The organism is Streptomyces sp. AK010, from assembly GCF_014207295.1.
Classification (GTDB): domain Bacteria; phylum Actinomycetota; class Actinomycetes; order Streptomycetales; family Streptomycetaceae; genus Streptomyces; species Streptomyces massasporeus.
This window is the reverse complement of the sequence record NZ_JACHCX010000003.1, coordinates 448843-561923: the sequence shown is the minus strand read 5'-3', so window position 1 is coordinate 561923 and position 113081 is coordinate 448843. Positions and strand designations below refer to the sequence as shown.

General features: G+C 71.2%; 98 protein-coding genes and 11 pseudogenes (1 of these 109 running past the window's edge). 48 read left to right on the top strand and 61 right to left on the bottom strand.

Annotation, left to right across the window (positions count from 1 at the left end; all coding sequences use genetic code 11):
• Nucleotides 1–223: the 5' portion of a PP2C family protein-serine/threonine phosphatase gene (locus HDC93_RS08795; RefSeq protein WP_185008831.1), read on the bottom strand. The gene continues 866 nt to the left of window position 1, outside the view; 223 of the gene's 1089 nt are visible here — the first part of the coding sequence; the start codon lies at nt 221–223; its stop codon lies beyond the left edge, outside the window.
• Between the two features lie 170 nt (nt 224–393).
• On the opposite strand from HDC93_RS08795, the gene HDC93_RS08790 reads away from it, so the two are divergent.
• The 3 genes from HDC93_RS08790 to HDC93_RS08780 all read left to right on the top strand — a co-directional run bounded on the left by HDC93_RS08790 (nt 394) and on the right by HDC93_RS08780 (nt 3000).
• Nucleotides 394–915, top strand: a complete 522-nt coding sequence (locus tag HDC93_RS08790) for a nitroreductase family deazaflavin-dependent oxidoreductase (RefSeq protein ID WP_185008829.1) — start codon at nt 394–396, stop codon at nt 913–915.
• Between the two features lie 177 nt (nt 916–1092).
• Nucleotides 1093–1614 (top strand): hypothetical protein, encoded by a 522-nt coding sequence (locus HDC93_RS08785; RefSeq protein WP_185008827.1) that lies wholly within the window; start codon nt 1093–1095, stop codon nt 1612–1614.
• 162 nt (nt 1615–1776) lie between these two features.
• Nucleotides 1777–3000 (top strand): sodium:proton antiporter, encoded by a 1224-nt coding sequence (locus HDC93_RS08780; protein WP_185008824.1) that lies wholly within the window; start codon nt 1777–1779, stop codon nt 2998–3000.
• A 4-nt stretch (nt 3001–3004) separates the two neighbouring features.
• Here the strand turns inward: HDC93_RS08780 and HDC93_RS08775 are convergent, their stop codons facing one another.
• The 4 genes from HDC93_RS08775 to HDC93_RS08760 all read right to left on the bottom strand — a co-directional run bounded on the left by HDC93_RS08775 (nt 3005) and on the right by HDC93_RS08760 (nt 11108).
• Complete coding sequence (locus HDC93_RS08775) at nt 3005–3526, bottom strand: hypothetical protein (protein ID WP_185008822.1); 522 nt, start codon at nt 3524–3526, stop codon at nt 3005–3007.
• 64 nt (nt 3527–3590) lie between these two features.
• Nucleotides 3591–8486 (bottom strand): DNA repair ATPase, encoded by a 4896-nt coding sequence (locus HDC93_RS08770; RefSeq protein WP_185008820.1) that lies wholly within the window; start codon nt 8484–8486, stop codon nt 3591–3593.
• A gap of 79 nt (nt 8487–8565) precedes the next feature.
• The gene (locus HDC93_RS08765; RefSeq protein ID WP_185008818.1) at nt 8566–10602 is read right to left on the bottom strand and encodes a flotillin family protein; all 2037 of its coding nucleotides are present in this window, start codon (nt 10600–10602) and stop codon (nt 8566–8568) included.
• A gap of 71 nt (nt 10603–10673) precedes the next feature.
• Nucleotides 10674–11108: a hypothetical protein gene (locus HDC93_RS08760; protein ID WP_185008816.1), complete on the bottom strand. Its 435-nt coding sequence runs from the start codon at nt 11106–11108 to the stop codon at nt 10674–10676.
• Nucleotides 11109–11351: 243 nt separating this feature from the next.
• On the opposite strand from HDC93_RS08760, the gene HDC93_RS08755 reads away from it, so the two are divergent.
• Together HDC93_RS08755 and HDC93_RS08750 are read left to right on the top strand one after the other, a co-directional pair.
• Nucleotides 11352–12410 carry a CdaR family transcriptional regulator gene (locus HDC93_RS08755; protein ID WP_185008814.1) on the top strand — a complete coding sequence of 353 codons (1059 nt, stop codon included), beginning with the start codon at nt 11352–11354 and terminating at the stop codon, nt 12408–12410.
• Nucleotides 12411–12613: 203 nt separating this feature from the next.
• A pseudogene (locus HDC93_RS08750) lies at nt 12614–13162 on the top strand (TerD family protein); the annotation flags it as partial.
• 87 nt (nt 13163–13249) lie between these two features.
• Here the strand turns inward: HDC93_RS08750 and HDC93_RS08745 are convergent.
• Nucleotides 13250–13816, bottom strand: coding sequence for a DM13 domain-containing protein (locus HDC93_RS08745; RefSeq protein ID WP_185008808.1), 567 nt, complete (start codon nt 13814–13816; stop codon nt 13250–13252).
• Nucleotides 13817–14272: 456 nt separating this feature from the next.
• On the opposite strand from HDC93_RS08745, the gene HDC93_RS08740 reads away from it, so the two are divergent.
• Nucleotides 14273–15808, top strand: coding sequence for a sodium:alanine symporter family protein (locus HDC93_RS08740; RefSeq protein WP_185008806.1), 1536 nt, complete (start codon nt 14273–14275; stop codon nt 15806–15808).
• Between the two features lie 106 nt (nt 15809–15914).
• Here HDC93_RS08740 and HDC93_RS08735 read toward each other — a convergent pair whose 3' ends face one another.
• Nucleotides 15915–17183, bottom strand: a complete 1269-nt coding sequence (locus tag HDC93_RS08735) for a cation:proton antiporter (protein WP_185008804.1) — start codon at nt 17181–17183, stop codon at nt 15915–15917.
• 251 nt (nt 17184–17434) lie between these two features.
• Here HDC93_RS08735 and nhaA point away from each other — a divergent pair, with 251 nt between their 5' ends.
• The 4 genes from nhaA (at nt 17435) to HDC93_RS08715 (ending at nt 21724) form a co-directional block, all read left to right on the top strand.
• Complete coding sequence (gene nhaA / locus HDC93_RS08730) at nt 17435–18730, top strand: Na+/H+ antiporter NhaA (RefSeq protein WP_185008802.1); 1296 nt, start codon at nt 17435–17437, stop codon at nt 18728–18730.
• A gap of 779 nt (nt 18731–19509) precedes the next feature.
• Nucleotides 19510–20670, top strand: a complete 1161-nt coding sequence (locus HDC93_RS08725; RefSeq protein ID WP_311774522.1) for a beta-propeller fold lactonase family protein — start codon at nt 19510–19512, stop codon at nt 20668–20670.
• A gap of 182 nt (nt 20671–20852) precedes the next feature.
• A complete protein-coding gene (locus tag HDC93_RS08720; RefSeq protein WP_311774521.1) occupies nt 20853–21236 on the top strand; it encodes a metalloregulator ArsR/SmtB family transcription factor in 384 nt (127 codons plus the stop codon).
• Nucleotides 21233–21724 (top strand): SRPBCC family protein, encoded by a 492-nt coding sequence (locus HDC93_RS08715; protein ID WP_185008798.1) that lies wholly within the window; start codon nt 21233–21235, stop codon nt 21722–21724. Before HDC93_RS08720 ends, HDC93_RS08715 begins: the two co-directional genes overlap by 4 nt.
• A 412-nt stretch (nt 21725–22136) precedes the next feature.
• Here the strand turns inward: HDC93_RS08715 and HDC93_RS08710 are convergent.
• A pseudogene (locus tag HDC93_RS08710) lies at nt 22137–23092 on the bottom strand (tyrosine-type recombinase/integrase); the annotation flags it as partial.
• 295 nt (nt 23093–23387) lie between these two features.
• Between HDC93_RS08710 and HDC93_RS08705 the strand changes: the two are divergent.
• Nucleotides 23388–24206 carry an IS5 family transposase gene (locus HDC93_RS08705; RefSeq protein ID WP_185008796.1) on the top strand — a complete coding sequence of 273 codons (819 nt, stop codon included), beginning with the start codon at nt 23388–23390 and terminating at the stop codon, nt 24204–24206.
• Between the two features lie 943 nt (nt 24207–25149).
• Entirely contained in the window at nt 25150–25578 is a 429-nt protein-coding gene (locus tag HDC93_RS38250; RefSeq protein ID WP_398984293.1) for a helix-turn-helix domain-containing protein, read from the top strand.
• A gap of 772 nt (nt 25579–26350) precedes the next feature.
• Here the strand turns inward: HDC93_RS38250 and HDC93_RS08695 are convergent.
• The 5 genes and pseudogenes from HDC93_RS08695 to HDC93_RS08675 all read right to left on the bottom strand — a co-directional run bounded on the left by HDC93_RS08695 (nt 26351) and on the right by HDC93_RS08675 (nt 31727).
• Nucleotides 26351–27856, bottom strand: a complete 1506-nt coding sequence (locus tag HDC93_RS08695; protein WP_185008794.1) for a SulP family inorganic anion transporter — start codon at nt 27854–27856, stop codon at nt 26351–26353.
• An 86-nt stretch (nt 27857–27942) separates the two neighbouring features.
• Nucleotides 27943–28155: pseudogene (locus HDC93_RS08690) on the bottom strand (carbonic anhydrase); the annotation flags it as partial.
• An 847-nt stretch (nt 28156–29002) separates the two neighbouring features.
• Nucleotides 29003–29185: pseudogene (locus HDC93_RS08685) on the bottom strand (hypothetical protein); the annotation flags it as partial.
• Between the two features lie 182 nt (nt 29186–29367).
• Nucleotides 29368–30393 carry a hemolysin family protein gene (locus tag HDC93_RS08680; RefSeq protein ID WP_185008783.1) on the bottom strand — a complete coding sequence of 342 codons (1026 nt, stop codon included), beginning with the start codon at nt 30391–30393 and terminating at the stop codon, nt 29368–29370.
• Nucleotides 30390–31727 carry a hemolysin family protein gene (locus HDC93_RS08675; protein WP_185008781.1) on the bottom strand — a complete coding sequence of 446 codons (1338 nt, stop codon included), beginning with the start codon at nt 31725–31727 and terminating at the stop codon, nt 30390–30392. Before HDC93_RS08675 ends, HDC93_RS08680 begins: the two co-directional genes overlap by 4 nt.
• A 269-nt stretch (nt 31728–31996) precedes the next feature.
• Between HDC93_RS08675 and HDC93_RS08670 the strand changes: the two genes are divergently transcribed.
• The 6 genes from HDC93_RS08670 (at nt 31997) to HDC93_RS08645 (ending at nt 36625) form a co-directional block, all read left to right on the top strand.
• Nucleotides 31997–32488: a cation:proton antiporter regulatory subunit gene (locus HDC93_RS08670; protein WP_260419469.1), complete on the top strand. Its 492-nt coding sequence runs from the start codon at nt 31997–31999 to the stop codon at nt 32486–32488.
• Nucleotides 32489–32491: 3 nt separating this feature from the next.
• Nucleotides 32492–33688, top strand: coding sequence for a cation:proton antiporter (locus HDC93_RS08665; protein ID WP_185008777.1), 1197 nt, complete (start codon nt 32492–32494; stop codon nt 33686–33688).
• A 645-nt stretch (nt 33689–34333) separates the two neighbouring features.
• Nucleotides 34334–34552 (top strand): hypothetical protein, encoded by a 219-nt coding sequence (locus HDC93_RS08660; protein WP_185008775.1) that lies wholly within the window; start codon nt 34334–34336, stop codon nt 34550–34552.
• A 96-nt stretch (nt 34553–34648) separates the two neighbouring features.
• The gene (locus HDC93_RS08655) at nt 34649–35689 is read left to right on the top strand and encodes a sporulation protein (protein ID WP_185008773.1); all 1041 of its coding nucleotides are present in this window, start codon (nt 34649–34651) and stop codon (nt 35687–35689) included.
• Nucleotides 35690–35841: 152 nt separating this feature from the next.
• On the top strand, nt 35842–36297 hold the full coding sequence (locus tag HDC93_RS08650; RefSeq protein WP_185008771.1) for a tellurite resistance TerB family protein: 456 nt from the start codon (nt 35842–35844) through the stop codon (nt 36295–36297).
• Between the two features lie 121 nt (nt 36298–36418).
• Nucleotides 36419–36625 carry a hypothetical protein gene (locus HDC93_RS08645; RefSeq protein WP_185008769.1) on the top strand — a complete coding sequence of 69 codons (207 nt, stop codon included), beginning with the start codon at nt 36419–36421 and terminating at the stop codon, nt 36623–36625.
• 16 nt (nt 36626–36641) lie between these two features.
• Here HDC93_RS08645 and HDC93_RS08640 read toward each other — a convergent pair whose 3' ends face one another.
• Nucleotides 36642–37577 carry a M56 family metallopeptidase gene (locus tag HDC93_RS08640; protein WP_185008767.1) on the bottom strand — a complete coding sequence of 312 codons (936 nt, stop codon included), beginning with the start codon at nt 37575–37577 and terminating at the stop codon, nt 36642–36644.
• Between the two features lie 6 nt (nt 37578–37583).
• The gene (locus HDC93_RS08635) at nt 37584–37973 is read right to left on the bottom strand and encodes a BlaI/MecI/CopY family transcriptional regulator (RefSeq protein ID WP_185008765.1); all 390 of its coding nucleotides are present in this window, start codon (nt 37971–37973) and stop codon (nt 37584–37586) included.
• 182 nt (nt 37974–38155) lie between these two features.
• Between HDC93_RS08635 and HDC93_RS38245 the strand changes: the two are divergent.
• The 6 genes and pseudogenes from HDC93_RS38245 (at nt 38156) to HDC93_RS08610 (ending at nt 42986) form a co-directional block, all read left to right on the top strand.
• Nucleotides 38156–38424, top strand: a pseudogene (locus HDC93_RS38245) (GlsB/YeaQ/YmgE family stress response membrane protein).
• A gap of 135 nt (nt 38425–38559) precedes the next feature.
• On the top strand, nt 38560–39135 hold the full coding sequence (locus tag HDC93_RS08630; RefSeq protein ID WP_185008762.1) for a TerD family protein: 576 nt from the start codon (nt 38560–38562) through the stop codon (nt 39133–39135).
• Nucleotides 39136–39241: 106 nt separating this feature from the next.
• Nucleotides 39242–39949: a hypothetical protein gene (locus HDC93_RS08625; protein WP_185008760.1), complete on the top strand. Its 708-nt coding sequence runs from the start codon at nt 39242–39244 to the stop codon at nt 39947–39949.
• Nucleotides 39906–40490 carry a TerD family protein gene (locus tag HDC93_RS08620; RefSeq protein WP_185008758.1) on the top strand — a complete coding sequence of 195 codons (585 nt, stop codon included), beginning with the start codon at nt 39906–39908 and terminating at the stop codon, nt 40488–40490. The genes HDC93_RS08625 and HDC93_RS08620 overlap by 44 nt, the downstream gene beginning before the upstream one ends.
• A 64-nt stretch (nt 40491–40554) precedes the next feature.
• Nucleotides 40555–40860 carry a twin-arginine translocase TatA/TatE family subunit gene (locus tag HDC93_RS08615; protein ID WP_185008756.1) on the top strand — a complete coding sequence of 102 codons (306 nt, stop codon included), beginning with the start codon at nt 40555–40557 and terminating at the stop codon, nt 40858–40860.
• A gap of 1082 nt (nt 40861–41942) precedes the next feature.
• Nucleotides 41943–42986 (top strand): acyl-CoA desaturase, encoded by a 1044-nt coding sequence (locus HDC93_RS08610; protein ID WP_185008754.1) that lies wholly within the window; start codon nt 41943–41945, stop codon nt 42984–42986.
• Nucleotides 42987–43986: 1000 nt separating this feature from the next.
• Here HDC93_RS08610 and HDC93_RS08605 read toward each other — a convergent pair.
• Nucleotides 43987–44583, bottom strand: a complete 597-nt coding sequence (locus HDC93_RS08605) for a DUF5994 family protein (protein ID WP_185008753.1) — start codon at nt 44581–44583, stop codon at nt 43987–43989.
• 611 nt (nt 44584–45194) lie between these two features.
• On the opposite strand from HDC93_RS08605, the gene HDC93_RS08600 reads away from it, so the two are divergent.
• The gene (locus tag HDC93_RS08600; RefSeq protein ID WP_185008751.1) at nt 45195–46910 is read left to right on the top strand and encodes a SpoIIE family protein phosphatase; all 1716 of its coding nucleotides are present in this window, start codon (nt 45195–45197) and stop codon (nt 46908–46910) included.
• Between the two features lie 33 nt (nt 46911–46943).
• Here HDC93_RS08600 and HDC93_RS08595 read toward each other — a convergent pair whose 3' ends face one another.
• A complete protein-coding gene (locus HDC93_RS08595; RefSeq protein WP_398984278.1) occupies nt 46944–47702 on the bottom strand; it encodes a hypothetical protein in 759 nt (252 codons plus the stop codon).
• Nucleotides 47703–48033: 331 nt separating this feature from the next.
• Between HDC93_RS08595 and HDC93_RS39265 the strand changes: the two genes are divergently transcribed.
• Nucleotides 48034–48366 carry a hypothetical protein gene (locus HDC93_RS39265; protein WP_311774520.1) on the top strand — a complete coding sequence of 111 codons (333 nt, stop codon included), beginning with the start codon at nt 48034–48036 and terminating at the stop codon, nt 48364–48366.
• 53 nt (nt 48367–48419) lie between these two features.
• Complete coding sequence (locus HDC93_RS08585; RefSeq protein ID WP_185008747.1) at nt 48420–48884, top strand: DUF5994 family protein; 465 nt, start codon at nt 48420–48422, stop codon at nt 48882–48884.
• 184 nt (nt 48885–49068) lie between these two features.
• On the opposite strand, the pseudogene HDC93_RS39260 reads toward HDC93_RS08585, so the two are convergent.
• Nucleotides 49069–49302, bottom strand: a pseudogene (locus HDC93_RS39260) (ATP-binding cassette domain-containing protein); the annotation flags it as partial.
• Here HDC93_RS39260 and HDC93_RS08575 point away from each other — a divergent pair.
• Nucleotides 49302–49671, top strand: a pseudogene (locus HDC93_RS08575) (response regulator transcription factor); the annotation flags it as partial. The pseudogenes HDC93_RS39260 and HDC93_RS08575 sit on opposite strands and share 1 nt — an antisense overlap.
• Before the next feature lie 275 nt (nt 49672–49946).
• On the opposite strand, the gene HDC93_RS08570 reads toward HDC93_RS08575, so the two are convergent.
• Both HDC93_RS08570 and HDC93_RS08565 read right to left on the bottom strand, forming a co-directional pair.
• Entirely contained in the window at nt 49947–51059 is a 1113-nt protein-coding gene (locus tag HDC93_RS08570; RefSeq protein ID WP_185008745.1) for an SPFH domain-containing protein, read from the bottom strand.
• 29 nt (nt 51060–51088) lie between these two features.
• Entirely contained in the window at nt 51089–51526 is a 438-nt protein-coding gene (locus HDC93_RS08565) for an NfeD family protein (protein WP_185008743.1), read from the bottom strand.
• 261 nt (nt 51527–51787) lie between these two features.
• Between HDC93_RS08565 and HDC93_RS08560 the strand changes: the two genes are divergently transcribed.
• The 3 genes from HDC93_RS08560 (at nt 51788) to HDC93_RS08550 (ending at nt 55712) form a co-directional block, all read left to right on the top strand.
• Nucleotides 51788–52477 (top strand): hypothetical protein, encoded by a 690-nt coding sequence (locus tag HDC93_RS08560; protein ID WP_185008741.1) that lies wholly within the window; start codon nt 51788–51790, stop codon nt 52475–52477.
• Nucleotides 52478–52663: 186 nt separating this feature from the next.
• Complete coding sequence (locus tag HDC93_RS08555) at nt 52664–53293, top strand: sigma-70 family RNA polymerase sigma factor (RefSeq protein ID WP_311774519.1); 630 nt, start codon at nt 52664–52666, stop codon at nt 53291–53293.
• A 586-nt stretch (nt 53294–53879) separates the two neighbouring features.
• Nucleotides 53880–55712, top strand: a complete 1833-nt coding sequence (locus HDC93_RS08550) for a glycoside hydrolase family 15 protein (protein ID WP_185008737.1) — start codon at nt 53880–53882, stop codon at nt 55710–55712.
• A gap of 4 nt (nt 55713–55716) precedes the next feature.
• Here HDC93_RS08550 and HDC93_RS08545 read toward each other — a convergent pair.
• From HDC93_RS08545 to HDC93_RS37770, 8 genes and pseudogenes are all read right to left on the bottom strand, one after another.
• Nucleotides 55717–55920, bottom strand: a pseudogene (locus HDC93_RS08545) (sodium:proton exchanger); the annotation flags it as partial.
• A gap of 42 nt (nt 55921–55962) precedes the next feature.
• Nucleotides 55963–57003: a cytochrome d ubiquinol oxidase subunit II gene (locus HDC93_RS08540; protein WP_185008733.1), complete on the bottom strand. Its 1041-nt coding sequence runs from the start codon at nt 57001–57003 to the stop codon at nt 55963–55965.
• Nucleotides 57000–58472 carry a cytochrome ubiquinol oxidase subunit I gene (locus tag HDC93_RS08535; RefSeq protein WP_185008731.1) on the bottom strand — a complete coding sequence of 491 codons (1473 nt, stop codon included), beginning with the start codon at nt 58470–58472 and terminating at the stop codon, nt 57000–57002. Before HDC93_RS08535 ends, HDC93_RS08540 begins: the two co-directional genes overlap by 4 nt.
• A gap of 39 nt (nt 58473–58511) precedes the next feature.
• The gene (locus HDC93_RS08530; RefSeq protein ID WP_185008913.1) at nt 58512–59306 is read right to left on the bottom strand and encodes an SDR family oxidoreductase; all 795 of its coding nucleotides are present in this window, start codon (nt 59304–59306) and stop codon (nt 58512–58514) included.
• A 207-nt stretch (nt 59307–59513) separates the two neighbouring features.
• The gene (locus tag HDC93_RS08525) at nt 59514–60371 is read right to left on the bottom strand and encodes a hypothetical protein (RefSeq protein WP_185008729.1); all 858 of its coding nucleotides are present in this window, start codon (nt 60369–60371) and stop codon (nt 59514–59516) included.
• 353 nt (nt 60372–60724) lie between these two features.
• On the bottom strand, nt 60725–62056 hold the full coding sequence (locus HDC93_RS08520) for a phosphatase PAP2 family protein (RefSeq protein ID WP_185008727.1): 1332 nt from the start codon (nt 62054–62056) through the stop codon (nt 60725–60727).
• A 127-nt stretch (nt 62057–62183) separates the two neighbouring features.
• Complete coding sequence (locus HDC93_RS08515) at nt 62184–62870, bottom strand: GntR family transcriptional regulator (protein ID WP_185008725.1); 687 nt, start codon at nt 62868–62870, stop codon at nt 62184–62186.
• A complete protein-coding gene (locus tag HDC93_RS37770; protein WP_221516363.1) occupies nt 62830–63093 on the bottom strand; it encodes a hypothetical protein in 264 nt (87 codons plus the stop codon). The genes HDC93_RS08515 and HDC93_RS37770 overlap by 41 nt, the downstream gene beginning before the upstream one ends.
• Before the next feature lie 440 nt (nt 63094–63533).
• On the opposite strand from HDC93_RS37770, the gene HDC93_RS08505 reads away from it, so the two are divergent.
• The 7 genes from HDC93_RS08505 to HDC93_RS08475 all read left to right on the top strand — a co-directional run bounded on the left by HDC93_RS08505 (nt 63534) and on the right by HDC93_RS08475 (nt 69808).
• Nucleotides 63534–63737, top strand: a complete 204-nt coding sequence (locus tag HDC93_RS08505) for a cold-shock protein (protein WP_028799214.1) — start codon at nt 63534–63536, stop codon at nt 63735–63737.
• 181 nt (nt 63738–63918) lie between these two features.
• Nucleotides 63919–65406: a DEAD/DEAH box helicase gene (locus tag HDC93_RS08500; RefSeq protein WP_185008723.1), complete on the top strand. Its 1488-nt coding sequence runs from the start codon at nt 63919–63921 to the stop codon at nt 65404–65406.
• Nucleotides 65407–65449: 43 nt separating this feature from the next.
• Complete coding sequence (locus tag HDC93_RS08495) at nt 65450–65683, top strand: CBS domain-containing protein (protein WP_185008721.1); 234 nt, start codon at nt 65450–65452, stop codon at nt 65681–65683.
• Between the two features lie 458 nt (nt 65684–66141).
• Entirely contained in the window at nt 66142–66489 is a 348-nt protein-coding gene (locus HDC93_RS08490) for a helix-turn-helix domain-containing protein (protein WP_031109366.1), read from the top strand.
• Nucleotides 66490–66718: 229 nt separating this feature from the next.
• Entirely contained in the window at nt 66719–68782 is a 2064-nt protein-coding gene (locus HDC93_RS08485) for a discoidin domain-containing protein (protein ID WP_185008718.1), read from the top strand.
• 19 nt (nt 68783–68801) lie between these two features.
• Nucleotides 68802–69398 carry a TetR/AcrR family transcriptional regulator gene (locus tag HDC93_RS08480; RefSeq protein WP_185008716.1) on the top strand — a complete coding sequence of 199 codons (597 nt, stop codon included), beginning with the start codon at nt 68802–68804 and terminating at the stop codon, nt 69396–69398.
• A gap of 122 nt (nt 69399–69520) precedes the next feature.
• A complete protein-coding gene (locus HDC93_RS08475; protein ID WP_185008714.1) occupies nt 69521–69808 on the top strand; it encodes a DUF4190 domain-containing protein in 288 nt (95 codons plus the stop codon).
• On the opposite strand, the gene HDC93_RS08470 is transcribed toward HDC93_RS08475, so the two are convergent.
• The 4 genes from HDC93_RS08470 to HDC93_RS08455 all read right to left on the bottom strand — a co-directional run bounded on the left by HDC93_RS08470 (nt 69786) and on the right by HDC93_RS08455 (nt 74592).
• On the bottom strand, nt 69786–70358 hold the full coding sequence (locus tag HDC93_RS08470; protein ID WP_185008909.1) for an ABATE domain-containing protein: 573 nt from the start codon (nt 70356–70358) through the stop codon (nt 69786–69788). The two genes, HDC93_RS08475 and HDC93_RS08470, sit on opposite strands and share 23 nt — an antisense overlap.
• A 434-nt stretch (nt 70359–70792) precedes the next feature.
• Nucleotides 70793–71236 carry a hypothetical protein gene (locus HDC93_RS08465; RefSeq protein ID WP_185008712.1) on the bottom strand — a complete coding sequence of 148 codons (444 nt, stop codon included), beginning with the start codon at nt 71234–71236 and terminating at the stop codon, nt 70793–70795.
• Nucleotides 71237–72100: 864 nt separating this feature from the next.
• A complete protein-coding gene (locus HDC93_RS08460; protein ID WP_185008709.1) occupies nt 72101–73312 on the bottom strand; it encodes a cation:proton antiporter in 1212 nt (403 codons plus the stop codon).
• A gap of 437 nt (nt 73313–73749) precedes the next feature.
• Nucleotides 73750–74592, bottom strand: a complete 843-nt coding sequence (locus HDC93_RS08455) for an AraC family transcriptional regulator (protein WP_185008707.1) — start codon at nt 74590–74592, stop codon at nt 73750–73752.
• 70 nt (nt 74593–74662) lie between these two features.
• On the opposite strand from HDC93_RS08455, the gene HDC93_RS08450 reads away from it, so the two are divergent.
• Complete coding sequence (locus tag HDC93_RS08450) at nt 74663–75496, top strand: phytanoyl-CoA dioxygenase family protein (RefSeq protein WP_185008705.1); 834 nt, start codon at nt 74663–74665, stop codon at nt 75494–75496.
• Nucleotides 75493–75768, top strand: coding sequence for a hypothetical protein (locus tag HDC93_RS08445; RefSeq protein ID WP_184909614.1), 276 nt, complete (start codon nt 75493–75495; stop codon nt 75766–75768). The genes HDC93_RS08450 and HDC93_RS08445 overlap by 4 nt, the downstream gene beginning before the upstream one ends.
• On the opposite strand, the pseudogene HDC93_RS08440 reads toward HDC93_RS08445, so the two are convergent.
• The 20 genes and pseudogenes from HDC93_RS08440 to HDC93_RS08340 form a co-directional block, all read right to left on the bottom strand.
• A pseudogene (locus tag HDC93_RS08440) lies at nt 75762–76091 on the bottom strand (hypothetical protein); the annotation flags it as partial. The gene HDC93_RS08445 and the pseudogene HDC93_RS08440 overlap by 7 nt on opposite strands.
• A gap of 184 nt (nt 76092–76275) precedes the next feature.
• Nucleotides 76276–77478 carry an acyl-CoA dehydrogenase family protein gene (locus HDC93_RS08435; protein WP_185008703.1) on the bottom strand — a complete coding sequence of 401 codons (1203 nt, stop codon included), beginning with the start codon at nt 77476–77478 and terminating at the stop codon, nt 76276–76278.
• A gap of 1 nt (nt 77479) precedes the next feature.
• Nucleotides 77480–78430, bottom strand: a complete 951-nt coding sequence (locus HDC93_RS08430) for a 3-hydroxyacyl-CoA dehydrogenase NAD-binding domain-containing protein (protein WP_185008701.1) — start codon at nt 78428–78430, stop codon at nt 77480–77482.
• Complete coding sequence (locus HDC93_RS08425) at nt 78427–79173, bottom strand: acetoacetate decarboxylase (protein WP_185008699.1); 747 nt, start codon at nt 79171–79173, stop codon at nt 78427–78429. The genes HDC93_RS08430 and HDC93_RS08425 overlap by 4 nt, the downstream gene beginning before the upstream one ends.
• A 7-nt stretch (nt 79174–79180) precedes the next feature.
• On the bottom strand, nt 79181–79957 hold the full coding sequence (locus HDC93_RS08420) for a crotonase/enoyl-CoA hydratase family protein (protein ID WP_185008697.1): 777 nt from the start codon (nt 79955–79957) through the stop codon (nt 79181–79183).
• Nucleotides 79958–79976: 19 nt separating this feature from the next.
• Nucleotides 79977–81146: a CaiB/BaiF CoA-transferase family protein gene (locus HDC93_RS08415; protein ID WP_185008695.1), complete on the bottom strand. Its 1170-nt coding sequence runs from the start codon at nt 81144–81146 to the stop codon at nt 79977–79979.
• 164 nt (nt 81147–81310) lie between these two features.
• Nucleotides 81311–82222, bottom strand: coding sequence for a LysR family transcriptional regulator (locus HDC93_RS08410; RefSeq protein ID WP_185008693.1), 912 nt, complete (start codon nt 82220–82222; stop codon nt 81311–81313).
• 43 nt (nt 82223–82265) lie between these two features.
• Nucleotides 82266–83102, bottom strand: coding sequence for an MBL fold metallo-hydrolase (locus tag HDC93_RS08405; protein ID WP_185008691.1), 837 nt, complete (start codon nt 83100–83102; stop codon nt 82266–82268).
• Between the two features lie 395 nt (nt 83103–83497).
• A complete protein-coding gene (locus HDC93_RS08400) occupies nt 83498–84355 on the bottom strand; it encodes a DUF6282 family protein (RefSeq protein ID WP_185008688.1) in 858 nt (285 codons plus the stop codon).
• Nucleotides 84348–86159: an isocitrate/isopropylmalate family dehydrogenase gene (locus HDC93_RS37760; protein ID WP_221516362.1), complete on the bottom strand. Its 1812-nt coding sequence runs from the start codon at nt 86157–86159 to the stop codon at nt 84348–84350. The genes HDC93_RS08400 and HDC93_RS37760 overlap by 8 nt, the downstream gene beginning before the upstream one ends.
• The gene (locus HDC93_RS08385; RefSeq protein ID WP_185008686.1) at nt 86156–87274 is read right to left on the bottom strand and encodes an alpha/beta fold hydrolase; all 1119 of its coding nucleotides are present in this window, start codon (nt 87272–87274) and stop codon (nt 86156–86158) included. The genes HDC93_RS37760 and HDC93_RS08385 overlap by 4 nt, the downstream gene beginning before the upstream one ends.
• 17 nt (nt 87275–87291) lie before the next feature.
• Nucleotides 87292–88224, bottom strand: a complete 933-nt coding sequence (locus HDC93_RS08380) for a 3-hydroxy-3-methylglutaryl-CoA lyase (protein WP_185008684.1) — start codon at nt 88222–88224, stop codon at nt 87292–87294.
• Between the two features lie 27 nt (nt 88225–88251).
• Nucleotides 88252–89688, bottom strand: coding sequence for an FAD-binding protein (locus tag HDC93_RS08375; RefSeq protein WP_185008682.1), 1437 nt, complete (start codon nt 89686–89688; stop codon nt 88252–88254).
• 38 nt (nt 89689–89726) lie between these two features.
• A complete protein-coding gene (locus tag HDC93_RS39255; RefSeq protein ID WP_185008680.1) occupies nt 89727–90317 on the bottom strand; it encodes a YciI family protein in 591 nt (196 codons plus the stop codon).
• Nucleotides 90318–90428: 111 nt separating this feature from the next.
• A complete protein-coding gene (locus HDC93_RS08365) occupies nt 90429–91409 on the bottom strand; it encodes a nitronate monooxygenase family protein (protein WP_221516361.1) in 981 nt (326 codons plus the stop codon).
• Nucleotides 91410–91723: 314 nt separating this feature from the next.
• Nucleotides 91724–92752, bottom strand: coding sequence for a LysR family transcriptional regulator (locus HDC93_RS08360; RefSeq protein WP_185008678.1), 1029 nt, complete (start codon nt 92750–92752; stop codon nt 91724–91726).
• Nucleotides 92753–92896: 144 nt separating this feature from the next.
• Nucleotides 92897–93508: a TetR/AcrR family transcriptional regulator gene (locus HDC93_RS08355; protein WP_185008676.1), complete on the bottom strand. Its 612-nt coding sequence runs from the start codon at nt 93506–93508 to the stop codon at nt 92897–92899.
• A 148-nt stretch (nt 93509–93656) separates the two neighbouring features.
• Nucleotides 93657–94394: an HAD family phosphatase gene (locus tag HDC93_RS08350; RefSeq protein ID WP_185008674.1), complete on the bottom strand. Its 738-nt coding sequence runs from the start codon at nt 94392–94394 to the stop codon at nt 93657–93659.
• The gene (locus HDC93_RS08345) at nt 94391–95521 is read right to left on the bottom strand and encodes an oxidoreductase (RefSeq protein ID WP_185008672.1); all 1131 of its coding nucleotides are present in this window, start codon (nt 95519–95521) and stop codon (nt 94391–94393) included. Before HDC93_RS08345 ends, HDC93_RS08350 begins: the two co-directional genes overlap by 4 nt.
• Nucleotides 95515–96549 (bottom strand): ScbA/BarX family gamma-butyrolactone biosynthesis protein, encoded by a 1035-nt coding sequence (locus HDC93_RS08340; RefSeq protein WP_260419468.1) that lies wholly within the window; start codon nt 96547–96549, stop codon nt 95515–95517. The genes HDC93_RS08345 and HDC93_RS08340 overlap by 7 nt, the downstream gene beginning before the upstream one ends.
• A 205-nt stretch (nt 96550–96754) precedes the next feature.
• Between HDC93_RS08340 and HDC93_RS08335 the strand changes: the two genes are divergently transcribed.
• Entirely contained in the window at nt 96755–97408 is a 654-nt protein-coding gene (locus HDC93_RS08335) for a ScbR family autoregulator-binding transcription factor (RefSeq protein ID WP_185008668.1), read from the top strand.
• 137 nt (nt 97409–97545) lie between these two features.
• Here HDC93_RS08335 and HDC93_RS08330 read toward each other — a convergent pair whose 3' ends face one another.
• Nucleotides 97546–98826, bottom strand: coding sequence for an MFS transporter (locus tag HDC93_RS08330; RefSeq protein ID WP_185008666.1), 1281 nt, complete (start codon nt 98824–98826; stop codon nt 97546–97548).
• Nucleotides 98827–98924: 98 nt separating this feature from the next.
• Between HDC93_RS08330 and HDC93_RS08325 the strand changes: the two genes are divergently transcribed.
• Entirely contained in the window at nt 98925–99308 is a 384-nt protein-coding gene (locus HDC93_RS08325) for a helix-turn-helix transcriptional regulator (protein ID WP_185008664.1), read from the top strand.
• A 23-nt stretch (nt 99309–99331) separates the two neighbouring features.
• Entirely contained in the window at nt 99332–99592 is a 261-nt protein-coding gene (locus HDC93_RS39590) for a hypothetical protein (protein WP_398984248.1), read from the top strand.
• A 9-nt stretch (nt 99593–99601) separates the two neighbouring features.
• Here the strand turns inward: HDC93_RS39590 and HDC93_RS08315 are convergent.
• Nucleotides 99602–100213: pseudogene (locus tag HDC93_RS08315) on the bottom strand (response regulator); the annotation flags it as partial.
• Between the two features lie 299 nt (nt 100214–100512).
• Between HDC93_RS08315 and HDC93_RS08310 the strand changes: the two are divergent.
• Nucleotides 100513–100716 (top strand): cold-shock protein, encoded by a 204-nt coding sequence (locus tag HDC93_RS08310; RefSeq protein ID WP_003991681.1) that lies wholly within the window; start codon nt 100513–100515, stop codon nt 100714–100716.
• Between the two features lie 151 nt (nt 100717–100867).
• Nucleotides 100868–102316: a DEAD/DEAH box helicase gene (locus HDC93_RS08305; RefSeq protein WP_185008660.1), complete on the top strand. Its 1449-nt coding sequence runs from the start codon at nt 100868–100870 to the stop codon at nt 102314–102316.
• A gap of 272 nt (nt 102317–102588) precedes the next feature.
• Here HDC93_RS08305 and HDC93_RS08300 read toward each other — a convergent pair whose 3' ends face one another.
• The gene (locus HDC93_RS08300; protein ID WP_185008658.1) at nt 102589–104643 is read right to left on the bottom strand and encodes a glycoside hydrolase; all 2055 of its coding nucleotides are present in this window, start codon (nt 104641–104643) and stop codon (nt 102589–102591) included.
• 324 nt (nt 104644–104967) lie between these two features.
• Between HDC93_RS08300 and HDC93_RS08295 the strand changes: the two genes are divergently transcribed.
• On the top strand, nt 104968–105951 hold the full coding sequence (locus HDC93_RS08295; protein ID WP_185008903.1) for a LacI family DNA-binding transcriptional regulator: 984 nt from the start codon (nt 104968–104970) through the stop codon (nt 105949–105951).
• Between the two features lie 268 nt (nt 105952–106219).
• On the opposite strand, the pseudogene HDC93_RS38220 reads toward HDC93_RS08295, so the two are convergent.
• Nucleotides 106220–106611 (bottom strand): annotated as a pseudogene (locus HDC93_RS38220) (ATP-binding protein); the annotation flags it as partial.
• Nucleotides 106612–106736: 125 nt separating this feature from the next.
• Nucleotides 106737–107942, bottom strand: coding sequence for a helix-turn-helix domain-containing protein (locus HDC93_RS08290; RefSeq protein ID WP_185008656.1), 1206 nt, complete (start codon nt 107940–107942; stop codon nt 106737–106739).
• Nucleotides 107943–108041: 99 nt separating this feature from the next.
• Between HDC93_RS08290 and pip the strand changes: the two genes are divergently transcribed.
• The gene (gene pip, locus HDC93_RS08285) at nt 108042–109016 is read left to right on the top strand and encodes a prolyl aminopeptidase (RefSeq protein ID WP_185008654.1); all 975 of its coding nucleotides are present in this window, start codon (nt 108042–108044) and stop codon (nt 109014–109016) included.
• Between the two features lie 415 nt (nt 109017–109431).
• Here pip and HDC93_RS08280 read toward each other — a convergent pair whose 3' ends face one another.
• Complete coding sequence (locus HDC93_RS08280) at nt 109432–110421, bottom strand: cytochrome c oxidase assembly protein (RefSeq protein WP_398984243.1); 990 nt, start codon at nt 110419–110421, stop codon at nt 109432–109434.
• A 301-nt stretch (nt 110422–110722) separates the two neighbouring features.
• On the opposite strand from HDC93_RS08280, the gene HDC93_RS08275 reads away from it, so the two are divergent.
• Nucleotides 110723–110890, top strand: coding sequence for a hypothetical protein (locus tag HDC93_RS08275; RefSeq protein WP_185008652.1), 168 nt, complete (start codon nt 110723–110725; stop codon nt 110888–110890).
• A 92-nt stretch (nt 110891–110982) separates the two neighbouring features.
• Here HDC93_RS08275 and HDC93_RS08270 read toward each other — a convergent pair whose 3' ends face one another.
• From HDC93_RS08270 to bla, 3 genes are read right to left on the bottom strand one after another with little or no spacing between them, the layout of a single operon-like run.
• Nucleotides 110983–111663, bottom strand: a complete 681-nt coding sequence (locus HDC93_RS08270) for a DUF4328 domain-containing protein (protein ID WP_311774517.1) — start codon at nt 111661–111663, stop codon at nt 110983–110985.
• 4 nt (nt 111664–111667) lie between these two features.
• Complete coding sequence (locus HDC93_RS08265; RefSeq protein ID WP_185008650.1) at nt 111668–112030, bottom strand: DUF952 domain-containing protein; 363 nt, start codon at nt 112028–112030, stop codon at nt 111668–111670.
• Complete coding sequence (gene bla, locus HDC93_RS08260) at nt 112027–113019, bottom strand: class A beta-lactamase (protein ID WP_185008896.1); 993 nt, start codon at nt 113017–113019, stop codon at nt 112027–112029. The genes HDC93_RS08265 and bla overlap by 4 nt, the downstream gene beginning before the upstream one ends.
• Between the last annotated feature and the right edge of the window lie 62 nt (nt 113020–113081).

The following is a 113081-nucleotide window of genomic DNA, read 5'->3' as shown; positions in this document are numbered from 1 at the left end:
CGTACAGTCCGAGCGCGACGCACAGCACGAGGGCCGCCAGCCCGAACCAGGCCGTACGGCGCCACCCCCCGACCAGCCCGGCGAAGGCCGGTCCCAGGGAGACCAGCGGCAGGAATCCGACGCCCGGCCCCGCCACGATGTCCGTCACCGCGACTACCGCCATCACCACGACCGGCATGCAGGACAGCAGCGTCCAGCTGGACGGCGGCTTCCGGTCGGTCATGCGGCACTCCTGCGATGTCGCGGCTGTCGAGAGCCACCGGCCATCCAGCAGGCGCCCCTCCCCCACCTTTAGACTATGCAAAGGTGGCTTCCGCGACAGGCCCCCCGCCCAGGGTCCTTTACCCAATCGAGTCCGAGAGACGACATGCCCGACACGTGGAAGGTCCGGCCATGACCGACAGAGACGCCTCGCACAGCCGCCCCAGACCCCCCGCCGGGTGGCGACGCCTGGCCCTGCGTCTGCCGATCCTGCTCTACCGAGCAGGCCTCGGTTCCCTCTTCGGAAAGCGGCTCCTGCTGCTGCACCACACTGGCCGGGTCTCCGACCGCGACCGCATGACGGTCCTCGAGGTCGTTTCCTGCGACCCGGCCGGGTCGAGCTGGACGGTCGCCTCCGGGTTCGGCCCACGAGCCGACTGGTACCTGAACCTGCGGGCGCAGCCGAAGACCTTGATCCGGTTCGGAAACCGTCCGCACGCGGTCACCGCTCGCTTCCTGTCACCCGAGGACGGCGCCGAGATCATGGCCGATTACGCGCACCGACGCCCACGCACGGCCCGCCGCCTGTGCGCGTTCATGGGACTCCCTGTTGACGGCGGTGAGGCGTCGTTCCGCGAAGCAGGGCGAGCGATCCCCTTTGTGCGACTCCAAGCCGCCAGCGGGTGCGACCGGGCCGCGCGCGGACACTCATGAATCGGGAAATTCCCGCAAGAACCCTGGCGATCATATTTTGCACTATGCAATCATCGGCAACCGGGGCCGGCCGAGAGCCAATCGGCACAGGACAACCATTCGGCCATCGGCCGGCCCTCTGACCGGCCCGGCTGCCGCCGCCGCCGGCCAAGCGACCTTTCCCAGGAGGAGAAGGGTGTGACCACCCCAGATCCAGACAGACAAAGCACACCGGACGACCCGGATGCCGTGCCGTCCGACGCCGGTGACGCCTGGCTCAAGTTCCTGGCGGACAACGAGCGCGCCATCCGCGAATCTGCCCCCAAGGAGCCCTCCGCACGGGAACGGGCGACCGCTCGACCACCTCGCCGTCTCGACGCCGACCGACGAAACCAGCGCCATCCGCGTCTGGATCACCCGCCGGCGAACGACAGAACGGAAGCGGTGGGCGAACTGTGGCAGCCTGACGGCCCACAACCGGCCTGGCGAGAACTCGACGGCCCCGCCAGGCTCCGCCGCGCCGGCCACGTGATCGCGACGGTCGCGGCCATCGGCCTGGCCCTCGGCGCCTGGTCCTTGCTGTCCACCACGGCCGGAGCACCGAGCGAGGAGCCCGGGGGCGGTACGGTCCAGCAAGTGGAGGAGGCGCCGGAAGCCATCCCCACGACCAGCCCCGGGTCCGGTGCCGTCGAACCGACACCGACCGCCACCATCGGGTGAAGGAGCCTCGCCTTCCGGCACCCGGCAACCAACGGCGCGTCAGAGTGCCTGCCAAGAGCACGTCAATGCCGCGTCAAGAACGTGTAAGGTTCCCAGCGGTGTGCCGGGAAGTCTGGTCGGCGGTCTGAGGACAAGTCTCTTCGCCGATCGGGGGTTCTGGTCATGGTGCTCGTCGTGGTCTTCGGGGTGGCGCTGCTCATAGCGGTGCTGTTGTCGGGGCTCGCTGCCCGGACCGTGCTGTCCACGTCCTTCCTTTTCCTCGTCGGCGGAGCCCTCGTCAGTGACGGGTTCCTCGGGCTGATCCACATCACGCCGAGCAGCGAGATCGTGTCCGTCACGGCCGATCTGGCGCTGTTCGCAGTGCTGTTCACCGACGGTATGCACGTCTCTTTTCCCAAGCTGCGGCAGAACTGGCGCAACCCGGCCCGCGCGCTGGGGCTCGGCATGCCGCTGGCATTCATCGGAATGGCGCTGATCACGCACTACCTGGTGGGGCTGGACTGGACCACGTCCTTCCTCGTCGGTGCGGTACTCGCGCCCACCGATCCGGTGTTCGCGTCGGCCATCGTCGGCCGCAAAGAGGTCCCGTCGAAGCTGCGGCAGTTGCTCAACGTGGAGAGCGGCATCAACGACGGGCTGGCCCTGCCGGTGGTGCTCATCCTGATCGCCGCGGCCGGGCCGACTTCGGGGCACGCGGAGGCTTCGCTCGGGAAGATCGCGCTGGAGCTGGTACTCGGCCTGGTCTTCGGTGTCGTCGTACCCTTCGTGGTGGTCGAGCTCGTACGGTTCCGGCTGCTGGGCGCCGAGCCCAAGCTCCAGCCCCTGCTGCCCCTGGCCATCGGCGTGATCCTCTACGCCCTCTGTCACCTCACGCACGCCAACCCCTACCTCGCCGCGTTCTCCGCGGGGGCGGTGCTCACCGCACGGTCGCTGGAGGCGAAGGAGGCGTTCGAGCCGCTCGGCGAGGCTCTGGCCGAGCTGGCCAAGTTCGCGGCGCTGCTGGTGTTCGGGGCGCTGCTGACGCCGCAGTTGTTCGGCGACCTGTCCTTCGGCGGCTACGTCGCTGTCGTCCTCGCGATCGTGCTGATCCGGCCGGCCTCGCTGCTGCTGTCGCTGCTGGGCACCCGGTTCACCCGGCAGGAGAAGCTCGTCGCAGCCTGGTTCGGCCCGAAGGGCTTCGCCTCTGTCGTGTACGGGCTGCTGGTGCTCCAGGCCGGGATCCCACAGGGCCAGGAGGCGTTCACCCTGATCGCCGTCTGCATCGCCTTCTCGATCATCGCCCACAGCTCCACCGACGTACCGATCGCCCGTCTCTTCAAGGTCGAGGACATCGCCGGCATCCCTGGCGACCAACCGGCTCCAGCCACCGCCGGTGACACCCGCTGAATCGTCATGCCAGTCCGCCGACTTCGAGGAACCCGATCAGGTAGACGCACACGACGGCTACCTGTGAGAGGAACATCGTCACCGTGTGACGGACGAGCCACCGCCCCGGGCCGTCCCCGAGACAGGCCCGGGCCGCCGGACTCACACGGGCTCTCCTGCCCTGCTGCCCCGCGAGCGCTGTCCGCAGGGCACGCCTGCCTGCGGCACTGGTGATCCCGAGCCGTACGCCGTGCACATCGCGCACCAAGAAGACGCGCTGCTGCACGCCCCCGGGCGAGAACGTCGTCCACAACCGGACGGAGGCTACCCGGGTCAGATCGACGCTGCGTCGGCCGGTCGGAGTGCGTGCGGTCGACCGGGTCCGCGAATGCCGTGCCAGGGAACGCTCCTGGCACAGGTCCGGCAGCAACACCAGCGCGGTCAAGCCGGCCACCAGGGCCGGTGCCGTGGCCAGGAGGTCGCCCTCGGAGAGGGCGCCGAGTGCGAGAGGAAGGGCCGTCACCAGGGCCATCGCAGCCACGGCCATGCGAGCCCGTCGTCTTACGGCCCTGGCCCCCGGCTCGCTCGGCGGCCCGTGCGCATGCCGCACCTCAGTCCCCGCCACCCCCCGGCGCCGGCCGCGCGGCATGCCGGGCCGTGGAGTTCATGATCAGGTGTCGCGGATCGCCCGCCCGGTTGATCGCCGTCTCGACGGCTGCGATCCGGTCGGCCAGGAGGCCGAGGGCGCCGACGGCCCGGGCGAGTTGGTCGTCCTCGGGGCCGCCGAGGGACTGGGCTCGGACGTGGGCCGCCTTCACCTCGGTCCAGCGGGCCGACTGCTCGGGTGTGAGGGTGCCGCGTAGTTCGGCCAGCTTGAGGAGATTGGCCTCGGCATCGGTGGTGAGGGTCTGGGCCTCGGCCCGGTACTGGTCGTCGATCAGCGCGGCCAGTTCGGCGTCGTTCATGACGGGCTGGACGCGCTGGGCGATCTTGTTCATGGTGCGGTAGGAGCCCTGGAGCCGGAAGGGTGGTTCGGCCCGCGTCGTGTCCGACTGGGCCGCCGAGGCGATGTAGGCCGCGTTCACGGCCAGGACCGTCTCCCGCACGGTGAGCAGGTGACGCAGTACGGCCAGTATCCGCTCCAGCTCCGCTGGGGCGTATGGATGTGTAAGGCGGTCCGCACGAGCCGCCGGGTCGTCCTGCGCGAGGCGGATCAGCAGGTCGAGGTCGGCGCGGTCGCGGCCGGCGAGCGGGGCGAGGACCGGGTTGGCCGTGAGGGCGTTCTCGATGAAGCTGAGCGCGAACACGTCGTCCTTGCCGGTCAGGACGTCGCCGAGGTTCCACACGTCGGCGCGGTTGGCGAGCATGTCGGGCACCTGGAAGCGGCCGCCTGACTCGGTGTAGGGGTTGCCGGCCATGCAGACGGCGAAGCGTTTGCCCCGCAGGTCGTAGGTGCGCGGTTCGCCGTCCCGCACGCCCTCGATGCGGCGCGTGGCGTCGCAGAGGGGGATGAACTTCTGCAGCAGTTCGGGCGAGGTGTGCTGGATGTCGTCCAGGTAGAGGAGAGTGTTGTTGCCCGCCGCCAACGCGAAGTTGATCTTCTCGATCTCCCGGCGGGCGGTGGCGTTCGGGGCCTCGGCCGGGTCGAGCGAGGTGACGGTGTGGCCGAGTGCCGGACCGTCAACCTTCACCAGGATCATCCCGAGCCGGTCGGCGACGTACTCCATGAGGGTCGTCTTGCCGTAGCCCGGAGGGGAGATGAGCAGGAGCAGACCGCCTGAGTCGGTGCGCTTGGACTCGCCCGTGGTGCCGAGCTGCTTCGCGAGGCTGTCGCCGACGAGCGGCAGGTACACCTCGTCGATGAGCCTGCCGCGTACGAACGCCGACATCACGCGCGGCCGGTACTCGCCCAGACGGAGACGGGCGCGTTCGGCGCCCACCAGGGCTGTGCGGCGCTGCTGGTAGGCGCGGTGGCCGGGTACGTCGTGGGTGCGGAACCTCCATGTGCGGGCGAGGAGTTCGTCGACGCGGACCGTGAGCGCACGGCCGGTGACGCGGGGGTGCGTGCCGAGCAGGCCCGTGACGGTCTCGGTGAGCGGTGCGTCGGACTCGTAGCGGGGCAGGCCGGGGCAGAGTTCGGCGGCCACCGCCTCCGCCAGCTCACCGGGGGTGAGGTCGGTGCCGGTGGCGGTGGTGTACGCCGTCAGCCATGCCTCGACCAGTTGCGCGCGGGCGGCCGGGTCGGTGAGGGCGGTGACGTCGTCGTCGTAGGCCGAGATGCCCACCGTGCGGCGGAACTTGTCCAGCAGCGTGCGGGTGCCGGCGCCGATGACGAAGCCGGGCGGGCCGCTGGTCAGTTCCTCGAAGAGGTACGCGGCCGCCGCTTCTCCGCCCGCGACGTCTGCCAGTTCCCGTCGCAGGTCGGCGATCGCGGGGGCGAGGCCGAAGGTGTCCCGGGCCCGGGCCAGGGACACCGCGCGCCGGGTCCAGCTCTGCCGTTCCTCGTCCGTCGTGCCGTGCGCCCAGAACATCTGGGCTGCTGCTCGTGCGGCCGGTTCGTGTCGCAGCGGACCGGCGCCCTCGTGCAGGTGCAGGAGCGCGGTGAGGATCGCTGTCGCGTCGTGGTCGTGGACTCCGCGTTCGTAGCCCTCGTCGTACGCCGACTCGGCGGCCTGCCGTACCAGGGCGGGCAGGTCGGCCTCCGCCAGGGCCTCGGGGCCGTGCTCGTCCAGCAAGCGGGCGGCGAGGTGCTCGGCGCGGTAGACCTCGGGTGACTCCGAGGGCAGGGGGCGGTCCCAGTACGGGCGGGTGGCGGTGAAGTCGGGGTCGGTGACCGGGGAGCGGTAGTCGGTGCCGGTCAGGGCGAAGGCGAGGGTGTCGCCGTGCGGGACGAGGGTGAGGTCGAGGGGCTGGGTGTTGACGGCGAAGCGGTGGGTGCCGAGGCGGATCGTGCGGCCGTCGTCGGTGTAGAGGTCGGTGCGGTCGCGCAGGGCTCGGAGCGCCTCCTGGCGGGCGGCCTTGAGGCGGCCGTCGAGCTCCTCGGCCCTCACTTGGTCGCCGAGATCGCGCAGTTCGTCGGCGGTGCGGCGGACCTTGGCGGGCATCGGGTCGGAGGTGAAGTACGTCGCTACGGCGTCCGTGTCCGGCTGGGCGGCGGCCCGGCGGGCGACGGTCCGCAGGATGCGGGCCGCCGAGTCGGCCAGGCGTTCGGCGCGCCGGGCGCGGGCGTCGGCGAGGGTCTGCTTGCGGGCGGAGAACGCCTCGTGGATCTCGTCGCGTTTGTCGGCAAGGGTGGTCAGGAAGTGGTCGAACTCGGCGAACCGGGACTCCAGGTTCTCCACCTGTACGAGCAGGCGGGCGAGTTGCTCGTCGCATGCCTCCGGGCTGTCGGCGGCGGTGAGCGCTCCGGTGACGGACTGGCCGAGCAGGGCGAGTTCGGCGGAGAACTCAGCCCGGCCCTCCCGGTCGAGGAGCTCGCGGCGACGGCCGTCGAGGGCGGCGCGGGCACGGTTGACGCCGCCGAGGACCTCGGCGATGCGCTCCAGGATCGCGGTGCGGACGGTGGCGTCGGCGATGTCGAGACCGGCGACGACCTCGGTCACCGTGCGCAGCTCGTCGGTGAGTTCGTCCGTGCGGGCTGCGATGGGCGCCGCCTCGGCCACGGTGGCGATCTCCCCGGCATCGGCGACGAGTTGCTCGACCTGCCCATGGTGATCGGCGAAGGCGTCCTCGCGGGCGAGGTGCGCCACGGCGCGCCGGCCGAAGGCGGCGAGGTCGGACTCGGTGGCGTCGGCGAGTTCGTCGATGCGGGCGGTGTCCGCGTACCGCATGTCCTTGAGGGTGAGCAGATGGCCCTGCGCGCGGCGCAGCTCGGTCAACCCGGTCACCCAGCCTGCCGCGCCTCGTGGGGCCTCGCCCCGCAACCGTCGTACGACCTCGGCGACCCGCGCGGCGGCTTCGGTGAGCGCGTCCTCGGCCTGCTGGGTGAGGGTCTGGACGGTCTCGAACTCGGCCAGGACCTGCTGGGCCGTGTCGCGGAGTTGAGCCAGTGGAGCATGGAGGTCGCCGAGTTCGGGGTCGGCCAGCCAGTGGTGCGTGTCCGCCGCCCGGGCGCAGGCGGCCAGGAGTGCCTCGTACACCTCGGTCGTGGGTGTCGTATCGGCGACGGCGCCCGTGACGGAGAGGCAGTCGGAGATGCCGCGCACGAGGTCGGCGTTGCCGATGCGTGCCAGGGGGCCGGTGCCGACCGGCTGGGCGGCGGCGTGGGTGTCCGAGACGTACGGGGAGTTCCACAGCTGCACGGGGTGGACGCGCTGCGGTTCCCCGGCGTCGGCCCGGAGGATCGCGAGCAAGCCGTCGTCGAAGAGCGCCCAGCCTTGGCAGGGGAGGGGGTTGGCCATCTCCTTGCGGATCGTGTTGTACGGCAGGAGGAGGCTGCGACCCTCCGCGCGTGCGTGGAAGGCGTAGAGCACGTCCTCGCCGTTCGGGGAGCGGACCTCCCGCTCGAACTCAAGCTCCGTCGTGTCGAGTTCGTACGTCTTGTGGCTTCCGGTGGCCAGGCAGTAGCCACCGGGGAAGACGATTCCCTGGTCCTCGGGCAGGCGGCGGCAGGCCCGGCCGATGCCGTCGAGGCGGACGACGGTTCTGGTGAGGGTGTTGAACACCAGGTGGCGGTCGGTGCTCTCCTTGTAGGGGCGGACGCGCAGGAGGATCAGGGCGCCCACGCGCGCGTGGGCGATGTCCGCGTCCGCGAGGGCCTGAAGGGGCTCGTCGACGGGTTCGGTGTAAACGCCTTCTGCCGTCTCGGTGTCGTCGTCGACCTTGACGGTCAGCAGGCCGCCGACCGTGGAGAGGAACACCTCGCCGTGGACGGAGACGAGCGGGTGCCGTCCGAGGACGTGGTCCTCGCGCGTGCTGTCGATCCATTCGACGTCGTGGGACGGGGGCAGGACGTGGTCGCGATCGCCCCGCGCGTCGAGGAAGGTGGCCCGTCCGCCGTCGGAGAGGGCCCAGCGCAGCACCCGCGTGTCGTCCGCCTTCTCACCGGTCTGGAAGACGGCGAGCAGCTTGCCCTCGGTGCGCAGGAGCCGGAGCAGGCGGGCGTGGCGGTAGTAGCGGTGCAGGGCGGCGAACTCCCGGACGAAAGCGGGGTCGTCGAGCAGGCCGGGGACGGCGTCGTCGGGCAGCCCTTCCGTGTTGCGGTCGTACAGGGCCAGGACGTCGCCGACGTGTGTGTCGGCCTCCCGGCTCGGGACTGCGTTGCAGCTGAACAGCAGCACCTCACCCACCGCGACGACGTCCCGGGGCACCGCCGCGTGCTCGGTGTGCAGTCGCTTCGTGCCGGCGAGCTCGAACCGCGTCGAGCCGAACTCCTCGATGCGGCGGGCGTTGAGCGCCTCGGCGCGCCGGGCCAGTTCGGCGGCCTGGGCGGTGAGGCGGTCGCGCAGCACCTCGTACGTGCCCCTGTCCACGGGGTCGTAGGTGCCGGCGTCCGGGACGGTCGTCATGGCATGCCTCTCGGGAAGTCGAGGAACGTGGTCCGGAGCCGCCGTCCCCTGTGCGGCGGCTCCGGACCGTAGGGGCGGGTCAGGCGTGGGCGGCGCTGCCGTTCACGGTGGTGAGCGGCTTGTCCGCCAGGCCCAGCTCGCCGGCCTTGTCGAGCAGCTGCTGGAGCTGCCCGGAGTCGGTCCCGCCGGTCTTCATCAGCTTCATCAGCAGGGCCGAGACCGTCAGGTTCTGCACGTCGGCCGTGGTGGCCGAGCCGAGGATGCGGCTCAGGTCGTCGGTGAAGCTGGAGGTGCCGTCCAGCCAGGGCCCGGCCAGGGCCTGCGCGGTCTCGGAGTGCTGGACGAACCCGTCGACGCTCTTGCCGAGCGCGATCGAGGACATCAGCCGGTCGAAGAAGACCGACTCGCCTCCGACGATGTTGATGTCGGCGCTCTCCAGACCGGTGGCGAGCACCGTCGCCTGAGCCTCGGCGACCTGCCGCTGCACGTCGAGCCCGGCGAGGCGGATCTCCTTGTCCGCCTGGACGCGCAGCCGGTACTCCTCGTGCCCGCGCGAGGCGTCGTCGAGGGCTGCCATGGCTGCGGCCTTCTTGGTCAGGCCCTCGGCCTCGGCCTTGAGCTTCTCGCCGATGGCCGCGGCGTCCGCGAGTGCCTGGGCCTGCGCGCCTTCGGCCTCGGCCCTCAGCCGGGCCTCGGTGGCGGCGGCTTCGGCCCGGCCGGCCTTCTCGGTGACGTCGGCTTCCTTGTCGCGGACCTGGACGGCGGCGAGCCCTTCGGCAGCCGCCTCGGCCTGGATGCCCTCGGCGAGGCGGAGCTTGGCCTGGGCGTCGAGGTCGGCCGTCTTCAACCGGGCCTCGGCCAGGGTCAGTTCCTCGGCAGCGCGGTGTGTGGCGGCCTGTTCGGCGGCTTCGGCGGCCTTGATGTCCTTGACCAGCTTCTCCTGCGCCTCGGCTTCGGCGGCGATGATCACGGTCTGCCGTTGCCGCTCCGCCTCCTCCACGGCCCGCAGCTTCTTGATGGACTCCTCCTGCTCGGCGACCGTGCGGTCCACGGCGACGCGCTCGCGGATGACCTCGGCGATGTCCCGCTTCTCCGCCTCGACCTCCTTCTCGGCGGCGATCCGGGTCAGCTGCGTCTCGCGTTCCCGGCCGATGACTTCGAGGAGCCGGTCCTTCTCGATGCGCTCATTCTCGATGGCGATGACCCGCTCGCGGTTCTTCGCGGCGACGGCGACCTCGCGGGCCTGGTTCTCGCGCTGCACGCCGAGCTTCTCCTCGGTGGCCAGGAAGGCTCCCTGGGCCCGCAGCCGCTCCTCCTCCACCACCCGGGCCGTCTCGGCCTCTTCCCGGGCCCGGACGGTGGCGATCTCCCGCTTCTGCTTGGTCTCGGCGTCGGCCTGCCGGCGCTCCAGTTCCAGGATGGCCTCGCGGGCGTCGACGTTCTGCCGGGTGATCTCCTTCTCCTCGGTGCGCTGTGCCTCGTTGGTGCGCACGTGCTCGATGACCGTCAGCTCGGTGATCTTCCGGATGCCCTGGGCGTCGAGGACGTTGGCCGGGTCGAGCTGGGCGACCGGCGTCTGCTCCAGGTAGTCGATCGCGGCGTCCTCCAGGTGGTAGCCGTTGAGGTCGACGCCGATGACCTCGATGATGCGGTACCGCAGCTCCTCGCGCTTGGTGTACAGGTCGGTGAAGTCCAGTTGCTTGCCGACGGTCTTCAGCGCCTCGGAGAACTTCGCGTGGAACAGCTCCTGCAGCGTGTCCCGGTCGCTCGCCCGCGCGGTGCCGACGGCCTGCGCGACCTTGATCACGTCCTCGACCGTCTTGCTGACCTTGACGAAGAACGTGATCCGGATGTCGGCCCGGATGTTGTCCTGGCAGATCAGACCGTCCTTGCCGGTCCGGGTGATCTCGATGGCCTTCACCGAGATGTCCATCACCTCGGCCTTGTGCAGCACGGGCAGCACGACCTGCCCGGTGAAGGTCACGTCGACCTTCCGCAGTTTGGAGACGATCAGCGCCTTGCCCTGCTCCACCTTGCGGAACAGCCGCGAGACGAGCAGTACGGCGAGCAGGGTGACGGCGATGAGCACGCCGACGCCCAGGAGGATGACAGTCATGGCATAGGTCCTTGAGGCGTGAAGGAATCGAAGCGTGAGGGGGCAGGCGGCGAGGGCCGTTGTGGTACCGCTCAGGCGGCGTGGTCCGCGCGGTCGCGTGCCCGGCCGCGACCGGGCAGGCCAGGTTCGTTGGGCGGGCCGGGTTCGTCGGGCAAGAGCCGGTGTAGGGGACGCACGAACAGGCAGGTCAGTCGCCATGCGACGGGCAGGGCGGCGACGGGCAGGACCATGCGCAGCAGCCCGATGGCGGCACACGGCGGCGTGCACACGGCCAGCAGGAGGACGCCCCCGACGCTGAGGAACCAGGCCACGACCGTCAGCATGGTGACGGCTACCGCCACGGGTACGCCGCCCATGCCCCAGGCACGGAGGTTCGCGTCCGCGTCGAAACTGCCCACCGAGGTGACGCCCGCGGCGACGAGGAGCCAGAAGCACAGCAGCACGACGAGGGCGGTGGTCAGGAGGATCGTGGGCGGCCCGGTGACGACCGACAGCAACGTCCGCATGCCGTGCCCCCTGTCTCGTCCGCACTGCCCGTCAACCGCGCCGAGCACCGCTCGCTCAGGGTTCCGGTGCCGGACACCTGCCGATGTCCGGCACCGGAATCCCCCGGAGTGCTCCCCGCAGCCCATGCTGCACCCCCGGCGCCCGCCCGCGCATTGCCGGTTCCCGGCAGTGTTGTCTAAGGTCTGCATGCCGGTCTGCCGCTAAGAAGCCGTCAGCGACGCGTCAAGAACTCGGGGGGAGGCATGGTGGAGTTGGGGATTCCGGAGCAGTATCTGGAGGGGTATGCCCAGATACTCTGCGAGGTCGCGGCCACAGGTCGGCGCCTCACCCGGGAAGAACTCGCCTTCCGACGGGCACTCGGAGAGCAGGCGGCCGACGCCGGTCACGGGCTGCGGGCCCTGGTCAGCGCCCATCTGACCGCCGCGCGCGAGGCATGGCCGGCCGGCCCCGCGTCGGCCGACAGCGTCCTGGCCGCCGTACAGCAGGCGACGGACGCCTTCGCCGAGGGCTTCGAACGGGCCCAGCGCCAGGCCGTACGACAGGAAGAGGCCGCGCGCCGCGAGTTCATCGACGACCTCCTCTACGGCCGCAGCGACCTCGGACGCCTCGCCGAACGCGCCGAACGCTTCGGCCTGCGCCTCTCCCACGCCCACGCCGTCGCCGTCGCCGAGGGCCCCACCGCCTACGAGGAGGGCGATCCCGTTCCCCGCCAGGTGGAACGCGCTCTCATCGCACGCTTCGGAGACCGCAGCATCCTGCTCACCACCAAGGACGGCCGGCTGCTGTGCATCGCCCCCGGCCTCCAGGAGGAAGTCCTCGCCCACTTCGCGAAGCAGGCTCATGCCGCCACCGACGGCGGCCGGGTCGCCATCGGCCGCCCCCAGCCCGGCCCCGGCGGGGTCGTCCACTCCTACGAGGAGGCACTCAACGCCCTGGAGCTCGCCGAACGCCTCGAACTGGAGGACCCGGTGTTGCGGGCGGCCGACCTGCTCGTCTACCCCGTCCTCACCCGCGACCGGCAGGCCATGGCCGAACTCGTCCTCGCCACCCTCGGCCCGCTCACCACGGCCCGCGGCGGCGCCCAGCCCCTCCTGGACACCCTCACCGCCTACTTCGACTCCGGCTGCGTGGCCGCCGAGGCGGCCCGCCGCCTCACCCTCAGCGTGCGGGCCCTGACCTACCGGCTGGAACGCATCCACAAGCTCACCGGCGCCAACCCGGCCGATCCCGCCCACCGCTACATGCTCCAGACCGCGGTGATCGGCGCACGACTGCTGGACTGGCCCGCCCAGGAGCTCTGACGCGCACCGCGGACGAGGTCAGGTGCGGGCCACTTCGCCGGTGTCCGGCACCGAAAGCCGGAGGGATGACGTGCGGACCCGAACCTGTCGAGTTCTCTCCGGACGGTTACGCCGAAACGAAGGAGTTCGACGGGTCCAACACATCGGCCGACAGCCATACTTGACCATGCGGGGCCATTCCCGTGGTGACGTGACTCGGGAGAGGCAGCAAGCCGGCGAACAGCGACGACACTCAGAGCGTGAGCAAGGCCGAGGTGCGGCTCAAGTGGGATCCGAGTCCCTGGAACAAGCCATCTCACCATCTCGACATCATCGCCACGACCTACTCGGCGGAAGCCCCCTACGGCCGGCCCGTGTACGTCGTCCACTTCGACAGCCGCTCACCGGACGGCACCATCAACATGGGTCGGCACAGCCAGACCGGACAGGGTTTCGGCTACGTCGAGGTCATGACCCTGGAGCTCGACCGCCTCGCTTCCTCCTTCGCACGGGTGGTCGCGGGCGTGGCGATCCACCAGAACAACGGCCCCAAGACCTTCGGTGACCTTTCGAACGCCGGCGTACTGGTCGTCGAGGGGTACAGGGAGCTCCTCAAGGACGACTTCACCCAGCTCTCGGGATCCACCGCGGCGACGGTCGCGGAGTTCACCCGGGACACTTCCGGAGCCTGGAAGTTTCACGAGATGGTCCGTGGCTTCGACAGCGACCCCACGGTGTTCACCGAGGAGATGGGCAATACCCCACAGCCGTGACCCGGCACGGTCGGGTGCGTCGTCGGTTCCGAAACGATGGGTGCAGGAAATCGTCGCCAGGAATTCTTACGCGCCCTGCGGGCGAGGTCAGGTGCGCGCCAGTTCGGCGGCGCCGAAGGACACGTCGAAGCGGTCGCACCAGATGCTCACGCTGGTGAACCGGGACGGGTCGACGTCGGCGGGCACGGTGTAGTTCTGACTGCCCTTGTTGCCCTTGAGCTTGCCGAGGCTCACGTACGCGCCGTCGTCGAAGACGTGCCAGCCGGCTCGCCCCTCCTTCACCGGCGCGTCAGTCAGCCACACGCGCAGATCCGGGCCGTTGCTGGTGTCGAGGTCCTCCAGCCGTAGGACATGGGATCCGTCGGCGAGCCGTACGAGCTTCACCTTGCCCGAAGTGGCGTGCTCATGGCTGATCAGTTCACCGCCCGCCAGCGTCCGGGGCCGGGGTGCCGGGGAAGGCGACGCGGACGGCGCTCCGGCCGAAGGAGCCGTCGGGGCCGGAGCCACGGCGCCGGGCAGGGCCTCCTGCACGGTTTCCTCCTGCCACAGCTTCCACGGCTGGAACCAGTACAGCCCCAGGCCGACGCCGGCGAGCGCCACCACCAGCACTCCGACGACCCACGGTCTGCCCAGCGTCTTCCGTCCACGACCCATGCCCGCCTCGCTTCCTCAGTGCTTCCTGCCCCATTCAACGGGTCCCGAGGGTGGCATGTGCCCCGACGCGGATGACGGAAGTCTTACGTCGCCGCGGCGCCCGCGAGCCCGGCCGCCTTCCAGATAGATGTCCGATGAACGGAACCGGCGTCCCGCATAACGGTCCGATATCGCTCGCTGGCATTTTCGACCGTCACTACAAGTGATGTGACTTGAGTCACTAAAGATACGGCAAAGACCGTGGTAGAACTGCGCAACTCCGCAGGTGGAACCGCTCAACACCACAGCGCGGAGCGGTCGGCATGCACCGGCAACACCACCAGGGTGATCACGATCCGCATCCGCGGAGCGCCCGCCCAGAGTCGCCGATTCGGACAACGGCGTTCGTTCAGAGACCGCACATCGACCGGCGGCACTTCCCCCGTGTCCCGGGCTCGCACCATCGAGGTAGCCACTGTGTCACTCGACTCCGTCACCCAAAACGTCGACGAAGCCGTCAGCGATTTCTTCGAACCCATAGCCAAGTGGCTCGGGGACATCGTCTTCTACTCGGTTCCCGTCGGCGGAACCGAACTCCCCCTCATCGTCGCCTGGCTCGTCGTCGCCGGTCTGGTCTTCACCGGCTGGTTCGGGCTCGTGCAGGTCCGCAAGTTCAGACTCGCGTTCGACGTGGTGCGCGGGAAGTACGACGAGAAGGGGTCGACGGGCGAGGTCAACCACTTCCAGGCCCTGACCGCCGCCGTCTCCGGCACGGTCGGCCTCGGAAACATCGCCGGTGTGGCTGTCGCCGTCTCCATCGGCGGCCCCGGCGCCACGTTCTGGATGATCCTGTGCGGCCTGCTCGGCATGGCCACCAAGTTCGTCGAGGTCACCCTCGGTGTGAAGTACCGCGAGGTGCACGCCGACGGCACCGTCTCCGGCGGCCCGATGCACTATCTGCCCAAGGGCCTCAAGGACCGCTTCGGCAGCGGCGGCGCCAAGCTCGGCAAGGTGCTCGCCGTCCTCGCCTCGATCATGATCCTCTTCTTCGGCCTGTTCGGCGGCAACCTCTTCCAGACCAACCAGAGCTACGCGCAGATCTCGTCGACCTTCGGCGGCGAGGACGGCTTCCTGGCGTCCTCCGCCGGTGCCGTCCTCTTCGGCCTGGTCGTCTCCGCGCTGGTCGGCCTGGTGCTGCTCGGCGGCATCCGCTCCATCGCCTCGGTCACCAGCCGGCTGGTGCCCGCGATGGCCGGCATCTACATCGTGGCCTGCCTGATCGTCATCCTGGGCAACGTCACCGCCGTGCCGGACGCCTTCCAGACCATCCTGCAGGGCGCCTTCGAGGCCGAAGGCGTGGCCGGCGGTGTGCTCGGTGCCCTGATCATCGGTTTCCAGCGCGCCGCGTTCTCCAACGAGGCCGGTCTGGGCTCCGCCCCGATCGCCCACTCCGCGGTCAAGACCAACCACCCCGCGAGCGAGGGTCTGGTCGCCCTGCTGGAGCCGTTCATCGACACGGTCGTCATCTGCACCATGACCGCGCTGACCATCGTCATCGCCAACCCGGCCAGCTGGGGCGAAGCCCGCGCCGGTGAGAGCATCGGCGGCGTCACGATCACCTCCGACGCCTTCGCGACCGTACTGCCCTGGTTCCCGGCCGTGCTCACCGTCGCGGTGCTGCTGTTCGCCTTCTCCACGATCCTGACCTGGGGCTACTACGGCCTCAAGGCATGGTCGTACCTGTTCGGCAAGAGCAAGGCCAGCGAGACCGTCTTCAAGGTCGTCTGGAGCCTGTTCGTGATCCTGGGCGCCCTGATGTCCCTCGACTCGCTGATCAGCCTCGCCGACTCCGCGCTCTTCCTGCTGTCGGTCTTCAACATCATCGGCCTGTACCTCCTCGCCCCGGTCGTCAAGCGCGAACTCAACTCCTTCCTGGAGTACGTCCGCGCCCGCAAGGCAGGCGAGATCCGCGACGGCGACGAAGACCAGGAGTCGGTGAAGACCACCGTCTGACCGCCCCCGGCGGCCCGGCTCCGGTACGGGCCCGTACTCACCTCGCGCCTTGGTGGGTACGGGCCCGTACGTCTGCCGCCAAGACCGACGGCCTACTAGCAGCCGCCTACGACCGACTGCCCAGCTCCGCCCTGTCGCGTCGCCGATCCAGGTATCCGATGGCCGGGGTCGCCAGGGCGCCGTGCAGCACCACCGAGATCACCACGGTGAGGGCCACCACGGCCCACAGCTCCCGCTCCAGCCCGCCGAAGGAGTCCTGCCCCAGCGCGTAGGACAGGTAGAACAGCGAACCGATGCCCCGGATCCCGAACAGGGCGACCACGGCACGCTCCTTCTTCCCCATGGCGGTGCGCATCTGTGCCAGCCACCCCGTGAGCGGCCGTACGACCAGCAGCAGCAGGGCACCGACGAGCGCGCCTGCCCACGTCAGGGCGGACAGGGCGCCGTCCACCAGGTATCCGCCGAGCAGGAACAGCAGCACGGCCGTGAGCAGCCGTTCGATCTGCTCGGTGAACTCGTGCAGCACCTTGTGGTAGCCGTGGCTGCGCTCAGCGGCCCGGATGACGCAGGCGGTCACGAACACGGACAGGAAGCCGTAGCCGTGGAGCACCTCGGCGATGCCGTAGGACACGAAGGTGGCTCCCAGCGCCACGAAGCCCTCCATGTGCTCGGACAACCGCAGCACGGGGAAACGCACCCGGAAGAACATCCACCCCAGCAACCAGCCGACCCCGCCCCCGACGGCGAGCCCCACAGCGCACTTGCCCAGCAGGTCGGTCAGCGCCCACGAACCGATCCACTCCGCCGACCACCCGGTCCCGGCCGCCGCGGCGAGGGCGAGGGCGGCGTAGACGAACGGAAAGGCCAGCCCGTCGTTCAGCCCCGCCTCGCTGGTCAGGGAGAACCGCACCTCGTCCTCGTCGCGCTCGGTACCGAGCGGCTCGCCCACGCGCACCTCACCGGCCAGCACGGGATCCGTGGGCGCCAGCACGGCGCCCAGCAGCAGGGCGGCGGCAGGCGGCCAGTCGAGCAGCCCCCAGGCCAGCAGGGCGACGACCGCCACGGTCAGCGGCATCGTGATGCCCAGCAACCGCCACGTGCCGGACCACCGGCGCCAGCCGAAGGGCCGGTCGATGGCGAGCCCGGCGCCCATCAGCGAAACGATCACACACACCTCAGTGGTGTGCTCGACCCACAGGCGATCACGCACGGGGTCCACGGCCGGCACGCCCACCGGCAGGAGCTCGATGAGCACCCCCGCGGCGAGGAAGACCATGGGCAGGGACAACGGCCGCTTGGAGACCACCCGGGGCAGCACGGCCGCGCCCAGGGCCCCCAGGCCCAGACAGACGTAGACCACGTCCGAAAGCGTCACTGCGATTCTCCTGCCCGACGTGATCTTCTCCCAGGCCACGTGTGTACCCCGTTACCCTCGAAGCCTCGCCCGAGTGCGTCACCCGGCTCGCTGCCTGCCCGTTTGCGGTGGACGAGGTGGGGGTGGGCCGACGGACCCGCTCCGGTTAGGGTGTAAAGAACGCGTCAACGAGACGCGGGGTGTGCCGGGAAGTCTGGTCGGCGTCCGTAGGGCCGTGTGCCCTTTTCGCCGACGCCCGGAGGTTCGCCGCCTTGGCCCCCACCCCGCCCCGCAACTCGTTCCTCGGTCTTCTCCCCTGGCCCGAACGACAGGCAGTGGCCCGGGCCCTGCGCACCGAGACGGTGGGCGGCCTCGTCCTGCTGGCCGCGGCGGTGGTGGCTCTGGTGTGGGCGAACACCCCGTTCAGCGGCTCCTACACCACGATCCGCGACTTCCACTTCGGGATACCCGCACTGGGTCTGGACCTCTCGGTAGGCCACTGGACGTCCGACGGTCTGCTGACCGTCTTCTTCCTGGTCGCCGGGATCGAGCTGAAGCGTGAGCTGGTCGTCGGCTCGCTGCGCACGCCGGCGACGGCCGCGTTGCCGGTCATCGCCGCCGTGTGCGGCATGGCCGTACCCGCCGCCTTCTACGCCGCCACGATCGCGGTCGGCGGCGGCAGCATGGACGGCTGGGCGGTGCCGATGGCCACCGACATCGCCTTCGCCCTGGCGGTGCTGGCGGTCATCTCCACCCACCTGCCGACCGCCCTGCGAGCCTTCCTACTGACCCTCGCGGTCGTCGACGACCTCGGCGCGATCCTGATCATCGCCCTCTTCTTCACCTCGGACCTGAACTACTGGGCGCTGGCGGGGGCAGCTGCCGGGCTGGTCGTCTTCTACGTCCTGCAACGACGACGGGTGCGGGGCTGGTGGTGGTACGTACCGCTCGGCGTGGTGACCTGGGCGCTGCTCTACAACGGGGGCGTCCACGCAACCGTCGCGGGAGTCGCCATGGGCCTGATCCTGCGCACCGTCCGCGACCAGGACGAGAACGCATCACCCGCAGAGCGCACCGGACACCTGCTGCACCCGCTCTCCGCCGGCCTGTGCGTGCCGCTGTTCGCGCTGTTCGCCGCCGGGGTCAGCGTCTCCGGCGACGCACTGGGCAAGGTGTTCACCACCCCCGAACCCCTCGGCGTGATCCTCGGCCTGGTCGCGGGCAAGATCCTCGGCATCTTCGCCGGCACCTACCTCGCCGCCCGCTTCACCCGAGCCCGACTGAACCCGGATCTGGCCTGGGCCGATGTCCTCGCCCTGGCGACCCTGGCCGGAATCGGCTTCACGGTCGCCCTGCTCATCGGCGAGCTGGCCTTTCCCGGCACGGCCGTCGGCGAGCACGTCAAGGCCGCCGTCCTGATCGCCTCACTCATCGCCGCCCTGCTGGCCACCGGGCTCCTGCGCCGCAGGAACACCGTGTACCGGCGCCTGTACGAGGAGGAGAACCGCGACGAGGACGCCGACGGCATCCCCGACGTCTACCAGCGCACGGGATCCAGCGGCACATGACCTGACCCGCGCCGTGCCGTCACCCGAGGGTGGGCTCAGCCGTCGCCGGACGTCTGCCCCCGGCGCGGTGTCTGGAGACTTTCAAGGGCTGGCGTTACGGCGGCTGAAGGTCTCTGGCGCAGAACTCTCTGTCGTCCGGGTCGTGACCGGCACCCTTGTCTGACGACACGTGCTTGACCAGATGCATCATCATGACGTCGGTCACTGCTGGGCAGCGGTCGCGAACGGCCACCCGGCCGCCCCGTGGACTTTGGGGTCCACCACCGTGCCCGCGGAGATCCCCGCGGCGGCGTCGAGGCCGGAGTGGTACGCGGCGCCGGCTCCGCCGTGCCCCTGCGCAGAACGCGTAAGACCCCCGTAGCCGTGGAGCGGCCGGCGTCGGTCCCCGGCTCCCCGCACGACGGCGGCCTCTGACGGTGGATTCGGCCCCTGCCGGCCGACGCGAGCGCGGTCACGGTGGCCGCGTCTTGTCAGCTCGACCAGCCAGGTCCCACTCCGCGTCCGCCCGTTCCGGAAGGTCTGAACGCCCTGCGGAGGGGGCGATCGGTGGTCACCCCGGGAACTGCTTACGAGAGTCTGACGGGCCCATGTTCCCCGCTCATCTCACTGCCGCCACCGGCCACTCTTGTCCCGTCGCGAACATCCACGCGGAGGCGACAACACCATCAGGCTTGAAGGAGTGGGTCGTGAGTATGTACGGCGAGCGCAGTGAGCACCGTCCGAGCCGGAGGACTGGAGAACATCGCGGTCACCGTTCGAAGTCCAGGACGCGGCGGATCGTGATCGGCGGCAGTGCCCTCGCCGCCGTGGCGGCGGCGACCGTGGCCGTGTCCCTGGCCTCGGCGAGCCAGTACGGTACGTCCGGGGCGGAAGCCGAGCGAGCCGTCTTCGTGCAGGGCAACGAACTGGGCGGCAACACCATCCACGTCTTCGCACGGGACGACCAGGGCAAACTGAAACCCGGAGGCACCTACGCCACGGGCGGCCGGGGCGGCGACCAAGTCGACGCCCCCACCGACTCCCTCGCTTCCCAGGGCTCCCTCGTCTACGACCACGCCTCCGGACTGCTGCTCGGGGTCAACGCGGGCAGCGGCACGCTGACCTCCTTCCGCGTCGAGGGAACGAAACTGAAGGACCGCCGAATCGTCGACACCGGCGGCGAGTTCCCCTCCAGCATCGCGGTGCGGGGCAAGGTCGCGTACGTCATGAACGCGGGCGGCGAAGGCAGCGTCCAGGGCTACCGGATCACCGCGAAGGGGCTCGTACCGATGCGGGGGTCCTTCCGCTCCCTCGGATTGGCCAACGAGGACGTACCGCGGTTCGACACCTCGCCCGGCGAAGTCGAGATCACCCCGGACGGCCGCAACCTGGTGGTCACCACCAAAGGGAACAACACCGTCGAGGTCTTCCCGTTGAAGCGCAACGGCCTGCCGGCCGTCGCCGAGCCGGTCGTCAACAAGTCCGCCGGCAACGTGCCGTTCGCCATCAGCTTCGACCGCTCCGGCAGCCGGATGCTGATCGCCGAAGCCGAGAGGTCCACGGTGACCACCTACAAGGTCAAGCACAACGGAAAGCTGAAGGTCCTTCAGAAGCCGCTCGCCAACGGTCAGGAGGTCCTGTGCTGGCTGGAGCGCGCGGGCGACCACTTCTACGGCGGCAACACCGGCAACTCCACCGTCACCGGGTACCGCATGGACAAGCACGGACGGCTCGCCCTGACCAACGAGGTCGGCGTGGCCACCCCGCCATCAGCGAAATCGCAGGGCGTGATCGACATCGCCGTGACCGGGGACGAGAAGTTCGTCTACGTCCAGAACGCCACCTCCGGCACGATCGACGGCTTCCGCGTCGAGAAGAACGGATCCCTCACCAAGGTCACCACCGCCGAGGGCCTGCCCGCGTTCGGCGAGTCCGGCATGGAGGGCGTCGCCGCGATGTGACACCCGGGGCGAACCGGCGAGAACGCATCGACGGAAAGCCGGCGGCGCGTGGCCGGAGCATGCGGCAGACCCGTCCCCCACAGGGCGCCCCGGCCCTGCTGCACAGCACTTGCGGACGCTGAGCCCGGCTGCACGCAGCGAAGTGACAGCGGAACGCGTAACCGATGGGTTACGCTTCTGAGGTGGACGAACTGACCGAGGTGGCCGACGCCATCGCCGATCCGGTGCGCCGGGAGATCCTGTCCATGTTGCGTCACACGCCGCTGACGGCGGGAGAGATCGCTGCTCGGTTCCCCGTCAGCCGCCCGGCAGTAAGCCGTCATCTGCGAGTACTCCGGGAGAGCGGCCTGGTCCGGGACGAGCAGATGGGACGCCACCGCCGCTACACGCTCGTCGCCACCAGGCTGAGCACCCTCGCCATGTGGCTCGACCAGTTCGACACGCGACGGCCCGGCTGGTCACAGCGCCTCGCAGCGCTGGAGACCGAGGTCCATCGCACCCGACGGGACCGGAGCCGGGCCGAATCCGCCACCACCTCGCACCCTCCCAGGGAGGACACGGCATGACCCCAGAACCCACCGGACGACTCGTCCCCACGCCGTCTGGATATGACCTGATCCTCACCCGCACCTACCGCGCCTCCGCCGACGACGTCTGGGCGAGCGTCACCGAGCCCGAACGCACCGCCCGCTGGTTCGGCCCATGGCGCGGCGAGGCAGCGCCCGGCCGCACCGTCGAGGTGCAGCTGACGTACGAGGAGTCGGCGCCATGGTGCCCGATCCGGATCGACGCCTGCGAGCCACCGCGGCGGCTCGCCGTCTCGATGCAGGACGAGGCCGGCTCCTGGTCGCTGGAGTTGGTGCTGGCCGAGACCGAGGGCGCCACCGAAATCCGGCTGATCCATCACCTCACCTCCACTGAGCAGTTGGGATCGACCGGCCCCGGTTGGGAGTACTACCTGGACATGCTCACTGCCTCGCGCACGGATGAGCGCCGGCCCGCCTTCGAGGACTACTACCCCGCGCAGAAGGCGTACTTCGAGTCTCTGGCATGAGGGCCCCGCGACCCCGGACTGTTGTCGACGATCGCCGGGGCGATATGCGCCGAACGGCCTGACGTCCACGTGTTCGTTCACGTCGCACACATGTGCGCTTGCGACGGCCCCGCGTAACAGACATGCCAGTCGATGGCCGGCCCAGGCCCTGGGGCAGTAGGCACACGCCCCGAACCCCCTCTGCACGACGCCGTGCCCATAGCGTGCCCAAAGGAGCGGACAACCACGGTCAACGACGGTGCGATCCCACACCGAACTCGCCCCAGACAAAAGGCATCCGGGCAGGTCAGAGCCATAGAGTCCGTCCAAGCGCCGTCGCTTCCCAAGCTGAGAGCGCGAGTTCGATTCTCGTCACCCGCTCCACGAAGAAGGCCCAGGTCAGAGACCTGGGCCGTTGTGCTGTCCGGGGTGATCACTGGCCGCGTGCCAGATCCATGCCAGAACACTTCTCGGCGGCCTTTCGGGCAGCCTCCTTCCGAGCCTTCTGCACCCTGGCGTCGAGGCCGACGGCGACCTCCTCCTATCGCTCCTCGTCGGAGTGCTGATAGATAAGCGCGGCCTTCTCCGAGGACTGCCCGGCTCGGACCATCGTGTCCTTGAGGGTGGCCCCGGAGCGCGTCGAAAGGCTGTGCCCGGTGTGCCGGAGGTCGTAGAACCGGAAGCTCTCCGGCATGCCGACGATCTCCCGGGCCTTCCGCCACTTCCGCCACTTCCGCCACTCCGCCCGAAGGTGCCGCGTCGGAAGGGAGCTCCCTTCTCCCCGACGAAGAGCAGCCCGTCGGGGCCCGGCTCGGCGTAGGACTCCAGGTACCAACGGAGCTCCCGGCGGAGGAAGGCGGGAAGAATCACAGTCCTGGTTCCCGCTTCGGACTTGGTGTCGCCCTGGACGCGGCGCCCGTTCATCCGCTCCGGTTCGGCGAGGCGGACGCGGAGGCGTAAGTGGTCGACGTCGACGTCCCGGCGCCGGAGACCGGCCAGCTCTTCCGGTCGCAGCGGACCGTGAGCGCCGAGGTAGACCATGAGTCGCCACCGCATTCCGACCACGTTGGCGAGGGCGTCCACCTGGCCGACGGTGGCGATACGCCGCTCAGCGGCCTTCTCCTTACCGGCGCCCTTGATACGGCACGGATTGCGCGTGATCAGCTCGTCGTCCACGGCCGTCTCCATGATGGCCTTGAGGAGCCGGTACGCCTTGGCAGTGATTGTCTTGGCACCTGTGAGCCGCAGCCGTTCAGCCCGCCACTCCCGGACTCGGGGCGCGGTGATCTCGTCCAGGTCCAAGTCCGCGAACGCGAACAGGTGCTTGTCGAGGAGGTAGCGGTACAGGTCCTGCGTCAGCGGCGCGAGCTCCCGTTCCTCCACCCACTTCTCGCGAGGACCTGCGCCAGCTGCTCGTCAACAACCGTCCGCAGCAGTACGACGCTCCCTTGTGGTGCATCACAGCCGCTACTGAGTAACAACCTTCTTCACGGGTTCAAGGGCTCGCTCCGGTCGCCGCGCGCCCGGCTTGGCGCCGGGCGACGCTCCGGTCGCCGCCCCGCTCCGCCCGGCCGCCGGACGCTCGCGGCGTGAGCCAACGCAGAGAACAGCCCGTAGGGGCTGGCGCGGTCGGCTCCACGGCTTCAGACGGTGTCCTATGTGGTGATCGCTCGTTGAGCTGTCTATGGGGCGGGGTACATGGAGTTGGATTGTTCCGGACGGGCTGTGGGAGATCGCGAAGCCGCTGATCCCACCGTCGAAGGTGCGGCCGCAGGGCGGCGGAACGCAGGACACGCCTGATGAGACGCTGTTCGCGGCGATCATCTACGTGCTGGTCAGCGGCTGCGCCTGGCGGGCCCTGCCGCCGTGTTTCGGGATATCGAAGTCGACCGCGCACCGCCGGTTCCTGATCTGGTCGCGGGCGGGCGTCTGGGGCCGGCTGCATGAAGCGGTTCTGCACCGACTCGATGACGCCGGCCTCATCGACGTCTCGCGCGTGGTCCTCGACTCCGCCCAGGTCCGCGCTAAAAAAGGGGGCGAACACACAGGTCCGAGCCCCGTGGACCGGGGCAAGCCGGGTTCCAAGATGCACGTCCTGTCGGACGCGAACGGACTGCCTCTGGTCGTCGGCGTCTCCGCCGTCAACGTCCACGACAGCGAAGGCCTGAGGCCCATGGTCGAGGGTCACCAAACGAGACACGACCCGCACAACGGCCGCTACTTCAAGCCTCAGCGCCTGCATGCCGACAAGGCGTATGACATCCCCCACCTGCGGAAATGGTTACGCGGCAAGCGCATCGGCGTGCGCATCGCCCGCAAAGGCGTCGAGTCCAGCGAACGCTTGGGCCGCCGCAGGTGGGTGATCGAGCGGACGATCTCGTGGCTGTCCGGCTATCGCAGACTCAGTCCCCGCTACGAGCGCCATCCACGCAACTACCTGGCCTTTCTCGGCCTTGCCGCAGCCCTGTGCTGCTACAAGCGACTGGTCCGCCTCACCACATAGGACACCGTCTTACGCAGCCACCATGGGGCGAGCCTCGAAGATCGGGGACCCGATCGGGCTATTGCGGGCAGGTCCACAGACTGCCCGATTCGCGGCCAGCGCACGGGCCCGATCTCTCGCCCCATGGCAGCTCCAGCCCAAAGCCGCTCCGCCGATGCCCATGCACGTGGCGCCTTCAAATCCCTCAAGTGGCAACCCCTGCCCAATCGGGAGAGCATGACGTTATCGCATCGACCGCGTTTCCGAGAGGATGCGTCATGGATAGTTCGTCACTGACGACCATTGAGGCCGCAGTCAGCGACGGGAAATCCGTCATGTCTGCAGACACAAGCACGGTGGTAGCCGCCATTCAAGACTGCTTGCGAAACGGAAGGTCAGCGACGTTCTACGTCTCCCACGACGCAGCTTCGGCTGTACACTCGTGGTTTTGGACTCCCCGGCGGATCAGAGAAGCCGCAATGGAGCCGGTGACGAAGGAAGAGAAAGCCAGGATTCAATCCGAGTTGGGGATCAAGGATACTGGACCCCTCTACTCCAACCGCATCAAATGCGAGTGCGGGAAGGTTTACGGCGCTTTCGAATTCGTGCAGCAGGGAATTCGTGAGCATGGGCGCGATGTGGTCGGCGCCGTCCTGGAGCTCGAGAATACCTCTGTCGTTCGAGTCAACCCTCACAACATCGCCGTCTGTGCCAGTTGCAACAGAAGGTTGATGCAAGGGCACTACTACTGCTGGCTCAATGGGTACTGCTGCTGTGCTGAGATCTAGGCGGAGAAAGCCTGGACTTCGGGCGAGCCTCATGTGGGCGGGTGAACTACTGACCCTCAAAGCGTGGTGTCGTAGGGGCTGACGCCTCGTAATCCCTGCGGTATGCCGACTGCATGAGGTATGCGCAAGGGGGCGGACTGACCGGTGAACGGCGGGTCTTCCGCGAGAAGTTGAGGATGGAGACGGCCGAGCGGTTCGCCCAGGGCGATGAGAACTCGGTCATCGCGCACGACCTGCGGGTCAGCGTCCGATCGGTTCAGCGCTGGCGCAGAGCCTGGTCGCAGAACGGGCCCCGGGCCCTGGCCTCCAAGGGTCCGGCGTCACTGCCGCTGCTCAGTGACGAACTGTTCGCCGTGCTCGAGCGGGAACTGGCCAAGGGACCGGTGGCATACGGCTGGCCGGACCAGACCTGGACCCTGTCGCGGATCAAGACGCTGATCGGGCGCCGGTTCCACAAGAGCTACCCGCCAAATACATTCAATGAGGTCCGGTCGGGGTGGCCCGCCTCCTGCCCATCCCGACCTGGACGGCCATCCGAAGCCCGCAAGGCCCGCAAGGGGGTCACTCTTGCGGGCCTCGGCCGTGATCCCGGCCGACTGATCTGAGCTACGCCTGGCAGGGCCACCACGCTGAGCTGCCGCTCCCCCAGCTCGTCGGCCCACAACCGGACGCCTGTCGCCGTTCCTTGAACCGTGACCCCCTATCGGTCGATGAAAAGTGCCCCCTTCCGTGACCAAGTGATCAGTCTGGACGCCACCCTGTCGCGGCCGCCCCCAGTGCCTGGCCCATCGGTCAGGTCTCCCACGGCACACCACGCCCCGCCACCGCCGCCCGCCACATCTGTCGCCTCGCTCTCCCACACGCCTCTGCGGTGACCGTGGCGCGATCACTCGTACGCGGACGCAACGCCGCTTCAGCCGTCGATCTCCGTACCAGGCGAGCCACTCGGAGTGGCTCCGCCGCCGGCGTTTGCCTACCTCTTGCAGGGTTCCGTGCCCTCCGCGTGCCCATAAGGGCGGGGAACAGCGGTCGACAGCGGCGCCATGCGACCCAGACGACCGCTCCCCATAGCCAGGTATCCGTGCTGGTCAGGACCTTGGAGCCCGCCCAGGCGCCGTCGCTTTCCAAGCTGAGAGCGCGAGTTCGATTCTCGTCACCCGCTCCACGCGAAACCCCCAGGTCAGAGACCTGGGGGTTGTTTGTCGCCTAGTCCCATCTGAGGGTGTCGCGCCCCTCGCGTGCCTAAACGGTGCCTAAGCGAGGTGGAAGCGAGGTGAAGCGGCCACTTCAGGGGCGTTCAGTGGTCACTTGGGGCAACTCGAACCCCCGGCGTCTCGCATGGCGAGACGCGCTTCATGTGGCCTGCGTCACTACTGCTCAACGGTGTCTCGTGTCCGCCGTGGCATTCTCGGCAGATACGGCCTTGACCGGCTCGGTGATCTTCACCGGTTCCGTGCCGACCCTGCTGTGCCGCTCCGCCCAGGACTCCAGGGCCGTACGACAGGCGTGATCGAGGTGGTGCAGGCCCGACAGGTCCAGCTCGACCGGGCGGTCCTGCGGCAGGTTCTCCAGACTGTCGAGGATCTTCGGCAGCCGCAGGAACGTGGCGTTGCCCGACACGTAGACCTGGATCGGTCCGGCGCCCTTGTCTATGACCTCCAGCTTGACGTGCGACGCCTCCCAGGCCGTCTTGACGATCGCCAGGGCCAGTCCGATGAGCACCCCCTCGAACATGTTCACCGCGACGATCGACACGGCTGTGATCACGAGGATCAGCGCCTCGCCCTTGTGATCCCGCCACAGCGCCGCGATCTGCCGGAACGGGATCAGCTTCCAGCCTGCGTGCATGAGGATTCCGGCCAGGGCGGGGATCGGGATCAGGGCCAGCGCCCACGGCATCACGGCGGCGAACAGCAACAGCCACACGCCGTGCAGCACCCGGGACGCCTTCGTCTTCGCACCCGCGGCGACGTTGGCCGAGCTGCGCACGATCACCGCGGTCATCGGCAGCGCGCCGAGCAGACCGGACACGGTGTTGCCCGCGCCCTGGGCGATCATCTCCTTGTTGTACTGGGTGCGCGGACCGTCGTGCAGCCGGTCCACGGCCGCCGCACTGAACAGGCTCTCCGCGGAGGCGATCAGCGCGAACGCGATGATCGTGCCCCAGATGGCCGGGGCGGCCAGCTCGCCGAGGGCCTCGGTCCCGGGCGGCTGGACGACGCCGAGCAGACCTTCGACCTGGACCGTGGCGACCGGGAGGTCGAGGGCGAGGGTGGCGACCATGGCCAGCAGGACTGCCGCGAGGGCGCCGGGCACGGTCCGCACCGCCTTGGGCATCTTCTTCCACAGCACGACGACGGCGATGGTGCCCGCTCCGATCGCGAGGGAGGTCAGGGCCTCCATGTCGCCGAACGCGTCGGCGAACGCCCCGGGCAGGCCCACGGTCTTTCCGACACCGGTCTCCGGCGCCTTCAGGCCCGCCGCCGCGTAGATCTGACCGGCGATGATCACCAGTCCGATACCGCAGAGCATGCCCTCCACGACGGAGACGGAGATCGCCCGGAACCAGCGGCCAATCTTCAAGAACCCCATGGCGAGCTGGAGCAGACCAGCGCACAGCACGATCACGCCGAGCGTGCCCACACCGAACTCGCTGACGGCCTCGAAGACGATCACGGTCAGACCGGCGGCGGGTCCGGAGACCTGCAGACTGCTGCCGGGCATGAACCCGGTGACGAGGCCGCCGACGATGCCGGTGATGAGGCCGAGTTCGGCCGGGACACCGGAGGCGACGGCCACACCGACGCACAGCGGCACCGCGACCAGGAAGACGACGACGGACGCGAGGAAGTCCTGCCGCAGGTAAGGGAACTTGGACAGCATGGCCATCAACTCCCTCACACCAACTCGAAGGTGCCGAACTCCATGCGGTGTTCCCGCACGTTTCCCCTCGGGACCTCGCAGTGCCGGCCGGTGGGGACGACGGAGGCGTACGACGGGAGCGGGTTGCTCACGGTCCGCAGTTCGAAGAGCTCGGCGGGCCGGGCGACCATGATCAGAGCGTGTGCGACACGGGAGTCGGAGCAGGTGAGGAACAGCACCTGAGGGGGCCGGCCCTCGATGCGAGCGGACTCCTCAGGGCGCTGTCCGAATAAGCGGGCGTTGTCGATGAGGGGTTGCATGGTGTGAGGACCTCCTGGCGCGCCGTGGGGTACGCGTCGGACGTACCGGGCAGGGGTGTGGGGTTCTCTCTGCTCAGCAGCGGAACACCTGCGAAGCGGCCGGTGAGCAGGCGGACATCCATCTCGACGGGCCGTGGTACGCGAGGTGGGGCGTGGTCGGCTCGTAGGCGACCGAGGTGCTTGCCTTCATGGGCAAGGGCTTTGGCCTTGAGATGACGGGCTGTGCACGCGGACTCGCAGGGCACCGCGGATCCGAACGGGAGGACCAGCAGGACGGCGGCGAGAGCGAAACCACAGCCCGTGACCTCACACCTCGGAACATGCGCCCCCCTCAAGGCAGCCCATTACCTTTTGCATGCACCAACGACCGGTCAAAGAACAGTCAAGAAGCACGTTAACTCGGCAAAGTCGCTTGCGGGGTCAATTGAGCCTTTACAGGTCAAGAGAGCCTGAAAAGCGAACTGGAGTTGGCGCGAAGCCGTCATTGCCGCGGGAGGGGCGCTGTGGCCGTGTTGTCGCTGCCCGTGCTCGAGGCGCTGCCGGCCGGTGCTGCCTGGTGGGAGGAGCGGCTGTCGCGCCCTTTGACGCGCCACGTCGTGCCGGCCGCCGTCATCCGCGGCTGGTGGTACACGGCGAGCGTGGTACTCCAGCGCTTGAATCACCCACCGGGGAGCAGCGGCGCCACGCCGCTTGATGAGGCGGCGTGGCGCTGTGGTTTGCGGTTGATATGCAATTCGAGATATCGGGGGACTACTCATCCGGTCCAGGTTTCGGCGATCTTCGAGGCTTCATCCGCTCACCTTTTCCCGCGGAGGCAGGCCAGCCGTACGCGGCTGCCCTCTCACGGCGGCTCCCACGCGCGCCCTGCCGCCACCAGCACGATCGCCAGGTACTTCACGTTGTCGAAGAAGGCGTCCCGCTGCCTGACCTGATTCGGAGCAGCCGTCTCGCCCCGTCTCGCGTGGGTGGACAGTGACTGCCCCCGCTGTTCCTCAGCGGCCTGAGGAACTGAGCGCAGGGTGTCCCTCATCGGCCCTCCCGAAACAACCCGGGTCCTTGGTTCCTCGTCCTGCAGCGGATACGGCTGTGGCGTGAGCGCAGAACATCGTCAGCACCCTGATCAACATCTCTGTGCGACCGCTCCACCACGCCAGTCGGGCACACACGAGCCGGGCCGCCCCGTGCGGGGGCGCGCGCGAGGCGGCCCGGCGGTCACACGGTGGCCGGAGCCGCCGGTCCGACCAGCTCGGACAGCACGTCCTCCATGGTCACGAAGCCGATGACCTTGGCGCTCTCCCCGACGACGGCGGCCAGATGGCTGCCCTCGGCACGCAGGGCGGTGAGAGTGTCGTCCAGCGGGGTGTCGATGCGCACGCGGGTGACCTTGTGCAGCGCGGTGCGCGGGAAGGGCCGGTCACGGTCGGTCAGGCCGAGGGTGTCCTTGATATGCAGGTAGCCCAGGACCGTGCGGTCTGAGCCGGTGACCGGGAAGCGGGAGAAGCCCGCCTCGGCGGCCAGCCGTTCCAGCCGGGCGGGGGTGATCGTGTGGTCGACGGTGCGCATCCGCTGCGCCGGGACCGCGATCTCGCCCACTGGCCGGGTGCCCAGCTCCAGCGCGTCCCGCAGTCGCTCGCCGTCGGCCGGGCTGAGGAGTCCGGCCTCGCTGGAGTCGAGGACCATACGGGCGAGCTGATCGTCGGTGAAGACCGACTCGACCTCGTCCTTCGGCTCGACGCGCAGCAGTTTGAGCAGGGCGTTGGCGAAGGCGTTGATCCCGAACACGAACGGCCGCAGCGCCCGGGTGAGCGCCACCAGGGGCGGGCCCAGCAGGAGCGCGGTGGGCACGGGGGCGGCCAGCGCGATGTTCTTCGGCACCATCTCGCCGATCAGCATGTGCAGATAGGTGGCGAGGGTGAGCGCGATGACGAAGGCGACCGGGTGCACCAGGGCGTGCGGGAGGTGCACCGCCTCGAAGCCGGGCTCCATCAGGTGCGCGATGGCGGGTTCGGCGACCGCTCCCAGCACCAGCGAGGAGACGGTGATGCCGAGCTGGGCGGTGGCCATCATCGCCGAGAGGTGCTCCAGTGCCCACAGCGTCATCCGGGCCCGCTTGTTGCCCGCCTGGGCGTGCGGTTCGATCTGGCTGCGGCGCACCGAGACCAGGGCGAACTCGGCCCCCACGAAGAACGCGTTGGTCAGCAGCGTCAGGGCGCCGATGGCCAGTTGCAGCGCGGTCATCGGGCCTCCTCCATGAGCTGGGCGGTGGGTGCGGCGGCCGATTCGGTGATGCGTATCCGGTCGGCGCGGTGGTGCTCGACCTCCAGCACCTCGAGCTGCCAGCCGTCGAGGTGCACGACGTCCCCCTTGCCCGGGATGCGGGCCAGACGGGTGGCGACGAGCCCGGCGACCGTCTCGTACGGGCCCTCCGGCGCGGTGAGTCCCATGTCCGTGAGCTGGTCGATGCGGACGCTGCCGTCCGCCTCCCACACCGCGCGTCCGTCCCGCGTCATCGGGGCAGGGATCAAATCGGGTGCCTCGAAGGGGTCATGCTCGTCACGGACCTCGCCGACGACCTCCTCGACGATGTCCTCCACGGTCGCCACTCCCGCCGTGCCGCCGTACTCGTCGATGACCACGGCCATGGTGCGGTACTCACGCAGCCGCTCCAGCAGCCGGTCCGCGGGGAGGCTGTCGGGCACCAGCAAGGGCTCCGTGGTCAGCTCCGTGACCTGCGTGACGGCCCGCTTCTCCGGCTCCAGGGCGAGCACGTCCCGGATGTGGACGGAGCCCACCACCTCGTCCAGGCTGTCGCGGTAGACGGGGAAGCGGGACAGCCCGGTCGCGTGGGAGAGGTTGGCCGCGTCGGCGGCCGTCGCGTGGACCTCCAGGGCGTTGACGTCGACTCTCGGCGTCATCACGTTCTCCGCCGTCAGCTCACTCAGATGCAGGGTCCGCACGAACAGCTCAGCGGAGTCCGCCTCCAGGGCCCCCTCGGCGGCCGAGTGCCGGGCCAGCGCGCCCAGTTCCTCAGCGGTGCGGGCGGAGGCCAGCTCCTCGGCCGGCTCAAGGCCGAAGCGGCGCACGAAACGGTTCGCGGTGCCGTTCAGGTGCCCGATGAACGGTCCGAACGCGGCCGTGAACGCGCGCTGCGGACCCGCGACCGCCTTAGCGACCGCCAGCGGGCGCGAGATCGCCCAGTTCTTCGGCACCAGCTCGCCGACCACCATCAGCACGACGGTGGAGATGACCACGCCCAGCACCGTCGCCACCGACGAGGCGGCGCCACCCAGGCCGATCGCCCGCAGCGGGCCGCGCAGCAGCGCAGCCAGGGACGGCTCGGCGAGCATGCCGATCACCAGCGAGGTGACGGTGATACCCAGCTGAGCGCCGGAGAGCTGCAGCGTGAGACGTCGTACGGCTTTCAGCGCACCGTCCGCGCCGCGCTCGCCGGCCTCGGCGGCGCGCTCCAGGTCAGCGCGCTCAACCGTGGTCAGGGAGAACTCGGCCGCGACGAACACCGCGCAGGCCAACGTCAGGAGGAGGGCCAGCAGGAGCAGCAGGACCTCGGTCACCGTCCCACCCCCGCTCCCTCGATCGCGAGAGTCCTGCGGGCAATGGCACAGCTGGTACTGGGAGGCTCACCCATCGGGGGTACGTCGCTCCTTCTCGTATCACACGTGGACAGTGGGTGGAAACAGGATTGCCTGCCTCTACACCAACTGTAAAGGAGTCGCAAAGCACCACCCGAGGGCGCTTCGGCTCGAGTCTCCGGCGGTGTGTGCCGAAGATCCATGGCAGCGGCCCGGATCGCTGCTCCGGGCCGGCATCTGACGCACAGCTGATGGGGATGAGGGTGGACGTCAACGAGGTCCTGCTGCCTGGAGTGGGCCTGCGCTATGAGTTCGTCAACCGGGACGGCGACCGCGTCGCGATCGTCGCCGGGCGCTCCGGGGACTTCGAACTGATGGTGTACACGAGCGACGACCCGGACGAGGCCCGGCCGGTGGTCCGCTTCACCAGCGAGGAAGCCGACACCGTCGCGGAGATCCTGGGCGCCCCGCGTATCGCCGAGCGGTTCGCCGATCTGACCCGGGAGGTACCGGGCCTGAGCGCGGGACAGATCCAGATCGGCCCCGGCAGCCCGTACGCGGGGCGTGTCCTGGGTGACACCCGGGCCCGGACCCGCACGGGTGCCTCGATCGTGGCCGTGGTGCGCGGCGAGGAGGTCATCGCCTCGCCCGGGCCGGCTCAGGGCCTGCGGGCCGGGGACGTCCTGGTGGTCGTCGGCACCCGCGAGGGCATCGCGGGCGTCCAGCGCATCGTCGAGGGCTGACCGTTGCACACGCCGACGGCGCTGCTGCTGGAGCTGGGGGTCATCCTTGCCGCGCTCAGCGTGCTCGGCGCTCTCGCCCGGCGCTTCGCCCTCTCGCCCGTGCCGTTGTACCTACTGGCCGGGTTGGCCCTGGGCGAGGGCGGGCTCGCCCCCGTACCGGCGGCCCGGGAGTTCGTCGACACCGGCGCCTCGATCGGTGTGATCCTGCTGCTGCTGATCCTCGGCCTGGACTTCACCGTCCGGGAGTTCACCACGAGCCTTCGCCGCCACCGCCCCTCCGCCGCCCTGGACCTGGTGCTCAACGCGGCGCCCGGCGCGGCGGCGGGATGGCTGCTCGACCTGGACGCCGTCGGGATCCTGGCGCTGGCGGGCGCCACCTACGTCTCCTCCTCCGGGATCGTCGCCCGCCTGCTCGGTGACCTGCGCCGGCTCGGCAACCGGGAGACCCCGGCGGTGCTGTCCGTGCTGGTGGTGGAGGACTTCGCCATGGCCGGATTCCTTCCCCTGCTCGCTGTCATGGCCGCCGGAGGCACCTGGTGGCAGGCGCTGCTGGCCGTGCTGGTGGCCGCCGCGGCGGTCACCGGGGCGATCACGGGCTCGTACCGCTGGGGACACCACGTCGGCCGGGTCATGTCCCATCCCGACCCCGAGCAGATGCTGCTGCGGATCCTCGGCATCACCCTGATCGTGGCGGCCCTGGCCGAGCTCATCCATGTCTCCGCCGCCGTCGGAGCCTTCCTCATCGGACTGTCCTTGACGGGCGAGGCCGCCGACCGGGCGCGAGGCGTCCTCGCTCCGCTGCGTGATCTGTTCGCGGCCGTCTTCTTTCTGGCCCTGGGCATGTCCGTCGACCCCGGCGGCCTGCTGCCGATGCTGCCCGCCGCCGCTGCTCTGGCACTGGTCGGCGCGGCGACCAAGGTGGCCGCCGGCTGGTACGCCGCGGCCCGCGAGGGCGCCGGCCGGCGGGGGAGGCTGCGGGCCGGGACGGCCCTCATCGCCCGCGGCGAGTTCTCCGTCGTCATCATCGGGCTCGCCGGTACGACGGATCAGCGCCTGGGGGCCCTGGTCACCAGCTACGTGATGTTGCTCGCCGTCTGCGGTCCCGTTCTCACCCGGTTCGCTCCCACCCGCTCCGCGATCGCCCGGCCGAAGCAAGGCCCTCCCGCGACTCACGGGTCGGCAAATGCCGTGCGTCAGTGATGCCGGCGCGCCCCGCACCACCGCGAGCCCCGCACCACCGCGCCTCGCGCGCCGTCACGTCCCCCGCCGCCAGACCCGAGGCCGGCCCGTCCACACCCACAGCCACCCGACCGGCCACGATGTCTCCCAGATCCGCAGGCCGGACCCTGCATCTTCAGCTTCAGCCCAGGAGCTCGGCTATGAGGTGCGCCCGACCGAGGCGTGGGTGCGGCGCGAGAACGGCCGCCATCTGGACGGCTGCGCCGACCGCGCCTCGCCGCCAGGGAATCCGGGGCCCACTGGCGGGGACCATCCGGCACCCCCGCGTGCCCCGGTCGCCGATCACCGGGGCGCCCCCACAGGGCATCCCGCGCCGCCCCAGCGGACTGCGGCCACCGGGCAGAACCGTCGGTGCTTGAGCGGCACGGGCCGCCGACGGCAGTACAGGCGAAAGGAGCCGCCGGCCGGACGCCTCGGACACGCCCCCCCCAAAGCGGCGAACTCGTTGCCGTGCTCGGCCTCAGCCTCACAAGAGCCCGTTTTCGGCCTTTCCCGGCGAGCCCGTGCCGACCGTGCCCCTCCCGGCCTGCGGCAGCCCTATGCTTCTACTCGTTTGTAGAAGGCCCGCGACTGGGCCGGGCCTCTCACACCCGGAAGAGGACACGCATGGCTTCGATCGACCTGGACAAGGTGCTCGACAAGGCGTGGGCGGACAAGAGTCTGCCCGAGATCCTGGCCGCCCCGGTGGGGGCGCTCAAGGGCGTCTCCGACCGTGACGGCGAGCTGCTCCAGGAGGCGTTCGGGGTCAAGACCGTAGCCGACCTGGCCGAGTTGAAGTACGTCCGCTGGGCGCAGGCCCTCGCCGCGCTGGGCGCGGCCAAGTAGCCCGTCCCGCGCACAACCGTGGTGCCGTGCGCCCGCCCCGGCGCACGGCACCACCCCTGAACGAGACACACGCACGTATAAGGAGTGGACGCCACCATGGTGTTCAAACGACTGCTCGGATCACTCGGGGTGGGCGGACCCACCGTCGACACGGTCATCGACCCGGGAGCCGCCCGTCCCGGCGGCGGATTGGCCGGCCAGGTCCATCTCAAGGGTGGAGACGCCGACTTCGACATCGAGCACATCACCCTGGAGCTGGTGGCCAGGGTCGAGGCCGAGCACAGCGAGGGCGAGAGCGAGGGTGTCGTCGCCTTCGAGCGTTTCACCGTCGGCGGCGGTTTCCGGCTGGGCGCGGATCAGCAGCGCAGCATCCCGTTCACGGTGACGCTGCCGTGGGAGACGCCGATCACCGAGCTGTACGGGCAGGGCCTTGGCATCGTCCTCGGCGTGCGCACCGAGCTGGCGGTGGCCGGCGCCAAGGACAAGGGCGACCTGGACCAGCTGAACATCGCCCCACTGCCCGTCCAGGAGGCCGTCCTGGAGGCGCTCGGCCGGCTCGGCTTCGGCTTCAAGTCGGCCGACCTGGAGTACGGGCGCATCGGCGGCACCGGCCAGCAGCTGCCCTTCTACCAGGAGATCGAGCTGACCCCCGCGCCGCAGTACGCGCACCACGTCAACGAGATCGAGGTGACCTTCCTGGCCGGCCCGGGCGGCGTCGAGGTCGTCCTGGAGGCCGACAAGCGCGGCGGCTTCTTCTCCGGCGGCCACGACGCGCTGACGCGCTTCACGGTCGGTCATCACGATTCCCGCGACTGGACCACGGAAGTCGACGGCTGGATCCGGCAGTTGGTCGAGCACCGGGCGTCGCACGGCTCCCACGGCGCCTACGGTCACGGTGACCCGTACGCCGGGCACGGGCACGGGCACGGGCACGGGCACGGGCACGGGCACGGCGGACACTACGGGCACGGCGACCACCACCACGACGACCACCGCCGGTCCGGTCCCGGCATGGGCACCGCCGTCGCCGCCGGCGCCGCCGGGCTCGCGGTCGGCGTCGTCGGCGGCATGGTCGCGGCCGAAGTCGTGGACGAGGTCGGGGACTTCTTCGAGGGCGACGAGGAGGACGAGGGCTGATACCAGGCCCCGTCAGACGGCAAAGGGTGCACCAGCAGGGGGTGGGCAGACGCACCGCTCCGCCCCCTGCTGATAACTTCTACTACATTGTAGAAGAAACGCTGTCCGGAGCACCCCGGTCCGGGCATCCTCCCGACACATACGGAGTTCTCATGGCCCTGTGGGACCGCCTCAAGGAGTCCGCATCGACGATGCAGACCCAGCTCATGGCGAAGAAGAACGACCTGAAGAGCGGCGCCTTCCGCGACGCGAGCATGGCGATGTGCGCACTCGTCGCCGCCGCCGACGGCACCGTCGACCCCTCCGAGCGGCGGCGTGTGGCCCAGCTCATCGCCACCAACGAGGTGTTGCAGAACTTCGACGCCGACGACCTGCGCCGCCGCTTCGAGGAGAACCTCGACAAGCTCACCGCCGACTTCGACTTCGGCAAGGTGAGCGTCATGCAGGAGATCGCCAAGGCGAAGAAGAAGCCCGCAGAAGCGCGGGCTGTCATCCAGATCGGCATCGTCATCGGCGGCGCCGACGGCGACTTCGACAAGGACGAGCAGGCCGTGGTCCGCGAGGCGTGCTACACCCTCGACCTGCCACCCCACGAGTTCGACCTCTGACCGACCCGGACCACGTGGCGGGCCGGCGTCCCTTGGATGCCGGGGGATCAACGCCTCGGCACGCGCTCTGGGCCCGACGCCGTTCAGTTCGGGGTGGGGGCCGGAGCGTCAAGGGCTGTCCGTGAGCATGGTGATGCCGATGATGGCTTCGCTCCGACCGCCATCCCCGGCGGGCGTGTGGGCCGATTCCGGAGCCGGAGGATGGACGGGGAAAGGCCGCGGGCCGGCTTTGGCAGGCATCCTGACGGGCCGGCTGGTGTTGTTCGTCTGTCTGCTTGCGCTGCCGGCCTTCGTTCGGCTCGTCGCCGCGCTCACCGATCACGCCTGACGCCCCACCCGGCCCGTCAAAGGGGCGTGGCCGCGTGCAGGATGAAGACCATCGTCACGGCGGAGTTCGCCGACGACATCGCCGACACCGCAGCCCCCACCGCCGCACCCCACGCCGCAACGCCCACCGACGTGAACACCGACGGCCAGCTACGCACCGTCGGAGCGGGTCCGAGCAGGGCCGCCACCCGGCGCGGCACCGGTCCCGCCGCGGCCAAGCCGGCCAGGGTCGCCACCGGGGTACCGCGAGACACCAGGGCCGCCTTGCCGATCGCACACGCCACGGCCCGGCGGCTACCAACCGCTTGGGCCGCGTCCTCGTCCGCCCACCGCTCCGCTGTGTACGCCACCGCCGTACGCAGCGGCCGCAGGAACGGGTTGGCCCGCGCGGCCAACTGGACCGCAAGCAGGAAGCGGTGGTGGCGGGCGGTCAGATGGGCCCGCTCGTGGGCGAACAGTGCCCGGCGCTCGGCCGGTTCGAGGCAGTCCAGCATGGCCCTGGTCACGACCACCCGGTCGCGGCGACCGCCTCCCGGCAACGCGTAGGCGTAGGGGAGGTCGTCCGGGAGCACGGCCACCTCCGTCTCCCGCAACCCGGCCAGCGCCCGGTGGGCACGACGGCGCACCCGCCCGTGCCGCCGGAGCGCCCGGCCGCACGCCACCAGCACCACGACGAGCGCGGGGATCGCCGCCTTGCCGACGACCTCGTCGTACGGGACCGCCGCCCGCACCTCGGGGTCCGACCAGCCATCGGGCAGCGGGTTCCCGGGAAGCTGGGCGGTGCCGACCACCATCACGAGGCCGAGGCACAGCGTGCTGCAAGCCGCCATCACCGCGGCCACCCCGGTCAGCAGCCGGGTCGCGGTCCGCGGATGCAGATGCTGCTCGGCCAGGCGCGCAATCGGCCACGCCGTCAGAGGCAGCACCAGCGGCAGAAAGACGAACACCCCCATGAGGCTTCAGTCTTCCCCTTCGTTCCTCGCCTGACCCAGCAGCTCACGCAACAGCCGCTCGTCGTCCGGGCCGAGGCCGGTCACGAAGCTGGCCAGCACCGCCTCGCGGTCGCCTTCGGAGTCCAGCACCCTGCGCATCTTGTGGGCGGCCAGGCCCGCCTGGTCCGACGCAGGCGTCCAGGCGAAGGACCGGCCCGCACGCTCCCGCGTGACCGCCCCCTTGGCCAGCAGCCGGGTCAGGATGGTGATGACGGTCGTATAGGCGAGGTCGCCGCCCAGGCGCTCCTGCACCCAGCCGGCCGTCGCCGGTCCGTCCGCCTCCCGCAGCGCCGACAGGACCAGCGCCTCCAGCTCACCCTGCCCCCGCCGCCGGGGACGCTGCCGCTGCTCAGTCACACCCTGCCTCCCTTCCCCCGCCGTCAGTTTCCCAAGCGGACATCGTATAGACGCCCCCAGGACCATCACGCCGCCCGACGAGCCTCGAAGCCCCGTCCACACACCCTCTACAAAATTGTAGAAGCTACGCTGCCCCAGGGCATACCCGCACACAAGAAGGACCGGGAAAGGAGCGTTGCGGCATGGGTGTCATCGCATGGCTGGCGCTGGGACTCCCCGCCGGAGCGACCGCCAAGGCCATCCTGCCCGGACGCGATCCGGGCGGTCGCTCACCGGCACGACGGCCATCGGCATCGCCGGCGCCTTACCGGGCGGCTGACTGTCGGCGCATTTCCTCGACCGGCCGGTACAGCGGGATTTCTTCGACGCCGCAACCTGGGGCTCGGCCATCGCGGGTGCACTCGTGCCGCTGATCGCTTATCGCCTGCTGTTCGGCAACTCACGGGACTGACGCGGGACATCGCACGACCGAGCCGGACCCGAGGCACGGTCGCGTCCCCCTTCCACCTTCTCTACAGTGATGTAGATTCTTGAGCCTGGGCCCGTGCCGCGGGCCTCGACCGCATCTGCCGAGAAGGAGTACGCAGTGGGAGTTTCCCTGTCCAAGGGCGGCAACGTCTCGCTCAGCAAGGAGGCACCGGGCCTGACCGCCGTCCTGGTCGGCCTGGGCTGGGACGTCCGGACGACCACCGGCACCGACTACGACCTCGACGCCTCCGCGCTGCTCCTCGACACGTCCGGCAAGGTCCTGTCCGATCAGCACTTCGTCTTCTACAACAACCTCAAGAGCCCCGACGGCTCGGTGGAGCACACCGGCGACAACCTCACCGGTGAGGGCGAGGGCGACGACGAGACCGTCAAGGTGAACCTCGCGGGCGTACCCGCCGAGGTCGACAGGATCGTGTTCCCGGTGTCCATCCACGACGCCGAGAACCGCGGCCAGAGCTTCGGCCAGGTCCGCAACGCCTTCATCCGCATCGTCAACCAGGCCGGCGGTGCCGAGATCGCCCGCTACGACCTGTCCGAGGACGCCTCCACCGAGACCGCGATGGTCTTCGGCGAGCTCTACCGCAACGGCGCAGAGTGGAAGTTCCGTGCCGTCGGGCAGGGATACGCCTCGGGCCTGGCCGGGATCGCCGCCGACTTCGGTGTGGGCGTCTGAAATTTCGTGGAGACGGCGCCCGGCCGACTCACCCCGGGCAGGTCCGGCGCCGCCTCCGCACCGCTCCGGGAGCGACACCGAAGCCTTCCACCACGCAGGAGACCATGTGGCCGACCCACTGCGCCTTCGCCAGGAGGACAGGCCGGACTTCGAAGCGGTACTGCACCTGGCACTCACCACCACGGACATCCCTGCGGCCCTGAACGCCGATCCCACCGGCCAGGCCACGGCGCGCCTGCGTCTCCGCGCACTCGGGGACGCCGACGAGATAGCCGCCACGGCACGCGCGGAATACGGCACGTACCTCGCCCTGCGTACATCGGCGGAGCCCGACCCGCCGCCACACCGCGCCGCCGGCAGCCTGCTGCCGGCCCTGGCGGTACTCACTCCGCTCATCGCCGCCGCATCTGCCGCGGTCCTGCTCGTCCTCGGCTACCTGCTCCGACTGACCGGCACGCAAGACACGCTCCCCGGCTCACTGGTCACCGCCGGATGGGTCCTGACGCTGATCGCGGGCTCCAGTGCCCTCCTCACCTTCGCCGCGATGTCGAGAACGGCGATACGCGGCGGCAATGGAACCGCACATGAGGCACGCGTGCAGCAGGCACGACAGAACTGGCAGCGGGCCCTGCTGGACCGGGGCATGCTGCCCCACCTGCGGCGGTGCCTCCGCGAGGATCCGTCCCTCCGCGCCACCCCGACCCTGGGCGTCCGCACCGCCCACTTCCATGACTCCCGCACCGCCACCAACCCGAAGGAGCACCCGTCCCATGTCGGTCAACCTGAGCAAGGGCCAGCAGATCAGCCTCAGTAAGTCCGACGGCACCGCCCTGACGTCCGTCCGCATGGGCCTCGGCTGGCAGGCCGCGCCCCGCAAGGGCTTCCTCGCCAAGCTCACCGGGACCCGCGAGATCGACCTGGACGCCTCCGCCGTCCTCTTCGCCGCCGGGCAGGCCGCGGACGTCGTCTTCTTCCAGCACCTGGTCAGCGACGACGGCTCGGTCCGGCACACCGGCGACAACCTCACCGGCGGCGCGGGCACTGGAGGCGACGACGAGGCCGTCCTGGTCGACCTGGCCCGCGTACCCAGCCACATCGACCAGATCGTCTTCACCGTCAACTCCTTCACCGGCCAGACCTTCGCCGAAGTACAGAACGCCTTCTGCCGCCTCGTCGACGAGACGACCGGCACCGAACTGGCCCGGTACACGCTCACCGGCGGCGGTGCCCACACAGCCCAGATCATGGCGAAGGTCCACCGCTCCGGCAGCGGCTGGCAGATGAGGGCCATCGGCGCACCCGCCACCGGTCGCACCTTCCAGGACCTGCTTCCGGCCATCACGCCCCACCTCTGAGCGCCACCGCCGCTACGCTCACGCCGTCCAGGCCCGGGACCCGGAGAAGAGAGAGCAGGACACCATGTTCGGACTGAGCGAACTCGCCGTCATCCTCATCGTGGTCATAGCCGTCATCCTCGCCAAGAAGGGCCCCGAGCTGGCCCGCTCCGCAGGCAAGTCGGCCCGCATCCTCAAGGCCGAGGCCCGCGCCATGAAGAAGGAGGAGGAGAACGACAAGGAGGCAGACACGCCGCCCCGGGTCATCCCGGGTGAGACCGCCGTACCGGGCACCGGCGCGACCGCCCCCGGCATGGAGCGGCCGTCGGCCCCGGCACCGGAACGGACCGAGCGCGCGAGCGGTACGCCGCCGCAGGACAGCAGGCCATGATGCGTCCGAGTGCCGTCGTCGCCTTCTGGCCGTCGGCCTCCTCGTGCGCCCGCAGGTCCGCGGAGACGAAGACGAAGTCGATCAGCTGGGCCAGCCTGCTCTGTCCTGCGAAGCCGAAGAAATGCGTGTCCTCGACCTCGGCCTCCGTGAGGCGGTCGCGGTCGGCCTCCCAGGTATGCATGGCCTGCAGAGCCTTGTCGTTGCTACTGGCGGCCGTCAGCCCCAGATTCGGATCGCTCTCCCCTCAACCAGTCGTAGGCACGGCGCAGTTCCGTGGCCCTGTCATGCTTCCGCACCTCCTCGAAGGGTCGTACCCGAGCGCCTTGCCCGTGACCCATTTTCTGGATCAAGCCCGCAGAAGGCATGGGTGCCCGGAGAAGGCGCCCACTGGCGAGGTCGAGGTCCAGCGCGCGGCAGCGGACGCGGACAGACGGTTGGGCGTCTCCAAGGCCGCGCTCGAGTCCGTCACCCGCTATCTGGCGCTGTACCTCTCCGAGCACCTGCGCGAGCGGCGCCGCCCCCGTCTTTTCGCGAATTCGATTCTCGTCACCCGCTCTACGAAGAAGGCCCAGGTCAGAGGCCTGGGCCGTTTTGCTGCGCGGCGCGGACGGGCCGCGTGCCAGATGCGCGCCACGCCGCCCCACAGGGGCCGGGGTCTTTCGCCCACAGGTTGTGGACGGCGGAACGGAGTCGGAACACCAGCCGAGTTGCCCGCTGCTCCCGCCCTCGCCGCATGACCGGACAGGCCCGACGCCCACGTCGCCCTGCTTGATCACGGTCATACGCAACTCGCCCCAGGCGGACCGCTTTTGCCTCTGTCACCGATCCCGCCAGGACATCGACGTCGCGGCCCGCACCGCAAGCCCGGTGCCGTCGCGGGGTGTGAGTCCCGTCCGGCAGGGAACACGCATTCAGATAGAGGGCCTGCGCGGCCGCCCGCTGACGAAGCAGACGTCGTCCTTGCTCCGCGGTCGCGCGATGCGCTTCCGGCACCGGAGGAAGCGCATCCCTACCTACGGCCCGGTCTCAGCGGCTCCCGGGCGGCGCCGAGTCATCGGCCTCACCCGGGGAGAACAATCGTCATGACCACGCATTCCGTCGTCCGCCCCCCGCCCTCGGAGAGGTCCGGCAGCGACTTCGCCCGGCTGTCGAGGAAGATCGCCGACGCCGGCCTGATGGGCCGCCGTCCCGGCTACTACGCCCTGCGGATCACCGTGGTCGCCGGGCTCTACGTCGCCGGGTGGGCCGCCGTCCCGCTCGTCGGTGACAGCTGGTGGACCCTGACCGTCGCCGCCTTCCTGGCCGTCGTCTTCGGCCAGGTCGCCCTGCTCGCCCATGACGCGGCCCACCGTCAGGTGTTCCGCCGGCGCCGGGCCGGCGAAGTGTCGGGACGGATCGCCGGGGCCGGTATCGGGATGGGCTACGGGTGGTGGCAGGACAAGCACACCCGCCACCACGCCAACCCCAACCACGAGGACCTCGACCCCGACCTCGACCCCGATCTGCTGGTCTGGTCCCAGGACCAGGCCCGGGCCGCCACCGGACTCCCCCGTCTGATCGGCCGCTGGCAGGCGTTCCTGTTCTTCCCGCTGCTGACACTGGAGGGCTTCAACCTGCACGTGTCGAGCGCGCGGGCGCTGGCCAACCGCTCGCTCAAGCACCGAGCGCTCGACGGCGTCCTGCTGTTCGCGCACTTCGCGGTGTACCTGACCGTCCTGTTCTGGCTGCTGCCCCTCGGCATGGCGATCGCCTTCCTCGCCGTCCACCAGTGCCTCTTCGGTGTCTACCTCGGCTCCCTCTTCGCGCCCAACCACAAGGGCATGCCGATCCTGAAGGGAGAGGACCGCCCGGACTTCCTGCGCCGCCAGGTGCTCACCTCGCGCAATGTGCGCGGCGGCCGGCTCACCGACATCGCGCTGGGCGGGCTGAACCACCAGATCGAGCACCACCTGTTCCCCAGCATGCCCAGCCCCAACCTGCGCAGGGCGCGGACCATCGTCCGGCGCCACTGCGAGGACCTGGGCGTGGACTACGTGGAGACCGGGCTGGTCACCTCCTACCGGCTGGCCCTCGTCAGCCTCCATCAGGCGGGAGCACCGCTCCGGAAGACCCGGGTTCCCGCGTAGAAGCGGGCGTCCGGCGATCTCGCGAGGACCGCCGGGTTCCCGCGTAGAAGCGGGCGTCCGGCGATCTCGCGAGGACCGTCGGCGGCGGTGACGGCACCGCGCCACGCCGTGGATGCCCGGGCGCCGATCGGCTCCCCGGTCAGCGCAGCCGGTCTCCCCCGGCCCGTCGCCGGTCATCGCGGATGCGGTCCTGCCGGTCCCGGCGGTGGATGAAGTCGCCCGGCTCGAGATCACCGTCCATGAGCCACCCGATCACGAGACCGACGAAGTGATCAGCGTGCGGGTGGTGTGGTCGCGCCGGTGGACGTTCAGCCGTGGAAGGGGCAGGGCTCCTCGGTTCCGGAGTGCCCGTCGAGGCGCCGTCGAGGCGCCGTCGCGGCCGGGCCGGGTCCTGGCCTCGCGGCGTGCCGCCCATACGGGGGTGTGCGCGGTGGCGGGTGGAGGGCCGTTCCACGAGCCCGGGTCGGCGGGCTCGCGGAACGAGCCCGGATCGGCGGGCTTCGTGGTGGACCGCCGTCCGGGGATGCGCCACGAACCGGACAGGAGGTCCGAGCCCGACGGGCATCGTGTCCTGGAGGGTCGGCTGCCCCGGCCCGCGGACACCGGACGCGGGTGGGCCCCCGGCCAGTCGTGTGCGCGGCTGCGGCCGGGGTCCCGGATTGCGGGTTGTGCTGTCGGTGCGGTCAGTTCCGCCCGTCGGGGGACGGGCCGGGCGAGGCTGCCGGAAGGGTGGGGCCCGTTCCTGCACGGGCACGCGGGCGGAGTCGCCCGCGTACGACGGGTCCGGGTCCACCGGGGCGGCCGGTACGGCTCGTCGCCGCCCCGCGGCGGGCCCTTCGCCGAGCCGACGGAGCCGGTCCCGCCACAGGCATCCCGGTGCGGCCGTAGTGGACGCCGGCCATACGGTCGCCGTGCTGCGAGTTCAGCAGGCGGATGAGGAGCGCCCCGACCGCGATCAGTCCCAGGATCACGGCCACGGTCACGAAAATCTCCACCGTTCTCACCTTCCCCTCGGTTGCTGCGGCACCGTGCCGGTCATGGCGGGCACCCGTGGAGGTGCGGCCGAGTCGCGTGACTCGTGCCCTCCTTCGGAGTCCCAGACCGCCTCCACGGCCCGGTCGGCGTCGCGCAGCGTCCGCAGGCGCGCCGCCTCCTCCATCAACCGGCTCGCGGTCGACATACCCCGCGGGTCACTCGCGGCGGCCATCAGCCAGGCGGCCGAGTCGGGGGCCGTCATCGGCGGGACGACCAAGAGGTTCCAGCGGCCCACGTGGTAGGAGAGCAACAGCAGTTCGTGCGGATCCTGCTCGTCCCGGAACCAGCCGACGTTCACCACGTGCCCGGCGACCGGCACCTTGCGCGGGATGACCGGCCACTGAGTGGGATTCACCGTGACCCGGGTGATCCGCCCCCACAGCGGATCCAGTACGGCGGTCAGGGACGGGAGTTCCGCCTCGAGATCGCGGGAGCGTGGCCACCAGGCGCCGTCCAGCAGAGCCGGTGCGGAGCCGGTGGGAGCCAGCGACAGACGCGGAGAGAGCGAGGAGAGCCGGTCTTCGGCTTCGGTCGTCGGCGGGTGGGTAATGGTCGCCATCATGACGCGAACCCTGCCCCGGGCCGACCGAGATCGGCCCGGAATATTGAATCGCCGAAAACGACACGAGCCTGAAAGCCGGTGTTCGAAAAATCCTCGGTGAGTCCAGCGTACTCCTCCGGCAGGCCCGACGGACCGTGCGGACAAGAGAGGGGCGGACCTCATGCGTTCCTCCTCGTAACCGTCGTCCCTGAGGCAACGATTCCGGGCGAGTTGCGGACAGATTCGATCCGGGCTGTGGCCTCTGGCCCCGGACCGTGTAGGCGCAGGTCAGGACCCCTGCATGTGCCCAAATGCCGTCACTCCCCAAGCCGAGGGGGCGACTTCGATTCTCGTCACCCGGTCAGGCCGAAGTCGCCTTCACGGAGGGGGCGTTGTCCCGGCAGCCTGAGCACGTGCCGCAGCAGGGTGGTCGCAGCGTCTCGCGTCGGCGGAACGACATGGCCACGCGGCGTCGCCGAGCTGATCCGTGCCGAGTCGGGAGAATGCTGATCCGTGCCGAGTCGGGAGAATGCTGATCCGTGCCGAGTCGGGAGAATATCGATCCACTGGTGTGTCGGTCCCCCGATGTGCCCGCGGGCTTCGGCGAGGGTTTCCCTGACGGAGGGGGTGGCATGGTGAAGGGCGCGGGAGACGAAGGGAACCGGCCGGCGGCCGAGAGGGGACTCTGGCATCTGGTCGTCGGGCAACTGGGCACGGCCCTGGTCGTGGTGGATCCCGCCGGACGGATCCTCGCGGTCAATCCGGCGGCCGAGCGGCTGCTCGGCCGCGCCGCCCCGGCGATGCGCGGGGAGGACGCACACGACCTGCTGCACCGGGATGCGCACGGCGGCAGGATCCCCCGGGAGCAGTGCCCACTGCTGCGGGCCGTGGCCGAGAGGTCCGAGGCGCGCGAGGAGGGCGACATCTGTCTGCGCGGTGACGGTCGCCTGATCGCGATCTCCTGGTCCGCTTCTCCCGTGACGGACGACGGCGCCTTCGTCGGCATGGCCGTGCTGTTCACCGACACCGCCGGCGAGCGCAGCGCGCGTCGGGAACGCGCGGCCTACACACGTGCTCTGGAGGACCTCACCGAGCGGCTGACGCTGGTCGCGGAGATCACCGACGTCCTCGGCCAGACCCTGGAGACCGATGAGGCCCTCGTCCGGCTGGGCCGCCTGCTGGTTCCCCGCCTCGCCGACTGGGCGGCGGTGGATCTCCGGGTCGCTTCCGGAGAGGTCCACCGGATGGCGGTGACCGGTCCCGCGGGCCGGGAGGCCGGACTGGAGGGCGGGCGCCGGCGTCTCACCGAGGCCGGGGAGGCAGATCACTCACCGCTCGTCCAGGTGCTCAACGGCGCTGATCCCGTACTGCAGCAGGAGGCGGCTCCGGCCGCACCGCCCGCCTCTCCCCTGGCCGCCGTCCACGACGACTTCCTGCGGACGGTGGGCTCGACGTCGGCCATCACGGTGCCGCTCGGCCCCCGAGGGCAGATCACCGGCGCCCTGACGGTGGTGCGCACGGACCCGGAGCACCCCTTCGACGGCGACGACCTGGACGTCGTGAGCGACATCGGCCGCCGGGTCGGCCTGGTCATCGACAACGCACGGCGGTTCGGACGCCAGCGCGCCGTCGCCGAGGCCATGCAGCGCAACCTGCTCGCCCCGCTCCCCCAGCCCGGCCGCCTGCGGCTGGCCGCCCGCTACCAGCCCGCCCCGGCCGGCTCCCAGGTGGGCGGCGACTGGTACGACGCGTTCGAGCGGAAGGACGGCACGCTCGCGCTGGTCATCGGCGACGTCGTGGGCCACGACCTGACCGCGGCGGCCGGAATGGCGCAACTGCACGGCATCCTGCGCTCACTGGCGTGGGATCACACCGGCCCGCCCGGTGCCGTCGTCGACCGCCTCGACGACGCCATGCCCGCCATCACCACCGTCCCCATGGCCACCCTCGTTCTCGCCCTGCTCGAAGGCGACCCGCGCACCGGTCCCTGGACACTGCGGTGGACCAGCGCGGGGCACCCGCCGCCTCTGCTGCTGACCCCGGACGGGCAGGCGCAGTACCTCGAAGCGGGACAGGGAGTCGTCCTCGGTGTCCCTCCGGGCACCGGCGGCAGCCGGCCGAGCGCCGCGCAGGCCCTTCCACCGGGTTCCACTCTCCTGCTCTACACCGACGGCCTGATCGAGATCCCCGGCAGCGACCTGGACACCGGCCTCGCCCGTCTGCGCCGCCACGCCCTCGCTCTCGCCCACGAACCGCTGGACACGCTGTGCGACCGACTGCCCGCCCGCATGCCGCCCGGCAGCACCGACGACGTGGCCCTCCTCGCCCTGCGTCTGCCGTCGCCCTGAAGGCGGTGACCCACGGTGAGGCGGGACCCGGGCTCAGGTGTCGAGGACCAGGACACGGAACGGGCCGAGCGGGGCCGTCCGCGGTGTGTCGCCTTCGATGTACCGCCATCCCCAGGACCGCAGCGCCTCGACGGTCCTGTGGTCGGAGCGCTTCACCAGCGTGACGGCGACGGCGGCACCGTGGTCGGTGAGCAGCCGTTTCTGCAGGCGCCGGGCGAGGTTCCAGGCACGGTCCTGGTTCTGCCTGCGCACCCGGGAGGGAACGTGGATCCCGGAGATCACGAAGAGGCGTCCGGAGGCGGCAAGCCGGAGCAGCCGCCCCGGAAGGTGTCCGTCGAAGCCCTCCCACCAGGGGCCGTCACCGCCTACGGGGAAACCGTAGGCGCAACCGGTCAGCGCGGTGGTCTCCGCGATCAACAGCTCGAATCCCGGTCGCCGTGCGTCGGCCGCGAGCCGCCGCAGGAAGGCGCTGCGGGCTTGGTTCCACGCCCAGGGGCCGCCGCCGCACGTCTCCGCGTACAGATCACCCAGCTCCTGCAGATGGTCCTCGATCTGACGCCGGGTCAGCGGACGGACGCGTTGCCCTTCCCGGGGCGAGGAGCCCCGTTCCGGCCTCGGGCCGGGCTTCCGCGCCGCAGGCGAGTGCGAACCGGTCGCGGGCAGGTGCGAACCGGTCGCGGGCAGGTGCGGATCGGTCGCGGGCAGGTGCGAACCGGTCGCGGGCGAGTGCGAACCGACGGGACGCCCGCGGAGTTCTGTGGTCGTCGGCGCAGTCGGCACGTTCACGGTCATGAGGCAAGCCCCACTTCGGGCACGGGCGGACCCGGCCCGGCGTCGTCGGTCGCCGAGAGCGGCACCGGTGTCGGAGTCGGCGCGCGACGCCCTCGGTGTCTTCAACCGTACTCCCGCGGCCGCGCACCCCATCGGGACCGGCGACGGTGGACGAGAACGCCGAGGCGGGTACGGCCGTACCGTCCGCTTCCCGACAGCCGGGGCGCACGGGAGTACGGTGGACGTACTGAGGGCATGTCGCACACCGGCTTCCGCGCTGGTCTCGTCCTCGGCGAGACACTTCGCCGGAAGCCTCGCGCAGCGCAGGAGCTTCCGGAGACAGGTCAGCACGATGACGCCGGCCCTCGATTCCCTCCCCTCCGCCGACGCGTGGCCGGTGCCCGACCCGCGCAGGGCCGTACTGCAGCTCTTCACCACCGGCGCCACGGCCACGACCGGCACCCCCGGCGCCCCCGGCACCCCCGGCCTGGTCCGCGGCACCTGGCCGGCTGCTCGTCGCCGACCAGGTCGTACGACTGCGGAAGGCGGTCGCGGCGCCCGCCCCGGACACCGTCGTCCTGCTCGCCCCCGGCCACGGCCGCTGGGCCTGCTGGTCGTGCCGCCCGACACCACCGAGGACGCTGCCGAACCGATCATGACCGCTGTGCTCGGGGACCGCGCCTGACCCGCCAGGAGTAGCGTGGACGCACGGAGGCACCGAACAGGCAGGTGAGCACGATGCCCGATCCCGATTCCCCGCCTCCGGCAGGTTTGCTGGCGGACGGTGCACACGAATCCATGCGTCCCGGAACGGCGCTTCTGCGGCTCACCACCACGCACGAACGCCAGAGCATCCTCGACGGCGCGTGGTGGCCCCGGTCGAGGAGTCTCGCCTCCGAACTGCCCGGCCTGATCAGCGCACTGACCGACCGCCTCGGGCCGATCACACGGATCGGCCTGGACTCCGCGGCCTGGGACGAGATACCGACGCGGGTGACCGTCGACGACCGTGTGGTGCACATCGACGTCTTCTCCGTGGGCGACGGAACCGCGCTCGTGACCCGAGGGGACCAGGACCACTTCTCCCTGCTCGTGGTCCCACCGGACACGCCCCCCGAGGCGGCGCGAGCCGCGATGACCGAAGCGGTCCGATCCGGCAGCCCCAAGCAGGCCCAGCAGATCCTGATCGACACCAGCCTTTGACCCCCTCTGTCCAGTGCGCAGGGCGGTCGCGGTCCGGGTCCTGGCGGACCAGCCGGCGGGCAGCAGCGCACCCAGGGGGGCGATGAGCGGGCCGCCGAGGGGCAGCGGAAGCAGTTCGGCCCCGTGATAGACGGCGATGACCGAATTGGGGGGAGGCGGAGCCCCACGCTGTCGCCCATCGCGGGGATGACCCGTCCGTGCAGGGCCCGGCGAGCAGCCTGCTGACGTCCTGCCCGGCGGCCGTGTCCAGCACCCCGGTCGGCTCGTCGGCCAGGAGCAGCGCCGGCCGGTCGATCAACGCCCGGGCCACCGCGACGCGTTGCCGCTCGCCACCGGACAGCCGCCCCGGGTGGGCACGGGCGTGCCGGTCGATGCCCAGCGCTTCCAGGAGCTCCCCCGCCCCGCGAGCCGCGTCGCCGCCGCCTCGTGGAGAGGATCACCCGGAGCGGCAGCGACACCACAGCCCTCCACCGCGACCTCGCCTCGCTCACCCCACGCGAACCGGAGGTCCTCGGGCCTGCTGGCCAGGGGGCTCAGCGACGCGGAACTCGCCACCCGACTTCACCTGGCCGAGACGACCGTCACGACACACATCGCCCACGTCCTCGCCAAGCTCGGACTCCGTGGCCGTGTCCAGGCCGTCATCGCCGCCTACGGGACAGGGCTGGTCAGCGCCGGCGAACGCAGGGCGGCCGAACAGCCGACCGAACAGCCGACCGGGCAGACGCGGACGGAAGCCGGCGCCCGTCGCCCCCGGTGCCGCTTCTCCTGTCCCTCGTACCGCTGACCCGCCGAACCGGTACCGGCGCCCGTCGCCCCCGGTGCCGCTTCTCCTGTCTCTCGTGCCGCGGACCCGCCGAACCGGTACCGGCGCCCGTCGCCCCCGGTGCCGCTTCTCCTGTCTCTCGTGCCGCGGACCCGCCGAACCGGCACCGGCGCCCGTCGCCCCCGGTGCCGCTTCTCCTGTCCCTCGTGCCGCGGACCCGCCGAACCGGCACCGGCGCCCGTCGCCCCCGGTGCCGCTTCTCCTGTCCCTCGTACCGCGGACCCGCCGAACCGGCCTCACGAACCCCCGGGCGTCTGCCCCCGCCGCGGCGTCTGAGGTGACTTCGCGGCCTCGGCCTCGGCCTTGGCGTAGCTCACCGCCGCGGCGGCCTGCCTCCCCGCCTCGTCGGCAGCCGCGGCGGCGTCGAGCGAGGCCTTCGAGCCCGCACCGAGTTCCGGGGTCCGGCTGTCGTACGACGTGTCGCCGGGGCCGCCCGTGGCTGCTTCCTCGGGTTGCGCGGCTGGGGGCCGGCCCGCTGTCGACTGGTCGCCGAACGCGGTGGTGACGGTCCGGATCGCCTCGGTCAGCTCCCCCGGGATCACCCAGAACGTGTTGTTGTCGCTGTTCGCCAGGTGCGGGAGCGTCTCCAGGTACTTGTAGGCCAGGATCTTCGCGTCGGCGTTGTTGCGATGGACGGCCTGGAAGACGAGCTCCACCGCCTTCGCCTCACCGTCCGCCCGCAGGATCATGGCCTGCTGCGTGCCCTGCGCCTCCAGGATGTCCTTCTGCTTCGTGCCTTCCGCGGTGAGGATCTTGGCCTGCCGCTCGCCCTCGGCGTGCAGGATGGCCGCGCGCTTGTCACGCTCGGCCCGCATCTGCTTCTCCATCGCCTCCTTGATGGTGTGCGGGGGATCGATGGCCTTGATCTCGACACGGTTGACCCGGATGCCCCACTTGCCGGTGGCGTCGTCGAGGACGGCGCGCAGCCGGGAGTTGATCTCCTCGCGCGAGGTGAGCGTCTCCTCCAGGTCCATGCTGCCGATGACGTTCCTCAGCGTGGTCACGGTGAGCTGATCGATCGCATGCAGGTAGTCGGCGACCTCGTAGGCAGCCGCCCTGGGGTCGGTGATCTGGTAGTAGAGAACGGTGTCGATGTTGACCACGAGGTTGTCCTCGGTGATCACCGGCCTGGGGTCGGACGAATAGACCTGCTCGCGCACGTCGAGTTTGGTGTTGATGCGGTCCGCCACCGGCAGGAGCAGGTTCAGCCCGGGTTGCAGCGTCCGGCGGTAGCGGCCGAACCGCTCGACGTTGTAGCGGCGCGCCTGCGGGACGATCCGCACGCTGGAGGCCACGAGGAAGACGACGACGATGGCCGCCACCAAAGCGAGGACGACAACTGGTTCCACGGTGCCTCCGTTGCTGTGCGTTCAGCCGTTCACGGAAGAAGCTCGCGAGGGTAGACGATGGCAGTGGCGCCTTCGATCTCCATGACGTCGACCAGCGCTCCCACCGGGATCACGTGGCTCTCGTCGAGCGCGCGGGCGGTCCACTCCTCGCCGGAGAGCTTGATCAGACCGCGGGTCGCGGTGACCTCCTGCATGACCTCGGCCCGCTTGCCGATCAGCGCGTCGCTGCCGTCGCGGGTGGGGGGCTGCTGTGCCATCTGCCGCAGCGCGACAGGACGGACCACGAGCAGGCCCGCGGCCGCCGCGACTCCGAGGGCCACGAACTGGCCGACCACGCCGATGCCCACACCGGCGACGACCGCGGCGACCACGGCGGCACCCGCCAGGAGCCCGAAGACCAGGGTCAGGGTGAAGACCTCCGCGACGCCCAGTGCTGCGGCGGCGAGCAGCCACGCGAACCACGCCATCGAATCGCCCTTCTTTCAGGGGCCCTCCCCACCACGCTACCGCCCGGAGCTCAGGACAGGACAGACATGGGGCGGCAGGCGATGAATCCTGATCACCCCCTCCCCCCAGGAACAGCAGTCGGATCGGACCGCCCTGAAGTTCCTTGCTCTTCCCCTCCGAGCCGTGTGGCGTGTATCACGGAGGTCGCGTTGAGCGTGATGCCAGGGGGCTTTCCGTACCCACCCCTGACGCCGGATCCACGGATGCGAGGATGAACCGCCATGACAGCAGGGTGGTGTTCACGCGCAGGACGGGCCGCGGTGTTCGCGGCCGTCTGTGTGGTGCTCGCCGCTCTGGGCCACGTCATGATGGCGGAGGCCGCGGTGGCCTGGTGGGCACTGGTCGCCGGAGCGGCGGCGGTCGGCGGTGCGGCGTGGCTGCTGGCCGGCCGGGAGCGCGCACTCCACGTCGTGGTTCCGTTCACGGTCGCCGCCCAGACGGCGCTGCACGCGTGGTTCTCCGCCACGCAGACGGCCGTGAGCCCGGCGCCGGCGCCCTCGATGCCGGCACACATGCACGCCATGGAGCACGGCACGCACTCCCTGCCCATGTCCCACGCGGGCCATGGCATGGACGGCACGGCCTCCATGGGACACGGCATGGACACCTTGGCGTCGGCAGGGCACGGCATGACCGGCATGTCCTCCACCGGCATGCTCGCCGCACACCTGCTGGCCGCCCTGCTCTGCGGGCTGTGGCTCGCGCACGGCGAGCGTGCCGCCTTCCGCATCCTGCGGGCGCTGGCCGGATGGCTCGTCGCGCCCCTGCGGTTGCTGCTCCGCCTTCCGGCACCACCGCACCGCCCCCGCGTCCGCGCCCACCGCGGTGATTCCGCCCGGGCACCACACAGGCTCCTTCTCACCCATGCCATCACCACGCGGGGCCCGCCCGTGGGGACCGCTGTCGCCTGAGACAGCCGGCTTCCCGACCGCCCACGGCGCCACCGCGCCCGGGCGGCTCGGGCACCGGTCGAACGCCGCGCCGCGCATCCGCCTGTGATGCGCCACCGGGCGCGCGTACGGCCGCACCCCACACCCTGACCGGATCCACCGACCCCCGCGTCGGCCCGGATGCCGGATTCCCGAGAAGGACACCAGGTGATCACTTCTGTCCTGCCCGCCTCGCGCGACAAGGCGGTGCACGCCGACACCACGACGCCGGCCGAGGAGTCGATAACGGCGTGGGCGCTCGCGGCCCGCGGCGGCGACCCCGAGGCCGTCGAACGCTTCGTCCGCGCCCTGCATCGCGACGTCCGCCACTACGTCACCTACCTGGGAGCGGACCCCCAGGCCGCCGACGACCTCGCCCAGGAGACGTTCCTGCGCGCACTCGGCAGCCTGCACCGTTTCGAGGGCCGCTCCTCGGCCCGCACCTGGCTGCTGTCCATCGCCCGCCGCGCGGTGATCGACAGCTTCCGCCACGCCGCCGCCCGCCCCCGCCTCGCCGACACCGACGACTGGCAGGGCGCCGCCGAACGGGTTCAACCGCGCGGCCTGCCCGGCTTCGACGACGGCGTCGCGCTCGCCGAACTGCTGGCCGAGCTGCCCGAGGACCGGCGTGAGGCGTTCGTCCTCACCCAACTCGTCGGACTGCCCTACGCGGAGGCGGCACACCTCAGCGACTGCCCGATCGGCACCGTCCGGTCCCGGGTCGCCCGCGCCCGCACCTCCCTGGTCGCGTCACTTCGGGACGCGGAACGCTCGGGGCCGGTCGGGGCGGCGGCCTGACACACCGCGGGAGAGCCACCCGCCCAGCGCGGAGCGGCTCGGCGAGGGCCCGAAGCCGTCACCGGCTTCGGGCGCATGTCTCTCCTTCACGCAGTGATGAGTGGGAGCCGTCGAGCAGGGCAGGGCGGGGCGGGGCAGGTGATGCGGGGCGAGGGGCGTCCGGAGACGGACCTGCTCGTGAACGGGAGGAAGGTCAGGGCTCCTGCCGCATCACGGCGACGGCAAGGAAGCGTCGCTTCGACGAATCCCGATGATTCGCTGCCGCTCGCGGTGCCACTCTGACCCCCCGGTTCACGTCGGCATGCTCGGGCACGGCTGTCACACGGACCGGCCCGAGGTATCCAGCGCACCCGCATCCCCAGACGTCACCCGGACGCCGACGGCGCCCCGACCCGGCCCCCATCGGCCCCTCCCACGACACCGAAGCCGACAGGGAAACGGACACGAGTGGCGGGCCGGTGCACCCGCAACAGCAGGGGGGCCACCGGGGTGGCGGGGGCAGCCGGGAGGACGGTGGCCGACCCCCGGCTTACGCTGGTCGGGGGGCCGCTGTCCGGGTGACGTGCACGTCGGAAGGGGCGCCTCCATGGACGAGTACCCGCTGATCGAGAACCACGGCCTGATCGGTGATCTGCAGACCGCGGCGCTGGTGACCACCGACGGCACGGTCGACTGGTTCTGCTGTCCGCGCTTCGACTCGCCGAGTGTGTTCGGCGCGCTGCTGGACAGGAGCGACGGCGGACACTGCACGGTCAGGCCCGCTCACACGGCGTACGCGACCAAGCAGCTGTACCTGCCCGACACGGCGATCCTGGTGACCCGGTTCATGACCGAGGCGGGTGCGGGTGAGGTGGTCGACTTCATGCCGGTGACCGGCACGACGGTCACCCCGCGTCACCGGCTGGTCCGCCTGGTCCGCTGTGTGCGCGGCAGCATGAGGTTCGAGATCGACATCGCGCCGCGCTTCGACTACGGGCGGGGGCCGCACGAGCTGCACGTCACCGAGCACGGAGCGGTCTTCGTCTCAAAGGGGCAGAACCTGACGGTCCACCCGATCCGTGAACCGGACGACGAGCGGCTGCTGAACTCCCTCACGGTCGACAACGACCTGCACCTCACGGTCGGCCTCCAGGCGGGGCAGCAGCGCGGACTGATCCTGGAGTCGGCCGCCGACGGTCCGCCCCGGGAGATCCGGCTCGCCGAGTTCCAGCAGATCTTCGACGACGCCATCCGGTACTGGCGGTCCTGGCTGAGCGAGTCCCGGTACGCCGGGCGCTGGCGCGAGGCCGTGGAACGCTCCGCCATCACGCTGAAGCTCATGACCTACGCCCCCACCGGCGCAGTGGTGGCGGCCCCCACGACGGGGCTGCCCGAACAGCTGGGGGGCGAGCGCAACTGGGACTACCGGTTCACCTGGATCCGGGACGCTTCCTTCTCCGTGTACGCCCTGCTGGGCATGGGGTTCACCGAAGAGGCCCAGGCGTTCATCGAGTGGCTCGGCGAGCGGATCAAGGAGCGGGCCGGCGGTGAGGGGGGTTCCGGGCCGCTGAACATCATGTACGCGGTCGACGGCTCCTCCGATCTGCAGGAGGAGACCCTGGACCACTGGGAGGGCTACGAGGGGTCGTCCCCGGTACGCATCGGCAACGGCGCCGCCACGCAGATCCAGCTGGACATCTACGGCGAGGCGCTGGACAGCATCTACTTCGCCCACCGGCACGGGATCCATCCCGGGCACCGGCAGTGGACCGAGCTGCTCGCCGTCCTCGACTGGCTGACCGAGCACTGGGACCAGGCCGGCGAAGGCCTGTGGGAGACCCGCGGCGGCCGCCGGCACTTCACCTACGGCCGCGTCATGTCGTGGGTCGCCTTCGACCGCGCGCTGCGGCTCGCGGACGCCACCGGCCGCCCGGCCGGGGCCGCACGCTGGAGCAGCGTGCGGGACACCATCTACGAGCAGGTCATGGAGCAGGGGTGGAACGAGTCGCGCGGGGCCTTCATCCAGCACTACGGCGGCGATGTGCTCGACTCCTCGCTGCTGCGGATGCCGACGGTCGGCTTCATCACGCCCGAGGACCCGATGTGGGCCTCCACGCTGGACGCGATGGAGCAGGAACTGGTCACCGACAGCCTGGTGTACCGGTACAACCCGGAGGCCTCGCCCGACGGGCTGCGCGGCTCCGAGGGGACCTTCTCGCTGTGCACCTTCATGTACGTCGACGCGCTCGCCCGCGCCGGGCGGACCGACCAGGCCAGGCTCGTCCTGGAGAAGATGCTCGGATACACCAACCATCTCGGCCTGTACTCCGAGGAGATCGCCCTGACAGGACGCCAACTCGGCAATTTCCCGCAGGCGTTCACGCATCTGGCGCTCATCGACGCGGCCATCACCCTCGACGCGGCTCTGAACCGGCGCTGACGGTCACGGCCACCGCGAGCGACGCCAGGGCCGTGAAGTCGGGTGCCAGTCGGCCGGGGTGGACGATGTCGGTGAGTGCCCCGGCGGTGAAGCCGACGGGCAGCAGCACGATCAGGGACGGGATGCGCAGCTGGTGCGCGAGGATCAAGGAGCCCACCGCGAGCACGACGACCAGGCCGATGCCCAGCAGGATCCGCTCTTCGCCCACGACCGTCCCGTCCCCGTCGAACGCGGCCGTGAAGCCGCGGGGTCAGCCCTGGTCCCCGGCACCGCGCCGGCGGAGGTCCGCGTCGGTGAGGGATTCGAGTTCGCCACGGGTGTCCAGCCAGTACAGGAGGGCGATCGCCGGGAAGACCAGCAGCACGGCCACCAGCGTGACGACGCCGAGCCAGCGCAGCGTGCCGGCGGCGCCCGCTCCCTCGGCGACGGTCAGGGAGGTGGGGATGAGGTACGGGCGCTGGGCCATGCCCCAGGCGGTCACGGCCGAGGCGACGGCCGTGACGCCGGTGACCCGCGACCAGGAGCCGGAGGGACGCAGCAGCAGCCCGGCGGTGGCGAGCGTGGCCACGGCGGCCAGGACGACGAAGACCAGGCCGACTCCCCGGGTGAGGCCGCGCCAGACGTGCGGGGCGTCGTCGTGGGTGACGAACAGGGTGACCACGGCGAGGACGGCGACGGCTGCGAGAGCGCCGAGCGCACGCCCCCGGAAGTAGCGGTCGAGATCCGGCGCGTCGAAGCGCCGGGCGTCCGCGGCCAGGAACACGGCCCCCAGGAGGGCCGTCGCCGCCACGGCGAGCAGGCCGAACAGCAGGGAGGTGGGGTTGGACCAGGCGTCCTGCGCCGCGGGAGTGCCGGGGGCCACCCGGCCGGAGGCGATGCCGCCGGCCGCCGCGCCGAGGAAGAACGGGGTCAGCAGCGAGGAGACGGCGAACACGGCCCCGTACAAACGCCGCCCGGCGAGGCGCCGGCTGGGCTTGCGCAGGGCGAAGCCGGCGCCGCGCAGGACCATGCCCACGGCCGCCAGCGCCAGGGGCAGCCACATGGCGGAGAACACCGTCTGGAACAGCACCGGGAAGCCGGTCCACATGATGACGAGGACGAAGACCAGCCAGACGTTGTTGACCTCCCAGACGGGGGCCATCGCATGGTCGATGAGCCATCTCGGCCGCTTGCCGCGCTCGGCGCCGCCGGCCGTCAGGTCCCAGAATCCGGCGCCGTAGTCGGTGCCGCCGCCGCAGCTGTAGGCGGCGACCGCGAGCAGCAGCACGACGGCGATGACGTCGGCCATCATGACCTGCCGCCGTCGGACGGGCCGCCCGGTGCGCGGGAGCCTCCGGCCGGGACGGCGGGGCGCGGCCCGTAGGGGGTGTCCGTCTCCGGTCCCGCCACCGGGCCTCCCGCCGCCTGCTGTTCGTCGGCGAGACGCCAGCGGGTGCGCATCGTCAGCAGCACGACGAGGAACGAGCCGAAGACGAGCACGTAGACGAGGACCACCAGGCCGAACATGGTCCACAGCCCGGTGGCGTGCGTGCCGGTCACCGCCTCGGAGACGCGCATGTTCTCGTAGACGATCCACGGCTGGCGCCCCACCTCCGTGGTGATCCAGCCGCATTCGACGGCGACGACGGAGGCGACGCCCGCGCACGCGGCGCCGCGGTAGAACCACGTCGACTCGGGCGACCGGCGGCGGCGCCACCAGACCAGGGCGTACCAGAGGGCGAGCAGCACCAGCAGGGAGCCGATGCCGACCATGGTGTCGAAGGCCCAGTGGGCGATGGTGGCCTGGGTGGGGTTGGGACGGTCGCCCGCCGGGACGGAGGTCAGTCCGGTCACCTTGGTGTCGGGGCTGAACCCGGCCAGGATGGAGTCGAGTTGGGGGACCCTGATGCCGCCGGAGACGCTGCCGTCCTCGTGGAGGCGGCCGTACAGGTACTCGGGCACATGGGTGTCGGTCTTCCAGACGATCTCCATCGCGGCGAATTTGACCGGCTGTTCGTGGAAGACCTGCCGGGCGATGGAGTCGCCCAGCACGAACTGGACGGGCGTGCACACCGCGGCGACGGTGAACGGCACGGTGAAGCCGAGTCGGTGGTAGCGGTCCCGGCGTCCGCGCAGCCATCCGGTGGCGTAGACACCGGCCACGACGTAGCCGGCGGTCACCAGCATGGCCACCACGAAGTGCCAGTACTGCGGCCCGAACATCGGCGTGAAGACCGCCTTCCAGACGTTCACGTCGGTGGGGTCGCCCTCGGCGTCGAGGGTGAAGCCACGCGGGGTGTTCATCCAGGAGTTGGCGGCCAGAATGCCGAAGGCCCCGAGCAGCGCCACGGCGGGCAGGGGGAGCCCGAGCAGGAAGTGGGTGCGGGGCTTCAGCCGGCGCCACCCGTACAGGTAGATGGCGATGAGCACGGCCTCCAGGAAGAAGGCCCAGGCCTCGACGCCGAACCCGATCCCGAAGACGTCGCCCCACCGGCCCATCAGACGGGGCCACAGCAGCCCGAACTCGAAGGACAGGACCGTGCCGGTGACGACGCCGATCGCGAACTGGACCGCCATCACGGCCGACCAGCGCCGGGCCAGCAGCAGAGCGGTCGGATCGCCCTTGCGCAGCCCGTATCCGTGCATGATGAGCGTGATCAGCGGCAGGGCCACGCCCAGCGGCACCAGGATGATGTGCGAGGCCAGGGTGAAGGCCATGAGCGAGCGGGCCGGAAGCATCTGGGGTGGTGCGTCCGCGAGCAGATGGATCGTTGTGCGCATGCGTGTCTCCCCGGAAACCGGCGACGCGGGTGAGCGGGGTCAGCCGCCGGTGGCGAATCCGGGGAAGAGGGTCATGCCCCCGTCGACATAGAGGGTGGTGCCCACGACGTAGTCCATGAGGTCGGAGGCGAGGCCGACGGCCGCGTGGGCGATGTCCTCGGGTGCGCCGACACGGTCGTAGGGGATCAGCCGCAGGAGGTCCCGCTCGGCGTCCGGCGTCTCCCAGGCGCTGCGGTTGATGGGGGTCTTGACGGCCCCGGGGGCGATCGCGTTCACCCGGATCTTCTTCGGGGCGAGTTCCTGGGCCAGGGTCTCCATCATCATCCGCACACCGCCCTTGGAGGAGGCGTAGTTGACGTGCCCCGCCCACGGGATGAGCTGGTGCACCGAGCTCATGCAGATGATCTTGCCCGCGGCGCGGGACACCTCGGGGACGACCCCGCGGCGCAGGAACTCCTTGGTCGCCTCGCGGGCGCAGAGGAACTGCCCGGTGAGGTTGACGTCGATGACCTTCTGCCACTGGGCGAGCGTCATCTCGGTGAACGCGGCGTCACGCTGGAGCCCGGCGTTGGCGACCAGGATGTCGATCGTCCCGAACTCCTCGACCATCCGCTGCGTCATGGCGACGACCTGGCCCTCGTCGGACACGTCCGCCTCGTACGCCGCCGCCCGCACCCCGAACGAGGCGATCTCCTCGACGACCTTCTCGGCCTCCTCCCGGCCGGCCACGTAGTTGACGACCACGTCCGCCCCGGCCCTGCCCATGCCGATGGCGGTGGCCTTGCCGATGCCGGAGTTGGCCCCGGTCACCAGCGCCTTCTGGCCCCGGAGCAGATGGGCGGGGATCACGCCCTGGGGTGCGTCCTCGGTGGAACTCACGATCGACTGCCTCCTGCACTAGCACGGCCCGTACGGTCGGGCCGCGGCCCGTCGCGCTCGCGCGTCACACAATCACCGCGGGCGGGAGGCGTCGCCGACGGCGGGCTGGTGTTGCGCTGCCTGGCCGATGATGTTCCCCCGGCCGGAGCCGAAGTCCGGTGGTCAGCCCGGCGAGCGGGAGGGGCGCTCGTAGAACTGCAGGAGACCGCCGAGGGAGAAGCACGAGGCGCCGATCAGGGTGGCCCAGTTGGCCACGTCGGCGTTGATCAGGCTGCCGGTGGAGGGCCGGGTGAAGGCGGCGACCGCCGAGAGCATGAAGAGGACGGATCCGAGCTGGTTCACGGCGACGATCCACCAGCCGAGACTGCGGCGGCGGACGCACAGCCGGCCGTGGCAGATCTCGGCGAACCCGAGGTGCCCGGAGACCAGGAAGAGCAGGCACCCGATGACGTCCGGCGCCCAGATCAGCCGGTTGATCTGCTGGACGGTCAGCCCTTGGAGGAAGGAGTCCAGCAGGTCGACGGCGAACACCAGGGTGCCGGCGAAGAGGACGAACGCGCTCAGCCAGTCCACCCGCCCCGGCTCGTAACTCCACCAGCGCCAGCCGTGGGTGACGAGCCGTCCCTCACCGCCGGGCACGTGGCGGGGGGCGTTGACGACCTGGAGCAGTGAGACGTAGCCGCCGGTGTTGAAGAACAGTCCGCCGGCGAAGTAGACGGAGGCGCAGGTGGTCGCGTCGCCGGAGCCGAGCTGGGCGATGCCGGCGCCCACCGCGAAGAGGGCTCCGCCGATGACGAAGGCGGTCGCGGCGATGGTGTTGAGCCTGCGCAGGCGGCGGAGTGCGACGTCACCGGCGCTGGTGTGCCGCGTGGCGGCCGAGCCGGGCGACCGGACGGCGAGGGTCCCGCGCCGACGGGCGGGCCGTGACTCCCATACCGCGGTGCCACCGTCCGGAAGGTGCCAGGTGAGCCGGGTGGTGAACGGTCCCGCTCCCTCGGCGCGTTGCTCGGTTCGTGCCACCGGCCGAGCGTAGATCGCCGGCCGGACGGTCTCGCGGACGAAACGCCGCGCGCCCCCGCGAGTGCGTCGCACGCCCCTGGTGCACCCCCGTCGATGGCCTGCCAGGTCCGGCGCAGGAGGTCCGGCTCCAGTTCCACGTCCGGCGTCTGCAGCAGGGCGAGCTCCTCCGGGCTGCCCCGGTGGCACTCGCAGTTGTGCTCGTCCGGACGCGCGGTCATGCCGCGGAAGGTGACGGAGAGGCTCCAGCGCCGTGCCGAGGCGGCGGGGTGCGGGACGGTCGGTGAGATGCATGGGCCCGGCCTTTGCGGACTCCGTCCGGCTCACGCCGTCCGAAGATCACCAACCCTACGGGCTCAGACCGGTTCGGGCTGCGGTTCCGGTTGCCGGACCGGAGCGACCGCCGGTTCCCACCGCCTGGTGGTCCGTACGTAGCCGTGGATCACCGAGGTCATCGCCAGGATGAGCAGGGGCCCGAAGAGTTCCGGGTGACGGGCCATCTCCATCGGCAGGTAGCGGTACGACACCAGGAGCGCGACGAAGACCGTGGTGCCGTAGGTGACCAGTTGGACGCCCCGCCGGTCCCAGCCGCGTTCGGCCGTGCGCAGCGCCCCCTCGACGGTGAGGGCGAACACCACACCGGCGACCAGGTCGACGCCGTAGTGGTAGCCGAATCCCAGCGTCGCGGCGAGGGTGGCGACCAGCCAGAACGTGCCCGCGAACCGCAGCGTCTTCGGCGCCCGGCGTGAGTGCACGAAGATCGCGACGGCCCAGGCCGTGTGCAGGCTGGGCATGCAGTTGCGGGGGGTGATCCCGTCGTACGTCATCGGGGCCGGGGCGGTGATCGGCAGCACCGTGTGCGGCCACAGGTTGGCCGCCGCCCACTCCACACCGCCGGTGCCGGAGGCGCCCGGGCCGTAGGCGAAGACCGGTCCGACCACCGGGAAGAGCATGTAGATGCCCGGCCCGAGGAGGCCTATCACCAGGAAGGTGCGCACGAGGTGATGGCTCGGGAAGCGGCGCTCGGTCGCCACGTTGCGCAGCTGGTACGCCGCGACGACCACCGCGGCCACCGCGAGCTGGCCGTAGACCAGTTGAAGGACGTGGGAGCTGATCGGGTCGGTGGCCTCGACGAGCCGGCCCGCCAGCCAGGACGGGTTGCCCAGTGCGTGATCGGCCATGGCCACGTACCGGTCGAGCACCGTCGGGCGGGTCTTCGACGTGATGAGCAGCCAGGTGTCGCCGGTCTTGCGGGCGGCCACCAGCAACAGGCCCAGCCCCACGCCCTTCAGCAGCAGGACGCGTTCATCTCCGGTGCGGCGGGTGACGGCGACGACCGCGAAGCCCAGCATCACCCACAGCGCGCCGGTGCCGAAGTACTCGCCGTCGGCCGCCTCGACACCGGCCGCCCATCGCACCAGCAGCAGGACGGAGTCGATACCGATCGCGGCGCCGGCCGCGATGAACCGCTGCCGCCAGGTCAGCACCACCATCATCAGCACCAGGCCGCCGTACAGCGGGCCCGGCTTGGGGGCGAAGACCAGGGCCTTGACCTGGGTGGTGATCGGCCCCGGCTCGCCGTAGCCGCGGGAGGCGATCTCCAGCGCGACGAGGAATCCGCACGCCACCACACCCGCCGCGATCCACAGCATCGCGCGCCAATGGCGCCACGCACCCCACGACGTCATGCCGCCTATTCGCGAGAACACCCGCGATCTTCTGGCTATCAATCTTCTGGCCGATTCATCTGAATGGCTGGGGGGAGGGACAGCGATGGCGGGACCATCGCACGGTCGAACATGCTACCGAAGCGCCTCATCCGGTCGCCGCTTCCGCGAACTGGTTGGTGTCGAACAGCTCGTCGATGTGCCGGCCGAGTTCCAGCCAGTGGTGTCCGGAGAGGTCGGCGGCGGCGCGGGCGTCGCCGCCGGCGCAGACCTCGACGAGCCGGTCGTGGTGCTCGATGGTGTTGCGTCCGCCGAGCAGGGTGGAGAACTCGCGGTGGAGGATGCGGTGGATCTGCGGGTGGAGCCGCTCGACGATCCGGCTGAGCACGGGGTTGCCTGCGGCCGTGAGGGGGACGGCGTGGAAGCGGTCGTCGGCCGCGAGCGCGGCGGCGGTGTCGTCGGCCGCGACGGCCCGTTCGAAGTCACGGTTGGCCTCGCGCATGCGCGCGAGGTCCTGCTCGGTCATGACCGGGACGGCCGCTTCCACGGCGAGCTGGTCGAGGGAGCGCAGGACGGCGAGGGTGTTCTCGACGTCGCGCCGGTTGAGGGTGGTGATGCGGGTGTGGACGCCGGGCTTCGCTTCGACCAGGCCGATGTCGGCGAGCCTGGCGAGCGCCTCACGCACAGGGGTGCGACTGAGACCGAGGCGCTCGGCGAGCTCGCCGTCCCTGACCTTCTCGCCGGGGACGAGCTCCCCGCGCACGATGGAGTCGCGCAGGCGGTCGAAGACCTCGTCACTGAGGAGGCGACGGGTGACGGGACGGTCGAGTGACATATTGCGTACAGTACATCGCCGCGCTTTCGGCCCGGCCGGCCGTGGCCCGGTGGACCAGGGCCCGGGCCAGGACGAGCGCCGGGTCGACGAGGGGGACGTCCACGGCACCGGCGGGCAGGCCGAGGGGGATCTCGGTGCAGCCGGCGATCACCGCCTGCGCGCCCCGTCCGGTCAGGCGCCGTGCGGCGCGGGCCGGCAGCGAGGTCGTCGCGCCGTCGCGCACTCCGGCCTTGACCGCGCGGGTGACATGTCCACGTAGTTGTCGCAGGACTGGGCCATCCGGGGGATGTGACCTTCGTCGCCGGAGTGGCGAACCGGCGCGTGCGCCGCCGCGCCGTGCGCCGATCAGGGCGGCAGCGGCACATCGCCCGTCGACGGAGGTCACAGGGCCGGCACCCGGGTGCGCGACAGGAAGGTCCGCGCCCCCGGAGGGCAATATCTGTGCCCGCAAAATGAGAAATAGAACCCGGTCCCGCAGAATATTCCTCGATCAGCCGCCGGATCGGGATTTTCGGCGACCGCGGGGCCGAACTCACCGTGCTACTGTCGATCTCAGTTGCAGGTGTGGTTGCCAGAAGGTTCATTTCCTACGGGGTAATCATCACGGCGACACGGAATTCACAAAGGGTGAATTCCCGAAACCGCCTCCGAAGGAGAAACAAAATGGCTACTGGCACCGTGAAGTGGTTCAACGCCGAAAAGGGCTTCGGCTTCATCGAGCAGGACGGCGGCGGCGCTGACGTCTTCGCCCACTACTCGAACATCGCCACCCAGGGCTTCCGCGAGCTGCTCGAAGGCCAGAAGGTGTCGTTCGACATCGCGCAGGGCCAGAAGGGCCCGACGGCCGAGAACATCGTGCCCGCCTGACATCGGCGCTCGCGCATATTTCGCAGCTGGGGCCCGCACCTGAAGGGGTGCGGGCCCCAGCTCGCTGTTTTTCCCCGCCGGCCCGATCCGGCCGCATCGACTTCGGCTCGTCTCGAGATTCTCTGCGCTGCTCCTCTGCTGCGGGATTTCCTTGCTACGCGCCCGTCAAGGAAGGTCCCGCATGAAGCGTGCCCACACATCCCGTACCCATGACCGTTTCCAGCAGGGTGGCGGGCCCGACCGCCGCTCCGCCGGTCGACCGCGCCGCTCCGGCGGCTTCGGAAACCGCCGGGCTCCCCAGGGCGAGTTCGCCCTGCCGAAGACGATCACTCCTTCGCTGCCGGCCGTCGAGGCGTTCGCCGATCTCGGCCTGCCCGAGCGGCTGCTGGCCACCCTCGGCCGCGAGGGCGTGACCGTGCCGTTCCCGATCCAGGCGGCGACCCTGCCGAACTCCCTGGCCGGCCGGGACGTCCTGGGCCGTGGCCGCACCGGTTCCGGCAAGACCCTGGCCTTCGGCCTCGCCGCACTGGCCCGCACGGCCGGGCGGCGCGCCGAGCCCCGGCAGCCGCTCGCCCTGGTCCTCGTGCCCACCCGCGAGCTGGCCCAGCAGGTCACCGACGCCCTCACCCCGTACGCCCGCTCCGTGAGCCTGCGGCTCGCCACCGTCGTCGGCGGGATGTCCCTCGGCCGGCAGGCCAGTGCCCTGCGCGGCGGCGCCGAGGTGGTCGTCGCGACGCCCGGCCGGCTCAAGGACCTCATCGACCGGGGCGACTGCCGCCTGGACCAGGTCGACATCACCGTCCTCGACGAGGCCGACCAGATGGCCGACATGGGCTTCATGCCGCAGGTCACCGCCCTGCTCGACCAGGTGCGCCCCGGCGGCCAGCGGATGCTGTTCTCCGCCACCCTGGACCGCAACGTCGACCGGCTGGTCCGCACCTACCTGCACGACCCGGTGGTGCACTCCGTCGACCCGTCGGCGGGCGCGGTCACCACGATGGAGCACCACGTCCTCCATGTGCACGACGCCGACAAGCACCGGACGACCACCGAGATCGCGGCGCGCGACGGCCGGGTGATCATGTTCCTCGACACCAAGCACGCGGTGGACCGGCTGACCTCGCACCTGCTGAGCAGCGGTGTCCGCGCCGCGGCCCTGCACGGCGGCAAGTCCCAGCCCCAGCGGACCCGGACCCTCGCCCAGTTCAAGAGCGGGGACGTGACGGTGCTGGTGGCGACGAACGTCGCGGCGCGCGGCATCCACGTCGACAACCTCGACCTGGTCGTCAACGTGGATCCGCCCAGCGACCACAAGGACTACCTGCACCGCGGCGGCCGTACCGCCCGGGCCGGCGAGTCCGGCAGCGTGGTCACCCTGGTGACCCCGGGCCAGCGGCGCGGCATGAGCCGGCTGATGTCGTCGGCGGGCATCACCCCGCAGATCGCCCAGGTGCGTTCCGGCGAGGCGGAGCTGAGCCGCATCACCGGCGCCCAGGCCCCTTCCGGGGTCCCGGTCGTCATCCCCGCCCCGCGCGCGGAACGCCGCCCCGGCGGCCCCGCCGGGCCCCGGGGCCGCCGGGGCCGCCGTCCCGCCGGGCAGGGCCGCCCCGCCGGTGAAGCGGCACGCCCCAGGGCGCAGCGACGGACCGGTTCCGGCTCGGCCGCGTAGAGCTCCGCGCCCACTCGCCCTCCCTTCTCGGCAGGAGACACCCATGACGCCGGCCCGCACGCAGTACCACTCCATGGCCCACGCCCCTCGGATCTGTGACGACATGACGGTCGAGGTGGCGCTGTCCCTCATGGCCGGTGCGCAGGTCGATCACCTCGTCCTGTGCGACGAGGACGACCAGAGCACGGGTCTGGTCACCCTGGCCCGTCTCACCGTTCAGCGGAACGCCCCCACCTACACGGACCGAGTAAGGGTGCGGGACCTCCCGGAGGGGTGAGACACGGGCGGTTCACCGCCATCACGGACCCAGTGGGGCCCTGCCGACGCGCGTCGGCAGGGCCCCACTGCCATGTCGCCACCCGATCGGACACCACAGGATGCCTGCATCCCTCGGACTCCAAAATCTGTCTTTGTCAGAGTAGACATTGCGCGCTGCTGTGGTTAGCCTTCTTCTCGTAGCCATGGAAAGGCGAGAACCGAGGAAGGACGGAGGAGCAGACGCCATCAGGATCGCCCGGCCGAGAAGCTCTCGGTCCGGGTACCGCAAGACCCCGGATTGGATGGTGGTCCCCGGTCACGCAGCCGCGATCCCCGCTACCCCTCCCGCAGCCGGGCCGGGTAGCGGAAACAGAAGGTCGGCACCGCACAAGAGCCGACAGATGGTGTTGAATTTCCTTCGGGGCCCTGGTGCCGTACGGCACCAGGGCCCCTCGACGCGTTGTACTACGAGGTGACATGCCAGCAGATACCCCGCTCAGTGATCGTCTGGACGACGACGACTACCCGGCCTACACCATGGGCCGGGCCGCCGAGATGCTCGGCACCACTCCCGGCTTCCTGCGCGCCATCGGTGAGGCCCGGCTGATCACGCCGCTGCGCTCGGAGGGCGGACACCGCCGCTACTCGCGCTACCAGCTGCGGATCGCCGCGCGCGCCCGCGAGCTCGTCGACCGGGGGACCCCGATCGAGGCCGCCTGCCGCATCGTCATCCTCGAGGACCAGCTCGAGGAAGCCCAGCGCATCAACGCCGAGTACCGTGCCGCGCACGGCGCCTCCGGCGGCTCCGCGCCCGCTTCGAGCTGATCGCGCGAGGGGCAGGCGGGTCCCCTCACCCGCTCCCCGAAACCCCGGGTCCGCGACCTGGGGTTCGTTGTTGCCCCGGTCCGCGCGCCACCCGCCCGGGGCGGATCGCGCCATCAGGTCAACCGTCCCGGACTCTTGACTCGTCAAGCGGTAGTGGCGATTCTCGTCGCACACTTTGCGAGGTCATGACAAGACGACCGCGCGACCCGCCGACCGAGGGACGTGGGCTGTGATCAGTTCCGGACGCCCGTACCGCAGACGCAAGAACGTCACCGTTGTGTCGCTCCTCCTGCTCGTGCTGTCGATCGCGCTCGGCCCCACCCCGGGTGCCGCGGCCGGGAACGACTGGTGGGACCCGACCGCACGGCCCGCGCCGGACTCCCGGATCAACGTCACGGGCGAGCCCTTCACCGGCACCGACGCCAAGGGCAGGGTGCGCGGGTTCGTCGACGCGCACGACCACATCTTCTCCAACGAGGCCTTCGGCGGCCGTCTGATCTGCGGCAGGGCGTTCTCGGAGCAGGGCGTGGCCGACGCGCTCAAGGACTGTCCGGAGCACTACCCCGACGGCTCGCTCGCGATCTTCGACTTCATCACCAACGGCGGGGACGGCAAGCACGACCCGAACGGCTGGCCCACCTTCAAGGACTGGCCGCGGCACGACTCGCTGACCCACCAGCAGAACTACTACGCCTGGATCGAGCGGGCCTGGCGCGGCGGGCAGCGGGTGCTGGTCAACGACCTCGTCACCAACGGCGTGATCTGCTCGGTGTACTTCTTCAAGGACCGCTCCTGTGACGAGATGACGTCCATCCGGCTGCAGGCCAAGCTGACGTACGACATGCAGGCCTACGTCGACAGGATGTACGGCGGGCCCGGCAAGGGCTGGTTCCGGGTCGTCACCGACAGCGCGCAGGCCCGCAAGGCCATCGAGCAGGGCAAGCTGGCGGTGGTCATGGGGGTCGAGACCTCCGAGCCGTTCGGCTGCAAGCAGGTCCTGGACATCGCGCAGTGCAGCAGGGCGGACATCGACAAGGGCCTGGACGAACTGCACGCCCTGGGCGTGCGCAGCATGTTCCTGTGCCACAAGTTCGACAACGCCCTGTGCGGGGTGCGCTTCGACTCGGGCTCGCTCGGAACGGCCATCAACGTCGGGCAGTTCCTGTCGACCGGCACCTACTGGAAGACCGAGACGTGCAAGGGCCCGCAGCACGACAACCCCATCGGCAACGCGGCGGCGCCCGCGGCCGAGAAGAAGCTGCCGGCGGGCGAGGAGGTCCCGTCGTACAGCGCCGACGCCCGGTGCAACGTGCGGGGGCTCACCGATCTCGGCGAGTACGCCGTCCGCGGCATGATGAAGCGCGGCATGATGCTGGAGATCGACCACATGAGCGTCAAGGCCACCGGCCGGGTGCTCGACCTCTTCGAGTCCGAGTCCTACCCCGGCGTGCTCTCCTCGCACAGCTGGATGGACATGGACTGGACCGAGCGGGTCTACGGCCTCGGCGGCTTCATCGCCCAGTACATGCACGGCTCCGAGGGCTTCATCGCCGAGGCGAAGCGCACCGAGGCCCTGCGCGACAAGTACGGCGTGGGCTACGGCTACGGCACCGACATGAACGGCGTCGGCGGCTGGCCGGGGCCGCGCGGGGCGGACGCGCCGAACAAGGTCACCTACCCGTTCAGAAGCGTCGACGGCGGTTCGGTCATCGACCGGCAGACCACCGGTGAGCGCACCTGGGACCTGAACACCGACGGCGCCGCCCACTACGGCCTCGTCCCGGACTGGATCGAGGACATCCGCCGGGCCGGCGGCCAGGACACGGTCGACGACCTGTTCCGGGGCGCGGAGTCCTACCTCGGCACCTGGGCGGCCTCCGAGCACCACAAGGCAGGCGCCGACCTCGCGGCCGGGGCGGCCACTTCGGCCAGTTCCTCGGAGTGGAGCCTGTTCACGAGTTACAAGCCCCACCGGGCCGTCGACGGCGACCGCGGCACCCGCTGGGCCAGCGACTGGAGCGACGACCAGTGGTACCAGGTCGACCTCGGCTCGGCGCGGACCGTCGGGCGGGTCACCCTCGACTGGGAGCGCGCGTACGCGAAGTCGTACCGGATCGAGCTGTCCGCCGACGGCGTGAACTGGCGGACCGCCTGGTCCACGACCGCCGGTGACGGCGGCCTGGACACCGCGCGGTTCGCCGGCACACCGGCCCGGTACGTCCGCGTCCACGGGCTGGAGCGCGGCACCGGCTGGGGCTACTCCCTCCACGAAGTCGGCGTCCACAGCGGCTGACACCCACGAGAGAGGCTCCATGGCACGGTTGCCGTCCGCCGAGCGGCGGCGCCAGCTCACCGAAGCGGCGATCAGGGCGATGGCCCGGGACGGCGTCCCCAGGACGACGACCCGGTCCATCGCCGCCGAGGCGGGCGTCTCGCTGAGCGTCTTCCACTACTGCTTCGACTCCAAGCAGCAGCTGATCGAGTCGGTGATCACCACCATCACCGGGCACTACGTGACGGTGGTGAGAGAGGCCATCCGGCCGAGAGCCACCCTCGAGGAGACGGTCCGGGCGGGATTCCAGGCGTACTGGGACCACGTCCGGGCCCACCCCGACGAGCACATGCTCACCTACGAACTCACGCAGTACGCCCTGCGCCAGCCCGGTTTCGAACATCTGGCGCGCCGTCAGTACGAGTTGTACGCCGAGACGTACACCGAGCTCATCGACCAGCTGCGGCAGGCCATGGGGCTGCGTCTGCGCGTGCCCGTCCCTGTCCTGGCCCGCTACCTGGCCGCCATGACCGACGGCCTGACCCTCAACCACCTGGTGCTCGGCGACGACTCGGCCTGGACGGGCGTCCTCGACATGGTCACCGCGCACGTCGCCGGGCTGGTGCACGAGAACTGACGGAAGACTCGCCCGAATCGGCTGTCATGGGAACGGCCCGGAGGGGCATTCGAACAAAACAAGTCGGAAGTGAGGAGAGTGCGGCCCGTTCGGTCCGTGCCATCGACAACTGGGAGTTATCCATGGCTAGTTACGGCGGTTCCTCTGCCGCGTCCTCCGGTTCGCGCACCAACGGCCTGGCGATCGCGAGCCTGTGCTGCGGCATCATCGGCCTGTTCTTCCTGAACATCATCCTGGGCCCGCTGGCCATCATCTTCGGCGCCGTCGCCCGCCGGCAGGCGTCGGTCAAGAACGGTGCCGGAATGGCGAAGGCCGGCATCATCCTCGGCGTCGTCGACGTGGTGCTGTGGCTCGTGCTCCTGGCCATAGCCAGCAGCAACGGCGGCTTCAGCTGGTACGTCGGCGGCTAGCCTCCGTCGCGGTCCTCTTGCGGGCGCGGTACGCGGCGGCCTTGATCTTGTTGCCGCAGGGGTCCATCCCGCACCACTGACGCCGCATGCCCCGCGAGCGGTCGATGTAGGTGCGGGTGCACTCCGGGTTCTCGCACTCCTTGAGCAGGGGCACGTCCGGGCCGCTCAGGAGCTCGACGGCGTGCCGCGCCACCAGGGAGAGGGCCTCGTCCGGCGTCGCCTGCGTCCAGCGCCCCGACGGGGTGAGCTGGGGCACGGCGGGCGGTGTACGGGCCGCGTCGTTCACGACGGTCAGCGCCGCCCCGTCGTACTCCTCCCCCAGCCGGCGGGCGGTGACGAGCCGGTAGACCGCCTCCCGTACGGCCCTCGCCCGCTCGACGTCGGCCTCCTGGCCCGGGGAGACCGCGTCGACCAGGCCGGACTCCACGTACCAGGCGTTCAGCCGGTCCGGCGTCACGAACATCTCGAAGCGCACCGACCGGCGGGCCCGGAGCGTGGCGGCGAAGTCCAGTGCCGGGTTTCCGCAGACGAAGACATGATCGAGGTTCACGTCACCATTCTGACCGGTGACCATCCCCTCGGCAAGCCTCAGAGGCGATCGGCGTCGACGACGGCCTGCGCCAAGGCGGCGGGCGCCTCCTGGGGCACGCTGCGACCGATGCCCGCCAGGGAGCATTTCGTCACCGCTTGATCCAGTAACGAAGGGGAGTGCAGGGTCGAGCATCCGCATCCCGGTCAGCGGGAAGCCGAGGGCGGTGACCGCGGCGTTGGCGTCGATCTGGGCGAGGGCGCGCATGCCGTTGCCCGCCAGGGTGAGGAACGCGCCGATGTCCTCCGCCGCGTCCGGATGCGCCTCGTGCACGGCGACGTCGAACCCGGCCTTGTGCAGGGCGAGCGCCGCCGCGGTGCGGTGCCGGCTGCTCCGCCGCCGATGACGAGTAACCGCCTCACCAATGACGCCCCTTCGGATCGTGCGGCCCTGCGTCAGGAACCGTACGGTCCGTCGCCGGTCGCGATGTCGGGCCGGGTCCGGTCGGGGGCCAGGCGGCGGTAGGCGGCGCGGGCGTGGAGGACACGGGCCAGGGCCGTGCCGATGAGGGCGGCGGTGAGCAGGCAGGCCAGCCACGTGGTGTCGCGGTGCCCGGCCCAGGTGAGGGCTCCGGCCGGCGGGATGGCGAAGCCGTTGAGGAACAGCCAGCACAGCAGGGCCGTCCCGGGGGCGGCCTCGAAGCGTGCGCACAGGCCCAGCAGGGCGGCGAACAGGGACAGCGCGGTCAGGGCCAGTTCCGGCCGGTCGGGTCCCACCACGGTGTTGAGCAGCGCCACCAGCACCAGTGCGCCGCCGCCGGCCCCGGCCCAGACCAGCGGCGTGGCCACGGGCTGCGGTACGGGTCTGGCTCCGGTGCCCAGGGGCATCCACTGGATCATGCTGGCGCTTCCTTCCGGTCCTCCTGGACGGAATTCTCCCCTGGTCTCCCCTACCGGCTCCCGGGGTGCTCGCCAGAGTGCCAGCAAGCCCACGGCCCGGGAAACAGCCAATCAGGACAGCCACGCCGGGCGTCCAGGGCCCCCGGGCCGGGCACGGCAGCGTCCTGACGGCCCTCCGGCCGGCCTCCTTTGGGTGGCTCGGCGAAGCGGTCGGCGCTCGGCAAACAGCGGTCGGCGGTCGGCAATCGGCGGCGCTGCGCAAGGCGCTCGGCGGTCGGCGGTCGGCGCTCGGCGCTCGGCGCTCGGCGCTCGGCAAACAGCGGTCGGCGCTCGGCAATCGGCGGTCGGCAATCGGCAATCGGCAATGGGCATCGGCGGTCGGCAATCGGCGGCGCTGCGCAAGGCGCTCGGCGCTCGGCGCTCGGCGCTCGGCGCTCGGCGCTCGGCAAACAGCGGTCGGCGCTCGGCGCTCGGCAAACAGCGGTCGGCAAACAGCGGTCGGCAAACAGCGGTCGGCAAACAGCGGTCGGCAAACAGCGGTCGGCGGTCGGCAAACGGCGCTCGGCGCTCGGCAAACAGCGGTCGGCGCTCGGCAAACAGCGGTCGGCGGTCGGCAAACGGCGGCCTCCAATCGGCGGTCGGCGGTCGGCGGTCGGCGGTCGGCGGTCGGCGGTCGGCGGTCGGCGGTCGGCGGTCGGGACACGGTGCCCCGGCCGACACGGCGCCGCCGGTGCCCGGCCGGCGGGTCATCGTCGTCGCCGAGCGGCCTGCTGCCGGAGCGCGGGCCGCGCGCCCGGCCGGACGTGCCCGGCGGGCGGCGGCCGTGCCCCGTGACCGCCGATCGGAAGTCCCCCGCTCGGCGGGTCAACGGTGCGCGGGCGCCGCCTCCTTGGGCGGCTGGGCGGCGGCCGGTGTGCGGTGGGCCGCGCGGCGGGGGAGGCGGTGTGCCAGGGGTTCCGTCCAGCGGGCCGCGAGGGGGCCGAGGACGACCAGGATCAGGACGTAGGCGGTGGCCAGGGGGCCGATGCGGGGCTCGGCGCCGACGGCGAGGCCGGCGATGACGATGGAGAACTCGCCGCGTGCGACGAGCGTGCCGCCCGCGCGCCAGCGCCCCCGGGACGAGATCCCGGCGCGACGGGCGGCCCAGTAGCCGGTGGCGATCTTCGTCAGGGTGGTGACGGTGGCCAGGGCGAGCGCGGGCAGCAGCACGGGCGGGATGGCGGCCGGGTCGGTGTGCAGGCCGAAGAAGACGAAGAACACCGCGGCGAACAGGTCCCGAAGCGGGGTGAGGAGACTGCTGGCGCCCTCCGCGACCTCGCCGGACAGGGCGATGCCGACCAGGAAAGCTCCGACGGCGGCGGAGACGTGCAACTGCTGGGCGAGACCCGCGACGAGAAGGGTCAGACCGAGGACGGCCAGCAACAGCATCTCGGCGCTGTCCGACGACACGGCACGGCTCACGAGGCGGCCGTGCCGCAGCGCCACGTAGAGGACGGCGCCCACGGTGCCCAGCGAGATCAGCAGCGTGACCGCGCCGCCCGCGAGGCTCACCCCGGCCAGCAGGGCGGTGAGGATCGGCAGGTAGACCGCCATGGCCAGGTCCTCCAGGACCAGCACACCGAGGACGACCGGTGTCTCGCGGTTGCCGAGCCGCCGCAGGTCTCCCAGCACCTTCGCGATGACCCCGGACGAGGAGATCCAGGTGACGCCGGCCAGGGCGACGGCGGCCACCGGCCCCCAGCCGAGCAGGAAGGCCATCGCGGCCCCCGGCACGGCGTTGAGCACGAAGTCGACGGCACCGGAGGGGTATTGGGTCCTCAGCGTGGTGACGAGGTCGGAGGCGCTGTACTCCAGGCCGAGCAGGAGCAGCAGGAGTATGACGCCTATCTCGGCTCCGGTGGCGACGAACTCCTCGCTGGCCTGCAGCGGCAGGATGCCGCCCTGCCCGAAGGCGAGTCCGGCCAGCAGGTACAGGGGGATGGGCGAGAAGCCCACCCGTCCGGCGAGACGTCCGAGGAGTCCCAGGGCGAGGATGATCGCCCCGAGTTCGATGAGCATGGCGGTGGTGTCGTGCACGGGCGTCTGACCTCCGTTGATCGGGTCTGCGGCGTCTGTGCCAGTGGGCGCGAGGGCCCGGCGGTACGGCTCGGTGAGCGGGAGAAGAGAGGGCGCATGACCCCGCGCCCGGACGGCCGGGGGGTGGGGTCAGGCGGTGCTGTGGCGTCGGCGGTGTGCTCCGCTGCGGCCGTCGTCGGCCGGGGTGCGCGTGCCGCGCCCGGCCTCGGACTTCAGGCGCCGGGCGTCATGCGTCAGAGGGCGGGGAGAACGCTCACACCGCGCGGTCGGTATCAGGAACGCCGTCACGGGCGGCGTTGTGGACGCGGACGGGCACCACTCGTCCCATGTCCCGCCCCCTCAACGCTCAACGCTCAACGCTCAACCGAACGTAATGGCTCGGTAAAGAATCCTAGCGCACGCCAACATCCCTTGATCGCACACGAGTTCTGAGGCTGTCAGCCCGAGAGCCGCTCACCGGGCCGCGAGACATCGCGGCGACGGGCTGCCGGCGCCTCTGCGCCCGCGGCCTGCCGCACGGCACGCGGCGACGCGCCGAGTTCCTTGCGGCAGGTCTTGTTGAAGGCCTGGAGGTCGGGGATCCCGACCGTCGCCGCCACGGCCGGGATCGCCAGGGTCGAGGCGATGAGCAGATGGCGGGCGCGCTCCATGCGGCGCCGCCGTACGTAGCCGACGACCGTGTGCCCGGTGTCCTGACGGAACAGCCGGGTCAGGTGCGTGTGGGACACCCCGGCGGCCCGGGCGATCCCGGGGACGCTCAGCGGGTCGGCCAGGTGCTCCTCGATGTGCGCCATGGCCGCCCGCACCGCCGGATGCCGGGCCCCGAAGGGCGCCTCGGTGGCCTCCGCCAGGCCGGTCGTGCGCCACAGCACCGTCCACAGTTCCGCGGCGGCACGGGCCGGGGACTGCGCGCCCGCGGCGATCGTCCGGCGCAGCGACGCACTCAGCACCGCCGCCTCCGGGCCGGCGTCCTGCATCGCCGGGACCCGGCGCCGCTCCCCGTCGCCCGGCAGCCGGAAGTGGGCGTAGAGGTGCTCGCAGCGCGCGGCGCCGTAGTGGAAGTGCACCTCCGTGCCGGGCGGGACGAGGCTGAGGTGCCCGGGACGGATCGGGTGCCGCGCGCCGCCGTACTCCAGGGTGCCGGAGTAGCCGTAGAGGTGGAGCTGCCACAGGTGCGGGAGGCGGAAGACCTCGTGCGGGCCGGCGGAGCCGTGCACGCCCACGCCCGCGTGCACCCGGTCGGGCGGCAGATCGAGGGGCAGTTCCACGAAGGTCGGCATGGTGGAAAACTACCAGTGGTTGCCGATTACGCCCCACGACTACGGGCTTCCGCGCTTTTACGGTTGCGTCATGCCGACCACACAACAGCTGTTGAGCTCCGTCGAGGTGGCGCGGTTCACGGCCCACGGTTTCCTGCGCCTCGACGGCGTCGTGCCCCGGGAGATGAACGAGGAGGCGCTCGGTGTCTTCGCGGCCGGGCCACTGCCCGACGTGCCCTACGGCACGCCCGTGCCGAAGGCCTTCCCCGAGGGTTCCTTCGCCCGGCGGCTCCTCGAACTGCCCGCTGTGGCGGGCGCGCTGGAGAGCCTGGTGGGTCCGGATCCGGCCGTCGACCACCACTTCGTGCACACCCGCCTGCCGCATGAGGGCAGTGCGCAGCCGTTGCACGCCGACGCCCTCATCGACGTGCGGGCCGACGCCTTCGACGTGCAGCTCATGTACTACCCGCAGGAGGTGACCGCCGGGATGGGCGGCACACTCGTCGTCCCGGGCAGCCATCTGCGCCGCACCAACGAGTCCGACACCGGCCGCTACCAGAACCTGCGCGGCCAGACCCGGCTGACCTGCCCGGCCGGCACCGTGCTCCTGCTGCACCACGGCATCTGGCACGGCGGGCGGCGCAACGACAGCGACACCGTCCGCCACATGTACAAGATCCGCTTCAACCCGACCGTGCCCCAGGTGCGGCTGTGGGACACCGGGGACGCCGACTCACCCGCTGTGCGCGAGGAGTTGCGGCGCACGTTCCCCTGGTACGAGCAGGCCACCGCCCGGCTGGAGATCCACAACCGGATCCTGCTGTGGCGCGCCCTGTCCGGCGACCCCGGCTTCGACGTCGACCACTGGGCCACCCGCATCACCAACCGGCCCGCCGCGCCCGTCTCTCCGAGGAGCACCGCATGACCACCACCCGGCAGCAGGTCCTCGTCCTCTACCTCGACACCTCGGCCCTCGACTCCAAGGTCGTCGGCTGGGCCCGCTACGACGGCACGGGCTCGACCCGTCCGACGACCGGCGACAGCGACGAACCCCCGTACGAGACGGGGGTCGGCGCCCTGGAGGACGGCTGGCGGCTCTTTCAGGCGGCCCCGCTCGTGCCGCCGTATCCGGGGGCGGAGCACACCACGTCGTTCCTCAAGCACGAGTTCTTCTTCGAGAAGCTCGTCGCTCAGTGAGGGCGGCCGCCGGAGCGCGCTTCGGCGGTGGCCTTCAGATCGCGCAGCCACGCTTGGAGGCCCTGGCCGAGGGCCTCGGGCGCGGTGGGCACGTCCGCTTCGGCCTGGTGGCCGGTCCAGGTCTCCTCGGTGTGGCCGCGGACACCGCCCTTGACCTCGTGGAAGGTCCACAGGTGGACGCCCTCGTCGATGCGCAGGCCCTCACCGATCGCGGGGCCCTTCCACAGGATGCAGTCCTGGTGCCGCAGTTGCCGGACCGTGGAGGTGATCTCAAGGGTGGTGGCGGGGGTCGCGGGCGGCGGGGTCGTCCAGCGGAACTGCGATGCGGCAGCCACCGGGCACGCCCCTGGCCACGCAGCGTCTCCTGCTCATCGCGCCGACCGTACGCAAGCGGGGCCGGTCCGCCACGCGATATGCCGGCCACGCAGGACGAAACCCCGGGTGGGGACCCGGGGTCGGCTCGCCCTGATGTGCGCCGATGACCGGCGAAGGCGCTGGCGCCCGCGATCAGACGAAGGCGCTCTCACCGGTGATCGACTTGCCGACGATCAGCGTGTTCATCTCGCGGGTGCCCTCGAAGGAGTAGATCGCCTCCGCGTCGGCGAAGAAGCGGGCGATGTCGTGGTCCAGCAGGATGCCGTTGCCGCCGAAGATCTCCCGGCTCCAGGCCACGACCTCCCGCATCCGGGAGGTGACGAACGCCTTGGCCAGGGAGGAGTGTTCGTCCTGGAAGATCCCGGCGTCCTGGAGCCTGGCGAGCTGCACCAGCATCCCCCAGGACGCGGTGACGTTGCCGAGGCTCTTGACCAGCAGGTCCTGCACGAGCTGGAAGCCGCCGATCGGACGGCCGAACTGGCGTCGCTCCCGGGCGTAGTCCAGGGCGAGTTCGTAGGCGCCGGCCATGACGCCGAGGGCCTGCCAGGCCACCCCCGCGCGGGTCGCGCGCAGGATCTCGGCGACGTCCCGGAAGGAGTTGATGTTCTGCAGGCGGTTCGCCTCGGGCACCCAAACGTCGGTCAGGGTGATCTCGGCGTTCTCCACGATCCGGAAGGCGAGCTTGTTCTGGATCTTCACAGGGTCGAAGCCGGGCGTGTCCTTCTCGACGACGAATCCCTTGACGTGGTTGTCGTCGACGTCCCGGGCCCACACCACGACGTAGTCGGCGAAGGTGGCGTTGCCGATCCACTTCTTGGCGCCGTTCAGGACCCAGGTGTCGCCCTCGCGCCTGGCGGTGGTGCGCATGCCGCCCGCGACGTCGGAGCCGCCGAGGGGCTCGGTCATGGCGAACGCGCCGATCCTGTCCATCGCGGCCATCGCCGGGAGCCAGCGGTCGCGCTGCTCCTGGTCGCCGCCGGAGTGGACGGAGTACATGGCCAGGCCGTTGTGGACGCCGAAGAAGGTCGAGACGGAGGCGTCGGTGCGGGTCATCTCCATGGCGAGCATGCCGGACAGGAGGTTGCTCACGGCCGGCTTGTGCTCGCCGTAGCCCTCGTAGGGCAGGCCGGCCAGGCCGCTGTCGCGGAACAGGGTGATGAGCTCCTCGGGGAACTCGCCCTTGGCCCAGTTGTCGTTGACCAGCGGCTTGACCTTTTCGCGCATGAGGGCGCGGGCCTTGAGGAGGATCTTGCGCTCGTCGTCCGGCAGCAGCGACTCGTAGCCGTAGAAGTCGGCGGCCGGCAGGTCCTCCAGGAGTTCCATGGTGGTGGTCATCTCAGTTCTCCTCCTTCTCGGTGCTGTCCAGGGCGGCCAGGACAGCGAGTTGCCTGCGGTCGCGCGTCTCGGTGAGTTCCGAGTACGTGGAGGAGCCGTAGGCCTTTTCGACGGCTTCGATGAGCCGTTCCTGTCGTTCCCCGGTCAGCGGCGGGGTGCCGCCACCCGCTCCCGTCTGCTGCATCGACGCGCCGATGTGCGCGACCAGGTGCCGGTACCCGCCCGGCCCGCCGCCCAGGTGTGAGCCGAGGAACGGCCCGACCGTGGCCCAGCGCAGGCCCAGCGAGTTGGTCATGACCTTGTCGAGGTCCTCGGGGGTGACCACGCCCTGGTCGACGAGGTGCACCGCCTCGCGGGCGAGCGCGTTCTGCAGGCGGTTGCCGACGAAACCGGGGATCTCCTTGCGCTCGACGACCGGGGTGCGGCCGACCGAGGTGTAGAAGTCCAGCGCGGCCAGTACGGCGTCCTCGCCGGTGCGTTCGCCGGGCACGACCTCGACCAGCGGGACCAGGTGCGGCGGGTTGAAGGGGTGGCCGATGAGGACGCGCGCGGCGTCCTCGTCCGCCAGTTCCCCCGTGAACGCGGTCGACGGGATCGCCGAGGACGAGCTGAGCAGCAGGGCGTGGGCCGGGGCCCGGCGGGCCAGGGTGGCGAACAGGGCCTTCTTGAACTCGGCCCGCTCGGGGCCGTTCTCCTGGACGACGTCCGCGTCCCGGACCGCCTCGGTGACATCGGCGGCGATGTGCACGCGGTCGGCGAGACCGGTGACGTCCAGGCCGCGGGCGGCCAGGTGCGGGGCGTACTCCTCCAGGGCCTCGTCCACGGCCTCGGCGAGGTCCTCGCGCGGGTCGCTCACCCGGACGGTCAGTCCGTGCGCGGCGAACAGGGCCGTCCAGGACAGTCCGATGGTCCCGGCGCCGATGACGGCGGCCGTACGGAAGGGGCGGGTCATGACGCGACCCCCTTCAGGTAGTCGTGGACCGGCTCGACGCCCGACAGCGTCAGGTCGGTGAGGATGTGGCTCGCGGAGACGACCTCCAGCACCGGCAGGTCCGCCAGCGGGGCCAGCACGTGCTGGAACAGCTGGAGCCGGGCGGGGCCGGTCCAGGCCTCCTTGACGGTCAGGTCGGTGATGCGGGTGCGGACGAGTTCCTGCACGCGCGGCATGCCGTCGTAGCCGGGGATCGTCTTGAGCAGATACGTCGGCGCCCCGATCTGTTCCTCGGCCTCGCGCCGGTCGAGCTCGTGGTGCTTGTAGCCCATGGTCGCGGTGGCGACCCGCAGGCTGCCGTGGTCGAGGGTGCCGACGAGCGCGCCGGAGTCGACGTACAGCGCCGGGGAGCCCATGACCTTCGGGTAGGCGGCGACCTCGCGGCCGGAGGCGGTCGCCGGGAAGTTGTCGAGGTACATCGCGTGCAGGTACTCGCCCCGCTCCCCCTCGAAGCCGACCTGGACCGCCTGGCCGGCCTCGGTGTAGGGGCCGTAGCCACTGACGTCGCCCATCTTCATGACCTCGAACCGGACCAGCGGCTCCTCGACCCGCAGCGGTTCGGGGACGACGGCCCGCAGCGCCTCGGGGTCGGTGCGGTAGACGACGTTGAGGTACTCGCGGTCGGTGAACCGCGGGACCGTCGGCGCGAACGCCGGGCTGGTGAGCGGGGTGGTGAGGTGCTGTCGTACGTCCTCGGTCCTCATGCCCGGCTCACCGCCCCGTCCACCGCGCCGGGCGGCGCTCGGCGAAGGCGGTCATGCCCTCGCGCACGTCGTCCGAGGCCATCAGGGTCTTCATCTCCTCGCGCTGGAAAGCGAAGGCCTCCTCGTCAAAGGCTCCGTCGGCGGCGCGGACGACGCGCTTGACGGCCGCCAGCGCGAGCGGGGCGTTGTCCGCGACCCGTTCGGCCAGCCGGAGGGCCTCGGCGACGGCCTGCCCCGTGGCGGTGACGCGGTTGGCCAGGCCCAGTTCGCCGGCCCGGCGGCCGTCGACGGGCTCGCCGGTGAGCAGCAGTTCCATCGCGAGGTGGTGCGGGATGCGCCGCGGCAGCCGGATCACGCCGCCGCCCGCGGCGATCAGGCCCCGCTTGACCTCGGGCAGGCCGAACCGGGCGTCCTCGGCGGCGACGATCAGGTCGCAGGCCAGGGCCAGTTCGAAGCCGCCGCCCATGGCGAAGCCCTCGACCGCGGCGATGAGGGGCTTGTCCGGCCGGGCCTCCGTCAGGCCGCCGAAGCCACGGCCCTCGACCTCGGGCGATTCGCCGCGCAGGGCGGCCTTGAGGTCCATGCCGGCGCTGAAGGTGCCGCCCTCGCCGGTCAGGACGCCGGCCCGCAGCGTGGGGTCGGCCTCCAGCGCGTCGAGTGCGGCGGCCAGGGCGGTGGCGGTCGCCGCGTTGACGGCGTTGCGGGCCTCGGGCCGGTCCAGGGTGATCAGCAGGGCGGAGCCGATGCGTTCGGTGCGCACGACGGGAGGTGTGGGGGTGCTCATGACTGTCCTCCTGTGGCAATCAGCGGGCGGTGGCGTCGAGTTCGGCGAGGACGTCCTCGGTGTCCTGGCCCGCGACCGGTGCGAGGCGGCGGATGGAGCCGGGGGTGGCGGAGAAGCGCAGCGGGATGCCGATGGTGCGGACCGTGCCCTCGGTCGGGTGCTCGACGCTGTCGAGCAGGTGGCCGCCCTGGACATAGGGGTCGTCGTGCGCGCGGTCGAGCTCCAGCACGGGCGCCATCGGAATGCTGTGCTTGGCGCACACCTGCGCCCACTCCTCGGTGGTGAGGGCCGGGGCGCACGTCTCCAGGAGCGCGGCCAGGTCCTCCAGGTCGGCGCTGTCGATGGCGTCGCCGTTGACCCGCGGGTCCTCGGCGAGGTCCGGGCGTCCGGCGGCGGTGAGGAAGTCCCGGTAGTTCTGCGGGTTGTACGGCATGACGCAGGCCAGACCGTCCTTGGTGCGCACGGCCTTGTGGCCCTTCAGCATGGACAGCCCGAAGCCGGTGGGACCCGTCTCGGGCACGTGGGTGTGGCCCGCGAGGTGCTCGACCAAATTGAACGCGATCAGGGTGTCCGTCATCGGGATCTCGACGAGCTGGCCCTGGCCGGTCTTGTTCCGGTGCAGCAGGGCGGCCAGCACGCTGTAGGCGATGGTCAGGGAGGAGACCTTGTCGCCGATGATGGTCGGCAGGTAGACGGGCTCGCCCAGCGCCCGGTCGGCGATGTCGACCAGGCCGGAGGCGGCCTGCACGGTCTCGTCGTAGGCGGCGTTGCCGGCCCGGTCCGAGTCGCTGCGGAAGCCCTGGGCGTGCGCGTAGACGAGGCCGGGGTTGCGGGCGGCGATGTCGTCGTGGGAGAGGCCGAGGCGGTGCAGGGCGCCGGGGCGCATGTTGGTGATCAGCACGTCCGCGGTGTCGATCAGCCGCAGGGCGCGCTCGCGGTCGGTGTCGTCCTTGAGGTTGAGGGACACGCTGCGCTTGTTGCGGTTGACGTTGAGGTTCAGCGGGGTCATGCCCGGGGTCGTGCGGTAGTGGCCGGTGCGCACGGTGTCGGACGGTGACTCGATCTTGATCACGTCGGCCCCCAGGTCACCGAGGATCTGGGCGGCGTAGGGGCCCATCACCACGGTCGAGAGGTCGATCACGCGGACGCCCTCCAGCGGGCCGGCGACGGTGTCGGTGATGTCCGTCATCGGTTTTCTTCACTCCTCGGTTCGCTATGTATGTGTATCTGGAAACTAAGTTAGCGCGATACGCGCGGCGAACGAAAGCGAATGGGGCCCGACGGAATGACCGAATAACGAAAAGCGGTATGACCGCAGTGATCATACCGCTTTTTGTGAAGATTTTCAGGTGATTATGAGTGGAGTGGTTCGGCGAACACCTCGCGGGCCGCCGCCACCACTTCCTCCAGGTCACCGCCGCGTGCCCGGTCCTTGCGCCAGATCAGCCCGGTCTCCAGACGGGGATGGAAATCGGAGAAGGGAAGGACGACGACATTGTCGAGACGGTAATTCTGAACGGGACTTCTGGAATCCAGCATGGAAATGGAGAACGCCAGGCCGCTGGAGACTATTTCGGAGACCCCGTCGAAGGTGGCGCTGCCCAGCTGGACCCGCTTCTTGATGCCGAGTTCGGCGAGCTGCTGGTCGAGGCCGCGGAAGTAGGCGTTGGTCACGGCCGTCGGGGAGCCCGCGTAGGCGAGCTCGGCCAGTTCCGCGAGGGCGACGGACTCGCGTCCCGCGAACCGGTCCCGGGGCACGACCGCGCCGAGCCGCTCCGACATCACCGGCATCTGCTCCAGCGCCGGGTCGCCGCCGGCCGGGAGCCGGGCCAGGGTCAGCGCCAGCCTGCCGTCGCACACCGCGTCCACGAGCCGGTCGGTGCCGCCGGGCCAGCGTTTGATCTCGAACCGGTCGCCGACCCGCCCGGCGAGGGCGTCCATCCGTTCCCGCAGATCGGGATGGACGCCACTGGGAACGCCGAGCAGCAGGGTGGTCCGCCGCGGCCGGGCCGTCTCGTCCAGCCGCCACCGGATGGAGTCCACCTGCTCCAGCACCCCGCGCGCGATCGGCACCAGCGCGTTGCCGGCCGGGGTGAGCCGCACATGGTGGGTGTCCCGGTCGAACAGCCGGTGCCCGACCTCGTTCTCGAGGTCCTTGATCCGCCGGCTCAACGGGGAGGCCGCCATGTGCAGTCTGCGGGCCGCGGTGGAGAAGTTCAGCTCTTGGGCGACGGCGAGGAAGTAGCGCAGGTGCAGGAGCTCCACGGCGTTCACCCTAACCGCTGGACCGCGGAGCCTCGCCGCCCTGTCACCCGGGGAATCCGGGGATCCTGATCGGTGGCGGCAGGAGTTTGCGGGCGGGATCCGGACGCCACCGGGCCGCGCCCGTGCCGTCCCGTACGACCCGTCCGAAGACCTGGTCGCCGAAGTGGAAGGCGAACGCGTGGGTGCGCGGCGTCAGGAGGTGGGCCAGGAGGATCCGGCGGGCCTCCAGGACCGCGCCACAGTCCGTGTCGGGGCCGGAAGGCCACTCGGGCCGGGCCAGCTGGGCGGGGGTGTGGAACGCGTCGCCGAAGACCAGGACATGGCGTCCGCCGGAGGCAGCGATCACGTAGGTGGTGTGTCCGGGGCTGTGGCCCGGGGTGACCAGCGCGGTGACGCCGGGCCAGATCTCCGCGCCGTCGCCGAACGTCCGCAGCACCCTCGACATCGGCACCATGAATCCGTCCCAGGAGGGGGCACCGACCTCGATCTCGCGCCTCCAGAAGGGCTCCCATTCGGCGGCGGCCACCAGGTAGTCGGCGCGCGGGAACACCTTGCGCGGGGCCCGCTCTCCGTCGCTGCAAAAGCCCAGGCCGGTGTGGTCGGTGTGCAGGTGGGTGAAGGCCACGGTGTCGACGGACTCCGCAGACACCCCGAGTCGGCGCAGGGTGTGCGGCAATGCGCCCGCGCGGGAGACGCCGAGGGACGGGGGGAGCTCGTTGGCGCCGAGTCCCGCGTCGATCAGCAGCCGCCGCCCGCCCCGCTCGACGAGCAGCCCGCCCGCCGAGGCGGCGATCCGGCCGGACCGGGTCAGCGCCTCGGGGTGGTCCCGCCAGTAGGCGGCGGGGACGGCCGGGAGGAAGCCGGCGGGGTCCAACTCCATCGCGCCGTCGACGACGTAGGTGAGCCGGATGTCTCCAACGGTGAAGGTACGGACCGCCGACTGGTCGTTCAGCGCGCCGGGGCCGGTGGAGGCGGGGTGGCCCGTGGCCGCGTGGGCGCTCTTAGGGGTCCTTTCACTATGCCCGTCCGGGTCGCGCGGTCTGGCACCGCACCTCGCCGCGTTGCCGAAAAGCCCTAGTAGCTCCGCTACGAGGGCTTCCCGGCGCCTTGCGACGCACGGCACCAGACCACGCGCCCTGATCGGACGGGCATAGTGAAAGGACCCCTTAGAGGCCGCGGCGTACGCGGCCGTGGCCGCCGCACCGCGCAGGAGCGCACGGCGGGGCATGCCGAGGGGGCGAGGGACGTCAGTCATGAGCCTTCCTGGTACGGCGGTCAGGGCGCCAGCAGCGCTGCCGGGTTGAGTGCGGTGACGGCACGGACCTGGTGGGGCGTCAGCCGTGCCTGTTCGAACCAGCTCGCGCTGAGCGACAGCCATTCGGTGGGGTCCGGCTGGTCCGGCTGCCCGAGATCGGAGCTGAACACCACCCGGGGGTGGGCGCGTACGACATCTCCCAGATGCCGGGCGTCACGGTGTCCGAGGAGCAGCGTCAGGGCGGTGATCTCGACGTACACCCCCGGCACATCGGCGAGTCGGGTGAGGTCGGCGGGCGTGAGGCCGGTCATCGGATGCGTGGCGTGGGTCAACAGCAACCGGGGCAGGTCCAGCCGGGCCGCCTCGTCGACCACGCGCAGGGTCTCCTCCCGGTCGCAGTGGCCCGTCGCCAGGACGACCGGGAGGTCCCGGGCCGCCCGGAGCACCTCGCGCACGGGCCGGCGGAGCCGTCCGGTGTCGTCCAGGACCCGCTCGCCGCGCCACCGTTCGGTGTCCAGCAGCGGGTGGAAGGCCTGCCGCTGCAGCCGGGAGGGATGGGCCGGACCGACGAGGGTGGGCAGGTGCACGACCAGCCGGGCGGGGCTGTCCTGGCCGTGGGTGTAGACGGCCTGTTCCACCACCCGGGGGTGCACGCCTCCGGCGAGGTCGTTGAGGACGACGGTGCCGGAGACGGGCAGCCCCTCCTGACGAGCCTCCCACGCGCTCGCCGCGGTGCAGCCCAGATGGCTCTTGATCACCACCCAGCCGTCGATCCCGGCGTAGGCACGGCCGGCGCCGCCGGTGGTGAGACGGCGCCGGTACAGGTCGGGGCCCGCGTGGTAGTGGACGTCGACCACCCGGCGCGCGAGGTCACGCATCGGCGGTCTGCCGCGCCGGGCCCTCCCACGGCCTCGCGTAGCCGAACCTCTTGCGGGCCTGGTCCAGCCGCAGTCCGGTGTCCACGGCCTCGGCGATCGCCGTCTCGGTCCGCTCGACGCGCTCGGCACGGCCCGCGACCTCGGCGGCGTGCGCCGCCGGCACGACGAGTACGCCGTTGTCGTCGGCGACCACGACATCGCCGGGGCGTACGGTCACGTCACCGACGGTGATCTCCCGTCCGGTCGCGGCGAGTTCGACGCGGTTCTTGCCGCTGACCATCGTGGCCCCGGTGCTGAACAGGGGGTATCCGGCGGCCCGGATCTCGGCGATGTCACGGGCCGAGCCGTGCACCGCGGTGCCGCGCACACCGCGGCTGCGGGCCACGGAGGTGAGCAGCGAACCCCAGTTGGTGCAGTCCGTGCTGCCCGCGTTGTCGACCACGACGAAGGCGCCCTCGGGTACGTCGTCCAGATAGTTCGCCGCGTTCCGGAAGCCCTGACCTTCGCCGTCGACCGGCCGGTAGGTGACGGTGTACGCCAGGCCGGCCGTACGGGCTCCGGGCACCCGGGCGCTCAGGCCCACCAGCACACCACCGATGCCGAGGCTGTCCAGGGCGTCGGAGACGGAGGCGGTGTCGAGACGGGCGAGCCGGTCGACGACGTCCCGGGGGACGGGGGTGCTCTCCGCCGAGATGGCTGCTCCCTCCTCCAGCCGGCCGGCGACGGCACGCGCCACCTCCCTGGTCCCCGACGTGCCGCCCAGGTCGTACGTCACTGTTCTGCGGGCTCGGGCGACGGTGCGTACGGCGTTGCTCAGTTCCTCGCCCGGCACGTCGAGGCCGAGGTGGCCGAGCATCTGGGCGATCGTGAGGAGCATCGCCATGGGGTTGGCCCTGTCCTTGCCCACCATGCCGGGGGCGCTGCCGTGCACCGGCTCGAAGTAGCTGCCGTGGTCGCCGACGTTGCCGCTCGGGGCGAGACCGAGTCCGCCCATGACACCGGCGCCGAGGTCGGAGAGGATGTCGCCGAACATGTTCTCGGCGACCAGGACGCCGAACCGTTCCGGCCTGCGGACCATCCACAGGGCGACGGCGTCGACGTTGAGGATCTCCGTCTCGATGTCCGGGTGCTCCTGGGCGATCAGTTCGAGGCGCTCGCGCAGCAGGTTGCCGCTGTTGCGCAGGACCATCGGCTTGTCCGCGACCGTGAGCAGGCGCTTGCCGTGGGCCTCGGCGTGGGCGAAGCCGAAGCGGAGCAGCCGGTCGATGCCGTGGCGGGTCTGCAGCCTCAGGGTGAGGCTGGTGTCCTGCGGGCCCGATGCCGCCGCGTTCGGGTGGTGTCGTACGGCGTTCCAGAGCGGCTCGTCGAGGCCGTGGACGTCGATGCCGGCGTACAGGCCCTCCGTGTTCTCGCGGATGACGGTGAAGTCGAACCGGCCGCCGTCCAGGTCGCTGACCGGACGGATGTTGGCGTACAGGCCGAGGCGCTGGCGGAGTTGGAGGACCGGGGAGACGTACTGGAGGCCGGTGCCGCGCAGGGACGGGGCCAGTTCGGCCTCCGTCTCCCGCACGGGCTTGCTGGTGATGGCACCCAGGAGGCAGGTGTCGGTCTCCTCGAGCAGCTTCCAGGTGCGCTGCGGGACGGGGTCGCCCTCCTCGCGCCAGCAGTCCCAGCCGATGTCTCCGAACCGGAACTCCAGGGGCAGGTCCAGCTTTTCGACGGTGTCGAGCGCGGCGGAGACGACCTCCGGGCCGATGCCGTCGCCCGGGAGGACGGCGACGCTCTTCTTCGGGCTCGGCTTCATGTCAGTCCCTTCTCCCGCAGGAAGGCGCCGATGAGGGCGGACACCTTTGCGGGCTGATCGGTGTGGGGGCGCATGCCGGCCGCGGCGACGACATGCACCCGATGGTGCGGTCCGGCGGCGGTGTGGTGCCGCGTGACAAGCTGCGAGCGCCCTCCGACGAGGTGCAGCAGGGGGCCGGGGTGCGCCTCGACGGCCGCGGTCAGATCGATACCGCACAGCAGCCGGAGCCCCCCGTCGAGCCGCTGGGCCGGAGTCTGGTGGGCAGGGGGCGGGATGTCGGCGGGGACGGCCAGGCCGGTGCCGCCTCGCACGAGACGGCCGGGGGCTGCCGGGGTGGCATCGGCACGCGCGAGGCGTCCAAGGCCGTCGACCGCACCGTCGGCCGCCGCCCGCCCGTCGTGGCTCTCCACGGGGCGATCACCGCCCGCCCGGCCGACGGCGGTACCGGCTCCCGCCGGTAGATCACCGCCCGCCCCGTCGGCGGCGCCTCCCGTCCGCGCGGCGGGGGTGTCGCCGGGGGCTGCCGGGGCGGCACCGGCAGACACGAGGCGACCGAGGTCGCCCGCCGCGCCGTCGGCCCGGCACGCGGCACCGCCCTCGGCGGAAGTCCGCGCGACGGTCGCCGTCGGGTCCGGGCCGATGGACGCAGGTGTGCCGTCCGGCTGGACCCTCTTGTGCAGCAGCGCGAGGGACGCGTCCGTGTGACCCATGGCCGCCAGGTCGGCGATTTCGGTGAGGCGGTGTTCCAGAGTTGCGTCCGAGCGGGCCGGGCCCGAGACGAGGAGGGCCGCCGTGCCGGGGGCGACGTACGGGAGGAGTCCCTGGGCCACGGCTCCTCCCAGGGCGTTCCCGCACAGCAGGTCGATGCGGCCGAAGGCGGGGAGCAGGGCGCGCCAGCGGGCGACGAGATCGTCCAGGGTGCGTACGCGCTCGTCCCATAGGGAAAGCGTGTCGACCACCGTCACCCGGAGCCCGGCCCCCGCCGCCGTCAGCGTGTCGATGACCGGGGCGAAGAACGCTCCCTCGTCCCAGGCCGGTGTGACGGGGGCGAGGACCAGGGCGTGGGCGTGCGCCGGGCCGGCGGCGGTCCGGGGTGGGTGGACCGCCGTCGGCACAGCAGTTCCGGTGTGGGTCACCGGGCGCCCGCGAGGGTGCGCGCGGTGGCGAGCACCTCGCCGTGCCGGCCCACCAGTTCCTTGCGGTGCTCCACCGGCAGGTCGTACCGGCCCAGCACCAGATCCGGCAGCGGCAGCGAGGGCGAGCCCTCGGGGACGTTCGCGAGGAGCAGGTCCGCCAGCTCCAGCACGGGCTCCAGGTTGAGGCGCGCGGCGGCCTCCGGGTCCGTGCGGTCCAGGTGCGCCAGCCACTGCTCGGCGATGAGGTTGCCCGGGCCCTTGCCCATGCCCTGGATCGAGGAGTCCATCCAGGTCGCGCCGGCGGCCTCGGCGCTGATGGCGTTGGACAGGGCGAGCCCCAGGTTGTTGTGGGCGTGCAGCCCGACCGGGCCCCCGGTGACCGACCTGGTCAGGGCGGTCAGGTGGGCGGTGTCCACCGGCGACAGGCTGCCGTTGGAGTCGGCGAGGTAGACGAACTCGGCACCCGCGTCGGTCGCGGCGGCCGCCACCTCGATCACGTCGCGGCCCGGCCACTGGCTGATCCGGGCGAAGTTGACGCCCACCGTGAAGCCGATGTCCCGGGCCTGGCGGATGTAGTCCAGGCCGGGCTCGTAGCCCTTGGCCGGCAGGATGATACGGACGAGCCGCGCCCCGGCCTGGTACATGGCGGGCAGGTCGTCGCGGGTGATGTTCTTCGGGTGCAGGATCATCGCGACGTGCCGGGGGCCGACCTCACGGGCCATCGCGGCGATGTAGTCGTCATCACCCCGGCCGGTGAGCCCCAGGCCGGGCATCGGGACGAGCGAGCCCTTGCGGTAGGCGATCTCGACCCAGTCGAACCCGGCCTCGACGCTCAGCTTCGCGTGCTTCAGGGCGTAGCCGAGCGGGAAGTCGAAGCCGTTGCGATAACCTCCGTCGCGGAGGGTGACATCGATGTTGACCATACTCATGGGTCCTCCAGCTGATGTGAGGGTGTGTCAGGCGGACTGCCGGGCCTGGACCGCGTGGTGCGCGGCGAGCCGTCCGAAGATCAGCGAGCGCAACACGGACGTGGCCGGCGGGTAGGCCTTGTAGAAGAGGCCGGTGGCCTCACCGGCGGCGTACAGGCCGGGGATGGCCGTGCCGGACGGGGTGACGACGCGGGCGTCGAGGTCGGTGCGGACGCCGCCGTAGGTGAAACAGATCGCGGCGGTCACCGGGACGCCGATGAACGGCGCGGTGTCCAGGGGAGTGGCCCAGTTGGACTTGGGCGGGGTGAGGCCGACGGTGCTCTTGCCGTCGAGACGGGTCGGGTCGAACTCCCCTTCGCCGACACCCGCGTTGAACTCGGCGACGGTCTTCGCCAGTCCCTCGGCGTCGATGCCGAGCTTGTCGGCGAGTTCCTCCAGGGTGTCCGCCTGCTCCGGCGGTACGTCGCTGAGCAGCGAGTTCATGATGCCCGGGATGGCGAGGGTCTTGGCGTCGGCGATCCAGTACGCCTCCTGGTCCTGGTTGCGCCAGATCTCGTAGCCGACGTGCTCGAAGGTGTTGTCCCAGGTGTCGCGGCCCTCGTCGAAGAACCGCTGCATACGGCCGTTGACGAAGATGCCGCAGCTGAAGCCGTACAGCACCGCGTCGGCCTTGCTGGTGCGGCGGTCGACCGGTTCGGCGTGGATGCCGTCGAACTGGCCGGCCGTGTCGCCGCCGAGCTCCAGTGCCATGCGCAGGGCGTCACCGCGGTTGTTGGCGATGCCCGGCGCGATCAGCGGCAGGTCGCAGGCGCGATCGCCGACGTAGCGGGTGAGCATCTCGGTGTTGCCCTGGAAGCCGCCGCAGGCCAGGACCACCGCGCGGCCGGTCAGCCGCCGGGTGCGGCCGTCGGGGCCGCGCACCACGACGCCGTCGACGGCACCGTCCTCGGCGGTGGTCAGGCGCAGCGCCTCCGTCTCGTAGTGGATGTCGACGCGGGGGTCGTTCTCCAGGGCCGCGCCCAGGTGTTCGACGATGGAGGCGCCGCCGCCGCGGGGGCTGGCCGGCGGGGTCATGGAGGGGGTACCGCCGTCGAAGGTGTGCGGCAGCGGGAAGTCGGCGTAGTCGATCTCGACGCCGTGCTTCTCCACGAAGGCGAGGGTCTGCTGGGACTCGCGCTCCACCGTGCGGCAGTACTCGACGTCGGCGAGGCCGCCGGAGACGCGGCCGACGTGCTCGGCCCAGTCGGTGTCGAGCCGCCGCTGCTCGTCGACGCGGAGAAAGGCACCGGTCCAGCGGGTGGCGCCGCCACGTTCGTCCTCGGTGGACCGTTCGAGTATCGCGATCCGGGAGGGCGTCTCGCGCCCTTCGGTGGCCTCGGCGAAGGACAGGGCGGCCGACAGGCCGGCGGCGCCGAACCCGACGACGACGAGGTCGTACGGTGCGGGCGTGGACGGGACGGTCATGGTTGCTCCTTGAGGTCGTGCGTGCCGGGCGGCGGGGTTCAGCGGTTGGGGCTGATGACCCGGCTGGTGCGGTAGAGGCGGTACTTGGCGCCGGTCACGGTCTTCGCGAACTCCTGGTAGCGGCTGGTGAAGCCGGGGTCGTCGAAGATGGCGTTGAACCGCTTCTCGTCGGTCCAGGCCGCGAGGTTGATCACCGCGTCGCCGTCGACGCTGGTGAGCAGGCGGGAGCCGCGGAATCCGTCGGCGGTGGCGGCGACGTGCTCGACGGCACCGGCGAGGGCGTCGACCGTGGCGGGCGCGTCCTCGGTGGTGGCGACGTTGATGAGCAGGACGCTGTCGTCCGGGACGGCTGCGGTGACGACACCGGGGCTGGCGTTCTTCCCCTCGAAAGCGACCCGGTCGTACGAGGCGATGCCGAGCTGGTGCCACGGGTCGCTCTCGATGAGCTCCCGCACGGTGGCCTCGTCGAGGTCGGCGGTGACGATGACGGCACCGCCGTCGGGCCGCGGCCCGCTCAGCAGGATCCGCCCCCGGTCGGAGTGGTCCCGCAGCCAGGCCTTGTGCTCGGGCAGGTGCGCGGTGACCGTCTCGCGGGGCTGGAGGTAGGTGAGAGTGAGGACGTGGATCACGGGTTTCTCCGGTGTGAGGAAGGACGACCCGTCCGGCGGTCGAGGACGGGGCCGTTCAGGGCGATTCGGGTGGGGTCGGGTCCGGGGGCTGAGGCCCGGCCGGAGGAGGGGTCAGGGCGTGATGCGCCCGGCGAGGCCGCGCAGGATGGACTCGGCCTCGGCGACCGTCTCGCGCACGACGCTCCCCGCCGGCCGGATGTCGTGGACCAGGTCGAGGACCTCACCGGCGAACAGCGCCCGTCGGCTCGTGTCGTCGCGGGCGACGGCCGCGGCCCACTCGGGCTCGATCTCGGCGCGCCGGGACCGGAGTTCGGCATCGCGGCCGGTCCAGGTGCGGGTGAAGTCGTTGCTCACCGAGCGCGCCTGGTAGACCTCGTCCCACGGGATGCCGCGCACGACGTCGAAGGCCCTGGTGTCGACGAGGTCCGCCGTGGCCCCGGAAACCAGCGAGGACTTGAAGCCGGGCGTGCCCAGCGACTCCTCGGTGACGGCGAAGCGGGTGCCCATCATGACGCCGTCGGCGCCGAGCGCGAGGGCGGCGGCCAGGCCCCGCCCGTCCGCGAATCCGCCCGCGGCGACCACGGGCACCACGCCCTGGGTGATGTCGAGCACGGCCGGGATCAGTGGCAGTGTCGCCTGTGTCTTGTGGTGGCCGCCGGCCTCGGCGCCCTGCGCCACCAGCACGGAGGCCCCGGCCTGCAGGGCCACGGCCGCCTGCTCGGGATCGTGCACCTGCACCACGACGTGGGCACCGCTTTCGGCGGCGGACGTGACGTACCGGCGCACCTGGTCCGGGTCGCCGAACGACAGGGCGACGACCGGCGGCGCGTAGCCGAGCACCTTGTCCCACAGGCCCGGGCGCTCGTCGAAGGTGAACATCACGCAGCCGACGCCCCAGACGCCACCGGCCTGCGCGGCCTGCCTCACGTGTTCGTCGATGAAGGCGGGGTCGCCGTAGCTGACACCGACGAGGCCCAGCCCGCCGGCTCGGGTGACGGCGGTGGTGAGCCGTCCTCCGGACACGGACCCCATGGGGGCGCTGATGACGGGGTGGTCGATGCCGAGCAGTTCCGTCAGCTTGGTGGAGATCACGCTTCTCCCCTGTTTTCCCGGCCGCGGCCGAATGGATCAGGAATGAATCCGATGTCATTGGGAAATCGATCGGAAATTACCGTGTGACCGAACCGGATTCGCGTCACATGCAGGAGACTAGGTTCGGCGAATCTCACCTGTCCAAGACCTAAACCGCGTAGTAGCCATAACGCTCCGCCTATGACGGAATGCGGCCCTCCGTCAAGGTGACCTCGGAGTAGGCTCCCGTTTCCACTTCCTCCGGAGAAACAAAGAACGGCCGGCCCGGAACGAGAAGTTCCGGGCCGGCCGTCGGATGGGGCCGAAAAGGGAGATCAGGCGCGGTAGGGCCATCCGCACCGAGCGGCCACCCGACCCAGGTACCGGGCCGCGCGGCTGCCGGCCAGGGCGGTCACGGCCAGCCGTTCACGGGGCGCGGAGGCGGTGGGCAACGGCCGCCAGACGAGCTGCGGATCGTCCGTCACGGCCACTCTGGGGCGCAGGGCCACCAGATCGCGGGTGGTCTGCAGGGCGTGCACGAACAGAGCCTGCTGGTCCTGGTCGACGGGATGCAGCACGGCCTTCCAGCCCAGCGCCGTCAGCTGCGCAGGCACGGCGTCGGCATACCCGGGCGCACATCCCTCGTCGTACCAGAGGAGGCGCTGCGTGGAGAGGTCTTCCCAGGTCAGACTCGGTTGTGCGGCCAGGGGGTGCGCGGCGGGCAGGACGACGCCGAGCGGCTCGTCCCAGACGACGGCGCGGGCGAGGTGGGGCGTGGTCACCGGCAGCCGCATGATCCCGAACACGATCTCGCCGTGCTCCAGCAGCTCGGGCTGCTCCGCCGCGCCCACCGAGCGCATGCGCAGGTGCGGCCCGGATCTGCCCCTGACGTGGTGTGCGCCCTGCCCGGCGAGGCCGTTCTGCACTTCCGCGAGAACCTCCGCCGGCACGCCTCCGCACACGCCGACGGACCAGAGCGCGGGGGTGGGAGCGGCGGCCGCGATGGCCGACCGGAGCTGACCGGGGATGCTCTGGATCTCCCGGAGAAAGGCCCGGCCGCCCGCTGTCAGTTCGACACCGCGGGAGCTGCGAACGAATAGCGCGGCTCCTATTCGCTGCTCCAGCCGTTTGATCTGCTGACTCAGACTGGGTTGCGATATACGCAATTCTTTGGCGGCTGCGGAGACAGTGCCGGAGCGGACCACCGCCAAGAAATACCGAAGGTGTCGCATATCGAAGTCGTCGACATGTTCGGCATGGTTGACAGCGCGCTGAATCTCCTCCTGGTGCGACTCCTCGGGGGCCGCACCGAAGGCTGCCTGCCCGAGTGGGAACGGACCGATCCTTTCATCCAGCACACTCATCTGCTTCCCTCCGTCACTTCATGGCGACCGCGACCGCGGACCGGCCTGCGACCGGGCGGCGGGCGGCCCGGCGGACCGGGACAGCATCATCATGACAGAAAAAACCTTCGGGATGGTATTTTTTACGTGTCCGAAACGACATCCTCATCGCCCGGCCATGTCCCGGCCGCCCCCGTGATCGCCGGCGAGCGCGTCGAGCAGCAGACGCCACACCGCCTCCCTGGTGGGGGCGCTGCCGTACCGGTCGTCACAGTGCGAGGCGTGGAGAGTGCCGTGCAGGGAGGTCAGCAGCAGCTCCGCGACCAGGTCCGGCGGATAGGGGGCCATGCCATCCTCCTGCTGCGCCCTGTGGACGAGCCCGACCAGATGACGCCGCACGTCGTCGAAGAGGTCCGGGGCCGCGCGGGCCAGGCAGGGCAGGTCGCTGGCGAGCCGGAGGGCCGCCCTGAGGCGGATGTCCGAGCGCAGGCGCTGGGCAAGCTCCAGGACCAGTTCCTCCAGCACGGCACGGGCCGCGGCGCCCGGCACGTCCCGGGCACGGCGCATCTCCTCCCACGCCACACGGGACTGGGCGAGCAGGGTCGCGGCGAGGATCTCCTTGGAGGGGAAGTGCCCGTAGAGGGCCCCCTTGGTCATCCCCGTCCGCCTCGCCACGTCGTTCAGCGTGGCCTTGGCGTATCCCTGCGCGGCGAACTCCTCGGCCGCGGCGTCCAGCACCTTCTCACGTGTGCGCAGCGCCCTTTCCTGTTTGGCCATGCGGGGTGCCCTCCGGTCTTGATCGAGAGCACAAACATACCCCTGAGAAGGATTCCTCCGAGGAGGCGAAAGTCGGCCGTACATCAGGGGCTCACCAGGGCCGGATCCTGCCGTTGGCCTGCGGCGGAACAGGGCGGTCGACCGGTTGTCACGACGTCTTCCCGGGGTGTGGTCCGGTGTCCCCGGGGAGGGTCGTCCAGCCGAGCCGGGCGGCCTCGTGCCGCAGGGCGGGGACGCCGCCGATCACGACCGGGTGGCCGACGGAGCGGAGCATGGGCAGGTCGCTGTCGTGGTCGCCGTACGCATGGCAGTCACCGGCGCGGGCGCCGCGCTCCGCGAGGTGGGCCTCGACGGCGTCGGCCTTGGCCCGCCCGATCATCGGCCGGTCGATCTCGCCGGTCAGCAGCCCGTCATCGGTGACGGCCTGTTCGGCGCACCGTACGGCGGTGGCGCCGAGGTCCGCGGCGACGGCGTCCACGACGGAGCGCAGGGAGCCGGAGACCAGGACGATCTCGTGCCCGAGGGCGCGGTGCCGGGCGAGGGCGTGCAGTCCGGCGGTGACGAAGGCGCGCTCGCCGCGGCGGTGAAGGGCGTACCAGTCGCGTGCGGCGGCCTGGAGGAGCGAAAGGGGCGTGCCCGTGTAGCGGCGGTAGTAGTCGCGGTTGAGCCGGGAGCGGTCGGGTGGGCCGGCCGCCGCCGTGGACGGGGGCGCGGGCGGTGCCGGCTGCGCTGCTTGCCGCTGCGGGTCGCACGGCCGCCCGCCCGTGCCCGCCGGGCCGCCCTGCCGTGTCACCCAGAATTCCCAGAAGTCGAGCAGGCTCTTCGTGGCGACGAGGGTCTCGTCGACGTCGAAGAAGGCGACCGGGACGGCTGCCGCCCGGGTCATGACCCGTCACCTCCCGCCGGGGACAGCGCCGCTTCCGCGTAGGCCCGGGCCGCGGCGTCCGGGTCGAGGGCGGCGTGGGCCGCGATGGCCGTGGCGTCCCGCCAGGCGCGTTGCACGGCACTGTCCGGGGACTGGGCGCGCAGGCCGGAGGCGTGGAACAGCGCGTCGACCGCCTCCCGGCACAGTGTGGCCGCGGCGGTGGCGTCCCTGCGGTTCTCCGCGACGGCGAGCGCGGTGATCTCGCCCCGGTCGGCGCGCTCGGCCGCGCCGGCCAGGAGCAGACCGGCGGCGTGGATCCGCGCAGATGCCAGGGTCAGCACGGTATGGGTCGCCGGGTGGGACCGCTCGGCGGCGAGCCGTTCGCCCGTCCAGACGCGCAGGGCCCCCCGGGCGGCTCCGAGCAGCGGAGCGGCGAACATCAGCGCCGCGACCATGGGGTACGGCACGGTGTGGCAACGGGCCGCGCCCGGCCGGCTCCGCAGGAGTGCGGCGAGCGTGTACGTCCGGTGCCGCGGAACGACGACCCCCTCGCACCGCACCGTGTTGCTGCCGGTGCCCCGCAGGCCCGAGGAGTGCCAGGTGTCCTCCACGGTCACCTGCGCACGGGGGACGGCGAAGATCCGGTGTTCACGCCCCTCCTCGCCGTCCGTCCAGGAGGCCAGCAGGATCCAGTCCGCGTGGTCGACCCCGCTGGCAGGCCGCCAGGCCCCGTCGAGGCGCCATCCGCCGTCGACCGCCGCCGCCGCGCCCTGGGGCGGTACCACTGCGGCGGCGATCCGCACGTCCGGGCCGTCCGCCCACACCTCGCGCTGCCCCTCGGGCGGGAGATAGGCGGCCAGCCGGCCGTGCGCGGCGAACAGCGCGGCGCACCACGCCGTGGCGGCACAGGCCTCCCCCGCGTCCGCCACGCCGGCCACCAGCGGGACGAACTCCCCCGCTTCTCCGCCGAACCGGCCGGGCACGAAGTGACGCGGAAAGCCCGCGCGGGTCAACGCGTCGACGGCATCGGCCGTGAGGGCACGCCGCGTCTCTGCCACCGGGGCGTCCCGGCGGGCGGTCCGAGTCAGGGCCGACAGGTCACGCAAGGGTGCGTGCCGGGCGGCGCGCTCCGGGTCGTCGATCAGCATGCGGCCCCCGTACGGCGGTGGGCACGGCCGGGCGTCCCGCACCGGATGCGGGCCCGGGCGATCGTGCGGTCGCCCTGCGTGGCGGTCAGATGGACGAAGCGGGCGTGCGCGTCGTGCGGCTCCCGGGTTCCTGCCCCGCGGGGCTCCAGGGTGATGGCAACCGGCAGGTCCGGCTCGCCGAACGAGTCGTAGGCGACGGTGAGCTCACCGATGTCCCGCACCCGGGCCGGGCCGACGGTGCCCTGGGTGGCCGCGACGCCGGCCGCTTGGCGGAATGCCTCCGCGAGGGCCATGCCCGGTATGTGGTCCGACGGGTGGTCGAAGAGGACGGGGTGGCCTGGGTCCAGCCGCAGCCACCACCGGCCGGAGCGCTCCGGGTCGGAGGCGAGGAGGACGTCGCGGTCGCGCCGCAGACCGACCCGGGCCGGTGGCAGCGGGGTGGCCCCGGCGGCAGCGGCGTGGGCCGGTCCGGACACCACGGGTGGCTGGGCGGCGCCGCGCTTGCGGAGGACCGCGTACCGGCGTGGCTCCATGGCCTCCCAGAGGACTCGCGCCCGGCCTGCTGCCCGGCCCGCCGCCCACACCGTCGCGTCCAGTTCCAGGCGGGCGCGGCGGGGGTTCCCGGTCGTACGCCGGCAGCGCGCCTGAAGCGTCGCGCCGGCCGAGGGCGGCAGCGGCTCGTCGAGTTCTACGGCGACCTCACCGAGGACGAAGGGGTGCCCGAGGGGGATGTCGTGGAAGCGGTGGGAGAGATGGATCGCCGCCTGCCGAGCCGCCTCGGCCAGTAGTACGGGGTCCAGGGCCCCCTCGTCGGGGCGGTCGGCGGTGATGAACTGCTCCCGGGGTAACCGGGCGGCGACCGCGAACCGGTCCTCGCCCAGGTGCCGGGCGTCGGTCAGGAGCACTTCCGTGGGGGCGGACTTGTGCACGGATTCGCGGGCTACGGGGCGGTCGTAGCGGAGCGCGCCACCGGGAGGTCCCGGGGTGTGGAGGTCCGGCGGCGCGGCGGGGGACGGTACGCAGTGCAAGGTTCTGTTCCCTTTCGGGTCGCGGAAGCAGGGGTGAGCCCGCTAGGGTCCCGTCGTTCACGGGAAGCGACGCGAAAAAAGATACCTTCCAGAAGGTATTGAGCCGAGAATGGTTTTGAGCCAGTGCGGCCGGAACGATTCCATCTGCCCCGGCCGAACACGTCCGCCCGCTCCGGCCGAGGCCGCCGAGTCAGAGGAACCGAGCATGTCCGAGCCGCAGCCAGCCATCGCCGCGTTCGCGCCGAGGAAGTTCGTCACGAGGAGGGGGCCCGACCCCAAACAGGAACGCTCCGCGCGCACCAGGTTGCTGGTGCTCACCGCGGCGTCCGAGCTGTTCGCCGAGCAGGGGTTCCGGCACACGTCGGTCACGGACGTGGCCGACCGCATGCAGATGACGAAGGGCGCGGTCTACTTCCACTACCCCTCCAAGGAGGCGCTGGCCGTGGCGGTGGTGGAGGAGCACTACGCCCGGTGGCCGGCTCTCCTGGAAGAGGTTCTGACGGAGGGGCACGGGCCGCTGGAGACGGCGGAGCGGATGCTGGCCGGTGCGGCGGTGTCGTTCCGGGACGACATCGTCGTGCAGGCGGGGGCGCGTCTGCAGATAGAGCGCCCGCACATCGACGCCGATCTGCCGACGCCGTACGTCGACTGGACCGAGCTCCTGGCCTCGCTGCTCGTCGCGGCGCGGGAGGAGGGGCAGATGCGCGAGGGCGTCTCGCCGGAGGCGGCGGCGCGGTCCTTGGTCTCGGCGTTCTTCGGCGCCCAGCACATCTCGGACGTGCTCAGGGGACGCGCGGACGTGGTGGAGCGCTGGACGGAGACGAGCGAGCTGCTCTTTCACGCCATCCGGGCCCACTGACCCGGGCCTCGCAGGCGGCTCCGGGGCCCCGGGGCGCATACCCGTGCGTGGCGGTGTTCCGCGGCCGAAGCCGTGGAGCACCGCCACACGGGTGCGCCCGGGGACCCGGCACGACGCCGTCCCGGCACGCCGAACCGTCACGCCGGCTTCGGCATCCGGCGGTGGCCGGAGAGCACGACGAGTCCGCCGACGACGGCGAGGCCCATCAGGACGGTGCCGAAGAGGGTCGCGCCGGTGGGCAGGCCCACCGCGTCCATGAGGTAGCCCGTGGACACCGGAAGGAGGCCGGCCGGGATGTAACCACCCACGTTCAGCGCGGCGTTGGCCTCGGCGAGGCGCTGCGCCGGGACGGTGGAGTTGAGCAGCGACAGGCCGCCGAGCTGGCCCATGCCCTGGCCGGCCCCGGCGAGCAGGGCGGAGGCGACGAGCAGCGCGACCGACGAGGTGTGCACGGCGGCGATCAGCGCCGCCATGCTGAGGGTGGTGCTGATCGCACCGGCCGTCAGGATGGTGCGCCGGGGCAGCTTCTGCACGGCGAACTGGACGCCGGTGGCGGCGAGGAACATGACGAACGCCATGGCTCCGGCGACGATCCGACTGGTGGTGCCGAGCAGTTCGGTCAGCAGGGTGGGGCCGAGCGACAGCACGAAGGACGTGGCGGTGATGCCGGGGGCGAACACCGCGATGCCCAGGGTGAGATGGATGCCGTTGCCGTGCGGCACACCGGGCACACGCACCCAGGCGCCCTTGCCGCGGGCGGCGGGACGGCGTACCGGCATGCGCAGCACGGCGAGGACGGCCGTGAGAAGCAGGACCGCCTCGACGACGAAGACGGTGACGGTGGGGGCCGGGAGCGTCTCGGAGAGCAGGCCGGCGAGCAGCGGGCCGAGGCCGGCCCCGAAGACCATCGCGCAGGAGGCCAGCAGTGCCGCCAGCCGCTTCCGCTCCGGACCTGCCACGTCCGTCACGGCGGCCATGCCGGCGGAGACGACCGCGCCGACGGCGATACCGGTGAACAGCCGGGCGACGATCAGTGCGGTGACCGTCGTGGCGGTCGCGAAGATCGCGCAGGCGGCCAGGGCGAGCGCGAGGGCGGGCAGCAGCACGGGCTTGCGTCCCAGCCGGTCGGAGACGACGCCCGACACGAGCAGCGAGCCGAGCAGTCCGACGATGTAGAACGCGAAGACGACGGTCAGAGTGCCCTTGGAGAACCCGATGTCGCGCTGCCACAGCACGTACAGCGGGGTCGCCGCGTTGGACAGCACGAAGACGGCGGTGACCGGCCAGGCCGCCAGCCACACCCACCAGGTGGGCGTGCGGGCCGCGGCCCGCTCAGGTGCTGCGGGCGTGACCGGCTCCGGCGGTGCGGCCTGCTGTTCGTCCACCGTCTCGGCGGACAGGGTCCGACTCTCCGACATGGGTTGCTCCCTCCGGCAAACTAAGTACGAGTCCATTCGAACTTAGCATGCAGTACGATTGAACTCGTACATAGGATTTCGGTTATAGGGAGTTGCCTATGTCTGCGACGGTTCGACGGGCGCCGGCCATCAAGGTGGTGCCGGAGCCGGAAGACCTGCCGGAACCGCTGCCCGAGCCGACGGTCGGGGAGCTGCGGCTGGAGACCGTGCTGGGCGCGCTGAGCGACCCGCTGCGGCTGCGGATCGTGCGCAAACTCCTGCTCGAGTCGGAGGCGTTCGACCACTCCTGCGGCTGGTTCGGCCTCGACCGCCCCAAGTCCTCCCTCACCCACCACTTCAGGGCCCTGCGCGAGGCCGGCGTCACCCGCCAGCGCCAGTACGGCCTGGAACGCCGCAGCCACGTCCGCGTGGACGACCTCAACGCCCGGTTCCCCGGGCTGGTGGACCTGGTGGCGGCCTGGACGCCGCCTGACACGCCCTGAACCGGGACTCGTTCTCCCGGCACGTGAAGGCGCCGGCCCGCCACGGTTCCGGGGTAGGGCCGCGCGAGACGGGGGCGTTCCGCACCGTCGCCGGTCCGCTCATCGAACGTGTCACCCACGACTCCTACGAGCGTCAGGTCCCCCGGCGGGTGCTCGGGCCGCTGGGGCTGCGGGACACCTCCTTCCCGGGGACGAACCCGCGCGTCGACTCCACCGACGCCAAGGGCCAGGACATGAACCGGACCGCCGAGAAGATCATGGTGGCGGCCTACGGCAGGCCGTAGGCCGCCCGCTCACGTCACCGGCGGCGTGGCCCGGACCAGCCCCGTCCGGTACGCGATCACGACCAGCCGCGCGCGGTCCCGCGCGTGCAGCCTGGTCGTGGCCCGGTGGATGTGCGCGCGCACGGTCAGCGGGCTGAGCGTGAGGTCCTCGGCGATCTCCGTGTTGGACCTGCCCTCCGCGGCCAGCGCCATCACCTCGCGCTCCCGGACCGTCAGATCGGCGAGACGCTCCGGTGGGGCGAGGCCGGCACCGGAGGCGGATGCCGTGAGGAAGCGGGTGATGAGGGAGCGGGTGGCGACGGGCGAGAGGAGGGCCTCGCCGGAGGCCACCGTGCGCAGCCCGGACAGGAGGGTGCCGGTGACGTCCTTGCCGAGGAAGCCGCTGGCGCCGGCGCGCAGGGCCTGGGCGACGTAGCCCTCCGTCTCGAACGTGGTCAGGATCAGTACGCGAGTGGCGGACAGCTCCGGGTCGGCGCACAGCTCGGAGGTGGCGGTCAGGCCTCCGGTGCCGGGCATGCGGATGTCCATGAGGACGATGTCGGGGTGGAACCTGCAGGTCAGGGCGACCGCTCCGGCGCCGCCGGAGGCCTCCGCGACCACCTCCATGTCCGCGCAGGAGTCGAAGCGGCTTGTCCCGTCGTCGTGCGCCTGCCGACACTCTCCGGTACTGAGAACGCAGTACGTACGGAGGGGCGGCTCCACCTCGGGTACGAGATTCCCGAGCCATCGGACGCCGCCTGTGCTACCTTGGCTGGCGTTGCAGTTTTGGTTCCCAGAGACTTCGAGTGCTCTTTCGACCTTTTGTCGACGAGCACTCCTTTTTGTTTCCGAGGATTCTCGGATCTCCTTAGGGTGATCATTTCGGCGACTACGGGTCCGCAAGGTGCGGGCCCTGAGTACTGCCCTCAAGGGAGATTCATATGGCTACCGGCACCGTGAAGTGGTTCAACTCGGAAAAGGGCTTCGGCTTCATCGAGCAGGAGGGTGGCGGCCCGGACGTCTTCGCCCACTACTCGAACATCGCCACCTCTGGCTTCCGTGAGCTCCAGGAAGGCCAGAAGGTCACCTTCGACGTCACGCAGGGCCAGAAGGGCCCGCAGGCCGAGAACATCGTTCCCGCCTGACGCGTACGCGCATGCCCTGACCGGGGCCCGCACCCTCGCGGTGCGGGCCTCGGCTCGTTTTGTTCCAATCCGGCTCAACTCTTGCGAATCCTGCGGCTCTCCCCTGCCGTCGCGCATTCCTCGACGCGTGCCGCATCGAGGAAGGTTCCACATGGACCGCACGGCTCGCAGGAGCAACGGCTCCCCCCACTCCCGCGGCAACGGGTTCCGCTCCCGCAAGTCGGGCGGCGCGGGCACCGCCTCCCGTCCGGCGGGCGGCGGCCGCGGCGGGCGCCGCCCCGCCCCCAGCGGCGAATTCGCACCGCCGGCCACCGTCACCCCGGCGCTGCCGGCCGTCGAGGCGTTCGACGAGCTCGACCTGCCCGAGCGACTGCTGGCCGCGCTGCGCGCCGAGGGCCTGACCGCGCCGTTCCCGATCCAGGCGGCGACCCTGCCGAACTCCCTGGCCGGCCGGGACGTGCTCGGCCGTGGCCGCACCGGCTCCGGCAAGACCCTGGCCTTCGGGCTCGCGCTGCTGGCCCGCGTCGACGGACGGCGGGCCGAGGCCCGGCAGCCGCTCGCCCTCGTCCTGGTGCCCACCCGCGAGCTGGCCCAGCAGGTCACCGACGCCCTCACCCCGTTCGCCCGCGCGCTGCGGCTGCGGCTCGCCACGGTGGTCGGCGGCATGCCGATCGGCCGGCAGGCGAACGCGCTGCGCACCGGCGCCGAGGTCGTCGTCGCGACGCCCGGACGCCTCAAGGACCTCATAGACCGAGGCGACTGCCGCCTGGACCACGTCGACATCACCGTCCTCGACGAGGCCGACCAGATGACCGACATGGGCTTCATGCCGCAGGTCACCGCCCTGCTCGACCAGGTGCGCCCCGGCGGCCAGCGGATGCTGTTCTCCGCCACCCTGGACCGCAACGTCGACCGCCTGGTCCGCACCTACCTGCACGACCCGGTGGTGCACTCCGTCGACCCGTCCGCGGGCGCGGTCACCACGATGGAGCACCACCTGCTGCACGTGGAGGACGACGACAAGCACGCCACCACGACCCGGATCGCCGCCCGCGACGGACGCGTGATCATGTTCCTGGACACCAAGCACGCCGCCGACCGGCTGGCCAAGAAGCTGCTCGCCGTCGGGGTGCGCGCCATGGCCCTGCACGGCGGCAAGTCCCAGTCGCAGCGGACCAAGACCCTGGCCCGTTTCAAGGACGGTCAGGTCACGGTCCTGGTGGCCACCAACGTCGCCGCCCGCGGCATCCACGTCGACAACCTCGACCTCGTCGTCAACGTGGACCCGCCCGGCGACCACAAGGACTACCTGCACCGCGGCGGCCGTACCGCGCGGGCCGGCGAGTCCGGCACCGTCGTCACGCTGGTCCTGCCGCACCAGCGGCGTGAGATGACCCGGCTGATGGCCGACGCCGGGATCACCCCTCAGGTCACCCGGGTCCGCTCGGACGAGGACGAACTGAGCCGCATCACCGGGGCGCAGGAGCCGTCGGGCGTGCCCGTCGTCCTCACCCCGCCGCCCGCCGAGAAGCCTCCGGCGCGCACGGCTTCCGCCTCCAGCGGACGGCGGAGCAGGCCGTCCCGGGGCCGCCGCCGCTGAACAGGCCCCCGGGCCCGACGGCTTCGGGGCCGGCCGCGGCACCGTGCCCTCCCCGTTCGACGTGGTCCAGGCGCCCTCGGCGAGCACGCTGACCGTGTCGGCCGTGTCGACGCCGATGACGCGGCCGCTCCCGTCTCCGCGACCACGAGCAGGCCGTCGGACCGGACCGCGATGCGGGAGCCGGGTGACGCATGACCCACGACGCCCCCCGCGCCGCGACCGACAGGAGGCCGCGGTGCCGGGGGCGTCGGGGGCGGGAGGCCGAAGGAGGGTCAGTCGCCCGCCACCTCCGTGACCTTCCACCGCTGGTTGGATCCGGAGTTCGGCTGCCAGACGCCCACCAAGGCGCCGTCGTTCGTGGACTGGCCGCCGACATCCGGGAGTTGGCCGGTCGCCACGTTCACGAGCGTCCATGAACCGTCTCCGGTCGAGGACGCGATCCACTGGGCGGCGTCGTCGCGGCGGCCCACGTCGGGTTCGGCGACCAGGGCGCCGTCACGGATGGCCAGGCGCTTGTCCGCGCCGGTCTCGGTGAGGACGTAGCGCTTGCGGTTGTCCTCACCGCGGATCTGCTCCACCCGCCACCGCTGCCCGCTGGGGTCGGTCGTGTTCGGGGTCCTGATGACCAGGCCCGTGCCGTTGCCGGCGATGGTGAGGTCCTTGCCGCTCTGGACGCCGGTCAGGCGGTAGGTGTGGCCCCTGCGCAGCTCGGCCGCGTCCTTCGCGACCCCCGAGACGCCCTTGACCAGGAAGGACGTCACCGACTGCGCGGGCACCGTGAGCGTGGCCTGCTTGCCGGTGACGCGGACGGACTTGTGCTTCTCCAGCTTGCCGTCGGCGCTGGTCACCACCGGGGTGACCGTGGCGCGGGAGGAGACCCGGCCGAACTTGGAGAGGTCGAGGGTGACGTCACGCGCCTCGGTCGTGCTGTTGACGTGGACGACGGTCGCCGCGTCGCCCTTGCGGGAGACCGCCGCGGTGCTGGACGTGTCGTCCGTCTTGATCAGCCGGTCGCCGGGCTTGATGTAGTGCGTGAAGTTGCGGGCCGTGTCGAACTTCGTGTTGGTGTAGATCGGGCAGGACTTCAGGGTGTCCTTCGCGGTGCAGCTGAACGGGAGCTGGATCTCGCCCCAGTTGCCGCCCTTGGCGGACTCGCCGCCCGGCTTCATGTTGTCGTAGTCCTCGACGGGCTGCCAGAACACCCAGGCCTTGGGCTCCAGTTCGCGCAGGTCGTCGACCATGCGCTGGGCGAGGCCCAGGCCGGGCCGCATGTCCGTGAAGCTCTGGCCGTCGCCCCAGTCGCCCTCGACCTCGCTCATCCACAGCGGCTTGTCGGCGGCCTTGGCCAGGTCGCGGACGGTGGTGCGCTGGCCGGTGCCGTAGGTGTGGACGTTCATCTGGGCGACCAGGTCACGGACCTCCTGGGGGTAGGAGTTCCAGTTCGTCGCGAAGGTGCCGGGGTTGGTCTCGTCCATCGCGGAGATCTCCGCGTGCGAGCGGGACTTCTCCAGGACGGGGGCCAGTGCGCGGATCACCTTCTGCTGGAGCTCGGGGCCGATGTGGGCGCCCTCCTGGCGTCCGCCGGTCGGCTCGCCGTCCGGGCCGAGCTTGGTGCCCCAGTAGTTGGTGTTCGGCTCGTTGAACGGGTCGAGCGTGTCGACCTTGATGCCGTGCGCCTTCTCCAGCCGCTCGGTCGCGCCCACCAGGTACTTGGCGAAGTCGTCGACGGAGTCGGTCTTGAGCTGGTCCTTGCCGGCGTCGAAGTTGCCGGAGACGTAGCCGCTCTCGGTCATGAACCAGGGCGGGGAGTTGCTGAAGGTCTCCCAGTGGGTGATGTCCTTCTTGATGCGGTCGACCCACCAGCGCTGCGTCTTGTCCGCGTGTCTGTTCCAGTCGGCCGGGTCGTCCGCGTCCCACCAGTCGACGTCCTCGCGGGTGGTGCCCGCCGGGGCCTTCCACCAGCCCTCGACCGCGCCGCCGGCCCGCAGGTAGTCCTTGACGTCGGGGGCGTTGCCGCCGCCGATGTTGTAGCGGGCGATGTTCAGGTTGAGGCCGTCGTCGCCGAAGAGGAGCTTGTAGAGCTTCTCGCGGACCGCGGGCGGGTAGTCGCCGGTGGCGTTGGCGAACCAGACCAGGCTCGTGCCCCAGCCCTCGAACGTGTCGCCCGAGTAGGACGGGTCGGGCCGGACGGTGACGCCGGCGGCCGCGGCCCGGGCCGGCTCGGCGTGCGCGGCGGGCAGGGTCGTCGTGGCCAGGAGGGTTCCGGTCGCCACGGCGGTGACGCCGATGGCCCCGAGGAGCCTTCTCTTGCGGGTGCGGTGTGCCATCTCGAGTACTCCAGCTCTTCTGCGTGCCGCGCGGTGACGAGGGCTCCCGGCGGACGCGGAGATCGGGGCCTACGTGGTGCGACTGGTGCGGATTCGGCGCCTTCTCGTACGATTTCGGCTAGGCAATGTTTACGTAAACATCCACTGGCGGGATGTCTACACTGTCCGAATCTCAGGGGTCAAGGACTCGTTCCGGACCGAAAATTGCGCCGGGTGCGCGGCGAGGGGAACGAGGGGCAGGTGGGCACCGTGGACGGCGAGAGCCAGCCGGGGGGCGCGAGCCGTACGAGACGGCGTGCGGCCCGGCCCCGCCAGGGCGCGTCCATGGCGGACGTCGCCCAGCTCGCCGGGGTCTCGTCGCAGACCGTCTCCCGCGTCTCGAACGGCTTCCCGGGCGTCACCGAGGACACCCGCGCGCAGGTCCTGGCCGCCATGCGGGAGCTGGGCTACCGCCCCAACAGCGCGGCCCGGGCGCTGCGCCGGGGCGAGTTCCGCACCCTCGGCGTGATCACGTTCTCCCTGTCCACCATGGGCAACATCCGCACCCTGGAGGCCATCGCCACCTCCGCCGCCGAGCACGGGTACGCCGTCACCCTGCTGCCCGTGGCCGTCCCCACCCAGGACGAGGTGAACGGCGCCTTCTCCCGGCTGGGCGAGCTCGCCGTGGACGCCGTCATCGTCATCATGGAGATCCACCTGCTCGACGCGGCGACGGTTTCCCTGCCGCCCGGCGTGCAGGTCGTGGTGGCCGATTCCGACGCCGGCGACCGCTACACCGTCGTCGACACCGACCAGGCGGGCGGCGCCCGTGACGCCGTACGGCATCTGCTGGACCTCGGCCACGACACGGTGTGGCACCTGGCCGGGCCGGAGGGCTCCTTCGCCGCCCAGCGCCGCGCCAACGCCTGGCGCGACACCCTGAGTGCCGCGGGCCGGGTGACGCCGCCCCTGGTGCGCGGCGACTGGTCGGCCGAATCCGGCTACCGGGCGGGCCTCCTCCTCGCCGACGAGCCGGACTGCACGGCGGTGTTCACGGCCAACGACCAGATGGCCCTCGGCCTGCTCCGCGCCCTGCACGAACGCGGCCGCCGCGTCCCCGGCGACGTCAGCGTCATCGGCTTCGACGACATCCCCGAGTCCGCGTCCTTCCTGCCACCCCTGACCACGATCCACCAGGACTTCGCCGAGGTGGGGCGGCTGTGCGTCGAGGGGGTGCTCCGCAAGATGCGGGAGGACGGGGCCGAGCACGGGACGACGCTGGTGCCCACGCGGTTGGTGCGGCGGGCGAGTACGGCGCGGCGGAGCTGAAGCGCGCGGGCCGCGAGGAAGGCCGAGGCCCGGCGAGCCATGCCGGGCTTCTACGCGCTTCTTTGCGCCCTCGGCGTCACCATGGTCAGTCGCTCCGGTTGCCGTGACGTCCACCGACCGGGTCCGCACTCGGGACGCAGCACCCAGATCACACCGGCGAGGACATCCGTGACGACACCGAGCCGGTCATTGGCCTCGTCACGGACCAAGTCGCCGACCCAGGGGCTCCTCGTGCCGGTCGTCCGCGCAGCTCCCCGCGCAGCTCCCCGCGCAGCTCCGCCCACACCCGTTTACCCCACGGCAGTCGGTCAGTCCCCCAGTCCTTCGCCAGCGCACCCACGAGCGCCAGGCCACGCCCGTCCTCGGCTCCCTCACCTCCGGTAACCGTCTGGACTTGTCGACGACGCCGATGCGCACCCGCACGATCTCGGGACGGCTGACCGCCACTCGGATGGAACGGCTGTGCGCGTGCTGAACAGCGTTGGACACCCACTCGGAAACGATCAGCACGCCGTCGTCCCCAAGGTCGTCCAGACTCCAGGCGGCCGGCGCGACGCGTACCAGGCGCCGGGCCGTGCCGACGCTCTCCGGCATGCGCGGAAGCGTCTCGCTGTAGCCGGGACAGCCAGTGGAACGCGAGCGCGTGGCAGGTTGCGGCATGTCGGTCTGCTCTCTCGGATCGGCCGAGCCCCGGGACCGTTTCGCACGGTCTCCGGGGCACTGACCGTCATGTAAGCGGCATGCCGTGGACGCCGACAGGGGCGCAACGTCCCACTTTTTCCACGCTACTCGACGATTCCCAGGAACTCCGCCAACGGGCGCAGTCCCGGCGGATGGTTGGGGAGCGCCCACAAGTCGCGCACGATGGCCACGGCCAACGTGTGGTGCTGCATCCACGTCGGCGCCACCCGGCGCAGTGACTCCAAGGTCTTCACCGCCCCGGCTGCGTCCCCCGTGTCCGTATGGGCCCTGGCAACGTCCAGCTGCAGCCAAGTTCGCCAGGACGGTGGGGTGTCCTTGCTCAGCCGCATGCCGTTGGCCAGCGCCAGGGCGTCGTGAGGACGGCCGTACTGGACGGCCAGCCGGACGCGCTCGATGCGGACCGACGACGGGCTGAAGACGCTGACCATGCGGTGGTCGCCGCCGTCGGGCAGCTTCACCACACGCGCGGCTTCCTTCTCCGCCGTCTCCATCATGCATGCCGCACGCTCGTAGTCGCCGCTTCGGGCGGCTGACGTGGCGGCGCTCATGATCAGCGCTCCCCACACCTTCAGTCCGTCGGCCGTCTCGGCGTCCGCGATGTCGGCAGCGGCCCGTACCGCGATGCTCAGCGCATCCTCAAGGCGCCCCTGCCGCTGATAGGTCCACGCCGTGGAGTTGACGATCATCGGCACGAGCAGCGGTTCGGAGGACTGTTCCGCGGCCTGTATGGCGCGCTCCAGGCTCGTCAGGGCGAGGTCGGTCTTGCCCATCCGTACGGCGACGTGTCCGGCCAGCTGAAGTGCCTTGCCGAGAGCGGCGTAACCAGCCCGGCGGTCCTCGTCCCTTGTCGAGGCAGTAACGGTACGCGCATCCGAGATCAGGTCGGGCAGCGCCTTCATCACCGTGTCGAACTCAGCCGCGTGGTACTGCGTCCAGCCGTCCGCGATCTGTTCACGCAGCCGCTCCAGCGAGAAGTCCGGCCCTGGCGGCTCCGGCTCCGGCCCCCAGAGCACGGGCATGATGGCACGGCGTACGGCGACGAAGCGTGGCCCGTCGTTCTCACCCGAGGCGGAGACCGCGGGCGGGTCGCCCAAGAGCGTGGTGAGTTCCACGCCCAGACCATTGGCCAGCGCGTGCAGCGTAGGGAGGCGTGCCGAGTGCTTGCGTCCTTGCTCCAGCTGACGGATCACATCGACGGACACGCCGGAGCGTTCAGCGAGTTCCTCTTGCGTCAAGGAGGCCAGACGGCGCAGGCGGCGCAGGGTCCGTCCCAGGTCTTCGTTTGCCACCGTGCCACGGTACGCCGCCCTAGGGTGGGGCACCTGGCGACTCTGTGACAGATCAAGCAACTGCCCTGCCGCCCGGGGCAGTCGGAGAGGACCTCCCGCATGCCCGAGCTCTATCCCGCCGGTATCGAGCCGTACGCGCACGGCATGCTCGACGTCGGCGACGGCAACCGCGTGTACTGGGAGACCTGCGGCAACCCGGCGGGCAAGCCCGCCCTCGTGCTGCACGGCGGTCCCGGGTCGGGGGCGGGGCCGTTCTGGCGCCGGCTGTTCGACCCGGCGGCGTACCGCATCGTGCTCCTCGACCAGCGCGGGTGCGGGCGGAGCACGCCCGACGCCGCCGATCCGCGGACCTCGCTCGCCGCCAACACCACGCACCGTCTCATCGCCGACGCCGAGCGGTTGCGGCGGCACCTAGGCATCGAGGAGTGGCTGGTCCTCGGCGGTTCCTGGGGCGTGACCCTCGCAGCGGCCTACGCCGAGCAGCACCCCGGTTGCGTGTCCGAGCTGGTCCTGTTCAGCGTCACCAGCACCACGCGGCGCGAGGTGGAGTGGGTGACCCGGGACATGGGGCGGATCTTCCCCGCGGAGTGGGCCCGGTTCCGGGACGCCGTACCGGAGTCCGAGCGCGACGGGAGCCTGGTGGACGCCTACGCCCGGATGCTCGCCGACCCCGATCCGGCCGTACGGGAACGGGCCGCGCGGGAGTGGTGCCGGTGGGAGGACGTGCACGTCTCCACCCATCCCGGGCACCGGCCCGACCCCCGCTACGACGACCCGCTCTTCCGGATGCGCTTCGCCCGACTCGTCACGCACTACTGGCGGCACGCCGCCTTCCTGGACGACGGGGCGCTGCTGCGCGACGCCGGGAGGCTGGCCGGCATCCCGGGCGTGATGATCCACGGCCGGATGGACATCAGCTCGCCCGTGGACATCGCGTGGCGGCTGGCCCAGGCGTGGCCGGACGCGGAGCTCGTGCTGATCGGCGACGAGGGACACGGTCTGTCGGGCGCCTCCACGACGGCGGCGGTACTGGCGGCCACGGACCGGTTCCGGGGGCGTGACGGACGAACGTGACGGGCCGGGGGCACGGGCGCGTCGGTGCCGGTTGCCGTCCCCGTCAGCCGCCGCCAGCGGGCCAGGCCGTCCTCACCCCGGGTGACAAACGAGCCCCTCATGGCCTCCTCCACCCCTCCGGCGACCGCCTCCAAGGTTGCTCCGTGAGTGAACAACACCCGCAACTACCGCCGGGTACCGGGGAGATCACGTCTTGATACGGCTACAAACGCGCATCGTCCCCCCCCGCCCCATGAACTGAAATCTTCAACGAACGACAGGACCCGCGCCCCGTCGGCCACACCGACCTCGGTGGAGCCCGTCCTGTCCAAGGCCCGCCCGAGCATGGACCGGAGGGCGGCGGACGGCAGCCGCCGACCGGCACCGGAGGGGGTGACGGACGGACACCGCCGACCCGTGCCCGAGGGCCCCCGGGTCAGTCACCCGGCCGCTGCCTCCGCACCCGCTCAGCCACCTCGCCCTGCTCGGTCTCCCACCACGGCCGGACCAGTCCGGCGGTCCCGTCCGCGGCGACGACCGGGGCGGCGGGGGCGAGTTCGGCGTCGAGACGCCGGTCCATCGCGGCCGTCCCGTCGCGCTCGGCCCGCGCCCACTGCGCGAGGACCGTCAGCAGGAAGGGGATCGCGACCAGTTCGGCGATGCCCAGCATGGCGCCTCCGCCGAGCCGCTGGTCGTGGTGGACGTCGGAGCCGGGCGGCGCGTGGTGCAGGTACCAGGCGCCCGCGATCAGGGTGCCGTGCGTCATGACCACCAGCCCCGGGAGCGCGTCGACGATCCCGTCCAGGAAGACCAGGGCCGCCCGGACCGGGTGGGTGCACCAGGCGGGCAGGGCCTGCTCGCGGGTGAGCACCGGCAGCACGAACAGGCAGCCGGCCGCCAGCAGATGGAGGTACATCAGCTCGTGCAGCCACCCCACGCGCAGCGCGGTGGCGAAGTACGGCGTGAAGTAGACGGTCAGTTCGGTGGCCGGCACCAGGACCGTGCTGACGAGGGGGAACGTCAGCAGTCCGACGATCCGGCCGGTCAGCACCCGCCGCACCCGGGCCGCGCCACTCTCCGGCAGTGCCTCCACCGCGAGCCGCAGCGGGTCGCCCAGGGCGAGGCCCAGCGGCGCGAGCAGGTCGAGCCCGACGTTCTGCACGGCGGCCGGCCAGAACAGTTCACGGTCGTAGACGGCCAGGCCGGACATCGTGGTCACGACGATCGCGCCGAGCCCGAGCAGCACGAAAGCGGCGAGGCGGGCCGGCGGCCAGGACCCGCCCCGCCGGCGCACCCGGACCACACCCCAGCCGTAGAGCCCGCCCAGCACGGCGACGAGCAGCAGGGCGGGGACGTCCCACTGCCACGATCCCAGCAGCCGTCCGGCGGTCGCCTCCGGCAGGTACACAGCCGACAGTTCACTCACGAGCGGACGATAGCCGCCGAAGTTCCTGCGGACGACGGCAGGGTGGGCGGGCGCCGGACAGCACCCGGAACTGTTCGTGCCTGTGCGGGCGGCCGGCTCGAACGGCTCCCGCTGCTCCTCCTGCGCCGGTGCCCCGCGCTGGTCGTTCGCCTCGGCCGGGCGGCTCGTCGTGACGTTCGGCGGCGCCGGGTAGCCTGGCCGTATGGCACTGGCATGCAACGCCCTGCCTCACTGCTTCCTCTGACGCCGCGGTGAGGGGGCGCACTTCCGGCGCGAGCGCGCCGAGCCGCTGGAGTACGCCATGAGCCTCACGGCCGGGGAGGTCGCCGCCCTGGTGGCCATGAGTCCGGCCGCGCGTCACGTCGACGCGGCGGAACTGCGCGGCCTGGTGGCGGAGATGGCGGAGCCGTTGCGGGTGACCGCCTCGTTCGTCGCGTCGGTGTACCGGCCACGCCGGGAACCGCGGTAGGGCCGGGTCCTGTGCGGCCGGGGCCGGGCGCTGTTCCGCCGGGGCCGATCCCTGTGACGCCGGGATCGGGCGCCATTCCGCCGGGCCGAGCCCTATGCCGCCGGGGCCGGTTCGTCCACGCGCCGCTGCTGGGCCGTCGTGAGCGTGTGCACCATGAGGGCGGCGGCCACGGCCGCGGCCACGATCACCAGGTCGGCGGCGAGCAGCGGCAGGACCTCGCTGTAGGCACGGGCGATGACCTCGTCCGTGTCGTCGGCGTAGATGATCCCCACGCCGCCGGCCAGACCGGCCAGCCACAGGCCCCACCACCAGTTCACGACGGCGGGCAGCGGCCGCTCGGGGAAGACCGAGCGGTGGACGTCCGCGACGACGCCCCGGGGTATCCACAGGTTCACGACGGGCACGATCCAGCCCAGCCAGAGCCAGGGGTAACCGTAGCGCGGGGCCGTGCCCGACAAGGCCTTGGCGTTGGCCCGCACTTGATCCAGCCAGAACAGGAACGCGAGCACGCAGACGGCCGTGACGGCGCTGCCCAGGGAGGCGACCAGGTGGTAGGAGTCCTCCAGCGCGTTCAGCGGTCGGTGCACGCCGTCGCCCTGGTCGGGCGGGCCGGACGCCGGCTCCCCCGCGGCGGAGAGCCGGAGGTGCCAGACCGCCCGGGCCGCCCAGGCGACGGCGGCCAGAGCGAGGGCCGCGATGGCGCAGCGGGCGGATCCCCGGACGGGGCGCAGGACGGGGCCGGGGGCGGCCGGTGTGGAATTCTGTTCGATCACCGGGTCATCCTGCCGTACGCAACTCCGAGGCCCGTCCCTCCTCGTCGAACCGCACCTCGAGGACGTGGTCGACGGCGTCCCGGTCGAGGGGGCCGAAGACGTGCGGGAAGAGGGTGTCCCCGCAGACCCCGGGCGGCGGGGCGGGAGCCGCCGCCTCCCACTCCACCCGGGCGGTGAGCCGCGCCTCGTCGAGGGCGAGTACCAGCAGGGGCCCGGGCGCGTCCCGGTAGAAGGCGTTGACGACGGCCAGCGTGGTCGCCACGTCCGGGGAGCAGTGCACGAAGCCCTCCCCGGCGAGGGAGTCGGGCGCGTAGGCGGGGCCGGTGGCGGTGGTCCAGACGGTGCGCGGTACGACGTGATAGATCATGGCCCCGTTATAGACGGCGACGGGCGCCCGGGGAGCCCCGGGAGCCCCGGGAGCTTCAGGGCGGCGACGGTCCGCCGCGTCGCCTCGGCGATCAGGGCGTCGGAGGGCTCGGCGTCACGGCCCGGCCGGTCGGTCATGACGGCCAGGACGAGCGGCCCGGTGCGGGGCGGGTGGACGACCGCGATGTCGTTGGCCCTGCCGTAGTCGCCGGTGCCGGTCTTGTCGGCCACCTTCCAGTCCACGGGGAGCCCGGCCCGGATGCGGCGGGCGCCGGCGGCGGTGGCGTTGCGCGAGAGCCAGTCCATGAGGAGCCGGCGTTCGCGAACGGGCAGGGCGGTGCCCAGGAGCAGGTCGCGGAAGTCGGTGGCGATGGCCTGCGGGGTGGTGGTGTCGGCGGGGTCGTCCGGCGGCACGGCGTGCAGTTCGGGCTCGTAGTGGTCCATCCGGCTCGTGGTGTCGCCGAGCCCGCGCAGGTAGGCGGTGAGTCCGGCGGGGCCGCCGATGTCGCGCATCAGGAGGTTGCCCGCCGTGCCGTCGCTGAAGCGGACGGCGGCGTCGCAGAGCTGACGGAGGGTCATCCCGGTCTCGACGTGCTTGCCGGTGACCGGCGCGGTGGAGCGCAGGTCTGCCTCGGTGTAGATGACACGGCGGTCCAGCCCGCCCGCGGAGCGGTGGTGCAGGACCGCCGCCGCGGCCAGCGCCTTGAACGTGGAGCAGAACGCGAAGCGTTCACCGGCCCGGTGCACGACCGTGGCCCCGGTGCCGGTCGCGAGGGCGTAGACCCCGACGCGTGCGCCGTACTCGCGCTCCAGGTCCGCCAGCCGGGGGCGGTGCACGGTGGGCCTGCCCGACGGCGAACGGGTGGGCGTGGGGCTTCGCCGCCTCGCGTGATCGGCGGGGCGATCGTGCGTACCGCAGGCGGCGAGCGGAAGCAGGGCCGCGGCGGCAAGAAGGGCACGGCGTGAGGGGGGTGTGCGGTCGGGAGGCACGCTCCGGTCGAGCGTCACGCTCCGGTCGGGAGGCACGCTCCGGTCGAGCGTCACGCTCCGGT

Excerpts from the sequence above, each read along its gene's own strand:
- HDC93_RS08595 (WP_398984278.1), bottom strand. The coding sequence starts at position 47,702 with ATGACCGTGAACGTGCCGACTGCGCCGACGACCACAGAACTCCGCGGG.
- HDC93_RS37760 (WP_221516362.1), bottom strand. The coding sequence starts at position 86,159 with ATGAAGCCGAGCCCGAAGAAGAGCGTCGCCGTCCTCCCGGGCGACGGC.
- HDC93_RS08655 (WP_185008773.1), top strand. The coding sequence starts at position 34,649 with ATGGTGTTCAAACGACTGCTCGGATCACTCGGGGTGGGCGGACCCACC.
- HDC93_RS08345 (WP_185008672.1), bottom strand. The coding sequence starts at position 95,521 with ATGCTGATCGACGACCCGGAGCGCGCCGCCCGGCACGCACCCTTGCGT.
- HDC93_RS08695 (WP_185008794.1), bottom strand. The coding sequence starts at position 27,856 with ATGCTGTCCAAGTTCCCTTACCTGCGGCAGGACTTCCTCGCGTCCGTC.
- HDC93_RS08360 (WP_185008678.1), bottom strand. The coding sequence starts at position 92,752 with ATGAGTGTGCTGGATGAAAGGATCGGTCCGTTCCCACTCGGGCAGGCA.
- HDC93_RS08400 (WP_185008688.1), bottom strand. The coding sequence starts at position 84,355 with ATGCGTGACCTCGCGCGCCGGGTGGTCGACGTCCACTACCACGCGGGC.
- HDC93_RS08620 (WP_185008758.1), top strand. The coding sequence starts at position 39,906 with ATGTCGGTCAACCTGAGCAAGGGCCAGCAGATCAGCCTCAGTAAGTCC.
- HDC93_RS39265 (WP_311774520.1), top strand. The coding sequence starts at position 48,034 with ATGACGCCGGCCCTCGATTCCCTCCCCTCCGCCGACGCGTGGCCGGTG.
- HDC93_RS08560 (WP_185008741.1), top strand. The coding sequence starts at position 51,788 with ATGACAGCAGGGTGGTGTTCACGCGCAGGACGGGCCGCGGTGTTCGCG.
- HDC93_RS08425 (WP_185008699.1), bottom strand. The coding sequence starts at position 79,173 with ATGAGGACCGAGGACGTACGACAGCACCTCACCACCCCGCTCACCAGC.
- HDC93_RS08615 (WP_185008756.1), top strand. The coding sequence starts at position 40,555 with ATGTTCGGACTGAGCGAACTCGCCGTCATCCTCATCGTGGTCATAGCC.
- HDC93_RS08305 (WP_185008660.1), top strand. The coding sequence starts at position 100,868 with ATGGACCGCACGGCTCGCAGGAGCAACGGCTCCCCCCACTCCCGCGGC.
- HDC93_RS08450 (WP_185008705.1), top strand. The coding sequence starts at position 74,663 with ATGCCGACCACACAACAGCTGTTGAGCTCCGTCGAGGTGGCGCGGTTC.
- HDC93_RS08540 (WP_185008733.1), bottom strand. The coding sequence starts at position 57,003 with ATGATGGCCGACGTCATCGCCGTCGTGCTGCTGCTCGCGGTCGCCGCC.
- HDC93_RS08310 (WP_003991681.1), top strand. The coding sequence starts at position 100,513 with ATGGCTACCGGCACCGTGAAGTGGTTCAACTCGGAAAAGGGCTTCGGC.
- HDC93_RS08505 (WP_028799214.1), top strand. The coding sequence starts at position 63,534 with ATGGCTACTGGCACCGTGAAGTGGTTCAACGCCGAAAAGGGCTTCGGC.
- HDC93_RS08640 (WP_185008767.1), bottom strand. The coding sequence starts at position 37,577 with ATGGGGGTGTTCGTCTTTCTGCCGCTGGTGCTGCCTCTGACGGCGTGG.
- HDC93_RS08520 (WP_185008727.1), bottom strand. The coding sequence starts at position 62,056 with ATGACGTCGTGGGGTGCGTGGCGCCATTGGCGCGCGATGCTGTGGATC.
- HDC93_RS08415 (WP_185008695.1), bottom strand. The coding sequence starts at position 81,146 with ATGACGGACATCACCGACACCGTCGCCGGCCCGCTGGAGGGCGTCCGC.
- HDC93_RS08480 (WP_185008716.1), top strand. The coding sequence starts at position 68,802 with ATGGCACGGTTGCCGTCCGCCGAGCGGCGGCGCCAGCTCACCGAAGCG.
- HDC93_RS08465 (WP_185008712.1), bottom strand. The coding sequence starts at position 71,236 with ATGATCCAGTGGATGCCCCTGGGCACCGGAGCCAGACCCGTACCGCAG.
- HDC93_RS08325 (WP_185008664.1), top strand. The coding sequence starts at position 98,925 with ATGTCTGCGACGGTTCGACGGGCGCCGGCCATCAAGGTGGTGCCGGAG.
- HDC93_RS08535 (WP_185008731.1), bottom strand. The coding sequence starts at position 58,472 with ATGCGCACAACGATCCATCTGCTCGCGGACGCACCACCCCAGATGCTT.
- HDC93_RS08335 (WP_185008668.1), top strand. The coding sequence starts at position 96,755 with ATGTCCGAGCCGCAGCCAGCCATCGCCGCGTTCGCGCCGAGGAAGTTC.
- HDC93_RS08405 (WP_185008691.1), bottom strand. The coding sequence starts at position 83,102 with ATGGAGTTGGACCCCGCCGGCTTCCTCCCGGCCGTCCCCGCCGCCTAC.
- HDC93_RS08380 (WP_185008684.1), bottom strand. The coding sequence starts at position 88,224 with ATGAGTATGGTCAACATCGATGTCACCCTCCGCGACGGAGGTTATCGC.
- HDC93_RS08500 (WP_185008723.1), top strand. The coding sequence starts at position 63,919 with ATGAAGCGTGCCCACACATCCCGTACCCATGACCGTTTCCAGCAGGGT.
- HDC93_RS08330 (WP_185008666.1), bottom strand. The coding sequence starts at position 98,826 with ATGTCGGAGAGTCGGACCCTGTCCGCCGAGACGGTGGACGAACAGCAG.
- HDC93_RS08610 (WP_185008754.1), top strand. The coding sequence starts at position 41,943 with ATGACCACGCATTCCGTCGTCCGCCCCCCGCCCTCGGAGAGGTCCGGC.
- HDC93_RS08300 (WP_185008658.1), bottom strand. The coding sequence starts at position 104,643 with ATGGCACACCGCACCCGCAAGAGAAGGCTCCTCGGGGCCATCGGCGTC.
- HDC93_RS08455 (WP_185008707.1), bottom strand. The coding sequence starts at position 74,592 with ATGCCGACCTTCGTGGAACTGCCCCTCGATCTGCCGCCCGACCGGGTG.
- HDC93_RS08475 (WP_185008714.1), top strand. The coding sequence starts at position 69,521 with ATGGCTAGTTACGGCGGTTCCTCTGCCGCGTCCTCCGGTTCGCGCACC.
- HDC93_RS08755 (WP_185008814.1), top strand. The coding sequence starts at position 11,352 with ATGGTGGAGTTGGGGATTCCGGAGCAGTATCTGGAGGGGTATGCCCAG.
- HDC93_RS08435 (WP_185008703.1), bottom strand. The coding sequence starts at position 77,478 with ATGACCACCACCATGGAACTCCTGGAGGACCTGCCGGCCGCCGACTTC.
- HDC93_RS08350 (WP_185008674.1), bottom strand. The coding sequence starts at position 94,394 with ATGACCCGGGCGGCAGCCGTCCCGGTCGCCTTCTTCGACGTCGACGAG.
- HDC93_RS08790 (WP_185008829.1), top strand. The coding sequence starts at position 394 with ATGACCGACAGAGACGCCTCGCACAGCCGCCCCAGACCCCCCGCCGGG.
- HDC93_RS08550 (WP_185008737.1), top strand. The coding sequence starts at position 53,880 with ATGGACGAGTACCCGCTGATCGAGAACCACGGCCTGATCGGTGATCTG.
- HDC93_RS08650 (WP_185008771.1), top strand. The coding sequence starts at position 35,842 with ATGGCCCTGTGGGACCGCCTCAAGGAGTCCGCATCGACGATGCAGACC.
- HDC93_RS08745 (WP_185008808.1), bottom strand. The coding sequence starts at position 13,816 with ATGGGTCGTGGACGGAAGACGCTGGGCAGACCGTGGGTCGTCGGAGTG.
- HDC93_RS08705 (WP_185008796.1), top strand. The coding sequence starts at position 23,388 with ATGGGGCGGGGTACATGGAGTTGGATTGTTCCGGACGGGCTGTGGGAG.
- HDC93_RS08495 (WP_185008721.1), top strand. The coding sequence starts at position 65,450 with ATGACGCCGGCCCGCACGCAGTACCACTCCATGGCCCACGCCCCTCGG.
- HDC93_RS08430 (WP_185008701.1), bottom strand. The coding sequence starts at position 78,430 with ATGACCCGCCCCTTCCGTACGGCCGCCGTCATCGGCGCCGGGACCATC.
- HDC93_RS08780 (WP_185008824.1), top strand. The coding sequence starts at position 1,777 with ATGGTGCTCGTCGTGGTCTTCGGGGTGGCGCTGCTCATAGCGGTGCTG.
- HDC93_RS08515 (WP_185008725.1), bottom strand. The coding sequence starts at position 62,870 with ATGTCACTCGACCGTCCCGTCACCCGTCGCCTCCTCAGTGACGAGGTC.
- HDC93_RS08605 (WP_185008753.1), bottom strand. The coding sequence starts at position 44,583 with ATGATGGCGACCATTACCCACCCGCCGACGACCGAAGCCGAAGACCGG.
- HDC93_RS08275 (WP_185008652.1), top strand. The coding sequence starts at position 110,723 with ATGAGCCTCACGGCCGGGGAGGTCGCCGCCCTGGTGGCCATGAGTCCG.
- HDC93_RS08375 (WP_185008682.1), bottom strand. The coding sequence starts at position 89,688 with ATGACCGTCCCGTCCACGCCCGCACCGTACGACCTCGTCGTCGTCGGG.
- HDC93_RS08420 (WP_185008697.1), bottom strand. The coding sequence starts at position 79,957 with ATGAGCACCCCCACACCTCCCGTCGTGCGCACCGAACGCATCGGCTCC.
- HDC93_RS08715 (WP_185008798.1), top strand. The coding sequence starts at position 21,233 with ATGACCCCAGAACCCACCGGACGACTCGTCCCCACGCCGTCTGGATAT.
- HDC93_RS08670 (WP_260419469.1), top strand. The coding sequence starts at position 31,997 with ATGGGGATGAGGGTGGACGTCAACGAGGTCCTGCTGCCTGGAGTGGGC.
- HDC93_RS08445 (WP_184909614.1), top strand. The coding sequence starts at position 75,493 with ATGACCACCACCCGGCAGCAGGTCCTCGTCCTCTACCTCGACACCTCG.
- HDC93_RS08765 (WP_185008818.1), bottom strand. The coding sequence starts at position 10,602 with ATGACTGTCATCCTCCTGGGCGTCGGCGTGCTCATCGCCGTCACCCTG.
- HDC93_RS08775 (WP_185008822.1), bottom strand. The coding sequence starts at position 3,526 with ATGGCCGTGGCTGCGATGGCCCTGGTGACGGCCCTTCCTCTCGCACTC.
- HDC93_RS08490 (WP_031109366.1), top strand. The coding sequence starts at position 66,142 with ATGCCAGCAGATACCCCGCTCAGTGATCGTCTGGACGACGACGACTAC.
- HDC93_RS08770 (WP_185008820.1), bottom strand. The coding sequence starts at position 8,486 with ATGACGACCGTCCCGGACGCCGGCACCTACGACCCCGTGGACAGGGGC.
- HDC93_RS08760 (WP_185008816.1), bottom strand. The coding sequence starts at position 11,108 with ATGCGGACGTTGCTGTCGGTCGTCACCGGGCCGCCCACGATCCTCCTG.
- HDC93_RS08565 (WP_185008743.1), bottom strand. The coding sequence starts at position 51,526 with ATGGCGTGGTTCGCGTGGCTGCTCGCCGCCGCAGCACTGGGCGTCGCG.
- HDC93_RS38250 (WP_398984293.1), top strand. The coding sequence starts at position 25,150 with ATGGAGACGGCCGAGCGGTTCGCCCAGGGCGATGAGAACTCGGTCATC.
- HDC93_RS08265 (WP_185008650.1), bottom strand. The coding sequence starts at position 112,030 with ATGATCTATCACGTCGTACCGCGCACCGTCTGGACCACCGCCACCGGC.
- HDC93_RS08660 (WP_185008775.1), top strand. The coding sequence starts at position 34,334 with ATGGCTTCGATCGACCTGGACAAGGTGCTCGACAAGGCGTGGGCGGAC.
- HDC93_RS08585 (WP_185008747.1), top strand. The coding sequence starts at position 48,420 with ATGCCCGATCCCGATTCCCCGCCTCCGGCAGGTTTGCTGGCGGACGGT.
- HDC93_RS08680 (WP_185008783.1), bottom strand. The coding sequence starts at position 30,393 with ATGACCGCGCTGCAACTGGCCATCGGCGCCCTGACGCTGCTGACCAAC.
- HDC93_RS08355 (WP_185008676.1), bottom strand. The coding sequence starts at position 93,508 with ATGGCCAAACAGGAAAGGGCGCTGCGCACACGTGAGAAGGTGCTGGAC.
- HDC93_RS08295 (WP_185008903.1), top strand. The coding sequence starts at position 104,968 with ATGGCGGACGTCGCCCAGCTCGCCGGGGTCTCGTCGCAGACCGTCTCC.
- HDC93_RS08600 (WP_185008751.1), top strand. The coding sequence starts at position 45,195 with ATGGTGAAGGGCGCGGGAGACGAAGGGAACCGGCCGGCGGCCGAGAGG.
- pip (WP_185008654.1), top strand. The coding sequence starts at position 108,042 with ATGCCCGAGCTCTATCCCGCCGGTATCGAGCCGTACGCGCACGGCATG.